This is a genomic window from Faecalibacter bovis (assembly GCF_017948305.1).
Classification (GTDB): Bacteria; Bacteroidota; Bacteroidia; order Flavobacteriales; family Weeksellaceae; genus Empedobacter; species Empedobacter bovis.
The window spans coordinates 40,001-155,343 of the sequence record NZ_CP072842.1 but is presented as its reverse complement, the minus strand read 5'-3'; the positions used below and the strand labels follow the sequence as shown (position 1 = coordinate 155,343).

General features: G+C 31.2%; 96 protein-coding genes, 5 tRNA genes, 1 rRNA gene and 1 riboswitch (2 of these 103 running past the window's edge). Of the genes, 59 read left to right on the top strand and 43 right to left on the bottom strand.

The window, feature by feature from the left end; translation table 11 throughout:
* From J9309_RS00710 to J9309_RS00670, 9 genes are all read right to left on the bottom strand, one after another.
* On the bottom strand, nt 1-756 hold the 5' portion of the coding sequence (locus tag J9309_RS00710; protein ID WP_230476548.1) for a site-specific integrase. Its footprint begins 486 nt before the window's first position; the window shows 756 of its 1,242 coding nt (coding positions 1-756); it begins with the start codon at nt 754-756; its stop codon lies beyond the left edge, outside the window.
* A gap of 302 nt (nt 757-1,058) precedes the next feature.
* A tRNA-Ser gene (locus J9309_RS00705) sits at nt 1,059-1,143 on the bottom strand.
* Between the two features lie 140 nt (nt 1,144-1,283).
* Nucleotides 1,284-2,048, bottom strand: a complete 765-nt coding sequence (locus J9309_RS00700; RefSeq protein ID WP_230476547.1) for a TIGR03915 family putative DNA repair protein — start codon at nt 2,046-2,048, stop codon at nt 1,284-1,286.
* Nucleotides 2,048-3,313 carry a putative DNA modification/repair radical SAM protein gene (locus J9309_RS00695; RefSeq protein ID WP_230476546.1) on the bottom strand — a complete coding sequence of 422 codons (1,266 nt, stop codon included), beginning with the start codon at nt 3,311-3,313 and terminating at the stop codon, nt 2,048-2,050. The genes J9309_RS00700 and J9309_RS00695 overlap by 1 nt, the downstream gene beginning before the upstream one ends.
* A gap of 147 nt (nt 3,314-3,460) precedes the next feature.
* Nucleotides 3,461-4,195 (bottom strand): MBL fold metallo-hydrolase, encoded by a 735-nt coding sequence (locus J9309_RS00690; protein WP_230476545.1) that lies wholly within the window; start codon nt 4,193-4,195, stop codon nt 3,461-3,463.
* A gap of 135 nt (nt 4,196-4,330) precedes the next feature.
* Entirely contained in the window at nt 4,331-5,542 is a 1,212-nt protein-coding gene (locus J9309_RS00685) for an MFS transporter (protein ID WP_230476544.1), read from the bottom strand.
* A gap of 14 nt (nt 5,543-5,556) precedes the next feature.
* Nucleotides 5,557-5,973, bottom strand: coding sequence for a hypothetical protein (locus J9309_RS00680; protein ID WP_230476543.1), 417 nt, complete (start codon nt 5,971-5,973; stop codon nt 5,557-5,559).
* 79 nt (nt 5,974-6,052) lie between these two features.
* The gene (locus J9309_RS00675) at nt 6,053-6,787 is read right to left on the bottom strand and encodes a YebC/PmpR family DNA-binding transcriptional regulator (RefSeq protein WP_230476542.1); all 735 of its coding nucleotides are present in this window, start codon (nt 6,785-6,787) and stop codon (nt 6,053-6,055) included.
* 268 nt (nt 6,788-7,055) lie between these two features.
* Entirely contained in the window at nt 7,056-9,161 is a 2,106-nt protein-coding gene (locus J9309_RS00670; protein ID WP_230476541.1) for a M3 family metallopeptidase, read from the bottom strand.
* Nucleotides 9,162-9,410: 249 nt separating this feature from the next.
* On the opposite strand from J9309_RS00670, the gene J9309_RS00665 reads away from it, so the two are divergent.
* The 5 genes from J9309_RS00665 (at nt 9,411) to purM (ending at nt 18,158) form a co-directional block, all read left to right on the top strand.
* Complete coding sequence (locus tag J9309_RS00665) at nt 9,411-10,121, top strand: LuxR C-terminal-related transcriptional regulator (RefSeq protein WP_230476540.1); 711 nt, start codon at nt 9,411-9,413, stop codon at nt 10,119-10,121.
* A gap of 304 nt (nt 10,122-10,425) precedes the next feature.
* Nucleotides 10,426-10,524: riboswitch (purine riboswitch) on the top strand.
* Nucleotides 10,525-10,625: 101 nt separating this feature from the next.
* On the top strand, nt 10,626-14,333 hold the full coding sequence (locus J9309_RS00660; RefSeq protein ID WP_230476539.1) for a phosphoribosylformylglycinamidine synthase: 3,708 nt from the start codon (nt 10,626-10,628) through the stop codon (nt 14,331-14,333).
* A gap of 502 nt (nt 14,334-14,835) precedes the next feature.
* Nucleotides 14,836-15,558: a phosphoribosylaminoimidazolesuccinocarboxamide synthase gene (purC, locus tag J9309_RS00655; protein ID WP_230476538.1), complete on the top strand. Its 723-nt coding sequence runs from the start codon at nt 14,836-14,838 to the stop codon at nt 15,556-15,558.
* Nucleotides 15,559-15,577: 19 nt separating this feature from the next.
* The gene (purF, locus tag J9309_RS00650) at nt 15,578-17,080 is read left to right on the top strand and encodes an amidophosphoribosyltransferase (protein WP_230476537.1); all 1,503 of its coding nucleotides are present in this window, start codon (nt 15,578-15,580) and stop codon (nt 17,078-17,080) included.
* 85 nt (nt 17,081-17,165) lie between these two features.
* Nucleotides 17,166-18,158 (top strand): phosphoribosylformylglycinamidine cyclo-ligase, encoded by a 993-nt coding sequence (purM, locus tag J9309_RS00645; protein ID WP_230476536.1) that lies wholly within the window; start codon nt 17,166-17,168, stop codon nt 18,156-18,158.
* Between the two features lie 38 nt (nt 18,159-18,196).
* Here the strand turns inward: purM and J9309_RS00640 are convergent, their stop codons facing one another.
* Nucleotides 18,197-18,430: a zinc-ribbon domain-containing protein gene (locus tag J9309_RS00640; protein ID WP_230476535.1), complete on the bottom strand. Its 234-nt coding sequence runs from the start codon at nt 18,428-18,430 to the stop codon at nt 18,197-18,199.
* A gap of 1 nt (nt 18,431) precedes the next feature.
* Nucleotides 18,432-21,701, bottom strand: coding sequence for a T9SS type B sorting domain-containing protein (locus J9309_RS00635; protein ID WP_230476534.1), 3,270 nt, complete (start codon nt 21,699-21,701; stop codon nt 18,432-18,434).
* A 123-nt stretch (nt 21,702-21,824) separates the two neighbouring features.
* Between J9309_RS00635 and J9309_RS00630 the strand changes: the two genes are divergently transcribed.
* The 6 genes from J9309_RS00630 (at nt 21,825) to purD (ending at nt 28,099) form a co-directional block, all read left to right on the top strand.
* Complete coding sequence (locus tag J9309_RS00630; RefSeq protein ID WP_230476533.1) at nt 21,825-23,504, top strand: helix-turn-helix domain-containing protein; 1,680 nt, start codon at nt 21,825-21,827, stop codon at nt 23,502-23,504.
* Nucleotides 23,505-23,632: 128 nt separating this feature from the next.
* Nucleotides 23,633-24,133: an FKBP-type peptidyl-prolyl cis-trans isomerase gene (locus tag J9309_RS00625; protein WP_230476532.1), complete on the top strand. Its 501-nt coding sequence runs from the start codon at nt 23,633-23,635 to the stop codon at nt 24,131-24,133.
* Between the two features lie 74 nt (nt 24,134-24,207).
* Nucleotides 24,208-24,480, top strand: a complete 273-nt coding sequence (locus J9309_RS00620; RefSeq protein WP_230476531.1) for a hypothetical protein — start codon at nt 24,208-24,210, stop codon at nt 24,478-24,480.
* Between the two features lie 108 nt (nt 24,481-24,588).
* On the top strand, nt 24,589-25,152 hold the full coding sequence (purN, locus tag J9309_RS00615; protein ID WP_230476530.1) for a phosphoribosylglycinamide formyltransferase: 564 nt from the start codon (nt 24,589-24,591) through the stop codon (nt 25,150-25,152).
* A gap of 87 nt (nt 25,153-25,239) precedes the next feature.
* Complete coding sequence (gene purH / locus J9309_RS00610) at nt 25,240-26,751, top strand: bifunctional phosphoribosylaminoimidazolecarboxamide formyltransferase/IMP cyclohydrolase (RefSeq protein ID WP_230476529.1); 1,512 nt, start codon at nt 25,240-25,242, stop codon at nt 26,749-26,751.
* 94 nt (nt 26,752-26,845) lie between these two features.
* Nucleotides 26,846-28,099, top strand: a complete 1,254-nt coding sequence (gene purD, locus J9309_RS00605; RefSeq protein WP_230476528.1) for a phosphoribosylamine--glycine ligase — start codon at nt 26,846-26,848, stop codon at nt 28,097-28,099.
* 64 nt (nt 28,100-28,163) lie between these two features.
* On the opposite strand, the gene J9309_RS00600 is transcribed toward purD, so the two are convergent.
* The 3 genes from J9309_RS00600 to J9309_RS00590 are packed head-to-tail and all read right to left on the bottom strand — an operon-like array spanning nt 28,164 to nt 33,088.
* Nucleotides 28,164-28,673 (bottom strand): DUF2793 domain-containing protein, encoded by a 510-nt coding sequence (locus tag J9309_RS00600; protein ID WP_230476527.1) that lies wholly within the window; start codon nt 28,671-28,673, stop codon nt 28,164-28,166.
* A 21-nt stretch (nt 28,674-28,694) separates the two neighbouring features.
* On the bottom strand, nt 28,695-32,393 hold the full coding sequence (locus J9309_RS00595) for a hypothetical protein (protein WP_230476526.1): 3,699 nt from the start codon (nt 32,391-32,393) through the stop codon (nt 28,695-28,697).
* A gap of 50 nt (nt 32,394-32,443) precedes the next feature.
* Nucleotides 32,444-33,088, bottom strand: a complete 645-nt coding sequence (locus tag J9309_RS00590; RefSeq protein ID WP_230476525.1) for a hypothetical protein — start codon at nt 33,086-33,088, stop codon at nt 32,444-32,446.
* Between the two features lie 207 nt (nt 33,089-33,295).
* Here J9309_RS00590 and mtgA point away from each other — a divergent pair, with 207 nt between their 5' ends.
* The 11 genes from mtgA (at nt 33,296) to J9309_RS00535 (ending at nt 40,857) form a co-directional block, all read left to right on the top strand.
* Complete coding sequence (gene mtgA / locus J9309_RS00585) at nt 33,296-33,973, top strand: monofunctional biosynthetic peptidoglycan transglycosylase (RefSeq protein WP_230476524.1); 678 nt, start codon at nt 33,296-33,298, stop codon at nt 33,971-33,973.
* A gap of 148 nt (nt 33,974-34,121) precedes the next feature.
* Nucleotides 34,122-35,654: a glutamine-hydrolyzing GMP synthase gene (gene guaA / locus J9309_RS00580; RefSeq protein ID WP_230476523.1), complete on the top strand. Its 1,533-nt coding sequence runs from the start codon at nt 34,122-34,124 to the stop codon at nt 35,652-35,654.
* Nucleotides 35,655-35,724: 70 nt separating this feature from the next.
* Complete coding sequence (xpt, locus tag J9309_RS00575; protein WP_230476522.1) at nt 35,725-36,294, top strand: xanthine phosphoribosyltransferase; 570 nt, start codon at nt 35,725-35,727, stop codon at nt 36,292-36,294.
* Nucleotides 36,295-36,371: 77 nt separating this feature from the next.
* Nucleotides 36,372-37,082 carry a hypothetical protein gene (locus J9309_RS00570; protein ID WP_230476521.1) on the top strand — a complete coding sequence of 237 codons (711 nt, stop codon included), beginning with the start codon at nt 36,372-36,374 and terminating at the stop codon, nt 37,080-37,082.
* A gap of 217 nt (nt 37,083-37,299) precedes the next feature.
* Nucleotides 37,300-37,370 (top strand) — tRNA-Gln (locus J9309_RS00565).
* Between the two features lie 81 nt (nt 37,371-37,451).
* Nucleotides 37,452-37,522: transfer RNA gene (locus J9309_RS00560), tRNA-Gln, on the top strand.
* Nucleotides 37,523-37,559: 37 nt separating this feature from the next.
* Nucleotides 37,560-37,630: transfer RNA gene (locus tag J9309_RS00555), tRNA-Gln, on the top strand.
* Between the two features lie 35 nt (nt 37,631-37,665).
* Nucleotides 37,666-37,736: transfer RNA gene (locus tag J9309_RS00550), tRNA-Gln, on the top strand.
* Nucleotides 37,737-37,822: 86 nt separating this feature from the next.
* A complete protein-coding gene (locus J9309_RS00545) occupies nt 37,823-38,365 on the top strand; it encodes an RNA polymerase sigma factor (protein WP_230476520.1) in 543 nt (180 codons plus the stop codon).
* Between the two features lie 56 nt (nt 38,366-38,421).
* Nucleotides 38,422-39,012, top strand: a complete 591-nt coding sequence (locus J9309_RS00540) for a C40 family peptidase (RefSeq protein ID WP_230476519.1) — start codon at nt 38,422-38,424, stop codon at nt 39,010-39,012.
* 9 nt (nt 39,013-39,021) lie between these two features.
* Nucleotides 39,022-40,857: a BamA/TamA family outer membrane protein gene (locus tag J9309_RS00535; RefSeq protein ID WP_230476518.1), complete on the top strand. Its 1,836-nt coding sequence runs from the start codon at nt 39,022-39,024 to the stop codon at nt 40,855-40,857.
* Nucleotides 40,858-40,902: 45 nt separating this feature from the next.
* Here the strand turns inward: J9309_RS00535 and J9309_RS00530 are convergent, their stop codons facing one another.
* A complete protein-coding gene (locus tag J9309_RS00530; protein ID WP_230476517.1) occupies nt 40,903-42,087 on the bottom strand; it encodes an FtsX-like permease family protein in 1,185 nt (394 codons plus the stop codon).
* Between the two features lie 9 nt (nt 42,088-42,096).
* On the bottom strand, nt 42,097-42,456 hold the full coding sequence (rbfA, locus tag J9309_RS00525; protein ID WP_230476516.1) for a 30S ribosome-binding factor RbfA: 360 nt from the start codon (nt 42,454-42,456) through the stop codon (nt 42,097-42,099).
* Nucleotides 42,457-42,537: 81 nt separating this feature from the next.
* On the opposite strand from rbfA, the gene J9309_RS00520 reads away from it, so the two are divergent.
* Entirely contained in the window at nt 42,538-42,933 is a 396-nt protein-coding gene (locus J9309_RS00520) for a group III truncated hemoglobin (protein ID WP_230476515.1), read from the top strand.
* Nucleotides 42,934-42,978: 45 nt separating this feature from the next.
* Here J9309_RS00520 and J9309_RS00515 read toward each other — a convergent pair whose 3' ends face one another.
* From J9309_RS00515 to J9309_RS00500, 4 genes are all read right to left on the bottom strand, one after another.
* Complete coding sequence (locus tag J9309_RS00515; RefSeq protein ID WP_230476514.1) at nt 42,979-44,352, bottom strand: NAD-dependent succinate-semialdehyde dehydrogenase; 1,374 nt, start codon at nt 44,350-44,352, stop codon at nt 42,979-42,981.
* A gap of 188 nt (nt 44,353-44,540) precedes the next feature.
* Complete coding sequence (gene dnaB / locus J9309_RS00510; RefSeq protein WP_230476513.1) at nt 44,541-46,130, bottom strand: replicative DNA helicase; 1,590 nt, start codon at nt 46,128-46,130, stop codon at nt 44,541-44,543.
* 79 nt (nt 46,131-46,209) lie between these two features.
* Nucleotides 46,210-47,163, bottom strand: a complete 954-nt coding sequence (locus J9309_RS00505) for an acetyl-CoA carboxylase carboxyltransferase subunit alpha (RefSeq protein WP_230476512.1) — start codon at nt 47,161-47,163, stop codon at nt 46,210-46,212.
* A 152-nt stretch (nt 47,164-47,315) separates the two neighbouring features.
* On the bottom strand, nt 47,316-48,494 hold the full coding sequence (locus J9309_RS00500; protein WP_230476511.1) for a thiolase family protein: 1,179 nt from the start codon (nt 48,492-48,494) through the stop codon (nt 47,316-47,318).
* 168 nt (nt 48,495-48,662) lie between these two features.
* On the opposite strand from J9309_RS00500, the gene J9309_RS00495 reads away from it, so the two are divergent.
* The 3 genes from J9309_RS00495 to J9309_RS00485 all read left to right on the top strand — a co-directional run bounded on the left by J9309_RS00495 (nt 48,663) and on the right by J9309_RS00485 (nt 51,533).
* Nucleotides 48,663-49,958, top strand: a complete 1,296-nt coding sequence (locus tag J9309_RS00495) for a M28 family metallopeptidase (protein ID WP_230476510.1) — start codon at nt 48,663-48,665, stop codon at nt 49,956-49,958.
* A 438-nt stretch (nt 49,959-50,396) separates the two neighbouring features.
* Nucleotides 50,397-50,969, top strand: a complete 573-nt coding sequence (locus J9309_RS00490) for a hypothetical protein (RefSeq protein ID WP_230476509.1) — start codon at nt 50,397-50,399, stop codon at nt 50,967-50,969.
* Nucleotides 50,970-51,017: 48 nt separating this feature from the next.
* Complete coding sequence (locus tag J9309_RS00485; protein WP_230476508.1) at nt 51,018-51,533, top strand: hypothetical protein; 516 nt, start codon at nt 51,018-51,020, stop codon at nt 51,531-51,533.
* 64 nt (nt 51,534-51,597) lie between these two features.
* Here the strand turns inward: J9309_RS00485 and J9309_RS00480 are convergent, their stop codons facing one another.
* Entirely contained in the window at nt 51,598-52,554 is a 957-nt protein-coding gene (locus J9309_RS00480; protein ID WP_230476507.1) for an isopenicillin N synthase family dioxygenase, read from the bottom strand.
* A 279-nt stretch (nt 52,555-52,833) separates the two neighbouring features.
* On the opposite strand from J9309_RS00480, the gene J9309_RS00475 reads away from it, so the two are divergent.
* Together J9309_RS00475 and hemF are read left to right on the top strand one after the other, a co-directional pair.
* Nucleotides 52,834-53,274, top strand: a complete 441-nt coding sequence (locus tag J9309_RS00475; RefSeq protein WP_230476506.1) for a hypothetical protein — start codon at nt 52,834-52,836, stop codon at nt 53,272-53,274.
* A 78-nt stretch (nt 53,275-53,352) separates the two neighbouring features.
* Nucleotides 53,353-54,255 carry an oxygen-dependent coproporphyrinogen oxidase gene (gene hemF, locus J9309_RS00470; RefSeq protein ID WP_230476505.1) on the top strand — a complete coding sequence of 301 codons (903 nt, stop codon included), beginning with the start codon at nt 53,353-53,355 and terminating at the stop codon, nt 54,253-54,255.
* A gap of 60 nt (nt 54,256-54,315) precedes the next feature.
* On the opposite strand, the gene J9309_RS00465 is transcribed toward hemF, so the two are convergent.
* The 3 genes from J9309_RS00465 to J9309_RS00455 all read right to left on the bottom strand — a co-directional run bounded on the left by J9309_RS00465 (nt 54,316) and on the right by J9309_RS00455 (nt 56,685).
* On the bottom strand, nt 54,316-54,660 hold the full coding sequence (locus J9309_RS00465) for a phage holin family protein (RefSeq protein WP_230476504.1): 345 nt from the start codon (nt 54,658-54,660) through the stop codon (nt 54,316-54,318).
* Between the two features lie 57 nt (nt 54,661-54,717).
* Complete coding sequence (locus tag J9309_RS00460) at nt 54,718-55,068, bottom strand: phage holin family protein (protein ID WP_230476503.1); 351 nt, start codon at nt 55,066-55,068, stop codon at nt 54,718-54,720.
* A gap of 81 nt (nt 55,069-55,149) precedes the next feature.
* Nucleotides 55,150-56,685, bottom strand: a complete 1,536-nt coding sequence (locus J9309_RS00455) for a glycine--tRNA ligase (protein ID WP_230476502.1) — start codon at nt 56,683-56,685, stop codon at nt 55,150-55,152.
* Between the two features lie 151 nt (nt 56,686-56,836).
* Here J9309_RS00455 and J9309_RS00450 point away from each other — a divergent pair, with 151 nt between their 5' ends.
* From J9309_RS00450 to J9309_RS00440, 3 genes are all read left to right on the top strand, one after another.
* A complete protein-coding gene (locus J9309_RS00450; protein WP_230476501.1) occupies nt 56,837-57,289 on the top strand; it encodes an HYC_CC_PP family protein in 453 nt (150 codons plus the stop codon).
* An 84-nt stretch (nt 57,290-57,373) separates the two neighbouring features.
* The gene (locus J9309_RS00445) at nt 57,374-59,611 is read left to right on the top strand and encodes a TonB-dependent receptor (RefSeq protein ID WP_230476500.1); all 2,238 of its coding nucleotides are present in this window, start codon (nt 57,374-57,376) and stop codon (nt 59,609-59,611) included.
* Nucleotides 59,612-59,664: 53 nt separating this feature from the next.
* On the top strand, nt 59,665-60,054 hold the full coding sequence (locus J9309_RS00440) for a heavy-metal-associated domain-containing protein (RefSeq protein ID WP_230476499.1): 390 nt from the start codon (nt 59,665-59,667) through the stop codon (nt 60,052-60,054).
* Nucleotides 60,055-60,117: 63 nt separating this feature from the next.
* Here J9309_RS00440 and J9309_RS00435 read toward each other — a convergent pair whose 3' ends face one another.
* The 5 genes from J9309_RS00435 to J9309_RS00415 form a co-directional block, all read right to left on the bottom strand.
* On the bottom strand, nt 60,118-62,724 hold the full coding sequence (locus tag J9309_RS00435) for a T9SS-dependent M36 family metallopeptidase (RefSeq protein ID WP_230476498.1): 2,607 nt from the start codon (nt 62,722-62,724) through the stop codon (nt 60,118-60,120).
* 152 nt (nt 62,725-62,876) lie between these two features.
* The gene (dnaJ, locus tag J9309_RS00430) at nt 62,877-64,001 is read right to left on the bottom strand and encodes a molecular chaperone DnaJ (RefSeq protein WP_230476497.1); all 1,125 of its coding nucleotides are present in this window, start codon (nt 63,999-64,001) and stop codon (nt 62,877-62,879) included.
* A gap of 17 nt (nt 64,002-64,018) precedes the next feature.
* Nucleotides 64,019-64,570 carry a nucleotide exchange factor GrpE gene (locus J9309_RS00425; protein ID WP_230476496.1) on the bottom strand — a complete coding sequence of 184 codons (552 nt, stop codon included), beginning with the start codon at nt 64,568-64,570 and terminating at the stop codon, nt 64,019-64,021.
* 167 nt (nt 64,571-64,737) lie between these two features.
* Entirely contained in the window at nt 64,738-67,179 is a 2,442-nt protein-coding gene (locus tag J9309_RS00420) for a TonB-dependent receptor (protein WP_230476495.1), read from the bottom strand.
* Nucleotides 67,127-68,818, bottom strand: a complete 1,692-nt coding sequence (locus J9309_RS00415; RefSeq protein WP_230476494.1) for a M23 family metallopeptidase — start codon at nt 68,816-68,818, stop codon at nt 67,127-67,129. Before J9309_RS00415 ends, J9309_RS00420 begins: the two co-directional genes overlap by 53 nt.
* 494 nt (nt 68,819-69,312) lie before the next feature.
* Between J9309_RS00415 and J9309_RS00410 the strand changes: the two genes are divergently transcribed.
* From J9309_RS00410 to J9309_RS00375, 8 genes are all read left to right on the top strand, one after another.
* Nucleotides 69,313-69,609 carry a hypothetical protein gene (locus tag J9309_RS00410; protein ID WP_230476493.1) on the top strand — a complete coding sequence of 99 codons (297 nt, stop codon included), beginning with the start codon at nt 69,313-69,315 and terminating at the stop codon, nt 69,607-69,609.
* Nucleotides 69,610-69,613: 4 nt separating this feature from the next.
* Nucleotides 69,614-69,904, top strand: coding sequence for a cell division protein ZapA (locus J9309_RS00405; RefSeq protein ID WP_230476492.1), 291 nt, complete (start codon nt 69,614-69,616; stop codon nt 69,902-69,904).
* A gap of 261 nt (nt 69,905-70,165) precedes the next feature.
* Nucleotides 70,166-71,737 carry a ribonuclease Y gene (gene rny / locus J9309_RS00400; RefSeq protein ID WP_230476491.1) on the top strand — a complete coding sequence of 524 codons (1,572 nt, stop codon included), beginning with the start codon at nt 70,166-70,168 and terminating at the stop codon, nt 71,735-71,737.
* Nucleotides 71,738-72,117: 380 nt separating this feature from the next.
* On the top strand, nt 72,118-73,077 hold the full coding sequence (locus J9309_RS00395) for a ribonucleotide-diphosphate reductase subunit beta (protein ID WP_230476490.1): 960 nt from the start codon (nt 72,118-72,120) through the stop codon (nt 73,075-73,077).
* Between the two features lie 79 nt (nt 73,078-73,156).
* A complete protein-coding gene (locus J9309_RS00390) occupies nt 73,157-74,857 on the top strand; it encodes a ribonucleoside-diphosphate reductase subunit alpha (protein WP_230476489.1) in 1,701 nt (566 codons plus the stop codon).
* A gap of 403 nt (nt 74,858-75,260) precedes the next feature.
* On the top strand, nt 75,261-75,401 hold the full coding sequence (locus J9309_RS00385; protein WP_230476488.1) for a hypothetical protein: 141 nt from the start codon (nt 75,261-75,263) through the stop codon (nt 75,399-75,401).
* 80 nt (nt 75,402-75,481) lie between these two features.
* Nucleotides 75,482-76,048, top strand: a complete 567-nt coding sequence (locus J9309_RS00380; protein WP_230476487.1) for a Crp/Fnr family transcriptional regulator — start codon at nt 75,482-75,484, stop codon at nt 76,046-76,048.
* A 57-nt stretch (nt 76,049-76,105) separates the two neighbouring features.
* Entirely contained in the window at nt 76,106-76,435 is a 330-nt protein-coding gene (locus J9309_RS00375) for a DMT family transporter (RefSeq protein ID WP_230476486.1), read from the top strand.
* A gap of 17 nt (nt 76,436-76,452) precedes the next feature.
* On the opposite strand, the gene J9309_RS00370 is transcribed toward J9309_RS00375, so the two are convergent.
* From J9309_RS00370 to J9309_RS00350, 5 genes are all read right to left on the bottom strand, one after another.
* A complete protein-coding gene (locus tag J9309_RS00370) occupies nt 76,453-77,130 on the bottom strand; it encodes a DUF2490 domain-containing protein (protein ID WP_230476485.1) in 678 nt (225 codons plus the stop codon).
* A gap of 79 nt (nt 77,131-77,209) precedes the next feature.
* Nucleotides 77,210-78,241: an LLM class flavin-dependent oxidoreductase gene (locus tag J9309_RS00365; RefSeq protein ID WP_230476484.1), complete on the bottom strand. Its 1,032-nt coding sequence runs from the start codon at nt 78,239-78,241 to the stop codon at nt 77,210-77,212.
* A gap of 228 nt (nt 78,242-78,469) precedes the next feature.
* Nucleotides 78,470-79,051 (bottom strand): tRNA-(ms[2]io[6]A)-hydroxylase, encoded by a 582-nt coding sequence (miaE, locus tag J9309_RS00360; RefSeq protein WP_230476483.1) that lies wholly within the window; start codon nt 79,049-79,051, stop codon nt 78,470-78,472.
* A gap of 83 nt (nt 79,052-79,134) precedes the next feature.
* Entirely contained in the window at nt 79,135-79,986 is an 852-nt protein-coding gene (locus tag J9309_RS00355; protein ID WP_230476482.1) for a hypothetical protein, read from the bottom strand.
* Nucleotides 79,987-80,066: 80 nt separating this feature from the next.
* The gene (locus J9309_RS00350; RefSeq protein WP_230476481.1) at nt 80,067-80,468 is read right to left on the bottom strand and encodes a hypothetical protein; all 402 of its coding nucleotides are present in this window, start codon (nt 80,466-80,468) and stop codon (nt 80,067-80,069) included.
* Between the two features lie 100 nt (nt 80,469-80,568).
* Here J9309_RS00350 and J9309_RS00345 point away from each other — a divergent pair, with 100 nt between their 5' ends.
* Nucleotides 80,569-81,810, top strand: coding sequence for a glycosyltransferase (locus tag J9309_RS00345; protein WP_230476480.1), 1,242 nt, complete (start codon nt 80,569-80,571; stop codon nt 81,808-81,810).
* Nucleotides 81,811-81,917: 107 nt separating this feature from the next.
* On the opposite strand, the gene J9309_RS00340 is transcribed toward J9309_RS00345, so the two are convergent.
* From J9309_RS00340 to J9309_RS00330, 3 genes are all read right to left on the bottom strand, one after another.
* Complete coding sequence (locus J9309_RS00340; RefSeq protein WP_230476479.1) at nt 81,918-83,357, bottom strand: MBL fold metallo-hydrolase; 1,440 nt, start codon at nt 83,355-83,357, stop codon at nt 81,918-81,920.
* A gap of 117 nt (nt 83,358-83,474) precedes the next feature.
* Entirely contained in the window at nt 83,475-84,059 is a 585-nt protein-coding gene (locus J9309_RS00335) for a methyltransferase domain-containing protein (RefSeq protein WP_230476478.1), read from the bottom strand.
* A gap of 2 nt (nt 84,060-84,061) precedes the next feature.
* Nucleotides 84,062-84,865 (bottom strand): sulfite exporter TauE/SafE family protein, encoded by an 804-nt coding sequence (locus J9309_RS00330; protein WP_230476477.1) that lies wholly within the window; start codon nt 84,863-84,865, stop codon nt 84,062-84,064.
* A 313-nt stretch (nt 84,866-85,178) separates the two neighbouring features.
* Between J9309_RS00330 and J9309_RS00325 the strand changes: the two genes are divergently transcribed.
* The 3 genes from J9309_RS00325 (at nt 85,179) to J9309_RS00315 (ending at nt 89,630) form a co-directional block, all read left to right on the top strand.
* A complete protein-coding gene (locus tag J9309_RS00325; RefSeq protein WP_230476476.1) occupies nt 85,179-86,501 on the top strand; it encodes a M16 family metallopeptidase in 1,323 nt (440 codons plus the stop codon).
* A gap of 25 nt (nt 86,502-86,526) precedes the next feature.
* Nucleotides 86,527-88,569 (top strand): M16 family metallopeptidase, encoded by a 2,043-nt coding sequence (locus tag J9309_RS00320; RefSeq protein WP_230476475.1) that lies wholly within the window; start codon nt 86,527-86,529, stop codon nt 88,567-88,569.
* A gap of 227 nt (nt 88,570-88,796) precedes the next feature.
* The gene (locus tag J9309_RS00315; RefSeq protein WP_114999699.1) at nt 88,797-89,630 is read left to right on the top strand and encodes a 1,4-dihydroxy-2-naphthoyl-CoA synthase; all 834 of its coding nucleotides are present in this window, start codon (nt 88,797-88,799) and stop codon (nt 89,628-89,630) included.
* Nucleotides 89,631-89,757: 127 nt separating this feature from the next.
* Here J9309_RS00315 and J9309_RS00310 read toward each other — a convergent pair whose 3' ends face one another.
* Both J9309_RS00310 and J9309_RS00305 read right to left on the bottom strand, forming a co-directional pair.
* Entirely contained in the window at nt 89,758-90,288 is a 531-nt protein-coding gene (locus tag J9309_RS00310; protein WP_230476474.1) for a P-loop NTPase family protein, read from the bottom strand.
* Nucleotides 90,289-90,815: 527 nt separating this feature from the next.
* Nucleotides 90,816-90,956: a hypothetical protein gene (locus J9309_RS00305; protein ID WP_230476473.1), complete on the bottom strand. Its 141-nt coding sequence runs from the start codon at nt 90,954-90,956 to the stop codon at nt 90,816-90,818.
* 189 nt (nt 90,957-91,145) lie between these two features.
* Between J9309_RS00305 and J9309_RS00300 the strand changes: the two genes are divergently transcribed.
* From J9309_RS00300 to J9309_RS00285, 4 genes are read left to right on the top strand one after another with little or no spacing between them, the layout of a single operon-like run.
* The gene (locus tag J9309_RS00300; RefSeq protein WP_230476472.1) at nt 91,146-92,396 is read left to right on the top strand and encodes an MFS transporter; all 1,251 of its coding nucleotides are present in this window, start codon (nt 91,146-91,148) and stop codon (nt 92,394-92,396) included.
* 36 nt (nt 92,397-92,432) lie between these two features.
* Nucleotides 92,433-93,098: a hypothetical protein gene (locus J9309_RS00295; protein ID WP_230476471.1), complete on the top strand. Its 666-nt coding sequence runs from the start codon at nt 92,433-92,435 to the stop codon at nt 93,096-93,098.
* 58 nt (nt 93,099-93,156) lie between these two features.
* The gene (locus J9309_RS00290; RefSeq protein WP_230476470.1) at nt 93,157-93,828 is read left to right on the top strand and encodes a hypothetical protein; all 672 of its coding nucleotides are present in this window, start codon (nt 93,157-93,159) and stop codon (nt 93,826-93,828) included.
* The gene (locus tag J9309_RS00285; protein WP_230476469.1) at nt 93,818-93,970 is read left to right on the top strand and encodes a hypothetical protein; all 153 of its coding nucleotides are present in this window, start codon (nt 93,818-93,820) and stop codon (nt 93,968-93,970) included. The genes J9309_RS00290 and J9309_RS00285 overlap by 11 nt, the downstream gene beginning before the upstream one ends.
* 165 nt (nt 93,971-94,135) lie before the next feature.
* Here J9309_RS00285 and J9309_RS00280 read toward each other — a convergent pair whose 3' ends face one another.
* Nucleotides 94,136-94,969 (bottom strand): GH25 family lysozyme, encoded by an 834-nt coding sequence (locus J9309_RS00280; protein WP_230476468.1) that lies wholly within the window; start codon nt 94,967-94,969, stop codon nt 94,136-94,138.
* 81 nt (nt 94,970-95,050) lie between these two features.
* On the opposite strand from J9309_RS00280, the gene menA reads away from it, so the two are divergent.
* Both menA and J9309_RS00270 read left to right on the top strand, forming a co-directional pair.
* On the top strand, nt 95,051-95,977 hold the full coding sequence (menA, locus tag J9309_RS00275; protein WP_230476467.1) for a 1,4-dihydroxy-2-naphthoate octaprenyltransferase: 927 nt from the start codon (nt 95,051-95,053) through the stop codon (nt 95,975-95,977).
* Between the two features lie 18 nt (nt 95,978-95,995).
* Nucleotides 95,996-96,676 (top strand): metal-dependent hydrolase, encoded by a 681-nt coding sequence (locus tag J9309_RS00270; protein ID WP_230476466.1) that lies wholly within the window; start codon nt 95,996-95,998, stop codon nt 96,674-96,676.
* A 54-nt stretch (nt 96,677-96,730) separates the two neighbouring features.
* On the opposite strand, the gene J9309_RS00265 is transcribed toward J9309_RS00270, so the two are convergent.
* Nucleotides 96,731-98,101 (bottom strand): hypothetical protein, encoded by a 1,371-nt coding sequence (locus tag J9309_RS00265; protein ID WP_230476465.1) that lies wholly within the window; start codon nt 98,099-98,101, stop codon nt 96,731-96,733.
* A gap of 389 nt (nt 98,102-98,490) precedes the next feature.
* Here J9309_RS00265 and J9309_RS00260 point away from each other — a divergent pair, with 389 nt between their 5' ends.
* Together J9309_RS00260 and J9309_RS00255 are read left to right on the top strand one after the other, a co-directional pair.
* Nucleotides 98,491-98,742: a type B 50S ribosomal protein L31 gene (locus J9309_RS00260; RefSeq protein WP_230476464.1), complete on the top strand. Its 252-nt coding sequence runs from the start codon at nt 98,491-98,493 to the stop codon at nt 98,740-98,742.
* A 159-nt stretch (nt 98,743-98,901) separates the two neighbouring features.
* Nucleotides 98,902-100,074 carry a proline dehydrogenase family protein gene (locus tag J9309_RS00255; protein ID WP_230476463.1) on the top strand — a complete coding sequence of 391 codons (1,173 nt, stop codon included), beginning with the start codon at nt 98,902-98,904 and terminating at the stop codon, nt 100,072-100,074.
* Nucleotides 100,075-100,125: 51 nt separating this feature from the next.
* On the opposite strand, the gene J9309_RS00250 is transcribed toward J9309_RS00255, so the two are convergent.
* Nucleotides 100,126-100,527 (bottom strand): acyl-CoA thioesterase, encoded by a 402-nt coding sequence (locus J9309_RS00250; RefSeq protein ID WP_230476462.1) that lies wholly within the window; start codon nt 100,525-100,527, stop codon nt 100,126-100,128.
* A gap of 31 nt (nt 100,528-100,558) precedes the next feature.
* Nucleotides 100,559-101,080: a hypothetical protein gene (locus J9309_RS00245; RefSeq protein WP_230476461.1), complete on the bottom strand. Its 522-nt coding sequence runs from the start codon at nt 101,078-101,080 to the stop codon at nt 100,559-100,561.
* 69 nt (nt 101,081-101,149) lie between these two features.
* Here J9309_RS00245 and priA point away from each other — a divergent pair, with 69 nt between their 5' ends.
* From priA to J9309_RS00205, 8 genes are all read left to right on the top strand, one after another.
* Nucleotides 101,150-103,609 carry a replication restart helicase PriA gene (gene priA / locus J9309_RS00240; protein ID WP_230476460.1) on the top strand — a complete coding sequence of 820 codons (2,460 nt, stop codon included), beginning with the start codon at nt 101,150-101,152 and terminating at the stop codon, nt 103,607-103,609.
* Nucleotides 103,610-103,719: 110 nt separating this feature from the next.
* Nucleotides 103,720-104,409: an ABC transporter ATP-binding protein gene (locus tag J9309_RS00235; protein WP_230476459.1), complete on the top strand. Its 690-nt coding sequence runs from the start codon at nt 103,720-103,722 to the stop codon at nt 104,407-104,409.
* Nucleotide 104,410: 1 nt separating this feature from the next.
* Nucleotides 104,411-105,640 (top strand): ABC transporter permease, encoded by a 1,230-nt coding sequence (locus J9309_RS00230; RefSeq protein WP_230476458.1) that lies wholly within the window; start codon nt 104,411-104,413, stop codon nt 105,638-105,640.
* Nucleotides 105,640-106,893, top strand: a complete 1,254-nt coding sequence (locus tag J9309_RS00225; protein WP_230476457.1) for an ABC transporter permease — start codon at nt 105,640-105,642, stop codon at nt 106,891-106,893. The genes J9309_RS00230 and J9309_RS00225 overlap by 1 nt, the downstream gene beginning before the upstream one ends.
* A 28-nt stretch (nt 106,894-106,921) precedes the next feature.
* The gene (locus J9309_RS00220) at nt 106,922-108,052 is read left to right on the top strand and encodes an efflux RND transporter periplasmic adaptor subunit (protein WP_230476456.1); all 1,131 of its coding nucleotides are present in this window, start codon (nt 106,922-106,924) and stop codon (nt 108,050-108,052) included.
* A gap of 459 nt (nt 108,053-108,511) precedes the next feature.
* The gene (locus J9309_RS00215) at nt 108,512-111,541 is read left to right on the top strand and encodes a SusC/RagA family TonB-linked outer membrane protein (protein WP_230476455.1); all 3,030 of its coding nucleotides are present in this window, start codon (nt 108,512-108,514) and stop codon (nt 111,539-111,541) included.
* 13 nt (nt 111,542-111,554) lie between these two features.
* Nucleotides 111,555-112,985, top strand: a complete 1,431-nt coding sequence (locus J9309_RS00210; protein WP_230476454.1) for a RagB/SusD family nutrient uptake outer membrane protein — start codon at nt 111,555-111,557, stop codon at nt 112,983-112,985.
* Between the two features lie 1,289 nt (nt 112,986-114,274).
* Nucleotides 114,275-115,343: ribosomal RNA gene (locus tag J9309_RS00205) — 16S ribosomal RNA — on the top strand; it runs 450 nt beyond the window's last position.

Below are 115,343 nucleotides of genomic sequence, written 5' to 3'. Positions count from 1 at the left end.
AAAAATGAAAATGTCTTTTACAAGTGTTAATCTATCTGTTGTATATTCTTTGTTGTATATGGATTGAATCTCTTCTGTTGATAAGAATATTCTTTCAATTTTGTCTAACTTAGATTTGTAGTTTGTAAATGGATCTCTTTGAATCCAATCGTTTGCTATACATAAATTGATTATTTTCTTGAAGTTTTTAAGATATTTAATTGTTGTGTTATTGCTGCAATTACGTTCTGTTCTTAGGTAGAAATCATAATCCATGATAAACGCATGGTTAATTTCGTCCAGAGAAATATCTTCCTTTTTGTATTGATGCTTGATGAAGTTTTGTGTGTGCCTTAGTGAGGTTTCGTATCTTTCAAGTGTTCCTGGAGAATATTCTTTTGGAACTAAGGCTTTCATTTGTTTGTTATGATTTTGGAATATTGGAATAAGTGTTCGTTTATTCTTATTTGTTTTTCCTTGTACTTCTTCTTTTAATGTGTCAATAGTTAGGGTTTCGTTCTTGAAATTGTATTCTAAGAATATTGTATTAATCTTTGATTTTGTGATTTCAACTTGTGCATTTATTGTACTGGCTGTTTTGTTGTTGCCTTTAATTTTGGAATTTTTAGCATCCCAAGTTTTAGGATCAATGTATTGTTTTGTACTGAATTCCCATCTTTTTCCGTTTACTCGTACACAAAAATAAATAGGTTGTTGTCCTAGTTTATTGGCTTTGGCTTGTCTTGGGTAGACATGGATTTTAAAATTGTTCTTCATTTGATTCAATTTTTAATGGTTAGTAAAAAATTAACTGGTTATTTGTTTTGAATCAAGATGTTCATTTATCGAACTTGTTCGTGGTTAGGTTATGAGTACAGCTATAGTGATAGTTGTCCGTAATCCTATTGTACGATTGAGATAGGGGAGATTTTGACGACCTTTTTTGATTTTATTTTTTAGGTCGCTATTGGGTCGCTCTTGAAATGTGTTTAGATGTGTAGAATCTAATTTCAAGGCATAAAAAAATCCCTTATTTCGTATGAAATAAGGGATTTTACTGTTACTTATTAAATAAGTTGCGGAGAGTGAGGGATTCGAACCCCCGGAGGTATGACCCTCAACAGTTTTCAAGACTGCCGCATTCGACCACTCTGCCAACTCTCCAGTTGTAATAATCGCGGTCTTTTGCGTTATTGCTCTGCAAATATACACCCATTTATTCGGGTTTTGCAAGTGTTATTTAAACTTTTTTTAGAAGTTTATGTTAACTATTACGAATTCAAATAAATAAAATTAAAAATATTTTAATATTCTTTCTCAGTAAGGTATTTCCAGAAGCGTTTTGGCAATAATTGGACATGTAATTTTGTGTTTTTTCGCGCAGGAATATTGGCAGATTTAAAATAACCTTTCCATAAATCCTGATATTGTTGTTCCGTCGGTTCGTAAGATTTAACAATTGAATGATTTTGTTTTGGTGCAAAATCCAATTGAATCGGAATTACTTTTTCTTCATCTTTCGAATACAATAATCCAGTTTTTCTAATTAAATCATATATAATCCAATTCTGATCAGCATATCGATTTTTAAAATGATTTAAAATCAATGGAAGTATATGATATTTTGGTTCGATAGTCGAATAAAATGTACCATCAGGAAATTGTTCGAAACGTATAAATGCTTCGAAATGATGTTTTTCTCGATTCACCTTTCTATCCATTTGTGCAAGATATAAAACATCTTCATTTCCGAAATTTGATTCTACGTTTTGATCAGAATCAATTACATAACAAGCAAAATTAAATAGGTGTTGAAAAGCTTCTTTTTGTTCAGATAAAAAAGTACAATAAAAACGTTTCCAACCATGTTTACTTAGTTTCGATTTTAATCTTTTTCGTACGCGATTTGCTTTATCGGGATCTGAAATAACATTATAAATTTCATCAAACATAGTTGGTTGATAATCTCTTTCATTCCAAACTTTAATTGATTGTGGCTTTCGTACATAATAATCAAATATTAATGTCATTAAACCATCAAAACTTCCATCAAAAACATAATTTTCCATTACCCAAATAAGACTAGTTGATTAGGATCATTTTTTAAATATTTACTTTGAGAATTGCTTAGAATTTTATTTTTAATCTGTGTTGGTAATAATTCAAATCGTTGATATTGATCATCTTCACAACGCATAAAATAACGCGCACGATTATAAGCAATTCCAAAACTTTTTAATTGATAGGTTCTAATTTTTCTGAATTTTCTAGCTGCAATAATTTTCTTGGCAGAACGTACGCCAACTCCAGGAATACGCAAAATCATATGATAATCTGCTGTATTAATATCGACCGGAAATAAATGTAAATTACGTAGAGCGTAACTCAATTTTGGATCAATATCAGTATCTAAATGTGGATTAGTTTCGTTTAAAATTTCATGCACATCAAATTGATAAAATCGCATTAACCAATCTGTTTGATATAATCTATTTTCGCGTAATAAAGGAGGTTGTGAACCAATAGAAGGTAATAATGTATCGTTATGATTAATCGGAATAAAACCTGAATAATACACGCGCTTCAAGTTATAATCATTGTAATATTGATTAGCAATAGACATAATTTGGAAATCATTTTCGGGAGTAGCGCCAATTACCATTTGTGTTGATTGACCAGCAGGAGCAAATTTCGGAACCGATTTTATTAATTTTTTTTCGTCCTTTAACTGAATAATTTTATTGTTTACAAAACCAAGAGGTTTTTGTACATCGACATGAGATTTATCTGGAGCAACAAGTTTTAAACCTTCTTCCGTAGGCATTTCAAGATTAATAGATAATCGATCAGCATATAATCCAGCTTCAGTTAATAATTCTTCGCTGGCTCCAGGAATAGATTTTAGATGGATATAACCGTTAAAACGATGTTCTAATCTCAGTTTTTTAGCAATACGAACTAATCGTTCCATCGTAAAATCAGCATTTTTAAAAATACCTGAACTAAGAAATAAACCTTCAATATAATTTCTACGGTAAAAATTAATCGTTAAATCGACAACTTCTTCCACTGTAAAAGCAGCGCGTTGAACATCGTTACTTTTTCTTGAAACACAAAAAGCACAATCATAAATACAATGATTGGTTAATAAAATTTTTAATAAAGATACACATCGTCCATCTTCAGTATACGTATGGCAAATTCCAGAAGCTTTAGAATCACCTAAGCCTTTGTTATTATTTTTTCTATTTCCTCCGCTGGAAGAACAAGAAACATCATACTTAGCAGCGTCTGCAAGTATATTTAACTTTTCACTAACTCGATCAAAATTCATGAATTGAAATTTTTGCAAAGCAAAATTCAAATTTTATAAAGCCAAGTTATGTCGTGATGAATGTTAAAGTTTATATAATTGATTCTTATGAAATTCGAAAAAAAAAGCTCAAACTATACGTTTGAGCTTTTGTGTTATATTTTTGAATTAGAATTTTTTAACCGCAGTGCTTTTTCCATGATAAAAAAGAACAGTCCAATTTTCTTTTTTCATTTGTTCTTGCCAAATACGACGAGATTCTTGAGCATCTTTTCCATTGATGTCATTTTTAAAAGCGCAATCGTATTTTAAATAACTCTTTTGTGGTAAATTATCAGCACCATAAAAAACGATATCATCTTCGTCAGAAATCCAAAAAACCATTTGATGTGGAACGTGTCCACCAACTTTTTCAAAACGTATATTTTTTGAGATTTGACCTTCATTTTCGCGTAAATAATTTACTTGTGGATGATATTGTAAACCTTTGATAATGTTGTAATCATACGAATGATGACCTTCTAACGCCATAGTGTACATCATTTCATCTTCATGAATGTAAATTTTAGCATTAGGGAAATAGGTTTCTAATTTATTATCGACCATACGACCAATTCCACCAATATGATCTTTGTGTAAGTGTGAAATTAAAATACGAGATACAGCAGTTGCGTAAAATCCAACTTCTTCGATTCTGTTAACTAATTCAGATTTTCCGTCTTGGTGAAGTCCAAAACCAGCATCAATTAATATTAATTCGTCACCAACATGAACTAAAAAAGGTCGAACCGTTAAAACATAACCATTAGCTTCGTCAATTAAGTCTAAATTCTCTACGTAATTAAACTCTTTTGTATTATTTACTTGGTATTGTACTTCTCTTAACGGATAAATTTTAATCATTCTTACTATTTTACGACAAAATGAGTGCAAAAGTACGTCTGAAAATTAAATTATTTCAATATTATGATTGAAATATTCTATATCAGTTTAAATAATATTAATGATTAGATCAGGTGAATTTCCTGTTATCTCTTATTACATTCCTTTTAATTTGTATCCATTTCTTAGAAAAATAATCCATAAGGTAATGCTAAAAGTTATACCAATAAATGTAATCCAGCCGAGACCTTGAATGTAGTTTGACCATCCGATTGTTCCTAACATCATTCCGATCGCTCCGAGTGCTGTTCCAGAGAAACTCATTACTGATGCAACTCCTCCAGAATTCATATTACTTTGTCCTAATAAAATGTTCGAAGAAAACGATCTTAGAAATCCATTGCTAAATGTAATTGGTGCAAATGCAAGTAAAAATAAATAGGGTGAAAATTTACCAATCGTTAAAATTAATAATCCTGCAAATAACACGGTGATAAATGAAAAATGTACTATTTGATTGGGTGTAAATCTCTTTCTAGCCATCAAATACACATTAGGTCCAACCAATAATATTAAAGAATTTACGGCGAAAAATATACTGTATTGTGTTTCAGATAAATTAAACCATTCGATATAAATGTATGAGCTGATTGCTAAAAATGCCATGTAAATAATAGACATGCCGTACATGGATAGCAAAAATGTCATGAAAGGTTTATTGATTAAAATTTCTTTTAAAGAGAATACAGATGTAAATACGTTTCCTTCGATTCTATCTTTTTTGTCTAAAGTTTCAGTAACAAATAAACTTACAATAAAAGAAAATAAGGCACTAATTGCCAAAACATCAAATGTTACTTGCCAATTATAATGTTTTATAATTTGAGCTCCGATTAAAGGTGCAATTGTTGGTGCAAAAGCGCCTAACATTTGTAATAAAGCTATAATTCCCGGTCTATCATCGTCAGTAAAACTATCTTTTACCATAGCGGTAGAAACAGAAATCATTCCTCCAGCGCCAATTGCTTGTGTAATTCGGAAGAATATTAACATCTCTATAGATGAGGAAAAAGAACAAAATAATGAAGATAATCCGTAGATGAAAATACCAGAAAGTAAAACGGGTTTTCGACCAATTTTATCGCTTAATGGTCCGATGAATAACATTCCGATGGCAAAACTTACAAAGAATCCAACTAAAGTATAATTCAACATTCCAGAAGTTGTATTAAATTCTTTTAATAGAGTAGGAAAGGCTGATAAGTATAAATCTGTAGACATTGGTCCTGTCATGTTTAACAGAAATATGAGGAAAATTAGTCCTTTACGACCTAATTTATGTTGTGGTTTTATTAAGGTTTTTGCCATTATTATTTTAGAAATTAAGTAGTAAAAAGAGCTAGAAAAATTTGTATTACAAATCCTAAACTAAACAGCAAAGCTGCAATTTTTAGTAATGTAAAACGAAATGATTCGTTAAGAATTAATTTTTGAATCAACGGATTAGAGATTTTATGATCTAAGAAATATTCTATCCGTTTATGGAAGACTAATACTGATATAAATAGTATACATATCATTACTAATATAAATATTGTATCTAATATTATGGATTGATAAAATATTACTCCAATAATAGCTCCTAAGAACGATAATACTACAGTAGGAATTTTTCTTATTAATTTTCTGAAAAAATCTTCCGTTTTAACAATCCAATCCGGACCCAAAATTTCTGGAGCAGCTAACCAAAACGAGATAAACTGTAAGGTAAGACCTGTAAGAGTTAAAATTTTTATCATGTAATTAATTCTAAATTAAAGATAATAAAAAAACCTCCCAAAAATTGAGAGGTTATTGATATTATATAAGAATTTGGAATTATGCTTCTTCCTCTTCTTCGTCTTCTTGCATTGTATGATAAACGTGGTTTACGTCTTCATCTTCGTCGAATTTCTCTAATAACTTTTCAATGTCAGCTTTTTGTTCAGCTGTTAATTCTTTAGTTGTTTGAGGGATACGTTCAAATTCAGAAGAAATAATTTCGTAACCACCTTCTTCTAAAGATTTAAAGATTGTTCCGTAATTCTCAAAAGGAGCAATTAATACGATTCCATCTTCATCTTCGAAGATTTCTTCAACACCATAATCAATCATTTCGAACTCTAATTCTTCCATATCAACACCTTCTGGAGTTGCAATTTTAAAATTACAGATATGATCAAACATAAATTCTACAGAACCTTGCGTTCCTAATTGTCCATTGCATTTATTAAAATATGAACGCACATTAGCAACAGTACGGTTGTTGTTGTTTGTAGAAGTTTCAACGATAATTGCAATACCATGAGGTCCATAACCTTCAAAAAGTACTTCCTTATAGTTTTCAGTATTTTTGTCAGATGCTTTTTTAATAGCACGTTCTACGTTATCTTTTGGCATGTTTGCCGCTTTCGCATTTTGGATAACTGCACGTAATTGAGAATTTGAACTAGGATCTGGTCCACCAGCTTTTACAGCCATTACAATATCTTTCCCAATTCTTGTAAACGCTTTAGACATTGCAGCCCAACGTTTCATTTTACGCCCTTTTCTAAATTCAAAAGCTCTTCCCATTGATTAATATTTTGTTGATGCAAATTTATCGTTTTAACAAAAAAAATCAAAGAATAATGGAATTGATTTTAATAAATTGATATTATTGATAATATACTTTGTAAATAATCAAATTAATTGATGATATTTTTAATAAAAATTAAATGAAATACACAATTCGCAAGATGTTACAATACTATATGCAGGTAAATTTTAGAGTGAAGAAATTTATTATAAAAATTAAAAGGCGAAAACTTACGTTTTCGCCTTTTAAAGAATTGATCAGATTTTATTTTAATCCGTGATATTTTAACATTGGATCAACTGAAGCTTCCTTTCCACGGAATTTTTTATACATTTCTGTATAATCTTCAGAATTTCCACGAGAAAAAATCTTTTCTCTTAAGATTTGACCGTTTTCGCGCGTCATTCCACCATTTTCTTTTAACCATTCAAATGCATCGTGGTCTAACATTTCAGCCCATAAATAAGCGTAGTAACCAGCTGCATATCCACCACCAAATACGTGGTTGAAGAATGTAGAACCATAACGAGGCGGAACTGCTTTAATTGCTGTTTTGTTCTTAACTAAAGCGTCAGCTTCAAATTTAGCAGCATCAGTAATTTTTTGATCCGCTCCAATTGTGTGCCAAGACATATCTAATGCAGATGCAGATAAAATCTCAGTTAATGAATAACCTTTATTAAAGTTTTTTGCTTTTTCCATTTTTGCAATCAATGCATCTGGCATCACATCACCAGTTTTATAATGTTTCGCGTAGTTCTTTAAAACTTCTGGATATGTTGCAAAATGTTCGTGGAATTGCGATGGAAATTCTACAAAATCTCTCGCAACATTAGTCCCTGATAATGAAGGGTATTTTTGTGTTGCAAATAATCCGTGTAGTGCGTGACCAAATTCGTGGAACATTGTAATCGTATCGTCAAATGTAATTAACGTTGGCTGACCTTCTGGTGCTTTTGTGTAGTTACAAACGTTATAAATTACAGGTTTTTGATTTAATAAAGTAGATTGTTCTACAATATTACTCATCCAAGCACCACCTTGTTTAGAGTCACGTTTAAAGAAATCAACATAGAATAAACCGATTGGAGTTTTATCTTCGTTGAACAATTCATACACACGAACATCTTTGTTCCAAGTTGGGATATCTTTACGCTCAGTATACGTCATTCCGTACATTTTATTCGCCATAAAGAAAATTCCGTTTTCTAAAATTGACCAAACTTCTAAGTAAGGTTTAATTTCATTTTCGTCTAAATCGTATTTTGCTTTACGGATTTTTTCAGAATAGAAATTCCAATCTGCAGCAGATAATTCATAAGGAACTTCTTCTTGATTGATTAAATTCTGAATTTCTTCGGCTTCTTTTTCTGCAATTTTTGTAGAAACTTCAATCATATCACCTAAAAACTTATTTACAGCTTCAGGAGTTTTTGCCATTTGAGATTGTAATGACCATTGCGCGTAATTATCGTAACCTAATAATTTTGCTTTTTCTGCTCTTTTATTAGCAATATCTAAAATTGTTTGGCGTGTATCATTTGCGTCTCCTTTAGAAGTACGATTCCATGATGCATCAAACAATTTCTGACGAGTTTCTTTTTTTACTAAATTTTGTAATTCAGGTTGTTGTGTAGTGCTTAATAAAGAGATTTTGTAGGTACCATCTTCTTGTTTTAAAGCATCTAAATCTTGTTGAGATAATCCTTCTAATTCTTCTTTAGTTAAAGTGATTCCTCCAGATTTAGTTGCATTTAATAATTGTGTACCAAATTTTGTATTTAACGAAGCAATTTCTTCATTAATTTTCTTTAATTTTTCTTTTTCAGCATCTGGTAAATCAGCACCAGCTAAAATAAATTTATTGTAATAATTTTCTAATAAACGGGCAGATTCTGTATCTAAATTTAAAGTATCCTTTTGCTCGTATATTTTTTTTATGCGATTAAATAGATCTCCGTTAAGGTAAATCGCATCATTGTGAGCAGCGAATTTTGGAGATAATTCTTCCTCTAACGCTTGTAACTCTTCGTTCGTTTCCGTTCCTGTTAATATATTAAAAGAAGCAGATACGCGACTAAGTAATTGTCCTGTTTTTTCAAGTTCTACTAAAGTATTTTCAAAAGTAGGAGCATCTGGGTTAGATGTAATTTTTTTAATTTCTTCGATTTGCTGACGCATTCCTTCTAATAAGGCAGGTTTAAAATCAGCTGTTTTTACTTTGCTAAAATCAGTTGTTCCGTAAGGTAACTCACTCGCTGCGTAAAAATAATTGGTTTCGTCCCAAGATCCATTTGCAGATTTTGAACAAGAATTCATAAAGATTGCTGATCCCATCAACATTCCAAAAAATAATTTCTTTTTAAACATTTTTATTTACTCTTTGGGCTAAAATTACTTTTTTTAATTGATATAAGATTTGAAACTTCAAAAATTAGTAAAACAGATAAGTGTATAAGTAATTAATTTATGTGATGATAAATTTTTAAATTTATTGATAATTAGATAATTATATGTAAGAAGTGATTATCTTTATATGCAGAATTTTTCTATAATAATAGATTTATTTTTTTATATTTAAACTTTGCTAATCTCAAGTAGGAATGTAAATAGTATAAAATGCCTAATAGTACTGAAAATGAAAAGTGGAATGAGCTGTTTCAAAATCAAAGTTCGAAAGTAAACGAACAAGTTGATCCACACCAACCTGAATTAATAGACAGTTATTTCTTTATTTATGATTGTATCCAAAATGAAATTGCCTTCGTAAATAATGCGTTTAAAACCTTAACAGGATATGATGTTAAAACGTTTAATTTAGATAAATTAATACAAATTATTCATCCAGATGATTTGGATTATTTCTTTAAATGTGAAGAAAGAGATTTAGAATTTACTAATAATCTAAGTTTTAATCAACATTTTCAATATTTGTTTTCATATACATATCGCATCATTGCGGCTAATGGTACTGTGATGACAATTCAGCAACATTGTCAAGCAATAGAGGTTACAAACCAAGGTCATTTAAGTAAAACGTTAGTCACTCATAAAAGAATCGAAGATTATACGGAACGACCTGCTAACGATCATAAAGCATTTGATAAAGCAAGAGGAATTTACATTGATTCGGAAAATTGTTATGGTTTATCAAAGAGAGAAGTTGAGATTTTGACTTTAATCAAAGAAGGATTGAACAGTCAAGAGATTTCAAGTCAATTAAATATTAGTAAATATACAATTGATACGCATCGAAAAAATATTTTGAACAAAACAAATTCAACAAATTTTATCGAATTAATCCATAAATTAAGTTTCACAAAGTTTTAAAAACATAAAAAATTCCTACTTCGGTAGGTTTTTTTCGGGGGTAAAGCGAAATAATTTGATTTTTTAATAAAATTTTTCAGGCATGAGTTTTTAAATTATGCTAAAAATTTTGAAAAAAATTCACAAAAATCGATGAGTGCTTGATTAAATTATAATAAAATTATTAATTATATAAATTAACTTTAAACTTAATAAAATCTTAAAATTCAAGATTAAAAAAATATCAAGTATTTAAGGTAAATCTATTGGTTTATTTGAATAAATATTTTTAAATTTGCACTTCACTTTTAAAGAGGTGAATTTAGTTTTTAAAGTTTACAACATTTGTATAGCTCATAATAAGGTTGAGCGTCTCTACGGCAGACCGTAAAAAATTGCCACTACAAATTTTTTTTTATTTTCATGAAGCTTTGAACCCTTCGTTTGTATAAAAATTTGTTTGTTGATGTAGATGTACATTTGTTGAAACACAAAAAAAAACCAACACAACACACAAACGATACAATGAACAAAAGAATTTTCATTCAGAAGAAATCAAATTTTGACGTAATTAGTCAGAAGACTACAATAGAATTACAAAACCTTGTGCCTACAATTGTGTGCAAGGTTTTTGTTATTTATGACCTATTTGGTATTACAGAAAATCAGTTGCAACTTACTCAAAATAATGTATTTGCAGATTCTGTAACTGATATTGTTTATACTGATTTGAATGAAGTTTTAGACAATTCATTTCCACAAACACAAAACTATTTCGCTACAGAATTTTTACCAGGACAATATAATCAACGTGATGATTCGGCTGAACAATGTTTAGTCTTAATGAATGTTGATAATGTAAAAGTAAAATCTGGTTTATTGTATGTTTTCAATGATATTTCTAAGGAAGACTTACAAAAAGTACAAGATTACTTAATTAATCCAATCGAATCTCGTGTTAAAGATTTAGATAAATTAGAAATTGGAACAAACCCAGAAGCAACTGAGGTTCCAATTATCGAAGGATTTACAACAGCTGGTGAAGAAGGTTTAAAAGAAATCTACAATCAATACGGTTTATCTATGGAGATGGATGATTTATTATTCATCCAAGATCACTTCAAATCTATTAACCGTAATCCAACAGATACAGAATTAAAAGTTTTAGACACATATTGGTCTGATCACTGTCGTCACACGACTTTCGAAACTGAAATTACTGACGTACAGTTTAATTCTCAATTCAACGAAACTTTACAACGTACTTACGATTATTACTTAAAAATTCGTGAAGAGTTAGGAATTACGAAACCAATTCGTATGATGGACTTAGCAACGATTATGGGTAAATACTTATCTCGTACAGGTGTTGTTAAAAATATTGACGTTTCAGAAGAAATCAATGCTTGTTCTATTGTTGTTCCAATTGCTGTGGACGGTGTAGAAGAAGATTGGTTATTACAATTCAAAAATGAAACGCATAATCACCCAACAGAAGTAGAACCTTACGGTGGTGCTTCAACATGTGTGGGTGGAGCAATTCGTGACCCTTTAAGTGGTCGTTCTTACGTTTTCCAAGCTATGCGTATTACAGGAGCTGCAAATCCTTTAGAAAAAATTGAAGATACGTTACTAGGTAAATTACCACAACGTAAAATTTCGAAAGAAGCAGCAAATGGATATAGTTCTTACGGAAACCAAATTGGTTTAGCGACAACATTCGTAAAAGAAATTTACGACGAAGGATACAAAGCAAAACGTATGGAAGTTGGTTTTGTAGCCGGAGCAGTAAAGAAAGATTATGTTCGCCGCGAAGAACCAGTTGCAGGAGACAAAATCATCTTATTAGGTGGTGCAACAGGTCGTGATGGAGTAGGAGGAGCTTCAGGTTCATCAAAAACACACGATGGTTTAAAATTAGACGATTTATCGGCTGAGGTACAAAAAGGAAACGCGATCGTTGAACGTAAAATTCAACGTTTATTCCGTAATCCAGAAGTTTTAGCATTAATCAAAAAATGTAACGACTTTGGTGCTGGAGGTGTTTCTGTAGCGATCGGAGAAATTGCGCGTGGAATCAATGTTGATTTAGATAGAGTTCCATTAAAATATGCAGGACTTAACGGAACTGAATTAGCAATTTCTGAATCACAAGAGCGTATGGCGGTTGCAGTGGAAGCAAAAGATGTGGAGAAATTCATTGCTTTAGCAAAAACTGAAAACTTAGACGCAACTTGTGTAGCTGAAGTAACAGCAGACGATACAATGACTTTAGTTTGGAAAGGAACTAAAATTGTTGAATTAGATCGTAAATTCTTAGATACAAACGGTGTTCGTAAACAAGCGAAAGTTGAGGTTGCGAACGGAGAAGATAATAATCCTTTTGAGAACAAGCCTTTTAATAAAGAAGCGTTTGTAGCAATGATGCAAGAATTGAATCACGCATCTCAAAAAGGAATGGTAGAAATGTTTGACAACAATGTAGGACGTTCTACAATTTTAAATGCCTTTGGTGGCCAATTTATGGATACACCAGAAGATGTTTCAGTACAAAAATTCCCAACAGACGGATTTACAAATGCGGTTTCTGTTGCTTCTTACGGTTTTAATCCAATTGTTTCTCGTTGGTCAAACTACCACGGTGGTTATTTCGCAGTGGTTGATTCGATGACGAAAATTGTAGCAGCTGGAGCAAAATACGAAGACATTCGATTAACTTTCCAAGAATATTTTGAAAAGTTAAGAGACGAAGCTACACGTTGGGGAAAACCATTTGCAGCGATTTTAGGAACAATTGAGGCACAACGTCAATTCGGAATTCCAGCGATTGGAGGAAAAGATTCGATGTCGGGATCATACCAAGATATTGATGTACCGCCAACGTTAATTTCGTTTGCTGTAGCGCCTTCAACAGATGATCAAATTGTTTCAGGAACATTTGCTCAATCAAATTCTAAAATTTCAGTTTTCGTTCCAACACAAAACGAAGATTATTTATTAGATGCTGAAAATGTAAAAGAAATTTTCACCTTCATTTCATCAATCGATCGTACAAACGTAAAATCAATGATGACGGTGAAGTTTGGAGGAATTGCTGAAACATTAGCAAATATGGCTTTTGGTAACGAAATCGGATTTACAATCAATTCTGATTTAGATTTAGCAAAATATTACCCAGGAGCAATTATCATTGAACATACAACGGTTTTAGAAATTCCAGCGTCAATCCAATCAAACTACACAGTTTTAGGAACGACACAAGCAGAAAAAACTTTTGTTATCAATGGTGAAACAATCAACTTAGTTGAATTAAAAAAACAATGGAAAGAAACATTCCATTCATTATTCCCATATAAATCAAAAGCAGAAGGTACAATCAAAGATCAAACTTTAGTAGCAAAAGATCCAATTGCTACAGCTAAAGTTAAGGTTGAAAATCCTCGTGTTTTCATTCCGATTTTCCCAGGTACAAATTCTGAATATGATTCTGCAAAAGCATTCAGAAGAGAAGGAGCGGTTGTTTCTTCAATTCCATTCAAAAACTTAACAAAACAAGATGTTGAGGATTCTGTTGAAGCTTTTGTAAACGAAATCAACCAAGCTAATATTTTATTCGTTCCAGGTGGTTTCTCTGCAGCAGATGAGCCAGACGGATCAGGGAAATTTATTGCAACAGTTTTACGCAACGAGAAAATTAAAGATGCGATTCATAATTTATTAGATCGTGACGGATTGGTTTTAGGAGTTTGTAACGGTTTCCAAGGATTAATCAAATCTGGATTATTACCATATGGTAGAATCCAAACGTTAGAAGAGGATACACCAACATTAACGTTTAACGAAATCGGTCGTCACATCACGCAATTAGCGAAAGTTCGTGTCAACAAATCACACTCGCCTTGGTTACAAGGAATGGAAGGACAAGAATATTGGATTCCATTCTCTCACGGAGAAGGTCGTTTTGTAGCAAACGAAGTCGAATTACAAAAGTTAATTGACAATGGCCAAATCGCAACACAATTTGTAACTTTAGAAGGAGAATTAGCAGCAGAAATGCCATATAATCCAAACGGATCGACTTTCGCAGTAGAAGGAATTGTTTCTCCATGTGGGAAAGTTTATGGAAGAATGGGACATCCGGAGCGTTACGAAGAAGGATTATATAAAAATATTCCTGGCGTTAGCTATATGAATATCTTTAAGAATGCAGTGAAGTATTTTAAAGAAAATTAGTAATGAGTATTTAGATTAGAGTAATTAGTTTATTCAAATCATTGAAATATAAAGGTTGAGTCATCCTGAATTTTTTTCAGGATCTCATCCTAAAAAGTGAAAGATATAGATGAGGAGCTGAAAATAGTCATCGTCTAAGTTCTCGATACATTTCAATCCTTTGTTAAGGACATGAAACACTAGAACTGACGATTATTGAAGAAATCTAAATACTAACATCTAAAATCTCACTACTAAAAACAAGAACAAACAACAAACAAATATACTGCTCAGACTTGTCAGAGCGAATACAACAGATTTTAATCCTGAACCAATTAAAATCGAAAATTCTTAAAAACCTTGAACAAGTTTTTAAAATGGGATCTAAAGCCTTGAACAAGCTAAGGATCAATCAGAAATTTGATTAAAACCCTGAACAAGTTTTAGTCACACAACACAAACACGAAGTGGACTTTTTCATTTCAAACAAAACCAAAAACAACAAACAACAAGAACAACAACGATGAGCTTAACAAAACAAGAATTCATTTACGAGGGGAAAGCTAAACAAGTTTACGCTACAGAAGAGGCTGATAAAGTAATCGTATACTACAAAGACGATGCGACAGCATTTAACGCTCAAAAACGTGGGACAGTTGAAGACAAAGGAGAAATGAACAACAAAATTTCTACTTTAATCTTTAATTACTTAATCGAAAAGGGAATCCCAACACACTTTATTGAGCAATTAAACGATCGTGAGCAATTAGTGAAAAAAGTAACAATTATTCCAATCGAAATGGTTGTTCGAAACTATGTTGCAGGATCAATGGCACAACGTTTAGGATTAGAAGAAGGAGGGAAATCTCCAGTAACAATCTTCGATATCTGTTACAAAAAAGACGAGTTAGGAGATCCTTTAATTAATGATCACCACGCAGTTTTATTAGGTGCAGCAACGTATGATGAATTAAAAGAATTATACGCTATTACTGATAAAATTAATGAAGCTTTAAAAGAATTATTCTTAAAAGCAGGTTTAATTTTAGCAGATTTCAAAATTGAGTTTGGTAAAGACATGGATGGTAACATCATCTTAGCTGACGAAATTTCACCAGATACATGTCGTTTATGGGATGTAGAAACTGGAAAAAAATTAGACAAAGACCGTTTCCGTCGTGACTTAGGTGATGTATCTGAGGCTTACCACGAAGTGTACAACCGTCTTTCTGAAGTTTTAAAATAACTCTTTTTCTCTTAGAAAAATGATTGATAAAAAATCATATAAAAGTCAATTAAAAGCGCAGTATTTAACTGAGTTTTACGAACGTAACATTCTAAAAAAATATGCTGCTGATACTGTTGACTCGGTGAATGAAGAATGTGGAGTGTTCGGAATTTATTCACCAACAAACATCAACACATACTCTATTACTCAGTTTGGTTTGTTTGCTTTACAACACCGTGGACAAGAGGCTTGTGGGGTTACTTTCTTAAAAGATGGTAATCTAAAAACAGTCAAAAAAGCTGGGTTAGTTTTAGATGTTTTTAAAACGATGGAGGATCAAATCGAAGATTATCAAGGAAATGCTGCTATCGGACATACTCGATACACAACAGCAGGAGATGGTAGTCGTCGCAATATCCAACCATTATACACGTACAATATCTACGGAAAACCACACTTTTCTATAGCCCACAACGGAAATTTAATTGAGGTAGATGAATTGCGTAAAGAATTAGAAGCCGAAGGTTTACCATTTTTAGCTACTTCTGATACAGAAGTTCTTTTACGTTCGATTCAAAAATATTCTCATTTAGATATTCAAGAGGCAATTCAGAAAGGGACTGAAAAAATTAAAGGAGCTTATTCTGTTCTTTTATTAGCAAATAATCAATTAGCGGCTTTCCGTGATCCAAACGGAATTCGTCCATTATGTATGGGTAAAATTGGCGATGCTTATGTTTTTAGTTCTGAAACGTGTGCTTTAGATGCTGTTGGAGCAGAGTTTATCCGAGATGTAGAACCAGGAGAAATCGTTGTTGTTAACCAGGATGGATTGAAATCATATTCATTGAACCAACCATCTCAAAAAAATATTTGTGCGTTTGAGTACATTTATTTTGCTCGTCCTGATTCGAATATCGAAGGAAATGAAATTTATGATTTACGTGTAGAATCTGGACGTAAATTATACGAACAATCTCCAATAGAAGCCGATTTAGTTATTGGTGTACCAGATTCTGGTATTCCATCAGCAATTGGTTATTCAGAAGCATCAGGAATTCCATACGAACCAATTTTAGTTAAAAATAGATACATGTCTCGTTCGTTCATCGTTCCATCTCAGGAAATGCGTGAACGTATTGTGAACTTAAAATTGAATCCTATTGCAAATCGTATCAAAAATAAACGATTAGTGGTTTTAGATGATTCAATTGTACGTGGAACTACTTCTAAATTATTAATCAAGATTTTAAAAGAAGCTGGAGCAAAAGAAATTCATTTCCGTTCGGCTTCGCCACCAATTATTGCACCTTGTTATTTAGGAATTGATATGCCTACAAAAGCAGATTTAATTTCAGGAAACAAGTCGATTAAAGAAGTGGAAGAATACTTGGATGTAGATTCGTTAGATTTCTTATCAGTAGATAATTTAGCTGATCTTTTAGGAAGTAGAAACCATTGTTTTGGATGTTTTACAGAGAAATATCCAGTAAATTTTAGCAATCCAACGAATCAAGAAGAATCTACTTCTTGCTGCTAGATTGAAAATTGTAAAATGTAAAAAGTCTAATGTAAAATGTATAAATATTAATACATCATACATTTTACACTAATACAACAAAAAAATGAGCAACACATATAAACAAGCTGGGGTAGACAAGGAAGAAGGATACCAAACAGTATCGAAAATTAAAAAAGCAGTTTCTGAAACGCATAATGAAAATGTTTTAAACGGAATCGGAAGTTTTGGTGCATTCTACCAATTAGGTGGATACAAAAATCCAGTTTTAGTTTCGGGAACAGATGGTGTAGGAACGAAATTAAGAGTCGCTTTAGATTCTAAAGTTTATGATACAGTTGGGATTGATTGTTTTGCCATGTGTGCCAACGATATTTTATGTCACGGTGCAAAACCATTATTCTTCTTAGATTACTTAGCGTGTGGAAAGTTAGATTCTGATATTGCTGCTGAAATTGTTGGAGGAATTGCTACTGCTTGTAAAGAAACAGGTACAGCTTTAATCGGTGGCGAAACTGCAGAAATGCCAGGAATGTACAAAGTAGGTGACTATGATGTGGCAGGTTTTTGTGTAGGAGTAGTAGAACGCGATGAAATTATCGATGGTTCTAAAATCAAAGCAGGACAAGTTATCGTTGCGTTACCATCAAGTGGATTCCATTCGAATGGATTTTCATTAGTACGTAAAATCTTCCCAGACTTTAACGAAGAATTTGAAGGTAAACCTTTATTTGAAACGTTATTAGTTCCAACAAAATTATATCAAAATGACATTTTTGCGATTAAAGATGCTGGGATTGAAATGACTGGAATTGCTCATATTACAGGTGGTGGATTAATCGAAAATGTTCCGCGTATCATTAACGATGGTTTATGTGCTGTAATTGAAAAAAATAAAATTAATGTTCCAACTGTAATGCAAGAATTAGCAAAACGTGGAAACATCGCAGAAGACGAGATGTTTGGAACATTCAACATGGGTGTTGGTATGGTTGTAATTGTAGACCAAACTGATGCTGACAAAGTAATGAATATTATTGATGGAAGTGCCGTGATTGGAGAAATCCAAGAAGGTTCTGACAAGATTATATTGAAATAGTAGATTAAATAGTTTAAAAAAGTCGGATAAGTTAATTCTTATCCGGCTTTTTTGTTTTGCTCTAATACGCTTACGGGCATATTTGTTTTACAATATTTGCATGTAATGTTTTCTCCTGTTTTATTGATTGGAATAATTGGAATGAAGAAAAGTGAAATATAGTTACGAAATTCTCGATGGATAAATTGACTTTGTTGTTGACAAATTGGACATTGAAAAAATCCCTCTTCAATTGTTTTACTTCGTTCCGTAATACCTCCGATAAAAATCATATTATTTATTTTTGATTAAAATATATCCTTCAATTATTTTACCATCTTCTAAATTAATGGTGTACCAATAACTGGCAGAAGGTAATGTTTTTCCATTAAATTTTCCATTCCACTTAATAGGTTGCTCGTTTTTAGTTTTGTGAAAAATTTGCTTCCCAAATCGATCAATGATTGTAACTGCTTTTAAATCTTTTACGTAAGAAATATTCCATTCATCATTTATACCATCACCATTTGGTGAAATAAAAGTTGGAATGTCTTTGTATAAATAGATAGAATGTTCTTCAATACATCCATTATTTGATTTAAAATAAAAGGTATACAATCCAGGTTCTAATTGGAATATTTGATTAGACCAATTATTTTGATCCAAACTTACTTTAGTGTTTAAATCATTTAAAAATTGAAAAGTTACATTAGTGCCATCATAAGTATATTCAAATAGTAAATCAGGGTAATTTTCAATTTCAAAAGATTTAGTAATACTACAATTTCCGTTGGTAATTGTTACATGATAGGTTCCAGGATGAGTGAATTCTGTTGTTTGACTTGTTGAACCATTACTCCATTCAATTGAATCATAATTTCCATCAAGAGTTATTGAATAACTATCATCTTTACATTTAAAATATTTTTCTGATAATTGTATAATCGGATTGATACTTTCTATTAAAGGAATTTTATAAAATGTTTTACAAGCTTCAGAACTAATAATCGTCGCAAAAATTTCACTTGTCTGATTTGTATTGCGATAATTTAAGCCAATTCCATTTAAATTTTCTAACGCATCTTGTAAGGTTTCGTAAAATACAATTTGTGAAGAATTTACTTGATAAATTTGTGCCAATTCATTGGCTTTGTTAGTTAAGTTAAATTCTCCAAATGTGTTTTCGTCTTTGCAAATTTCTATGGCAGATGAATCAATTATTGTGTGATTTAGTAATTCTACAGTTACTAAACTTCTATTTACACTTTCACAGTTGTTATTGATATGGCTTGCATAATAAGTTTTACCATTAATTAATAATACATCAGGATTTAAAGGGTTGGTTGAATTAACAGAATCGTACCATTTTATTTCGAATCCATTTGAATTTAAGTTAGCTATTGTAGGATTTAAATCTGCACAAAATGATTGACTTGAATTTATTATCGGAGCCTCTGTTTGCTGAATTTCAATATTCAATTCGACTTTGTTGCTTTCGCATTTATCATTTTCTGAAGCTGTAACATAATACAATCCAGATGAAATAATTTCAGAAGGATTAATCAATTGATTAAATTCATTATAAAATTTTAAATTTTCTCCTTCAATAGCAATTTCGTTAAATTGTTTCAAATTTGGAGCGCAGAAAACTAAACTTTCTCTAATAATTGGATCAGGAGTTTTAGCTGTTACATTAAGTTGAATTTCACTAGATGATATACAATTAGGATTGTTGTTATAATAAGCTTTTACAATAATTCTTTCATTATAAGGTTGAGTATTTTGATAACTCTCTGAAATGAAGTTTGGAATTTCAATATTTTGAGTTGTATAAAACTTAAATTCGATTCCGCCTCTATTTTCAAGAAGTTGAGAAGGAATATTCAGTGTATTAAACTTTCCAATTCCTGTAGAACTTACTTCTTCGCATACTTCTAGAGGGTCAACCTGTGATAAAACGATTGTATTGGTAATTGTAATTTCTTTCGTAAATTCTCTTGTCTCATTATTACAAGTGATTAATGCTGTTACATCATAGGTCCCAGCATTATTGTATTGATGATTTGGATTAGTTTCAGTTGAAGTAGTTCCATCACCAAAATTCCAAACAACTGAGTCAAAATTACCATCGATACTAAAATTTGTTGGATTACCTAAACATGTGTTTTCAAAATTAAGAGCAATATTATTGGGTTGATTATTTAAATTATATTTGTAAATAAATAAATCATATTTGTATTCATTAGTAATTGGAATATTATTTAGAATGAAATTTTTACTTTCGAAAGTTCCTGCGATTATAAGATTTTCTTCATCCAGAATACGTATAAATTTTCCAAAATCGCGTCTTCGTAATTCTTCAGGAGGTCCAGTATTTGTTGCTAATTTGAAGGTTAAATCTAGGTTAGATGGATTTAATTTAAATAGAATAATATTATAGTCGTTAGGCGTTAATTCTAAATTACGTTTAGGTTTAATAATTTCTCCATTTAAATGAATATCTTTATCAAATCTTGTTATGATATATGCACTTTGATCACTTTCAGTGTAATCAAAATAATTTTCATGAGGAATAGCATCTATTGTAGGTACAGGATAAACACTACTAGGTATAAAATCTAATTTTTTATAGTTTACTACTTCGCCATTTGTAGGATTTATATCAAAAAGTAAATGTCTATTAGAAAAGTTAGTTTCACTATAGTCTATAAGATGATCTCCGATATAACTTAATGAGTTAGAGCTATAGGAGAGTACTAATATTTTATTTGTTAATTTAGAAAAATACATTTTTACTGGAACAGTACTATAAATATTATTATCGGCAGAAATTCTACTAATAACTTTACGATAAATCAGATTTATATTTGGATCATATTTTTCAATTTCAAGATTTGAATATTTAAATTTTAATAAATATAGATTGTTATCGGGATCAACAATACTTTGAATATATCTTCCATCAGTTCTAGAAATTATTTTTGAAGAGAGATAAGTCCCATTTAAATCAAATTCACTTATAAAATAATTTTCATTTGTATGATTATCTGTGTCACTAAAATCATAAATAACCTCTTCATTTATTATTAATCCTTGTGTGAAATATCCGATAATGTATACTTTGTTTGCCGTGACATGAAAGTTTAATAAATATGTATTCGAAAAGTTGGGTAAAGATCTATTATATCCATTAGCAAAAATTATTTCCCATTGTTGTTGTCCATTTTGATCATATTTTGTAATATTTTTTAGTGGTGTTATGGTTGAAGCATTATATTCAAAAGTATAAATATTATTCTCTCGATCAGTTTTTATATCATTGTAAGGAAAAGTTTCATCTTGGTTGTAATTTTTTTCCCAAATTAAATTACAGTTATTATCATAATAAGTCATTTTCCTACCATTTCCTGTAGTACTACTTACAAATCCATTACTTGTTTTTTCTAAACCTAATATATGATCATCAAAGAAAGTTCCTTGTGTTTTTATACACTCAAAACATTGTGCATTTGTAAATAAAATTTGAAAAAAGAAGATTAAAGTTAAGTATAATTTAAATTTCATATCGATGTATTGTTGTGTAAATCTAATGATTAATTATTTATTAAATAAATTCATTCAACTCCAATATTAGAATTCCTTATCTTCGCATTTTATATTCAATTCAATAAATTCACGCGATTAATTATGCAACAATCAAAGGCTTTAGCAATCTTAAAATCTGGTCGAAATGTATTTTTAACAGGTTCAGCTGGTGCCGGAAAAACATATGTTTTAAATCAATACATTAAATATTTAAAACAACATGGTATTGCTGTTGCTACAACTGCTTCTACTGGTATTGCTGCTACGCACATGAACGGGCAAACGATTCATTCATGGGCTGGTATCGGAATTAAAGATTATGTCTCAGATCGATATTTAGCATCACTTCGTGACAAAAAATATTTCAGAGATAAGATGGACAAAGTAAAAGTTTTGATTATTGACGAAATTTCTATGTTACATCGCAATCAATTGGATGCCGTAGATTATGTGTTGAAATTCTTTAAACAAAATGATGAACCTTTTGGTGGAATTCAAGTGATTTTTTCGGGAGATTTTTTTCAGTTACCTCCAATCGGGGAAGAATGGGAAGAATCTCGTGACAAATTTTGTTTCATGTCTGATGCTTGGGTACAATCAAAAGTTCATATTTGTTATTTAACGGAACAATATCGTCAAACGAATAATGAATTAAATGGTATTTTGAATGAAATTCGTTCAGGTGTTATTTCTGATCGAACTATTCAATTATTAGAATCGAGAATTGAATATTTTCCAGACGAAATTGATTCTCAAACTCGTTTATACACGCATAATTTAGATGTGGATCGAATCAACAAAGGTCAATTATATAACATAGATTCTACCACAAAAGTTTTTGAAGCGAAAGTTGCAGGAAATCCAGCGTTAGTAGAAGTTTTAAAGAAATCTGTTTTAGCAGAAGAAAACTTAGAACTAAAAATTGGAGCTAAAGTGATGTTTGTTCGAAACAATTTTGATGTTGGTTTTGTGAATGGAACTTTGGGGCATGTTACGGGTTATACGGATAAAGACGAGCCAATAATTAAATCTTTAGATGGTGAATTTTATATTGCTAAACCAGAAACATGGGCCATTGAAGACGAAGGCGGAAAAGCGTTAGCATCTTTTACACAAGTTCCTTTACGTTTGGCTTGGGCAATTACCATTCATAAATCGCAAGGAATGACGTTAGATTCTGCGTTTATCGATTTATCAAAAGCGTTTGAAAAAGGTCAAGGGTATGTTGCTTTGTCACGTTTACGTGATTTAAATTCATTAACTCTTCATGGTCTTAATCAAACAGCTTTAGAAATTGACGCCTTGGCGATGAAAGCTGATCGTAGATTTCAAGAGTTGTCAAACATGATCGATGATAAATTAGATGAAAAGGAATTGCAAGATTCTTGGGCATCTTTTATTCGATATTCGGGTGGAACATTAGACAAAAAGCAAATCGCTAAAAACATAGAAAAGAATAAAAATTCTGACAAGGTCAAAAAAAAGTCGACAGTAGAAATCACTTTAGAATATGTGAAAGAAGGTCTTTCTTTAGAAGAAATTGCAGAAAAACGTGGATTAACTTCTTCCGCTATTGTCGATCATATTTCTAAAATTAAAGAAATTGAACCTGATTTGGATTATACACAATATAAACCTTCAGATAAAATTATTGATATGGTTCGATTAGCTTATTCTGAAATAGAATTTGAAGAAAATAAAGTTTTAAAACCTATCTACGATTACTTGAATGGTGAAATAAGTTACGAAGACATCAAAAAAGCATTATTGTTTATCGATTAAAATTCGTTTTGTCAGAAAATTATAAATAAAACTGACAAAATTGGTGAAACTGCTGAAAGGAATAATTGTTGTAAATTTACATTTTGTGAATATTCACATCGAAGGATATTATCCTAAAATATAAAATTATGACAATAGAAAACAACTCAGTAGTTTCTGTAAACTACTCTTTACATACCATTGAAGCGAATGGTGAAAAAGTATTTGTAGAACAATCAAATGCAGAAGAGCCATTAACTTTCTTATTTGGAGCTGGAATGATGATCCCAAAATTTGAAGACGAATTAAACGGATTAGTTGCTGGTGACAAAAAATCATTCGTAATTACTCCAGCAGAAGGATACGGTGAACGTAACCCAGAAGCTATCGCTCAATTACCATTAGAAATGTTCAAAGAATCTGGTTTACCTCCAGTAGGAGCTGTTTTACCTTTAACTGATAATGCAGGTAACCAATTCCGTGCAATTGTTGTTGAGGTTACAGAAGAAGCAGTTATTGCAGATTTAAATGCACCAATGGCTGGAAAAACTTTAGAATTTGAAGTAGAAGTATTAAACGTACGTACTGCAACTGAAGAAGAATTAGCTCACGGTCATGCTCACGGAGTTGACGGTACAGCGACACACTAAGATTTGTATTTATCCACATAAAAGCTATTTCGATTTATTCGGGATAGCTTTTTTTTTATTCATATATTATCCAAATGAAAAAAGTTTATACAGATAAATTTTTAAAAATATCTTTTAAAGGTTGCATTAATAATAAAACTGAAATTTTGAAATACGAAATTTGTGGATGTTTTAATTGTATTAAAGTTTCACAAACAAAAGATATTTTTGATTGGATAGAAGAAAGTAATGGAAAGGAAGAAACTGCAACTTGCCCTAATTGTAGTTTTGATTCAGTTTTAAGTTTAAAATATCCAATCGAAAATTTATGTTTTTTACTAAATATGAGAAAATTTCATTTTGGTTAATTTGTTTTATAATGCCTAAATTAGAATAATTCCACTATCAAATTATTATCGCTAGATAGAACTAAAATCTTATCTTTGCAAAACACAAATTACACACAAACACAAACAATGAAAATAGCAATATTTGTTTCGGGTAACGGAACAAATCTTCAAAATATAATCGATGAGGTAGAATCTGGTTATTTGCAAAACGTAGAAATTTCTATGGTAATGACTGACCGTTATTGTTACGCGATCGAAAGATCATTAGACAAAGACATTAGAACCTATGTTTTAGATCGTAAAACTTTCTCTGAAGATGCTGAACATAATTTAATTGATGAAGAAATCGATTTAATTGTTTTAGCTGGATTCTTAACTATTTTATCGCCTGAATTTACTGCTAAATGGGGAAATAAAATGATTAATATTCATCCATCTTTATTACCAAAATTTGGTGGGAAAGGTATGTACGGAGCTAAAGTTCATCAAGCTGTGTTAGAAGCTGGTGAAAAAATTTCTGGAGCAACAGTACATTATGTGACTGCAGGAGTGGACGAGGGTGAAATTATTACTCAAGGTTCTTTCGAAATTGAAGAAGGAGATCAAGTTGCTGATTTACAGCGAAAGGTTGCTGAGGTAGAAAAAATAATTCTAATCGAAGCAATAAAAAAAATCAGCGAAACTATATAAATTATAATGGCCTCAAGGACACTTGTCTTTGGGGCTTTTCATTTTCCGATAAATAAAACAAACAATAAACTTTAAAAACAAAAACAAATGCAAAAACAAGCGCTAATCAGTGTTTCGGATAAGTCAAACTTATTAGAATTTGCAACATTCTTGGTTAATCAAGGGTACAAAATCTTATCTACTGGAGGAACTTACAAACATCTACAAGAAAATGGAATTGAAGTAACAGAAGTAAAAGATGTTACTGGTTTTCCTGAGATTTTAGATGGTCGTGTTAAATCTTTACATCCTGCAATTCATGGTGGAATAATGGCGCGTCGTTCAGACGAAAACCATATGGCTACGATTGCTGAACATGGTATTAATCCAATTGATATTGTTATCGTTAATTTATACCCTTTCTTCGAAAAGATGAACACTGGTTTATCTGAAGCAGAAATGATTGAGTTTATTGATATAGGTGGACCATCAATGTTACGTTCTTCTGCTAAAAACTTTTACGATGTAACTGTTATTACAGATGTAAACGATTATCAAAAAGTAATGGATGAAATTACTGAAAACGGTGCTACATCTATCGAAACACGTAAATTATGTGCTGGTAAAGTATTTAATTTAACTGCTGCTTACGATGCTGCAATATCTTCTTATATTTTAGGAGATGATTTTCCACAATTTTTAGAGTCATCTTATGAAAAGGTAATGGATTTACGCTATGGCGAAAATCCACATCAAAAAGCTGCATACTACGTAGATAAAACGAAAAACGGAGCAATGAAAGATTTCGAATACTTACAAGGTAAAGAACTTTCATTTAATAATATTCGTGACATGGATTTAGCTTATAAAGTTGTAGCTGAATTTGATGAAACGACTTGTTGTGCAGTAAAACATTCAACACCTTGTGGTGTGGCAATCGGAGAAACGGTTGTAGATGCATATTTAAAAGCATATGAATGTGATCCAATGTCTATTTTTGGTGGGATTATTGCTTTCAATAAAGAAGTTGACGGTAAAACTGCTGTCGAATTAAATAAGATTTTCTTAGAAATTGTAATTGCACCTGCTTTTACAGAGGAAGCATTAGAAATTTTTAAAGCAAAGAAAAACGTACGTATCATTAAAGTTAATAATCCAGTTTCGGATAAAGTAACTTATGTAAAAGTTGATGGTGGATTAATTGTTCAATCAACAGATAATCAATTCTCATCGGATTTAAAAGTTGTAACTGAAGTTCAGCCAACTGAAAAACAAATGACGGATTTAGTTTTCGCTCAGAAAATTGTTAAATGGGTTAAGTCGAATGCAATTGTTGTAGCAACAAACGGACAAGCTTATGGAATTGGAGGTGGACAAACCAATCGTATTTGGGCAGCTCAACAAGCTATAGAACGTGCAAAAGAAAATGTACAGGACGAATTAGTTTTAGCTTCTGATGCATTTTTCCCTTTCCGCGATGTAGTAGATTTTGCTGCAGAAAATGGAATTACAGCTATCATTCAACCAGGTGGATCTATCAAAGATGAAGATTCTATTAAAGCTTGTAACGAGCATGGAATCCCAATGGTTGTTACAGGAATGAGACATTTTATGCATTAATGTTTAAAATTGAAATTTATTCTATTCGAACATTTTTTTAAATATTTCGATAATTAGAATTTCTTGATTTCATTTATAATTTAAAATTAAAACAATGAACACAAAAATATTAGTAATAGGCTCTGGTGGTCGCGAACATGCGATCGGTTGGAAATTTGCTGAAGATTTTAAACAGAAACAACAGTCCGTTGAAATCTTTTTTGCTCCTGGAAATGCAGGAACTGCACAAATAGGAACAAATGTTGCGCTTTCTTCAATCGAAGAAATGAAAGTTTTCGCAATAGAAAACAAAATTGATTTAACTTTTGTTGGTCCAGAAGCTGAATTAGCCGAAGGTATTGTAGATATTTTTCAGGCTGAAGGCTTAGCGATTTTTGGTCCTCATCGAGCAGCTGCACAATTAGAAGCTTCAAAAGCTTTTGCTAAAGATTTTATGGCAAAATACGGAGTAAAAACTGCAGCTTATAAAAATTTTCAAGGATCGCAATTAGCGAAAGAATATGTACAAACACAAGATTTTCCTTTAGTTGTTAAAGCTTCAGGATTAGCAGCTGGCAAAGGTGTAATTATCTGTCAGAATTTAGAAGAAGCTGAACAAGCTATCGACGAAATCATGGAAGATAAAACTTTTGGTGATGCAGGAAACGAAGTGGTTATTGAAGAATTTTTAGAAGGATTTGAAGCGTCAATTTTATCATTTTTTAATGGCAAAAAAATCGTTCCTTTTATATCTGCAAAAGATCATAAAAAAATAGGAGAAGGCGAAACTGGTTTAAATACTGGTGGAATGGGAGTGATTGCTCCAAATCCATTATTTACAGATGAACATTTCAGAATGTTTGAAGAAGAAATAATGGAACCTACAAAATGTGGTTTAATCAAAGAAGGATTAGAATTTGCAGGTGTTATTTTCTTTGGATTAATGATTACGACAAAAGGCGTGTATTTATTAGAATATAACCTAAGAATGGGCGATCCTGAAACACAAACAACTTTACCTTTATTAGAAACTGATCTTTACGAAGCAGTTACTAAATCTATCAACGGGGAAGATTTTGATTTAACATTTAAACAGCAACATGCATGTTGTGTTGTAATGGTTTCTGGCGGATATCCTGGTAATTATGAAAAAGGATACGAAATTCGTGGTATGGAAAATGTTACTTGTCCTAATTTTATTGCTGGTGCTAAATTAGAAAATGATCAAATTTTAACTACTGGAGGACGTGTTTTAAATGTAGTTGGTATGGGTAATTCTTTAGATGAAGCTCGTGCAATTGCTTACGAAAATATCAAAAAAATTAATTTTGATTTTGAATACTACCGTAATGACATCGGTGTTATTTAAATAAAAATTATAGAGTTTATATTATTTAAAAAGCCACCCTTTTGGGTGGCTTTTTTATGGTTTATTATTTCCAATAATTCCAATTAGTTCCGTCATAAACAGCGAGTGTGTTACTTTCTGTATCAAAACAAATCATACCTGGATATGGATTTTTCACGTTTAAATCTGGTCTGAAAATCTTTGGTAGAATTAAAGCTTTGTCATCAGATTCTAAAACTAATGCTCCAACTTTCGTAGATGTTTCTTTCCCGATAACAACACCATTACCAACTTCTACAGCAGTAGCGTCAATAGTATTTGTTGTTGCGGAACTATCTCCTTCGTCAGATAAATCTAACCATTCGTCATTGCTCTTTACTTTTACTTTTTTATCAGTCGTATTATAAATAAAAGTTCCGTTAGCAGCTGTGCTTGGATCATTCGTAGTGCTCGATAAGATAATACCTTTCGTAGTACCAGAAACAAAATCTATCAATGTATTGTTTCCTTCAACTGTTGGTTTACCAATTGCCACTTGTGCATTGCTAATATTTCCTAACAACAGTGTTGATAATATTAAAAATATATTTTTCATAATTTGTTAAATAATAATTAGTTATTGGTTACAAGTACGTTCGATACATTTCCATTGATATGTATTTCCTGGTCCACTATTACTATATAATTTAATACATTTAGCACCTTCACTATTATCGTAAACGATCATACCTGGTTTAGGATCTAAAATTGTATTAACATTATTTACAGTTGTAATTACAAATCCTTTTTCTTTAGATTCTAAAGCAATAAATCCGTTAGGAATATTTTCTGGCCAAGTTTGTAATTGTTTAGACAATGTACTAATACCAATTATTGATGGTGTTCCGTTAGTTGATCTATCACCTGGTTTTACACAAAATGTTGGACATTCTGATGTATCTGCAGCATTGTAAGGTTTACCATTATTAGTAGATTGACCTTGTAAATTATCAATATCAGCTGCACCCTCATCATTTACTAAGGTAGGTACACCAGTTGCATCTACCGGACTATTGATTTGTCCGTTTGCTTTTAATTGTTCTAGTTTTACATTATCTCCACCTTCAATTGCATCTAAACAACCATCGTTGTCTGAATCAGTGTCTAAATAATCTTGTAATCCATCATTATCTAAATCTCTACAAGATTCAAGTGAAATTGATTCTATCGCTAAATCTCTAACTCTAGTAATAGATGCACCAGCTAAAAATCTAAGTTCAAAATCAGTAGAACTTAATTGATCAGATGGTACTCCATTAATTGGTAAACTAAGTACTATAGATTGACTTGGAGACCACATATTATGACTTTCTACTTCTGGTAATTCAATATAAGAAGCTAAATTTGTTACGTTAGTACTAGCACCATTTAATGTTTGAATCACTGGTCCATTTTCTGTACCATTACCAGATAAAATGTTCATGTAATGTACACCTCTTACATATACTTCAAACACGAATGATTTATCACTATTAGTATCTTCTGGAGTTCCACTATTTGGTAAAGTATATAACCATTTTACATTATTGAATGTAATTTTAGATCCATTTAAATTTGAAGTAATATCAGTTTTTGATAAAGATGTAGTTGTATTATTATCTCGTAAAAATGATAAACCATTAATACCAAAATTTATTCTACCTCTTGCTTCTGTCCAATCACCAGTAAGAGCATAATTACCTCCTACAATCCAGTTATTTGATGTAATCCATTGATTAGTTTGGTCTACATTACCTAAAGATTTTGGGAAATTTCCATTTCCTGAACTATTAATATGGTTAATGCTGAAACATTCATCACTATCTAAGATACCATCATTGTCATTATCAAGATCAATATCATCTGGAATTCCATCACCGTCGATATCATTAATACCTTTAACTATTACTTGAATAATAGCTGTATCACAACTTGTAGGAGAATCTATGTTACATATTCTATATTCTAATTGGTAAATACCAGGTAAAACATTTGCTCCTACTACAACTTGTCCATTTGAATTAAGAATAATATCAGGATTTGAAGATGAAATTTGAGAAATTTGAACATTTTGACCAATTACCGCTGGTGAATTATTAGAAACGTCGTTGTCAACAACACTAGTTGTACTTGTTTGTCCTGGATATAATGTAAAAGTATCATCTTCTGCAAATGGATTACCAATACACGCTAAACCTTCACCATTAGAATTTTTAGTATCAATTCTTAAGTTATATACATGAATATTATTAACAACATTTAATAAAGAAAAAGCAGTTAATTGTATTTCATCAAATGGTAATGATGTTTGGAAACCATAGTTTTTTATACCAGTTCCAGTTATATTAAATATTAATGATAAATCAAGTAATTCAGCTGCTGAAGCTGTTTCTTGCGCTACACCATTTAAATACGTAGTGATTTGTAATGATTCTAATAAATCTAATTGTATGATTGTTGAAGCATCATTAATTGTAAATCCAACTCTTGTTCCTGCAGGATAAACAGTTGCTAAATCTTCAACACTTACAGAAACTCCAGATAATAATCCAACCGGGATTGTAAGAGTTGCGTAATTATTTGGATTACCTGAAATTAAATTTTGTGGATTTCGTACTTCACAAGTAACGCAAGCTGCAGAAGTTGGTCCAGTTCTTAAAGAGTTAATAACTACAGGGAATTGAGATTCTGTTAATTCAAATTCTTCATCACAATTTAAAAGTACAGCACAAGGTTTCATAACCTTTACATTATAAACATTTGTTATGCCTAAATCTACAGATAATCCAGTATTATCAATGATAAACTGAATTTCATCAAATTCTGCAGGTGCTTTATAACCAATATTTTGTCTCGAACCTTGTAATATATTTGCACCTATTAATAAATTATTTCCTTCAGCAATACCAACTTGTGTACCGTTTCTTAATAATCTAATCGTATAATTAGATAAAACTGAAAGATCTAATAAACTAGAATTTTCAACTTCAAAAGAAACATAAGTATTTGCAGGGTAAGGTGACAAAGATTTTTTAATAGCCAACGTAGCTTTTGATAATGCACCAGCAAGTATATTCATTGATGCATATGTTGTTGGATCATTATCGATTGCATTTCTTGGTTCAGTTACCGATCCTAAGCTTAATAAACCTTCAACACCTGTATTACCACTAATGCTGATTGGATAAATTGTATCATCAAGAATTGTTCTTTGATTACATGTTAAATCTGGTCCTTCACATAATTTTCTTACAATCATATTGTAAATTTGTGTAGAACCAAAAACATCTAAACCTAAAAGATTATTCTGTATATATTGAACTTCATTAAAACTTTTTGTTGTAATAAATCCTAGATTAGCTTTATTATTAGCACCTAATAAAGTCAAATTAACTAATAAATTTCCACTGTTAGAACGTTCCTGTTCAACACCATTAAGATATGTGACAATTGTAGAGCCGTTAAGTAAATTTAAATTTAGAAGATTACTATTAGATATTTCAAAGCCTGCAAATGACCCCGCTTCATAAGTTCTCTGCAAATCTCGAACTGATACTTGAGCCGAAGCACCTAAAGAAGCACCAAGTGTCATAGTTGCATAGTCATTACTATCACTATTAACAATATTGTTTAAATTAGTTATATTTCCAACTGTTAACTCACTAGTTCCAGTACGATTATTTGCATAGTTAATGACTGATGCATAGTTTGATTGTGTGATAGAAGTATTTGTATTACAATTTAGTTCAGGAGAAGAATTACATGGTTCTATCGTATAAGCGTAATTAACTGAAGTAGTTGTAATACCTAGAGTAGTTACGGTTAAACGAATTCTGTTAAATGGTTTTGTAGAGACAACTCCCAAATTTCTATTTGAAGTTGAAACAGCTGAAATAGGAACTGAAACTTCAATAAAATCTCCCGTAGAATTATTTCCATTAAAAGTTTCTACTTTATATGTTGTTGATAAAGCAAGCGTACTACTTTCACTTAAAACAATACCAGCATATGTACCCGCTGCAAAAGTTTGATTATTTCTAATTTCTACATGTGCTGTAGGATTAATTAATATAGAAGTCCAGTTAGAAGAATTGGATAAATTTGCATCTAATAAATTTTGTGCATCAGAAAAATCTGGATTAAATGAAGAACCTGAACTTACAGTTGTTAAACCAGTCGGGAAATTATTAGTAGTCCAAGTTTTCTGAATATTACAACCAATTTGTTGTTGCCCATATCCCCAATTAAACAGGAATACAGCAAAAAAGAGAAATATATTTTGTAAAATATTTTTCATGATTATTTTTATTTAATTTATAAAACATAAGTAGGTAGTAGATTTTTAAATTAAATTAATTGTGAGGGAGATCTAATATCTAAAGTAGATATGGAGACACATAAAGAACTGCATATGTAGTTATAGTAAGAAGTTCTATATAGAATTTCTACATCTGCATTGTATTTAATTTCTAAGTTTTTATTAATTATTGCTCTAAAAACAGGTGTATTATTATTGTTTGTAGAGATTTTATTCGGTGCTGAAGAAAAATAAAATAACTGGGTAAAAGGAGGAATTGTAATTTTAGATCTCTCTTTTATCTTTGTATAAGAAATTAGATTATCTTTTTTTAGTGTTTTATTTACTGTAGTATTACTAGCAATTTTAATTTCAGAAGCATTATCTTTTAATAGTATTTTATCTTCGGTAACTTCTTTTTTATCAATAAAAACAATGTTTTTACTATTTTCAGTTTTTTCAATAAAATTTACAAGTACTGTTCCTTTTGTTACATAAACCATTGTACTATCCTTTATCGTAATAAAAGTAGTATCATTAATAGATATATCTTCAGTTGACTGTACAAGTGTATCTAACTTAAATTCTTGTGCGTGAATATAATTTATTATAGAACTAAAAATTATTACAACAAGGTAAAAAAAGTTGATACGATACGAATTTGTACAATTAAAATAGAGTATATTTTTTATCATACAGTTTATGGTTTAGCAATTATTAGGTCATCTAAAATTGTACCGAATTCGTAAATATATATTTTTAAATGGATTAAAATTCGGGTGTAGAACCTGTTTGCAAAGAGAGGCAATAATTCAATATTGTATATTATTACAATAGTAAAAACAACTATTTCATTTATTCACAAATTAATCTATTTTTGATTTTAAATAATAAAAGCTAAGATGTTTAAATTTATTAGAAAAGTATTTTTATTCCTTTTCGTAGGACATTTATTGTATATAATTGCCTTAAAATGGATTAATCCACCAATCACTATCACACAAATCAATGAAATAATTGCTCAACAAAAATTCAATCGTGACTATATTTCTAGTGATGAGATGGGAGAAAATATTAAATTAGCAGTTATTGGATCTGAAGATCAAAAATTTCCAACGCATAATGGTTTCGATATTGATGGTATTCAGAAAGCTTTTGAAAGTAATCAAGAAGGTAAAAAATTACGCGGAGGTTCAACAATATCTCAGCAAGTTGCTAAAAATGTTTTCTTATGGCAAGGTAGATCTTGGGTAAGAAAAGGGTTAGAGGCGTATTTTACTTTTATGATTGAAAAAATTTGGGGAAAAGAACGTATTCTAGAAGTGTATTTAAATGTAGCTGAAATGGGAATTGGTGTTTTTGGAATTGAAGCGGCATCAGAATATTATTTTAATAAGTCAGCAAAAGATTTAACTAAAAATGAGGCTGCACGCATTGCAGCTGCATTACCAAATCCAAGGAAATACAATGTTAATCCACCGTCATCCTATATTTCTATAAGAGCAAGAAATATTGAAAGACAAATGAGAAATATTAAAGGTATGCCAGGTTTGTCCGAAGCAATTGGTGAAAATAAATAATGTAAAGTCTGATTTTATCAGACTTTTTTATATCTAATCATCTTCAAAATTATAATTTAAAATTCATGAATAATTTTATGAGTTATTAATTGAAATTTAGTTTTAAATAAAGCTATAAAAACCTTAATTTTGCGCAAAGACAAACACAATGACGCAAGGAATTATTATTTTAGATTTTGGCTCGCAATATAACCAATTGATTGCACGCCGAATTCGAGAATTTGGAGTTTACACAGAAATTATCCCTTACCACACTTCGGTAGAAGAAATCAAAAAACACGAACCAAAAGGAATTATTTTATCAGGGGGACCATCTTCAGTTTTTGGAGATGAAGCTGCTTTGGTAGAAAAAGAATTATTCGAATTAGGAATTCCAGTTTTAGGAATCTGTTACGGAATGCAATTAATTTCACACTTATTAGGTGGTGAAGTTAAAAAAGGAGAAAAAGGTGAATATGGAAAATCAGAATTAACTGTTTTAGCACAAAATAGTTTATTCAACGAAGTTCCAGATGTATCAACAGTTTGGATGAGCCACTTCGACGAAGTAGTTAAAGCTCCGGCTGGATTTACAGTTACTGGAAAATCAAATATTGATATTGCATCTTTAGCAAACGAAGAAAAAAATATTTTCGCCGTTCAGTTCCATCCAGAAGTTACACATTCTGAATTTGGTTCTAAAATGTTAGAAAATTTTGTTTTCAATATTTGTAAAGCAGAGAAAAACTGGGTTTTAAAAGATTTTATCGAAACTGAAATTGCACGTATCAAAGAAGTTGTAGGCGATAAAAAAGTTATTTTAGGACTTTCAGGAGGTGTTGATTCTTCTGTTGCTGCCGTTTTGATTCATCGCGCAATCGGAGATCAATTAACTTGTATTTTCGTTGATACTGGATTATTAAGAAAGGATGAAGGAAAAAAAGTAATGGAAAATTACGGTAAGCACTTCAATATGAACATCAAAATGGTTGATGCTGCTGATCGTTTCTTAACAAGTTTAAAAGGTATAGACGAACCAGAAGCGAAACGTAAAGCAATCGGGCGCGATTTCGTTGCTGTTTTTGATGAAGAATCTAAAAAGTTTGATGACGCTTCCTTCTTAGCACAAGGAACAATTTATCCTGATGTAATCGAATCTCAATCGGTAAAAGGTCCATCTGCAACGATTAAATCTCATCATAATGTTGGTGGATTACCAGAAGATATGAAACTTCAATTATTAGAACCTTTACGCGAACTTTTTAAAGATGAAGTACGTAAAGTTGGAGTAGAATTAGGTATCCCAAGAGAATTAGTTTATCGTCATCCATTTCCTGGACCAGGGTTAGGTATCCGAGTTTTAGGAGAAGTTGATGAAGAAAAAGTAAGAATTTTACAAGAAGCAGATCAAATCTTTATCGACGAATTATATGCTCATAACTTATACGATGAGGTTTCTCAAGCTTTCGTAGTTTTATTACCAGTTAAATCTGTTGGTGTAATGGGAGATGAGCGTACTTACGAATATACAGCAGTAGTTCGTTCAGCTAATACGATAGATTTCATGACGGCAACTTGGTCAAAATTACCTTATGAATTCTTAGAATTAGTTTCTAATAGAATTATCAATGAAGTGAAAGGTATTAACCGTGTAGCTTACGATATAAGTTCTAAACCACCTGCAACAATAGAGTGGGAATAACAAAATATTTCAAGTCAGCCTTTGTGCTGACTTTTTTTATTCGTAAATTTTCAGAACAAAATAATTAAAAATGGAACTTTTAAAAGAACGAATTAAAATAGATGGAGAAAGTTTCGATGGTGGGATTTTAAATGTTGATAGCTTTATCAGTCATCAATTAGATCCTATCCTAATGAAAAATATCGCAGAGGAATTTGTTAAAAGATTTGAGGATCTTAATGTGAACAAAATTATTACAATTGAAACCAGTGGTATCGCACCTTCAATTTTATTAGGGTTAGCATTAGAATTACCTGTAGTTTTTGTAAAGAAAATAGAACCTAAAAATTTAGATGAATTTTATTCTACACAAGTTTATTCTTTTACGAAAGACAAGACGTATGATATTTACGTCAACAAACAATATTTAAGCGAAGGCGATAATGTTATTTTTATAGATGATTTTTTAGCTAACGGTAATGCAGCTTTAGGAGTTAGATATCTTGTAAAAGAAGCTGGTGCTAATTTATTAGGCATGGGATTTATTATAGAAAAGTCTTTTCAAGAAGGTAGAGATCGTTTACTGAATCATGGTATTAGGGTAGAATCTTTAGTGAGAATTGATTGGATAAGTGAAAATTCTATAGAATTTGTAAAATAAATTTGACAAAAATGTAAAATTTATTTTTTTAATCAATTTTAATTAATTAGTTTAGAATAAGTTTAAGACTCACTATTATGAAAAAAATATTTTTAATTGCCGCAATTCTTTTTTCACAGTTCTCTTTAGCAAGTGAAAATAAAATATTGACTAATGAAGAAAAATCATTAGATATCAATAAAATTCAAAAACAAAAAGTAGTTTTGAATTTTACAAATTCAGATGATTTAAAATTAACAAAATCATTCAAAAAAGATCTTGTTATTTATTTAAATAAAAAATATAAAGATTATAATTTTAGTTTTGATACAGATAAAAAATCAGATTTAGAAATTTCTTTAAATACGAATCATTTATCTGTAAAACATTTTAATAATCCTGGTTCAGATCATACTATTAGAGATACAATGATTAATGGTCAAAATTTCTTTCAAAGTTTGCCTCAGACAAATATTAATTCATATTCATTAATTAGTTTTGATTCTGAAATAAAAATTGGATCAGATTTAGTAAAATCATCTTTTTTAATTTCTAAAGATGGAATTTCTAAAGAAAATAAGTTATTAGTAAACGGAGCTCATATAAAAGAAATAGATATCGATTTCTTAAATTTTATGAAACAAGATAACTTTGTAAATACACAACCTGTCGGTTTATCTAATTCAGGAGTCAACGAAAATACTTTGACAATGAATGATAGAATAAATGATTATAATTCAAGATCATTAATATTTGCAATTTTATTAGCGCAACTAGATAAAAAAATGGTAGATCTTCAATTAATCTAGTCAAATGATATTTTAAAATTTCATTTATTAATTTAAAAAATATATAAAAATGCCTTGTTATAAATAGCAAGGCTTTTTTTATTTAAAATATTTTAATTTTTTTTGAAATTCATTTTCAGATATTTAACTATTAGTCCTTCTATTTAAGCGAAAATTGATGTAAAATAGTTTTGGTGAATTAAAAAACCTTTCTATATTTGCACAGCAATTAAGACATAGACCCATGGTGTAACGGTAGCACATCGGTTTTTGGTGCCGCTAGTTGGGGTTCGAATCCCTGTGGGTCTACTAAGTCTAATGCCTCGATAATTTATTTTGTTGAGGCATTTTTATCCTTTAAAAGATAAATTGCAAGTTTAAAATATAAATAGACCCATGGTGTAACGGTAGCACATCGGTTTTTGGTGCCGCTAGTTGGGGTTCGAATCCCTGTGGGTCTACAAAATTTTAAACAATTTGAAATATATAATACTATATAGACCCATGGTGTAACGGTAGCACATCGGTTTTTGGTGCCGCTAGTTGGGGTTCGAATCCCTGTGGGTCTACTATATTTTATTATCTTTCAACTAACAAATAAGTTAGACCCATGGTGTAACGGTAGCACATCGGTTTTTGGTGCCGCTAGTTGGGGTTCGAATCCCTGTGGGTCTACAAACTTTCAAGCTCTAATATTTATATTGGAGCTTTTTTTATATAAATATATTTGCTATATTTAATTTATATTCTTTTAAATATTTATGACTTTAGATCAAATCATTGTAGACGCTAAAAAAGGAAAGCGTCATGCTCAAAATCTTCTGATAGAATTGCTTTGGTCGCAAGTTTATAATTATGTCTTTTTCAAAATTAGAAATGAAGAAGAAGCTGAGGATGTAACGATTGAAACTTTCACGAAAGTACTTTCTAAACTTAAATTATATAACGAGGATTTTGATTTTAAAACGTGGGTGATTTCAATTGCGCATAACACAATGATTGATCATATTCGTAAATCGCCCGTATTAAATTTATCAATTGATGATGGATTTAACTTTAGAATGTTGAAGGATAGTGAGAAATCTCCAGAAGATTATTTAATTCTACAGCAAGATACTGACAAGGTGCTAAAGGCAATAGATTTATTATCACCAAAATATAAACGAATTGTAGAGTTGAGATTCTTAGAAGATAAAACTTACAAAGAATTGGCTGAAGAACTAGATCTTAGTCTACCCAATGTAAAAGTTCGTGTTTTAAGAGCGAGACAACTATTGGCCGAAATTTTAGAAAAAGAAGCGTAGTTGTACTTTTTATTTAACAAGTTTTTTTGTTAATTTTACAATAAGAGTTGGTAATAATGATGAAGAACAAAATTTTATACTTTTTAGCAGTTGTATTTTCGTTAATAGTAGTTTCTTGTGGATCTTCTACGAAAGTAACTTCGTACAGAAAAACAGCAAATAAAGTATACTCAAAAATTAATTCGGCTAATAAGTATCCATCAAAAGGTAAATCTTCTAGTTCTTCTTCAACAGTTTACAGATCTACAAATAAAACCTATACATCAAAAGATACAAATAATGTACTAAGTACTGCAAAGTCATTTTTAGGTGTTCCATATAAATACGGTGGAACAACAAGAAGTGGATTTGATTGTTCAGGATTAGTATTTGTAAGTTTTGATAAAGTAGATTTAAAATTACCTCGAGTATCCTCTCAGCAAGCACAAGAAGGGCGAGAAATTAAAATTTCTGAAGCTAGAGAAGGTGATTTAGTTTTTTTTAATACTTCAGGAAATTCAATTTCACATGTTGGAATTATTGAAAGTATCGAAAAATCAGGAGAAATTAAATTTATTCACTCTTCAACTTCAAAAGGTGTAATAATTTCTTCGATGGATGAAAATTATTGGAAAACTAGATTTGTAAAAGCCGTAAGACTTTTATAAATTGAATAAGTGAAAAATTACCAATCTTACATACTAAATTGTTTGATTGTTTTTCTTTTAAGCTTCTCTGGTTTACAAACTTTTGGACAGAAAAATGACACTGTCCAAATTTTAAATCATGAGAAAAAATCGGAAAAAGAATATTCTAAATTCAGAAAATTATATTCTAAGTACCTTTTTAAAAAAAGAAAAGCTGCAACTACTCCTATTGCTGAGCCTTCTGTAAATCCAATTTTTATAGGAAAGCCCATTCGTCATATACATATAAATTCAAGAGATCCTTTCGGTTATTCATTGCAAGATACGACGCGTAGGCCGAATAAATGGATTGAAAAGACAGGGAATACTTTACACGGGAAAACTAAAAATTTTGTTATAAAAGAATTGCTATTATTTAAAAATGGTGATTTATTAGATACGTTAAAATTAAAAGAATCTGAACGTATTTTGCGTTCACAACGTATTTTAAGACGAGTAGAGATTGTTCCTCATTTTATTAATGAATCAGATTCGGTTGATGTTTACATAAATACCATTGATACGTGGTCTATGGTTGCAACTGGTTCTATCTCGACATCGAAAGCGGGAATTCGTATCAGAGAAAGAAATTTTTTAGGATTGGGACACGTTTTTGATAATCGATTTAGACATAATTACAAAACAGGAAATAATCTATATCAGTTTAATTACACAGTTCCAAATATTGCGAAAACGCGTATAATTGGGAATGTAAATTATTTTAAAAATGAATTAGATCATTTCAATAAAAGTATCAATTTTACAAGGCCATTTTATTCTCCTTTGGCAAGAATCGCCGCAGGATTTTCTATTGGTCAAACCTATTACCAAGATTCATTAGCGTATGGAATTCCGAATATGGAATATCATAATTTTAAATTTAACTACACTGATATTTGGGGAGCAAGAGCTTTTCGGATAAGTAATGCAAATAATGTTAACATTACCAATTTCGTATTATCTACACGATTTTATGATCGAACTTACAAAGAAGGTCCAAATGTAGAGGCCGATCCTTACGAAATGTTCAACAAGCAAACGAATTATTTTATTGGGTTGGGTATTTCATCACGTCGATATGAAAAATTAAATTATCTTTTTCAGCATGGGAATGATGAAGACGTTGCAGTAGGAAAAGTTTTTGGTTTGACAATGGCAATGCAAGATAGGCCAGGATATGAAAGGTTTTATATAGGAGGGAAAACATCAGTTGGTGGATTTCTGGAAGGAAATTATTTCGGAATTGATGCTCAAGCTGGTTCTTTTTATAGAGCTGGAAAAAGCGAACAATCGATTGTTAATTTACAAGCTTTGTATTTTTCAAAATTATTAAGAATTGGCAATTGGAATATTCGACAGTTTGCGAAAGCAAATTATTTGATCGGTTTTAATCGTTGGGATACAAGTGCAGATGAATTAACCTTGCATGAGCACGATTTATACGGAATGGATGGCGTTAGAGCTGCTAGAAATTTAAAAGGCGATCAAAAATTATTGATGGAAGTTCAGACCCAAACATATTCACCTTACGAATTTTTAGGTTTTCGAATTTCACCTTTTCTTAATGCTGCTTTAGGTGTTGTAGGAAATAAAAAAAGTAGTTTCTTAGATTCTGATAATATTGTGGCAAGAATTGGTTTGGGCGTTTTATTTACAAATGATTATTTCGTTTTTAATAACTTTCAAATATCATTTTCATATTATCCAAGAATTCCAGGAGAAGGTTCAGATATTTTAAAATCGAATGTAATTGACAATAGAGATTTTAACCTGATGGATTTTGATTTTAGTAAACCGAGTTATATCCGTTGGAATAGGTGGGATTAAAATAGAACAATAAAAAAGGAATCAATTAATTGATTCCTTTTTTATTTATTTCACTTGTTTAGAAATTAACCATGAAACAAATCCTCCAATTCCTAAAACTGTTGCAATCACAACGATGTAGTTGATAATTGAAAATTCGAAAGGAAACGGAATGGTTTCAGAAGCCATGACTAAACCAAAATTTATTTGTAATAATCCTAACAAAGTAGCGATTAATAAACCTGTAATCATTGCTACGGTTGTAATGATTAAACCTGTATAAGTAAAGATTCGTCTAATGTCAGATCGAGAAAGCCCAAAACTATACATGGTTTGTATTTCTTTCGTTTTATCAAGAATAATGATAATGATAGTTCCGGCAAGATTAAAACATGCAATAATGATAACTAAAGTAAAAATTAAGTAAATGATAAGGTTTTCCATGTTCATTACTTTCAAGAAAGCAGAATCTAAATCCTGTCTTGTTTCTACTTTATAGGTATCACCAAGTTGTTTTTCTAAATTATCTTTTACATAATTAAGATCTTTTTTGCCTGTTGTTTTAATCTCAATAGCGTAAGCCGAAATTGTATCTAATTGTAATAATTGCTGAGCTAATCCAATTGGAGCAAAAATATGTTTATCGTATTGCTCATTCAAGATAAAAATCCCGTTACTATAAGCTTCAGCTTTTGTAAAAGCGTCACTTTCTTGTTTTATCATTCCAGTTCCGGCTTTTGGCATCATCAATGTAGCCGGATTAATTGGATCTATGTACAATTGTAAACGTTGTGCAATTCCGTTAGAAACGATAAAATTATCATTAAATTCAAAATTTAAATAATCTCCACCATAAACAACAGTATCTAAACGTGTAACTGTTGTAAAATTTTCATCAACACCTTTTAGATAGGCGATATCTTGCATTCCATTGTAATCGATATAGATTTTTTCTTCGATTACTTTAGAATATGATTTTATGTAATCGTTTTTCTTTAAAAGGTCTTCTAATTTTGGTATATCAGATAAAACTTTACCTTTTGCTGGAGAAACTTTTATTTCAGGATTTACATTACTATAAAATTTTAAATTCATTTTCTCTAATCCAGTGAAAACAGATAAAATTACAAATAGTGCAGCCGTTGCAACCAAAATAGCGCCAACAGCAATAAACGTAATAATGTTTACTGCATTAGTATTTGCACTAGAAAAAAAGTAACGTTTAGCAATGTAAAATGAAATATTGCGCATCAAAAAATATTATAAAATAGGATTGTTTCCTTTACCGTTTAATGCATTGTCGATTTTCTCGATTTCGTCTAAAGAATTATCTAAAATAAAGATTAATTCTGGAGTAATACGCATATGTTTTGCTGCTCCTTTAGATAAAATTCCTCTAAATTTTGGCGTATTTGTTTTAATTTCTTTTAAAATTTCATCTTTACGATTACTTGGAAAAATACTTACGTAGATTTTAGAAACGCTTAAATCAGGAGTAACTTTTACTTCTGTAACACTAATCAAGTTACCTGGAAACTCTTCTGTACCCCATTTTCTAAATGCTTCTGCTAATTCCTCTTGAAATAATTTTCCTACTTTTTGTTGTCTATTACTATCCAAAATATTGTCGTTTTATTAATAAGCGAAATTACCGCTTTTTTTTGTGATTAAAAAGTATTAAAATAGCTGTATTTTTGTATCATGAAAAAAGATATTTCAAATTCTGAAGATGTTGAGTTTTTAGTAAATCAATTTTACGATTTAGTAGTAAATGATGAGCTAATTGGTCCATTTTTTAACAATGTTGCAAATGTGAATTGGGATGAACATCTTCCTCACATGGTTCAGTTTTGGGAAACTGTATTATTAGGTAAAGCTACTTTTGAAGGTTGGCCTATGCGTACTCATTTAGTTTTAAATAAAAAAGCATCATTAAAAGAAGAGCATTTTGAGCGATGGATTGAATATTGGTATAAAGTTTTAGATGAAAATTTTGAAGGCCCAGTTGCTTTAGAAGCAAAAAATAGAGCGAAAATAATGAGAGATTTGATTCTTTTTAAAATTGAACAACAGAAAACTCAAAATATCATACAATAAAAAACGCAACTCGTAAGAGTTGCGTTTTTTTATATTTGATTAAAATTAAACCGAAGTCAAAATTAATTTTCGATTCAAAAATTCTAAAATACCAGCTTTAGATAATTCTCTTCCGTAACCCGAACGTTTTGTTCCACCGAATGGTAATTCTGGGCTAGAAGAAACTTGTTTGTTTATATAAACCATTCCGCTGTCAATTTTACGAGCCATTTCGTGGGCAAGATTTATATTTTCGGTATAAATCGAGGCTCCTAAACCATACATCGTATCATTAGCGATAGTTAATGCTTCGTCAACCGTTTTTACTTTTATTAAGCAAACAACTGGTCCAAAAACTTCTTCGTCATAAGCTTTCATTCCTGGTTTTAAATTCGCTAAAATAGTAGGTTCCATAAACGATCCATCTGATTCTATTTGTTTTCCACCAGTGATTAATTCAGCACCATTTTCAATAGATTTATTAACTTGATCCAATAAAGTTTCTAAAGCTGAAGCTGAACTAACAGGTCCCATATCAGTATCATCTTCCAATGGATTTCCAACTTTCATATTTTCAACGTATGCCTTTAATTTTGTTAAATACGCATCGTATATCTCTTCCTGAACAATGATTCGTTTCGATGAAGTACAGGCTTGACCGGCATTTCGTAAACGACCATTAATTGTACCTAACATCACTTTTTCTAAATCAGCATCGTTTAAAATGATCATCGGGTCAGTTCCACCTAATTCTAATACAGATTTTTTAATTTGTTCTCCAGCAATTTTTGCAATACTAGATCCTGCACTTTCCGATCCAGTTAAGGAAACACCTTTAATTCTATCGTCTTTAACTAATTTAGAAGTTTCTTTTCCGCTAATCAAAAGGTTTGTATATAAACCTTTTGGAGCACCAACTTTTGTGAAAATAGCCTCAAAAGCTTCACCGCATTGTGGGATATAAGAAGCCGTTTTTAAAAGAATTGTATTTCCTGCCATGATATTTGGAGCAGCAAATCGAGCAATTTGCGAAAAAGGGAAATTCCAAGGCATTACACCTAAAAGTGCTCCGATAGGTTCAGAAAACACAAGGGCATCACCTTTTTCTGTTGTTAATGTTTCTGGCTTTAAAAATTCTTCTGCATGATCAGCGTAATAATCCAAAATATTTGCACTATAATCGATTTCAATACGACTTTCGCGTAATGGTTTACCCATTTCTGTGGTAATCAATTTGGCTAAATATTCTTTTTGTGCACGCATTTCAGCTGCAGCAGCTTTAACGATTTTTTTACGATTTTCGAATGATTCAAATCGCCAAGTTTTATATAAATCATCTGCAGATTGTATTGCTGCATTTATTTGATCTGTTGTATAGGGTTGAAATTCTTTTTCTATTTTACCTGTAGCAGGGTTTAATGTTCTAATTGAACTTGCCATAATTCTATGAATTAATATGTTCTACAAATGTGATATTTATTCTACTTATGCAAAAGAAATCAGCATAAATATTAATAATGAAATATGATATAGTATCAATAAATACAATATAATTTTCAAAATTAATCTGTAGAAAAAAGGGATTAGTAGCAACTAAATCCCTTTATATAAAGTTTATAATAGTTTTTTTAGAAAGGTAAAGAATCGTCATCGTTCATCGAACTTGAGAAACTTCCAATATCTCCGAATGAATCTAATGGATTACTTGTTGGTAAATTAATTGAACTATTAAATTCAAAATCGCTATCACCACCATTATTCATTTTAGAAACGATTTGACCGTCGTTCATAGAACTTTGAATTTCAAAATCGTTACCATAAGAAGGTTCCAAATCCGTAAATTTAGCTTGTTCGTTAATGAATCGAAGACGAACGTTTTCTAGCGCACCATTACGGTGTTTAGCAATGATAAATTCTGCTTGACCAGCACAAGGTACATTATCATCATCCCAAAATTCTAACTTATAATATTCAGGACGATAAATAAACGAAACGATATCGGCATCTTGCTCAATCGCTCCAGATTCACGTAAATCTGATAATAAAGGACGTTTACTTCCTCCACGAGTTTCAACTGATCGAGATAACTGAGATAGTGCAATAACAGGAATGTTTAATTCTTTTGCAATTGCTTTTAAGGAACGCGAAATCATGGAAATTTCTTGCTCACGGTTACCGTTTGCTTTTCCACCAGCAGTCATTAACTGTAAGTAGTCAATAAGAATCATTTTTACTCCGTGTTGTGAAACTAAACGACGAGCTTTTGCACGTAAGTCGAAAATAGAAAGGGCTGGAGTATCATCAATATACAAAGGCGCATTTTCTAAACCTTTCACTCTCGAATATAATTGTTTCCATTCGTGGTCAGCTAATTTAGCTTTACGTAATTTTTCCCCAGAAATACCTGTTTCCCCAGAAATCATACGAGTAATTAACTGAACAGATGACATCTCTAATGAAAAAACTGCAACCGGAATATTATGATCCACAGTCATGTTTTTCGCCATCGATAAGATAAAGGCAGTTTTACCCATACCAGGACGCGCTGCAAGGATAATTAAATCTGATTCTTGCCAACCAGAAGTAATTTTGTCAATCTCTGTAAAACCAGAAGTTAAACCAGACATCCCTTCTTTTTTTGACATTTCAGCAATTTTTTCAACTGCTTCTTTTACTAAAGAATTGGCGCTTGCGTAACTTTTTTTGATTCCACCTTCTGTAATTTCGAATAATTTACTTTCAGAAAAATCTAAAAGATCAAAAACGTCAGCAGAATCATCGTAAGACTTATCTATAACTTCAGTAGAAATTTCAATTAATCGTCTTAAAATAAATTTTTCTTGGATCACACGCGCGTAATATTCGACGTGTGCAGCTGAAGAAACACGTTGAGTTAATTGGATCAGGTAATAATCACCACCAATCATATCCAATTTACCTTCTTTCTTAAGTTCATTTGCAACTGTTAACAAATCAATAGGCTGCGATTCGTTGAATAATCTTTGAATCACGGCATATATTGCTTGGTGTTCAGGACGATAGAAAAATTGAGGTGTCAAGATGTCGATTACTTCATCCAAACCTTTATTATCAATCATCATTGCACCAAGAACAGCTTGCTCTAAATCTACGGCCTGAGGTGGAATTTTTCCACGCTCTAAGTTTACCATTTTTTTAGGCATTGAGTTTGTGTTTTGAAAACTATTTGCTTGTTCCATAAGATGGCAAAATTACATAAAAAAAACGAGATATCTATAGGTATAAATATCTCGTTTTAATTTGATTTTTTATAAAAAATTATCCTGAAAATTCTCCGAATTTGATGAATCTTTCTTGACGTTGTCTTTGTAACTCTGTTTTAGATAATTTATTTAGTTCTTTGTAAGTTTCTAAAACTTTTTCTTTTAAGTTATTGTAAGCAACTTCTGGTTTGTAATGTGCTCCACCAAGTGGTTCTTTGATTAAATCTTCGATTAAACCTAATTCTAACATATCTGGACCAGTTAATTTCATTTGAGAAGCAGCTTGTTGTTTGTATTCCCAAGTTCTCCATAAAATTGTAGAACAGTTTTCTGGAGAGATAACAGAATACCAAGTGTTTTCCATCATGAAAACTTTGTTTCCTACACCAATTCCTAATGCTCCACCAGATGCACCTTCACCAATTACAACTGAAATAATAGGAACAGTAAGTTTTAACATTTCGTAGATGTTTTTAGCGATAGCTTCACCTTGTCCACGTTCTTCAGCTTCTAAACCAGGATATGCACCAGGAGTGTCAATCAAAGTTAAAACTGGAATGTTGAATTTTTCAGCCAATTTCATTAAACGTAAAGCTTTACGATAACCTTCTGGATTTGACATTCCGAAACGACGATATTGACGTTCTTTTGTATTTTTTCCTTTTTGTTGACCAATGATCATAAAAGTTTGACCATTGATTTTTCCCATTCCACCTACCATCGCTTTATCATCACCGAAAGTACGATCACCATGAATTTCTACGAAAGTATTGTCTGTAATCGCGTAAGCGTAGTCTAATGTGTATGGGCGAGAAGGGTGACGAGATAATTGTACACGTTGCCATGGTGTTAAATTACCATAGATTTCCTTCTTTTTGTTTTCAATTGCAATTTCAATTTCAACACACGCTTGTTTAATATTAACAGCGTTCCCGTCTCCTAGAACTTGACAGCTTTTTAACTGATCTTCTAGTTCTTGGATTGGTTGTTCAAAATCTAAATATTCCATAATGCGTTTTTAATTGGAGCAACAAATATATAAAAGGATTTTAACCTTTGATAGATATATTTGTTTGTTTTTGTAGTTTTAAAATTATAAATTGTCTCAAAATGATAATAGAGACTAAATTTTAGTCTCTATTTTATTATGAGTTATTTAGCTTATAATTTTTCGATAATCATAGCGGATGCACCACCGCCACCATTACAGATTGCTGCACCACCGTATTTTCCTCCGTTTTGTTCTAAAACATTTAACAAAGTAACTAAAATACGAGATCCAGAATTTCCTAATGGATGACCTAATGATACTGCACCACCATTGACATTAACTTTGTCAGGATTTAATTCTAATAACTGTGTATTAACAATTCCTACAACAGAAAAAGCTTCGTTAAATTCCCAAAAATCAATCGCAGATTTGTCTAGATTAGCTTTAGATAAAACTTTTTCTACAGCTTTTGCAGGAGCAGTTGTAAACCATTCAGGTTCGTGAGCTGCATCAGCATAAGCAGTGATTTTTGCCAATGGTTTTAATCCTAATTCATTTGCTTTATCTAAAGACATTAAAACTAATGCTGAAGCTCCGTCGTTAATTGTAGAAGCATTTGCAGCAGTTACAGTTCCGTCTTTAGAAAAAACAGCACGTAAACCTGGAACTTTATCAAAATTTACATTTTTGTATTCTTCATCTTGTTTGAAGATAACCGGCTCACCTTTACGTTGAGGGATTTCTACAGGAACAATTTCATTGTCAAATTTACCAGCATCCCAAGCTGCCGCTGATTTTTTGTATGAATTTATAGCGAATTCATCTTGTTGTTCGCGAGTTACATTGTATTTTGCAGCTGTCGCATCTCCACAAGTACCCATCATTTCTTTGCTGTAAGCATCTTGTAAACCATCAGCAACAATTCCGTCTAATAATACAGTGTTACCGTATTTATTTCCTGAACGAGCATTTGGAGAATAAAATGGCACTAATGACATGTTTTCCATTCCTCCAGCAACCACAACATCAGCATCACCTAAACGGATTGCTTGAGTAGCTAACATAACAGCTTTCATACCTGAAGCACATACTTTATTAACTGTAGTTGCAGGAACTATATTTGGAATTCCAGCTTTAATCATAGCTTGTTTAGCAGGAGCTTGACCTTCGCCAGCTTGTAATACGTTACCCATGTAAACCTCATCTACTAAAGCTGGGTCTAAATTGATTTTATTTAATGCACCTTTAATTGCAGTAGCACCTAAGTCAGTAGCAGGAATAGAAGATAAGCTTCCTAAAAAAGATCCCATTGCTGTACGTACAGCAGAGACAATAACAACTTCTTTCATTTTTTTATTTTGTGATTTCGTTTTACTTAGTGCAATATAGAAAAAAATAAAAAATTTATTCAGAATGATTATTTAATTTTCAGTTAGTTTTGATAAATATTATTCAATAAAAAAAGCAATTAATTGAATAAATCGTAATTATCTAATTGTTGTAAATTTAAAACCAAAATGAAAAAGATGAGATCTGTATTTTCTTGTATACTTTTATTATTCTTAGTATCGGCTTATGGCCAACCAAAATATTATAACCAAGTTTTAAAGAAATTGACTTCTAAAAATTTGTCAGGTCGCGGTTATACTTATAATGGAATGGAGAAAGCGTCTGATTATTTAGCCAAAGAATTTAATAAGAATGGATTAAAATCTTTTAATGGGAGTTATTTGCAAGAATTTGAATTTCCGATAAATATTATTCATCAAACAAAATTAACTATTAATGGTAAGAAATTAGTTTATGGTAAAGATTATATTGTAAAACCAGGTTCTAAATCAATTTCTACTGCTGAGAATATAAATTACTATCATTTTCCTATTGATGATTATATAAAATCTTTTGAATCGAAAGAGAAAATAAAGCAATTTATCATAAATGATACGCAACATCAGAAAGACAAACATGTTATTTTACCAGTTTTACATACTACAGTAGATTCAATCAATACTTATTATAAACAATGGGCAAATATCTATGAAAGTGATAATAATAAATACAGAGCAATATTTCGTTTTACGAAAGATTCATTGTTAAGTAGTCTTAGTCAAAGACAAGCTGGTGTAAGTGAGTTTATTATAAAGGAAAAATATTATTATAAAAATTTAAAAATAAACGAATACGAAATTAAAAGTGAATTTAATCCAAAATTTAAATTTAATAACGTTGTTGGGTATATAGATGGAATAAATAATGATTCGGTTGTCGTAATTACGGGGCATTACGATCATTTAGGAAGGGTAAATAAATCTATTTTTCCAGGGGCAAGTGACAATGCGAGTGGTACTGCAATGGTGTTGGAATTAGCAAAACATTATTCTAAAAATAAACCAAAATATAGAACCGTTTTTATGCTATTTGGTGCAGAAGAAGCCGGAATCGTAGGGTCGTTTAAATATGTTGATTCACCACTTTTTCCATTAAATGAAATCAAATTTTTAGTGAATTTAGATATTATGGGAGCTGGGGAAGAAGGAATACAAGTGGTAAATGGTTCAAAATTTAAAAAAGAATTTGATGATTTAGTTCGTATTAATTCGGAGAACAAATATTTAAAGCAAGTAAAAATTAGGGGAGAATCTTGTAATTCTGATCATTGTCCGTTTGATAAAAAAGGCGTTCCATCTTTTTTTATATATACGTTAGGAGGTAAAGGGAATTATCATAATATATATGACAGTTACGAAAATTTAGATTTGTCTTATGCAGAAAAAGTTCGTGATTTGTTGATTAGATTTGTAGATGGTATATAAAAAAAATAATCCGTTCCAAAAGAACGGATTACTAACCAACCTAAACTACTATAAAAAACTCTAAAAAGTAATAAGGGTTCGAGATTAATTCAACTTCATTAATCAATCTCATTATCTCTTGCGAACACCTCAATAATTACTATCTATGAATAAATTTATTTGTATAGCAAATGTCTAAAAAAATATGGCTTGATACAATAAAACTTATATCTATTTTTATATTAAGAAATAATAAAAATTTATATCAAATTCAAATTTATTTGTAATTAATTGTAATCTTGTGTTATATCCGTTTTTCAATAAATTGTAAGAATAAAAGTTTTTAATTAATTAAATTCTAAATTTAACTTTTTATTATAATATCTTATGCGTTATTATAAGTTAATCAGCTGTATTTTTCGCCACTTTAGGTATCAATTTTATTATAAATATTCAAAAATGTACATTAAAATAAATTTCGGACTTCTTTTTATATTATCCTTAACCATATTACAAGGGCAAGAAATACATCCAAATCATGTACGAAAAGCTGTTTACGATATTATTATTAATGATATAAAAGAGCAACGCACATCGTATAATTTGAAAAAAATTTACATAGATGCTACGGTAAATAAATTTGACGAAGTAGAAATGACAACTTATGGAGTTAAACTTTCGGATCCTGAATATATAAATGATCAGGAGTTTTGTAAGGTGTTAAATTTTGGGAAATGTGTGGATAAAATTTTAATTGATCAATTCAGTTTAAGCAAAGTTTATAAAGAACATAAAGACCAAAATTATGTAGATTTTTATGGAATTTACGCACCATTGGATCATTGGTATAATGTTATTCATAATACTTTTCAGTATTTATTGCTAAAGGATAAACCTCAATTTTCAACTGTTACAATTCCGGTAAAAAACGTTTTTTATGAAGATGGAATCGAAATGACACGTTACTATTTTTATAACTTCACGATAAATAAAGATTTCAAAATCGACTCTTTTAAAATGATTAATTTCTAAAAATTCAAAATTCTTATGTAAATTTATATCACTCGTAATTAATGTTTTATGATTGATGTACAAAATTACATTGAAGAACTAAAACAACTTGCAAAAGGAAATTTAAGAATTTGCCGAATGAACTGGTGGTTGTTGAAGTATGAAGAAGAATTTAAGCAAGCAATAGACCAAACTTCTTGTAAAAAATGGGCTAAATGGCTGTATAATGGAGAACATCCATTTCCGTGTCTTTGCCCAAAAAGGGATAATTTATGCGTGTTTATAGACTTGTATCGTGAGTTAGATCGTTTAACTCAGATTCAACGAATGGAAACATTTTTTGAAGAAAAATTCAATAATTTTCAAGCCATAAAAGATTCAGCAGAATTAATTACGAATTGGATGAAAGAGATTCGACCTATAATTTCTGAAATTTATTTAACCTTAGATAAAAATGAAAATTTAAAAGTTAGATTTTATAATTCAGATCCAATTTTGGAAGTTAATATCAATAAAAATGATTATAAATACACCTTGTTGTGTTTAGATATTTTTAATTACAATATGTACGTACGAGGTATGTAATAAAAAAAGGAACTCAGTAAATGAATTCCTTTTTTTTATATAAAGATTAAATAGTCTTTAGATATTATTTAATTAAACCGATTTCTCTTAAACGTTGTGTTAAGAATTCTCCAGCTGTAATATCTTCAAATTGTTTTGGATTTTCCTCAGTCACACAATTTTCTAAAACAGATAAATCCATTTCAGAAACTGGGTGCATAAAGAAAGGAATAGAATAACGAGAAGATCCCCAGAATTCACGATCTGGATTAACCACACGGTGAATTGTAGATTTTAATCTGTTATTTGTGTGACGTGATAACATATCACCAACATTAATTACTAATTCATCTTCTTCTGCAATTGCATCAACCCAAGTTCCATCGTGTTTTTGTACTTGTAACCCACGACCTTGCGCTCCCATTAATAATGTAATTAAGTTAATGTCACCATGAGCACCAGCACGTACAGCACCTTCTTTTGGTTCTTCTGTAATTGGAGGATAGTGAATAGCTCTTAAAATAGAATTTCCATTCGCAATTTTGTCATCAAAATAGAATTCATCTAAACCTAAGAAAATTGCTAAAGCGCGTAAAACGTAAACTCCAGTTTTTTCTAATTGTTTGTAAGTTTCTTTTCCGAATTCGTTAAAAGTAGGAACTTCTTTAACTTCAACATTTTCAGGGTAGTTGTATTTTGCTTTGTCTTCTTCAGCTACATATTGTCCAAAGTGCCAAAATTCTTTTAAATCACCAACTTTACTTCCTTTTGCATGTTCGTTTCCAAATGCAGTATATCCGCGTTGTCCACCAATACCTTCAACAATATAGCTTTGTTTTGTTTCAGTAGGTAAAGCGTAAAAATCGCGAACGCTTGAATATAAATTTTCTATTAAATCTTCAGATAAAAAATGTCCTTTTAAAGCAACGAATCCAATTTCTTCATATGCTTTTCCAATTTCGTTGACAAATTTTTGTTTTCTAGCTGGATCTTCTGATAAGAAGTCTGCAAGATTAACTGATGGTATTCCAGTTTGTGACATTATATATGTTTTATATTGTATTAAATGTTCTGCAAATTTATAGAAACATTTTAAATGTGAATAATTTTGTTGATAACTTTTTGTGTTAAGTATTGTTAACGTGTTAAAATTGAAATTAAGAATAAATTAAATCTAATAAATTACTGATTTTTAGTTGTTTTGAATACGATTTTTAAGAAAATTGAATTGTTTAATAAAATAGATTTAATATATTAATAATTTACATGAAATAGAAATTATAAATAATGTTAAGGTTCTAATTTTAACTATGTTTGATGTATGAAATTTATAACTTTACTTATAGTATTTGTTTTATTAAGTACTAAATCTGTTTTTGGACAAGAATCTCCAAAGTTTATTATTTTTCCTGGATGTGAAAAATATGAATCAAAAGACAAAAAGAAATTAATTGATTGTTATGCAAATAAATTTAATTATTTATTTACTATTGAGGTTAAGAAGGTTTTAAGGGAGAATAATTTAACTATAGAAAATGTGCATGTGAATGCAAGGATAAAGTACGAGATTAATAAAGAAGGCGAATATCAAAATCTTGAAATTATAGGTACGGAAGCAGAAAAAATACTAATTACACAGTCTTTTTATAATTATGTAATGAATTTAAAAAAGAAAAATAAAACGATCATACCTGCCAAATCGAAAGAAGGAGAACCAATTTTATTGATATTTGATATTCCTTTTAAAATCATAAATTATTAGTTTTATATTCTTATCACATCATCATAAAATTCAATATTACAATTGTAGATTGATTCCTATATTTGCAAAAAGGTTTAAATGAAAGATCAATTTTTTCAATATATACAAGATCTTCAGCAAAGAATTATTGCTGAGCTTGAAGCAGTAGATGGGAAAGCCAAATTTTTGAAAGACGAATGGACTCGAGATGGTGGCGGCGGCGGTTTAACTTGTGTACTAGACGATGGTGCTGTTTTTGAAAAAGGTGGTGTAAATATTTCTAAAGTTTATGGTGAGCTTCCGGAAACAATGCAAAAAGCATTAAACGTTTCTTCGGGACAATTTTTTGCTTGTGGTTTAAGTTTAGTAATCCATCCAAAAAATCCACATATTCCTACAACTCATGCAAATTGGAGATATTTTGAAATGTACGATGCCGAAGGTAATGTAGTAGATCAATGGTTTGGTGGTGGACAAGATTTAACACCATATTACTTGGTAGAAGAAGATGTAATCCATTGGCATTCGGTTTGTAAAAATAGTTGCGATAAACATAACGAAGCTTTTTATGCAAAATATAAGCACGAATGTGATAAATATTTTTGGAATACCCATAGAGAAGAAGCAAGAGGTGTAGGTGGTTTATTTTTCGATTACCTAAAGCCAACGGAAGAAATGCCTATTGAGAATTGGTATGATTTTGTAACAGAAGTTGGAAATTCTTTCTTAGAAGCTTATGTTCCAATTGTTGAAAAACATATCAAAGATGAATATTCTGAAACTCAAAAGCAATGGCAAGAAATCCGTAGAGGACGTTATGTTGAGTTTAATTTAATTCATGATAGAGGTACAATTTTCGGATTAAAAACGAATGGTCGTATCGAGTCAATTTTGATGAGTTTGCCTAAACATGTACAATGGCATTATAATCATCATCCAGAAGCTGGTTCTCCAGAAGCGAAATTAGTAGATGTACTAATGCATCCAAAAGATTGGATTTAATAGTTAATATATAAATAAAAAAGCCTGAACAAATTGTTCAGGCTTTTTTATTTATAATTTTTAATCGTTTGTAACAAATGATCCGATAATTGAATTTACAATTCCTAAAACAACACCAAATAAGAGTGCGTACCAGAATCCGTCTACATGAAAACTATCGCCCATAATTGCACTTGCTATTAAAATAATAACTGCTGTTATTACAAATGAAAAAAGTCCTAATGTAAGTATGGTAATTGGTAAACTTAAAATGGATAAAATTGGCCTTACAAAGGCGTTTAAAAGTCCAATAATAAGAGCTACGATGATTGCAGTACCATAACCATTGATAGATACGCCTGGCATTAAATTGGCTAATCCAAAAACTACTAATGCAGAGATTAATAAATTGATAATGAAATTCATAATAAATAGGTTTTATAATTTTTCAATATCAAATATTCTGCCAAATCTATATTGATTTTATTCTCTATCAGGCATTAACATATCAACAATTGTATTCAAAATACTGATTAATAAACTAAATCCTAATGCTGACCAAAATCCAGTAGTTTCAAAATGTGTTCCCATTAATCCGTCAGCTAATAAAATGATACAAGCAGAAATTACGAAGGAGAATAAACCTAATGTTAGGATAGTTAATGGAAAAGCTAGAATCTTCAAAATTGGTTTAGCAAAACTATTTAATACGCCTAAAATTACAGCTAAAATAATTGCGTAATAGTAAGGACTAATCGTGACACTGTCCATTAAAAAATCTCCAAGTAATAATACTAATGCAGATATTAATAATTTTATAATTAATGATTTCATATAAAGTTTTATTTACAATATAGTAAAATAAAAAACGCCTTAAAAAAATTTCAAGGCGTTTTTAAATTATTTAAAATGAAATTAGATTTGCTCTAACAAATATTTCATGTTTACTTCTTTATCGATGATTTGTGCTAAATCCTCTACAGCAACACGTTTTTGTTCCATTGTATCACGGTAACGTAAAGTAACAGTGTTGTCATTTAAAGAATCATGATCAACAGTAATACAGAAAGGTGTTCCAACTGCATCCATACGACGATAACGTTTTCCGATAGAATCTTTTTCTTCGTAAGAAACGTTGAAATCTAAACGTAATTTCTTTAAGATTTGCTCAGCAAATTCTGGTAAACCATCTTTTTTAACTAATGGTAATACAGCTGCTTTTACTGGCGCTAATGCAGGTGGTAATGATAAAACTACACGTTCAGATCCATCTTCTAAAACTTCTTCTTTTAATGAATTAGAGAAAATTGATAAGAACATACGGTCTAAACCAACTGAAGTTTCAACGACATAAGGAACGTAAGATTCATTTGTTTCGTTATCGAAGAATTGAATCTTTTTACCTGAATGTTGTTCGTGTGCTTTTAAATCGAAATCTGTACGCGAGTGGATTCCTTCTAATTCTTTAAATCCGAATGGGAATTTAAACTCAATATCAGCAGCAGCATTTGCATAGTGTGCTAATTTTTCGTGGTCGTGGAAACGATAGTTATCATCACCTAAACCTAAAGCGCGGTGCCACTTAATACGTGTTTCTTTCCATTTTTCGTACCATTCTAATTCAGTTCCTGGTTTTACGAAAAATTGCATTTCCATTTGTTCAAACTCACGTTGACGGAAAATAAATTGACGAGCTACAATTTCATTTCTGAAAGCTTTACCAATTTGTGCAATCCCGAAAGGTAACTTCATACGTCCAGTTTTCTGTACGTTTAGGTAGTTTAAGAAAATACCTTGTGCAGTTTCAGGACGTAAATATAAATCCATTGCTTGGTCAGCAGTTGCTCCTAATTTAGTTCCGAACATTAAGTTAAATTGACGAACTTCTGTCCAGTTTTTAGAACCTGTCATTGGATCAGCAATTTCCAATTCTTCAATTAAAGCTTTTACATCTTCTAAATCATTATTTTCTAATGATTTTCCCATGCGAGCTAAAATTGTATTGATTTGATTTTGATATTCTAAAACTCTAGCGTTTGTAGAGATAAATTCGTTTTTATCAAAAGCATCACCAAAACGTTTTGCAGCTTTAGCAACTTCTTTGTCAATTTTTGCTTCGATTTTCGCACAATGATCTTCAATTAAAACATCAGCGCGGTAACGTTTTTTAGAATCTTTATTATCAATTAATGGATCATTAAATGCATCAACGTGTCCAGAAGCCTTCCAAGTAGTAGGGTGCATGAAAATTGCAGAATCGATACCAACGATATTCTCGTTCATTTGTACCATTGCTTTCCACCAATATTGTTTGATATTGTTTTTTAATTCAGCTCCGTTTTGACCGTAATCATAAACTGCTGATAATCCATCATAAATCTCACTCGATTGGAAAATAAATCCATACTCTTTTGCGTGTGAAATGACCTTCTTGAAAATATCTTCTGACATAATATATGTGTGTTCAATTTAAAATGCAATTTTAAGGAATTTTAACGACTAATGAAAAGGAATAAGGGATGAAATGATTCATTTTTTACAGATAAATTCTAAAAATAAAAGTTTGATAAGATTATAAATCAATTTTATTAACTTTGTTCCAATGAAAATGCAAAATTACATCCGATTTGTATTGTCACTTCTATTGATTGTTTCCAATTTAAGTGTCGCATTTTCTATGCATTTTTGTCAAGGTCAGGTGGAAAACGTAAAGTTAAATCACTTTGATAATAAAATTTGTAAAATGCAAATGCCAACTTCATGTTGCGCTGAAAAAAAAGAAACTAAACATTGCGAAATTCCAGAGGAAAAGCCAGAAAAAGACGATGATTGCTGTAAAGATATAGCTTACGCAGATGATCTTCAAGACCAACAAACGGTTGATGTTTTAAAGGTAAATCCGATCGTTTTTCAGGAATTTCCTGTTGTTAAAGAAATTGAATTTTCGGTTAAAGATTCAGTTATTACTTTCCAAAAGTATTTAGATTTTTACGTAGAATCTAATGCTCCTCCAATATATATATTACATAAGAAATTAGTTTTCTACGAAATTTAAAAAGTTGTATTTCAGCTATTCTCGATGAGATAAATTATCGAATCGGGTAATCTATGCAATTTTTTAACGTACGAAAAAGATAATATGAAAAAGATAATCACTCCAATTTTAGTATTGAGTGCTGCGTTTGCCTTTGCGCAAGATGTTTTAAAAGGTAAAGTTGTGGATCAAAATAATCAGCCGTTGATTGGTGCTGAGGTAATCTGGAAATCGACAACAATTTCTACACTTACAAATGAAAATGGTGAATTTGAAATCGCTTCGGTTGATGGTGAATTAGAAGTGTTTTATGAAAATCAAAATATGACTTTTAATCCAAGTCAAAACGAGTTTCAGACGATTACATTTTCTATTCTTCCGATTGAAGAAAATACATTACAAGAGGTAAAAATTACAGATACACGAAATTCTATACGAAAGTCAACGGGCGCTACAAATATGTCTGTTATGACAAGTAAAGAATTATTGAAAGCAGCTTGTTGTAATTTGGCCGAATCTTTTGAAACAAATCCTTCAATAGATGTTAATTTCTCTGACGCTGTTACAGGAAATAAGCAAATTAAAATGTTAGGTTTAACATCTCCATATATTTTAATTGCAGAAGAAAATATACCTTCTGTGCGAGGTGCTTCACAAGCTTTTGGTTTAAGTTTTACTCCAGGAACTTGGGTAGAAAGTATTCAAGTAACAAAAGGAGCAGGAACCGTAGTGAATGGATATGAAAGTATTTCTGGGCAGATTAATACTGAATTAATCAAGCCTGCGAATGATATCCCATTATTTGTTAATTTATTTGGTTCGACAGATTCTCGTTACGAAGCTAATGTTCATTTAAATAAAAAGGTTTCAGATAAATGGGCAACCTCTTTATTTTTACATGGAAATGCGCGTACAAAAGAAAATGATATGAATGAGGATGGCTTTTTGGATAATCCAATGGGAAATCAAGTGAATATCATGAATCGTTGGCAATACACAAATCCTGAAAAGGGAGTTGTTGCATTTATTTCGGGACGATATTTAACAGATTTAAAACAAGGTGGTCAAAAAGATTTTGATCAACGTAAACATCGTTATTCACAAACGTATTGGGGATCTGAAATCGCGACGGATAAAGTAGATGTTTCAGCTAAATTAGGTTACGTTTTCCCTGAAATGCCTTTTCAAAGTATGGGGTTACAAACGGCTTATAGTTATTATAATCAAGAATCTTACTTTGGTTTAAATGAGTATAATGCGAGTCATCAAAGTTTTTATTCAAATTTTATTTTTAACTCGATTTTAGGTAATACAAAAAATAAATTCTCGACTGGAGCAAGTTTTACTTGGGATAAATTTGAAGAATTTACAATGTTGCCAAATGTACAAGAGTTTAACCGTATAGATAATTCGGCAGGAGTATTTTTTGAATACACGTACGATAATTTGAAGAATTTTAACGCCATCGTTGGTGGTCGTTTAGATTATCATAATCGAATGGGAGTTTTCGTAACGCCACGTATTCATACACGTTACACGCCTTGGGAAAACACAACGATCAAAGCTTCAGTTGGTAGAGGAAAACGAATCAACAATATTTTTGCAGAAAATCAAAATTTGTTTGCTTCAGCAAGAAATTTTAATATTATTGGGCAAGGAGGTGAGATCTATGGTTTAGATCCTGAAATCGCATGGAATTATGGAATTAGTCTTTCTCAAAAGTTTACATTATTTGGAAGAAATGCAGACGTAACTGCTGATTTTTACCGAACTGATTTCGAGAATCAAATTGTTACAGATATTGATTATTCAGCTCGTCAAGTTCGATTTTATAATTTAGATGGAGAATCGTTTGCAAATTCGTTTCAATTTGATTTTAATTATAATCCATTTCATAATTTTAATATTCGCGCAGCGTACAAACATTATGATATACAAACTGATTATGAAAATGGTCGTTTGGAAAAACCATTGCAAGCAAAACATCGTTTCTTTGCAAATGCAGAATATCAAACTCACGAAAGAAATGGAAAATATTGGCGTTTTGATATGACGTATAATTGGATCGGAAAACAGCGATTACCTAATACTTCTGATAATTTACCAGAAAATCAATTAGGTGAATATTCAAATCCTTTTGGAACGATTAACGCACAAATTACTCGTGTATTTTCTGATACTTTTGAAGTTTATGTCGGTGGTGAAAACATCACAAATTATCAACAACATCGCGTAATTTTAGCTGTTGATAATCCTTTTGATTCTAATTTTGACAGTACCGTTGTGTACGCGCCAATTTTTGGACAAATGTTTTATGCAGGTTTACGATTTAGTATAAAATAGGATAAAGATTAATTTAATATTTTGATTAATAAAACAAAACAAATAATAATAATATGAAAACATTACTTTCAATAGCATTAGTTGCTGTTATGGGAATTAGTGCGCAAGCACAAAATAAAAATGCAAAGCACGAATTACATGTTAAAGGTAATTGTGGAATGTGTAAAGAACGAATTGAAAAAGCTGCTTATAGCGTATCTGGGGTAAAAACTGCAGATTGGAATGCTGATTCGCAAACGTTGAGAATTATTTTAAACGAAAAGAAAAATAATTTAGAGGTTGTTGAAGATGCAATTGTTGCAGTTGGTCACGATACAAATGAAAAGTTAGCTGATGAAAAAGTGTATCAATCTTTACATAGCTGTTGTTTATATGATCGTGAATTAGAAGGTACGTCTAACGAATTACCTAAAAAAGAAGATCATTCAAATCATAAACACTAAAATATTTTAAATAAAAAAGCCACTCAATTGAGTGGCTTTTTAGTTGTTATAAATTTATAAGAATTAGTTCTTAATTAATTTCTTAGAAACTGTACCGTTACTTGTATGGAATTTTAAAACGTAAACTCCTTTTGGTAAGTTAGCAGTGTTAATTGAATTTCTGTTATTTTGTAATTCAACATTTTCTGATGAAACAACGCGTCCAACCATATCCACAATCTCAACTTTGATTTTTCCTGTTAAAGAATCATCATAGAAATGAACAATATCTTTAGCTGGATTAGGGAATAATTTGAAAGATTCGTCTTTAATATCAGTTGTTTTTAATTCACAATTTAATACTTCAGCTGGTGGCATATCAAATGCTGCAGTTCCGTCAATTCTACTGTTTGAAGAACCTTGATCAGCAGAATATCCTAAACCACGACGAGCAAATACTGACCAAATATCACATTGGTTAGCTCCTTCATTTAATGCTACGTCAGCAGCTAAGATTGCATCTCTACCATCAACAAATCCTGGACGACATGGTTGTAATCTTAAACCTTCCATAACTAAATCTAATGCTTTCGTATTACCAGCATTACCATTTAATAAATCTGGTGTAAATCCATAATTTTCAATCATCTTCCAGTTTAAATCCCATAACATAGTTGCCCACACATATCCTGTACGGTGTGGCGAATCGTTGTTACCGTAACTTGCAACATTTGCATAAGTTACTGGGTTCACTGACATGTTTGTAGTATATGGAGTAGGACGAATTCCACGACCAGTTGTCGCTTGATTTACAGCAAATGTACCAATTCCTCTGTTTTTAGTTGCTGTATCTGTAGGTAATTGAGTAATCATTAATCCAAAGAAATCAGACCAACCTTCACCCATTTGTTCTGTATTACTTAAACAAGCAGAATTTGTACGTGGACCAGTTAAACGAGTTGAGATTCCGTGTCCGTATTCGTGAGCAACGATTCCATTATCAAAACTTCCGTCAATATAAGGAATGTCAATAAATTTAATCGTTCCATTTACTACAGTGTTACTTTCTAAATTAGAAACAATTGGATTTCCGATCGTATTAGTAACTGATATTGCTGGAATTGTAATTGTAGTAGATTCTCCACCCATACTTATTGATCCGGCAACGTTATTTACAACAATAACACCTTCTGCACCTGCATCTTGTGCATTTTGTACTTTTTCAACAAAACTACAATCTCCACGTAATACTACCGCAATTTTTCCATTTACTTCGCTTGGATTAGAAATTGTACCACAAGCATCGTATGGAGTTCCAGTCGTTTCATTTTTTCTAACTAAAACTAAATCTCTTGTAAGTGGAGTAGTTGGTAATGGAGCAGAGAAAGCTCCTTCTAAAGCTTCATAATCACCTGAAATTCCGCTTGGAGAATTTATAGTCAATGGTTTTCCAGCAAATGTTGTTGGCGGGCTCCATAAGTACATCGCCATACGTGGATGTCCACCATCTGATGGTGTAGAAAATGTTGCATTATCTGTTGCTCCTAAAGCAAAACCTGTCTGCGCTAATGAGATAACAGGATCGTTTCCTGTACCACCTTTTCCGTAATTATCAGCCTGGAAATTTCCAAATTCTTCCGTAAATCCATAACGATAAAATATATCGTGCATTACGTTAGACATGTAAAATAAGTTCGTAGCTGATGCTTCTTTATAATTGTATGGATGTGTATTTCTATCAACAGGGAAATCGAAGTTTCTATTAACACCTCCGTCTACATAATCAGTTGTGGTTGCATTACCTCCTGAATAAGTTTGGTAACCTATAGATTCGTGATCGTGAACTGTTCTTGTATTATTTCCTCTTGTAATTGTATTTTCTGTACCATCAAAATTATGCCATCCGTTTGGAGAAGCTGTCGTATTAAAAGCACCTTGGTTGTAGATTGTTCTATCACCAAAAGTTGGAGCTTCAACAGGGAGTTTGAATACATTGTATGATGGATTCTCATTTGTAGCATCTTCAGCATCATATAACCAAGCCCATTCAGATTTATTAAATGTATCTAAACTTTCATTAGCAAATGAATCGTGATTGAAACCACAAGATAATGTTTGATTATGCTTTTCTAAAACAGTTCCAGTTTTTGCATCTACAACAACATCATATAAGTCAAAATGTTCGTCTTTGTTAATTTTAACTAAGAAAACATAAGCTAAATAAGCTTGTTTATTTTCATCTATATAATAATTAATTTGAGGAGCTTGATCTGTAAAAGTATAAATTCCTTGCTTTGTTGTATTGGTATCAGTTGATTTCGCTTGATATAGATTTAAACCTTCAGTTTGTGCTAATTTTTGAGCAGCTTGTTCAAATGACAATTGAGGTGTTGTTTCTATCGAACCTAAATTCGCGTCGAATATTTCGCTTTGTGCAGCCCATTGTACTTGGTTATTTTTTACTAAGTAAGTTGCGTAAGCTGTATAAATTGGGATTCCCTGATAAACTCTTTGAATATGTAGTTGATTTCCATTTGTTTTTTCATTAAAAACATTTTGAGTAATTTGAAAATCAGTAGTGTTCTGGGTAGTTTTTGTAAGGTGACTTCCTATGATGGCATTGTAATCTTGTGCGTTTGCAGTACACGACAAAATAAACGCTGATAGGACAAGCGTAAAATTTTTCTTCATTGTGTTAATTTTAGAATATTAATTCTTGATTTAGTGTACATTAAATTTAAGATAATTATTCAATATCCAACCAAATTTTTAAAATATTCTAAAAAAAAGCGCTTCCTAAATTTAGAAAGCGCTTTTATATCGTAGTGTAATATTATTTAAATCTATTGAAACATATCTCTTACACGATCAAAGAATGATTTTTCATTTTTTGAAGGTTCAGGTGAGAAGTGAGAGTCGTCTCTCATTTTCTCGAAAAATGCTTCTTGTTCTTTTGTTAAATCAGTAGGAGTCCAAATGTTTACGTGAACAAATAAATCGCCTTTTCCATATCCATTTAAATCAACTAAACCTTGACCTTTTAAACGTAATACTTTCCCTGATTGTGTTCCTTTGTCAATTTTAATTTTAACTTTTCCGTTCACTGTCGGTACTTCTTGCGAGCTTCCTAAAACAGCATCAGGAATAGAAATATATAAATCATAATGAAGATTATTTCCGTCACGTTTTAATGTGTCGTGTTCTTCCTCTTCAATCACAACTAATAAATCTCCAGGGATACCATCAAAAGGAGCGTCATTACCTTTTCCACGAACTTGTAATTGAATACCTTCTCTTGCTCCAGCAGGAATTTTAATTTCTACAGTTTCTTCAACTTTAATTAATCCTTGGTTGTTTGCACCTGGAGGAATATGGTCAGCAACTTTACCAACTCCTTGACATGTTCCACAAGTTGCTGCCGTTTGCATCTGACCAAACATTGTATTTGTAACACGAACTTGTTGTCCAGAACCGTTACAAGTTGTACAAGTTTTAGCAGTTGCTCCTTCAGCTTGTTTGAAACGTTTAACTTTGATTTTTTTATCAACACCGTTAACCATTTCTTCTAAGTTCAATTTAACGCGAATACGTAAATCTGAACCTTTGATGCGACGTGGACCACGAGATTGACCTCCGCCAAATCCGCCGAAACCACCACCGAAAATATCTCCAAATTGAGAGAAGATATCTTCCATGTTCATTCCGCCGCCACCGAAGCCGCCGCCTCCACCAGCAGCACCTCCCATACCTGCATGACCAAATTGATCATAACGAGCACGTTTGTTATCGTCACTTAAAACTTCGTAAGCTTCTGCAGCTTCTTTGAATTTTTCTTCTGCCTCTTTGTCATCCGGATTTTTGTCAGGATGATATTTGATGGCAAGTTTGCGATAGGCTTTCTTAATTTCTGCAGCTGATGCAGATTTTGATACACCTAATATTTCGTAAAAATCTCTTTTATTCGACATGACTAATTTTCAATAAATTACATTCCAACTACTACCTTCGCGTAACGGATTACAACGTCTTGTAACATGTAACCAGTTTCTACACAATCAACAACTTTTCCTTTTAAGTCATCTGACGGAGCAGGAATTTGTGTAATAGCTTCGTGTAAATCAGTGTTAAAATCATCACCAGCTTTTACTTCCATAGCGATTAAACCTTTTCCACGTAAAGTTTCAATTAATTTGTTTTGAATTAATTCAACTCCAGTAACTAAAGCATCATCTTCTGATTTTTTTATTTGAGGCATTGCACGCTCAAAATCATCAACTACAGGTAATAGAGCAGTGATTACTTCTTTATTAGCAGTTTTAAAAATGTCTATACGCTCGCGAGATGTACGCTTTTTAAAGTTATCAAACTCAGCGAATAAACGTAGATATTGTTCTTTTTCTTTTTGTAATTCTTCTTTTAATACTTCAACTTCAGATTTTTGTTCAACCACTTCTTCAGTTGCAGCTGTTTCTTCGTTTTGTACTTCTGGATTGATATTTTGATCTTGAATCTCTTCGTTTATATTTTGTTCAGACATAGTATGCTTGTTTTTGCCCTTTAAAGAATCAAATAGTTTGCCAATGCGCATAGTGTGACTTTTTGACAGAATTAGTAATAAAATAAGCGCTTCTTGTCGGAGAAGCGCGTGTAAATGTAAGGTTTATTTAAAGAAAAAAGACACCTTAAAAAGATGTCTTTTTTATATTAAAATTTAAAATTAACTTTTGCATTTAAGAAACGTCCTGTTAATCGGTTTGGAACCGCATAAACATTAGAAGTATTTACATCGGTAATCCATGTGTTGCTGATTTCATTTCGGATATCGAAAATATTAAAAATATCTAATCCGACAGAAACTTCTTTAAACTTACTAAACAAAGAACCGGCAGAAGGTTTTAAATCTTTTTGATTTACAAATTCTTTCACAAATCCAATATCCACACGCTTGTAATCTTGTAAATAAGAAGTATAGCTGTAAGGATCTGTAAATTGTGGCGCTCCGTTTGGAAGTCCAGAAGCATAAATTAAATTAACATTGACTTTAAACGATGGTAAAAAATCCATGTAATCTTGGAAGAATGCCGAAACCTTGAATCTTGGATCTGTTGGTAATGGAATGTCTCCACGATTATCGATGTTTTGATATGCTCTTGCATACGAAGCCGAGAACCAAGAATCTACTCCTGGAACGAATTGTCCGAATAGACGCATATCAACTCCGTAAGCATAACCTTCCGAATTATTATGCGCTTGGTAACGAACACGAACATTGTCTACGAAATATGGATTTAAATCGTTTAACATTTTATAGTATGCTTCTGTCGTTAATTTAAAAGGACGATTCATCCAAGTAAATTCATAATCATGACCTAAAATAAAATGGATTGATTGTTGCGATTTGATGTCTTGATTTAAAGTTCCATCTAAACGTCGCATTTCGCGATAGAATGGAGGTTGATAATACACTCCGGCAGCAAAACGGAACAACATATCTTTTTCCCAATCAGGTTTTACGGCAACTTGTCCACGAGGTGAAAATGTAGTTTCTTCATTAAAATCCCAGTAAGCTGATCGTACACCAACATTTACCATGACTTTAGCATCGTTCCACATAAATTTTGTTGAATATTGTGCATATCCAGAAAAACGATTCGATTTTACATTATTACGCGCATTTACGTAATAATTTAGTTGCATACCGTCGCCTAAAGTTGGATTTGAAACAGAATATCCTAAAGAATCAATTACTTGCCATTCATTCAATAAATCACGAATATCTTCTTGTTGGAATTTTAAACCCCATTCAATATCATTATTCGTATTTATTTTATATTTCCCTTTGTGCTGAACACCTGCTACCAATGCGTCAAAATTATTTCGTGCGTGGTCGATTTGTGCACCAACATCATACGTTTGCATTGTATTTCCTTCTTGATCAACTTCTGAAATCAAATAAGCACCTTGAATATCAAAATACTCACGTTCTTTCGAATGATAAGCGAATACATCTAAACCTAAATCTAATTTATCATTCGCTTTATAATTGAAGGATAAACTTCCAGTTTCAGTACCGAATCTGTCGTCTTCCTTACCATTGTATTGAACAGTTAATAAAAGAGGATTTGTTAAAGTTCCGAAATATGTGTCACGATTTTTTGGAATCATTTCAAAACGAGAACGAGAAACTGTTCCTAAGAAATTCACGTTCCATTTTTCATTTAATTGATAATTTAAATTCGCTTGAACATCGTAGTATTCAGGATTAAAGTTGGTATCGCCATCCAGCGTATTTAAAACTAAATTTCTGTTTTGGTAACGTGCACCAACTATTGCACTAAATTTTTGATTTTTAGAACCCGTACCAAGTGTTAAACTTCCACCCATTAAACTCGCTTCTAACTGACCTTCGAATTTCTTTGGACGTTTGTAATAAATATCTAAAACCGAAGACATTTTGTCTCCGTATTTCGCTTCCCAACCTCCAGCAGAAAAATTAACGAATTGCGTCATATGTGGATTTACAAAACCTAAACCTTCTTGTTCACCATTACGAATTAACTGCGGTTTATAAATTTCGATCCCATTTACATAGATTAAGTTTTCGTCGTAGTTTCCACCACGCACCATATATTGCGAACTTAATTCAGTATTCGAATTTACGAAAGGTAAGGTTTTTAATAAATCAGTAACTCCACCCGTTAAACTTGGACCTTGTTGCATCTGAGCAGCACTTAAAGAAGTACTCTGAAAAGGTTTATTTTTATTGGATTGAAATGTGATTTCAGCGGTATTTAAATCAATTGTGTTACGTTCATCTGATGCTAAAAGTACAAATAACTGTTTACGATTATTATCTTTTAGATTTAATGTTTCAGCGTAAGCTAATCTACCTTCGTGATGAAATGTAACCGTTACCGATTCATTTGATGGAATCTGAATAGAGAAATTACCTTCAGCATCAGTATATGTAGATTGATCTTTCCAAACTACTTCCGCGTTGGCTAAAGGTTGCTGATTTCCATCAACAACTTTACCTGTAACTTGAGCCGTTTGTGCAAATAAAACTCCTCCTAATAAGGTAAATCCTAAAGTGCTAAGATATTTTTTTGAATGTAGCATTGTAGGTAGAAGTGTTGTTTTTTTCATCTTTTACGTTTAGTTCTAGTTGGTGATCACCGATTGAAATTTCTTCCGAATTTAGATCAATCGATAATCTATTTATTTTTTTGTCATATTCTGCTAAAACCCATTTTCCATCAATGTAAGCATTGTATTCTTTGATACCAGATTGCCCGTCATGGATTGTAAAATTGATTTTACTTTTTGTACTCGTGAATTGACTATTTTCCTTAATATTTAACGGAGTAATTGTTGGTTTAGTATAATCGATTTCGATCGAGAAAATTCCAAAATCACGAACCTTCGAAATTAATTTTCCATTTTTTAATTCTGTAGATTCATACGATTTTTTCCAAGCTCCCTTTTTTTGATATTGTCTTACAACAATCGCCTTTTCTAAATGAGCTGTAGGTATATCTTCAGTAGGATCTAATGAAATTGTGTAATATTGATGAACCGGAAAATTCCAATCACCAATACGATGTTTTATACCTTCTTTTTTGTAGGCTAAATCAAAATCCTCATAAAAAATTCCTTTCGGGAAAAAGATTTCGATTCCATCCGCTTTAAAAGAATTTTCTTTGTTCCAATAAATAGGATTTATAAATGTTTTTTGAGTTGTTTCTGTATAAGCTTGTCCATTAATTGTAAATGAAACTGATGAAGAATTCTGAGCATAATCAGAAGTTACAATTTTAACTTTATAAGTTTTACCTTCTTCGATGGCTAAGATTCCATTATTTTTTAAATTAGAAAAAACTCGCAATGGATTTCCATCCTTTACAAATGCTTGATAAACCCAACTGTTATTTCGCATTAAATCGGAGTAATCACAAACTGAATTTATAGCTCGTGTTTCATCAAAAGAAAAACGATTAGCCGTAAACGTATATATAGGTTCGTCGTTTACAAAAACATCAATTTGATGCACACCGTTGTTATTATCAGCACCATCATGTTTATCATAAGCTTTTATCCCAAATCCTATTTGTCCAGACGCATTAATAGTTGCACCATTTGCAATTGTTGTACGGTTAGATGATCCATTAACTTTACCTTGAATTGGGTAAATATAAGTTCCTAAAATATTAGGTTTACTTGTGTCTGGAATGTCGTAGCCAAAATAAAATGGGTTAATAGGTTCTTCGGTTTTAGTATGACGAATTTCAAAGTGTAGGTGAGGCCCAGCCGATCCGCCTGAATTTCCAGATAATGCAATTAATTGACCTTTAGAAACTTTTAATTCATTTGGTTCTGGGTATACTTCTACTTTGAAAGACTTTTGTTCATATTGTTTCTTTCTAATATATTCTTTGATAGGGCCGTCAAATTGTTGTAAATGCGCATATACAGAAGTATATCCGTTTGGATGGTCTATATAAATTGCATTTCCATAACCGGTTGGAGAAACATTAATTCTTGAAATATAACCGTCACCAACAGCAAATATCTTTAAACCTTCGCGTTGCTGCGTTTTTATATCTAATCCACTATGAAAATGATTTGATCTTAATTCACCAAAATTTCCAGCTAATAAATTTCTAATTTCCATAGGATTAACAAAATCATTCTTTGGGTAAGTATCCGATTTTGGTTGTTCTGCTCGCTGACCAAACGTCATTGATGCTAAAAATAAACTGAAATATATAGGTTTAATCACTTTCATTTTCTCTCTGTTGGGTTGTAAATTTTTAAAAATAGTTTAAATCTGTTACAAACTTCATTAAAGTTTTGAATTTCTGAAAATTAATTGAGAAATATTTTATAACAAATTAAATTATCTCTATGATAATCAATTATAAAACTTTGTAAAATTATAGATTTAAATAATTTAATATAAGAAGTAAATAAAGCTTTTGAAAAAACGTATATTTATAACTACAAGTCATATTTTTAAAAGAAATAAAACTAAAGTTGAGGTTAAATCTTTAATAAAATCAGTCCGATTTTTCTCAACTTAATTTGCTAAAATTACAGTTACGATTTAAATTAAAATTATAAAGAAAAGGTATATCAAACACCTAAAATAAAAAATCAGTTTTATTAAATCCTTATTTTTCAAGTGATAAGAAAAAACTGATAAAATTTAGTTTTCTATATTGATTTGATTTAAAAAAATGTTATTTTTGCAATAGAAGCTAGAATAAAATTGATTCTCTGATGATGGAAGAAAATATAAAATTTAACGCGCTTGAAAGCAAAGTTTTAGACCTGTTAGAGAATTATAAAAAAATAAAGGAAGAGTTGGTGGTTCTTGAAACAGAGAACACACGACTAAAAAATAAATTGAGAGATTCACAGGTACATAGTCTTAACTTAATGGAAGAAGTAAAAAGATTAAAAGTAGTGAATGGAATGAGCGGTAATCAAGAATATAAAAAAATGATGAAACTCAAAATGAATAAATTAATCAAAGAGGTCGACTCGTGTATCGCTCAAATTAAAACAAACAGTTAAAAGAATGTCAACTCAACGAATTGAGATTAAAATTGCTTCACGCATCTATCCTATGAACATCAAACCTGAAGAGGAAGCGATGATTTTAGAGTGTGCGCAAGAAATTTCAGGAATCTTACGTCAGTTTGAAGAGAAATACTCTGTATCTGATAAACAAGATGCCTTAGCTATGGCGGCAATTCAGTTAGCTATTCGTGAAGCAAAATTAAAAAAACAGATGAAAGATAACGAAGAGATTACTGCAGAAAGAATCTCAAAGTTATTAGAATTGATTGATCAATCAATCGTAAAATAAGAGAAGTTCTGGTGTCTAATGTTTAACAATTAGATACCTTTAATAATATTCCTACATTAGTTCTAGCTATTTTGGTTAACTCAACACTTATATTGTTACCGAGTGAACATTAATCTAAAAGTAGGCCACAACCTTCGGGCACATATTTATATGTCAGTGGAAACTTGCCGATTAAGATAACTCAAATCCTGTTTACAGGAGTTAACACAATTTATACTGACTAATGTAGGTTTTTTTATATATATAACATTACAAAACGCTATGGAACCAAGTACTATTATCATTGCACTTGTTACATTAATTATTGGAGCTGTAGTAGGGTATTTCTCATCAAAAAAATCGGTAGATAAACAAAACCAAGAATTAATTGATGAAGCTACTCGCAAAGCTCAAAGCATAATTAATGAAGCTGAAAAGGAAGGCGAAGCCACTAAAAAAGAAAAAATTCTTCAAGCAAAAGAGAAATTTCTTGAATTAAAATCGAAACACGAAGAGGTTATTAACCAACGTGAGCGTAAGGTTTCTGATGCTGAACTTAAAGTGAAAGAGAGAGAAGATCGTGTAAAATATGATCTTTCTGAAATTCAAAAACAAAAAGACAATATCAAGTCTGAAAAAGGTAACTTACAGTCGCGTATCGATAAACTAAATATCAAACAAAAGGAAGTTGATACGATGCACAAAAAACAAGTAGAGATCTTGGAAAAAATCTCAAATTATTCTGCTGAAGAAGCTCGTGCTGAGTTGATTGAAGTTTTAAAAGATGAGGCTAAAACAAAAGCACAAGCACACATCCAAGAAATTATGGAGGATGCAGAATTAAATGCTAAAAATGAAGCTCGTAAAATTGTAGTTTCTGCAATTCAACGAATCGGAACAGAGCAAGCAATTGAAAATTCAGTTTCTGTATTTAATATTGAATCTGATGAAATCAAAGGACGAATCATCGGTCGTGAAGGTCGTAATATTCGTGCGATAGAAGCAGCAACAGGTGTTGAAATTATTGTTGATGACACGCCAGAAGCAATCATTTTATCATGTTTTGATCCAGTAAGACGTGAAATTGCTCGTTTATCATTACACCGTTTAGTAACTGACGGACGTATACATCCTGCTCGTATTGAGGAAGTAGTTGCAAAAACTACTAAACAAATCGAAGATGAGATCATTGAAATAGGTAAGAAAACAATCTTAGATTTAGGTATCCACGGATTACACAAAGATTTAGTTAAGATTGTAGGTCGTATGAAGTATCGTTCTTCTTATGGTCAAAATTTATTACAACACTCTCGTGAAGTTGCAAATTTAGCCGGAACATTAGCTGCTGAATTAGGATTAAATCCAAAATTAGCGAAACGTGCAGGTTTATTACACGATATAGGTAAAGTTCCTGAAGAGGAATCTGAGTTACCTCACGCTATTTTAGGTATGCAATGGGCTGAGAAATATGGTGAACATCCTGATGTAGTTAACGCCATTGGAGCTCACCACGACGAAATTGAGATGACATCGTTATTATCTCCAATTATTCAAGTTGCCGATGCTATTTCGGGTGCTCGTCCAGGAGCAAGAAGACAAGTTGTTGAATCTTACATTCAACGTTTAAAAGATTTAGAAACGACTGCATTAAATTTTGATGGTGTTGAAAAAGCTTACGCTATTCAAGCCGGAAGAGAATTACGTGTAATCGTAGAAAGTGATAAAGTAGATGATGCAAAAGCTGCTGAACTATCATTCTTAATTTCTGATAAAATTCAAAACGAAATGACTTACCCAGGTCAAGTTCGTGTTACAGTAATCCGTGAAACACGTGCTGTAAATATTGCTAGATAAGAAACAAATTATCACCTATATAAACAAGGATCAACGTTAAGTTGGTCCTTTTTTTATGCCTTTAAAATCCCTATTTTCAGTAGGTTGTAGTGCTTATTTAAAGTTAAATTTTAATAAATTTCATTAATTTTATTTTTTGATAACTTGTTATTTTTTAGCTAATTAACAACTTGTTGATAACCTTTTTTAATTTTAATATTCTAAAATTTTTAATTGTAAAATGTTACCCTAAATTTGGGAAAATGGTTGTTGAAAAAGTTGCAATTACACATCTCTTTGTATGAGAGGATTTACGAAATTTAATGATTATAATTTCGATTGAATTTCATTTCAACCAAAAATTGTTAACAGAAATTACTAATATTTAAAGACCAAACACTATGTCTATTTTTGATAAAAGAATCAATTATAAACCATTTGAATATCCAGAGGTTTTAACATTTACAGAAGCAATCCAAAAAGCATATTGGGTACACAGTGAAGTAGATTTTACGTCGGATATTCAAGATTACAGAGCTAACTTAGATGATGTAAAACGTGAAATTCACAAACGTTCAATTTTATCAATTGCTCAAATCGAAGTTAGTGTTAAAGGATTTTGGGGTGATTTATACAAATATTTTCCAAAACCAGAATTAAATGGTCTTGGAGCTACATTTGCTGAAAGTGAATTTAGACACAGTGAAGCTTACTCACGAATTTTAGAAGTTAACGGCTATTTAGACGAATTTACAATAGCTTTAAATCATCCAGTTTTTAAAAGTTATAACGATTTTGTTTCTGGCATTTTAAAAGATGAAGAAAAATCAATTGTAGAAAAATTATTGTTCTTCGCTTTAGTTATTGAGGATAGTTCATTATTTTCAAAATTTGCAAATATTTTATCGTTTACTCGTTTTGAAGGTTTAATGAAAAATACTGCGAATATTATTGCTTGGACTTCTGTAGATGAACAAATTCATGCGAATGCGGGAATTTATTTAATAAATAAAATCAAAGAAGAAGGTTTATTACCAGCATCTTTAGACCAAAATTGGGTTGAAAATGCAGTCTTAGGCTACATTGAACAAGAAAGCTTAATGTTAGATTGGATTTTTGAGGCGGGTGAATTAAATCACTACTCGAAAAATGATTTATTAAATTACATGAAACATCGTTTAGATGAAGCGATTGAAAAAATTGGTTACAATAAAGTTTTTCATATTTCAACTGAACAGTATAAACCAATGGCATGGTTTGAAGAAGAAGTTTTTGCAAATACTTTAGATGATTTCTTTGCTAAACGTCCTGTAGATTATACAAAGCATGACAAAAGTATCTCGGCAGACGATTTATTTTAACATAATTATATAAGCAAAAATTCATAACTTATAAACTTATTAATTCAACACCCAAGAAAACTATATTAACCCTTATACCATGGATAATACACCACAATCACACTTAGATGAATTCACTTTTTTTGAAGGACATGCACCAAAATTATGGTGGAAGAATTCAGAATCTGAACAAATTTTAAATAGAGGATATTTATTAAAAGGAGAAACTGTAGAAGGTGCAATTGATCGTATTACAGCTGCTGCTGCAAAACGTTTATTTAAACCTGAATTACAAGAACCTTTTAAAGAAATGATTGAAAGAGGTTGGATGAGTTTATCTTCTCCAATTTGGGCTAACATGGGAACAGAACGTGGGTTACCAATTTCTTGTTTCAATGTTCATATTCCGGATAGTATAGAAGGGATTACGCACAAATTAGGTGAAGTTATCATGCAAACCAAAATCGGTGGAGGTACTTCTGGTTATTTTGGTGAATTACGCGAGCGCGGTGCTGCAATTACTGATAATGGAAAGAGTAGTGGTGCTGTTTCTTTTATGGAGTTATTTAACTCGGCTATGAATGTGGTATCGCAAGGTTCTACTCGTCGTGGTGCATTTGCGGCTTATTTAGATATTGATCATCCAGATATTGAAGAATTCCTTAAAATTAAATCGATTGGTAGTTCAATTCAGAATTTATTTTATGGGGTATGTGTGCCAGATTATTGGATGCAAGAAATGGTTGATGGTGATCGTGAAAAACGCGAAATTTGGGCTAAAGTTCTTGAATCTCGTCAAGAAAAAGGACTTCCATATATTTTCTTCTCTGACAATGTAAATAAAAATAAACCTCAAGTTTATAAAGATTTAGGAATGCGCATTAATGCATCTAACTTATGTTCAGAGATTATGCTACCATCTTCTGAAAATGAATCTTTTATTTGTTGTTTATCTTCTATGAATTTAGAATTGTATGACGAATGGAAAGATACAGAAGCTGTTAAATTAGCTATTTTCTTCTTAGATGCCGTTTTACAGGAATTTATCGAGAAAACAGAAGGTAATCATTACTTAGCATCAGCAAATAGATTTGCGAAACGTCACCGTGCATTAGGTTTAGGAGTTTTAGGTTGGCATTCATATTTACAACGTTATATGATTCCGTTCGAAGGTATGGAAGCAAAATTACGTACAACTGAAATCTTTAAATATATTCAAGAAAAAGCTGATCGTGCGACTGAAGAATTAGCTCGTATTTACGGTGAGCCTGAAGTTTTAAAAGGTTACGGACGTCGTAATACAACAACTTTAGCTATTGCGCCTACAACATCATCTTCTGCTATTTTAGGTCAAACTTCTCCAGGAATCGAACCATTTGCTTCTAATTATTTTAAAGCTGGTTTATCGAAAGGAAACTTTATGCGTAAAAATAAATACTTAACTAAGTTATTACGCGAAAAAGGGTTAGATAACGAGGATGTTTGGAGAGGAATTATGTTGAACGGAGGTTCTGTACAACATATGACTGAATTAACGCAAGAGGAAAAAGATGTTTTCAAAACATTTAAAGAATTATCTCAATTAGAGATTGTACAACAAGCTGCAATTCGTCAAAAATTCGTAGATCAATCGCAATCTTTAAACTTAAATATACCTGCTGATTTACCTGTTAAAGATGTGAATCGCTTAATGATTGAAGCGTGGCAATTAGGTGTTAAAACATTATACTACCAACGTTCTCAGTCGGTATCAAAAGAATTAGTAACTAATTTAGTTTCTTGTTCTTCTTGTGAGTCTTAATTAAAAATCCATATTAAAATATAGAACTAGAGCGATAATTTTTATCGCTTTAGTTATCTTATTATCTATTCTTTTTTGGGAATGGACAGGGATTTTATACAGTAATTTTAAAAGTTTAATATTAAAAATAAAAAATATCAAAGAAAATATCGAAACAAATTTTAACTTATTTAAGGATTCAAATACACTTTTTGAATTTCTTAAAAATTTTAAATATTTATTGTTAATTTTTTTTCCAAATTTGAAACAATCATATATTTTGAAATCAAAAAAGAAAAATGACAGTAATGAAATTATCCATAATTTTCCAGCAGAAACAATTCACAGATATCTGAAGTCAGTATTATCTTAAAAAGATTCTATTGTAGCTAAATCATTATTTTCAAATAAAACGTTTAAGGATTTGAAAATTACTGAAGAAGATATAAAAAATTGTTTAGATAAGATGGAAAAAGAAAATTTAATTTATTTAAATAAAAACAAAAATTTTAACTATTCCGAATTTCAAATTTTTGCAGCAAATATATTTAATCAAAATATTTAATAAAAAACCCACTCAAACGAGTGGGTTTTTATTTTTTCCATAAAATCGTAAATTGTCATTCATAAACCTAACAATCGGAAATGTATTCACTTCGAGAAATAATTCGTCATTATTATCCAATATCTGAGCAGGCTTTTCAGAAAATAGTAGCATTGGTTAAAATGGTTGAAATGCCAAAAAAGACCATTGTATTTGATCCAAAACAATACGAACCAAAATTTTATTTTATAGCGAAGGGAAGTGCCAGAGTTTATGTTGTTGATGATGATGGTAATGAAGTTTCGTATATCTTATTTTTAGAAAAGGATTATTTACTTTCTTTTGATGGTTATTTACATCAAAAACCATCTTACGAATATATCGAGTTGTTGGAAGATTCAATCTTATATGAATTAAACACAGAGGATTTGAAACACTTGTATGAATCTAATTTAGAATTGGCTAATTTTGGTCGCGTGTTAGCCGATAAGTTTGCATATTACACAGAATCACGTTTCATCGACAGGTTATCATTATCCGCAACTGCTAGATATTTAAAATTAATTGAAACATATCCTGAAATTGTTCAGCGTATTCCTTTAAAGTACATTGCATCATATCTCGGAATTACTCAAGTTTCATTGAGTAGAATTCGTGCAAAAATTTAACATATGTAAAATTTTAGTTTTTAAAAGCATTGTAAATTTGTGAAAAATAATTAGAAAATGAATTGGATAATCTTAATTATCGCAGGACTTTTTGAAGTAGGTTTTACTTCTTGTTTAGGAAAAGCTAAAGAATCTATCGGAAATGAAATGTACGCTTGGTACGGTGGTTTTTTATTGTGTTTGGTGGCAAGTATGTTTTTATTAATGAAAGCTACAGAAACATTACCACTTGGAACTGCATACGCTGTTTGGACAGGAATTGGCGCTGTAGGAACGGTTTTAGTTGGGATTTTTATATTTAAAGAACCAGCGACTTTTTGGAGAATATTTTTTATAATTACGCTAATAGGTTCTATCGTTGGATTAAAAGCTGTATCAGCTCATTAAATAGCAAAAGCCAAGTTTTAACTTGGCTTTTTTATTATCGGGTTATTAATTGTTAATCCAACTTGTAAATGATTTGTTTGCTGATGTTGCACATGTTGCTTCATGAAACCGGCTTCAACAGTGAAGGTTGGCGATAATACATAACCTACATTTACATTAAGTCGATTACGATCAAAATTATTTTGTTTAATTGCATTTAAAAACAATTCGTTTGATGCTTTAATAAACCAAGCATCTTTTTGAAGTGTAGGTTTATTAAGAGGAATTGTAGCTGTTAATTGATATCTAAATCGGAAGTAAATATCATCATTCATCAAACGTTCCTCAAATCTAAAACGATGATTCAATCCAACTTTATTAATTCCATGTTTGGTATTAAATTGTTGGTAGATGCGATGTTCATTAAAAGTGGTATAATCGTCATCTAAAACTGGAATTCTAGTATGTACAAATGCATAACCAAGTAATAAATTGTTATTATTTTCCGTCAAATTATACCCAACGCCACCTCTTAATAACAATTGATTTAGCTGATCTAAATCTTCGTAAGTTCTGTACTGAATATCAGATGAAAAGTTAAATTTCTCATCAATTTTTTGATTAATATTTACTGTTCCCCAATTTCTAAAATCATTATCTTGAGCTTGAGAAAATACTGTAAAAGCTAAGGTAAATAATACTACTAATTTTTTCATCACAATGCATTGACCGTCTAAAATAGAAAAGATTCCCTTTACAAAAGGAAATCTTTATCATCTATAGCTAGATTTAATATTATTTTAAAGCTTCTTTAACTTTTGGAGCGACTTTAGTTCCGAAAATCTCGATCGCTTTCAACATATCTGTATGTCTAGGTGCTCCGACATCCATATGAGCTGAAAAACGAGTTAAACCAAACATATCTTGATATTTTAAGATTCGATCAATTGCAAGATCAGCATCACCAACGACTAAATTACCGTTTTCGCTGCGTCCAAAATCATATTGATCTCTTTTGTAAGGAGGCCAATTTCTAGATTTTCCGATTCGATCCATTTGAGCTGCATAGATTGGGAAATATTCATCAGCAATTTTCTGGTTGTCATCACCAAAGAAAGAGTGCATGTGTACACCAATTTGCATCTTAGCTTCATCGTGTCCGTTGTCCAAATAAGCTTGTTTATACACTTCGAACAAAGGCATAAAATGAGCTGGATCTCCTCCAATAATCGCAAACATAATTGGTAAACCTAATTTTCCTGCTCGTATAACAGACGATGTTGTTCCACCAACAGCTATCCACATCGGAATTTGCTCTTGCACTGGACGAGGATAAATAGTTTGGTTATGAATTGGCATTCTAAAATTACCTCTCCAATTGATTTTTTCGTTATTATTTAAAGTAATTAATAATTTTAATTTTTCATCAAATAGCGCTTCGTAATCTTTTAAATCATAACCATATAAAGGAAATGATTCGATAAAAGAACCTCGGCCAGCCATCAACTCAACTCGTCCGTTTGATAAATTATCAACCATAGAAAAATCTTGAAATAATTTTACAGGATCAGTTGAACTAATGACAGAAACAGCACTTCCTAATTTTATATTTTTAGTAACTGTAGCTGCAGCAGCTAAAACAATTTCTGGTGATGAAACAGCATAATCTGGTCTATGATGTTCTCCAATTCCGAAGAAATCTAATCCAACTTCGTCCATCAATTTAACTTCTTCAATAATTTCTGCAAGTCTTTGTTGTGGTGATTGAATATATCCTGTTTTTTCGTCGATACGAACATCTCCGAACATTCCGATTCCTAATTCCATAGCATCTAATTTTTATAGGACAAATTTACAACTACCGTTCCGAAAATTAATTGATGTATGGTATTGATTGGATTTGGTTAATTCTTCGATAAATTTTGGTCATTTTGAATAACTTTCAGGATCACATAAAATTGATGAGATTTTGAATTAACTTTCCAAATGATAATTATAAAAAAAATGAGTTCAAATTAATTTGAACTCATTTTTAATATTTTAATCACGAAATTATTATCCGTGAATTGCTTCTTTGTTACCGTATGATTGAATCAATTCTCCTTCGAAAGTTAACCATTCATTCCAACGTTTATCTACATCTACATCTGTAGATAATTTACGTGCAAAGTTTAAGAAAGTGGTATAATGATTTGCCTCAGAAACCATTAAATCGTAATAAAATTTTGATAATTCTTCGTCGTTTATATTTTGTGATAAAACGCGGAAACGCTCACAACTTCTAGCTTCAATCATCGCTGCAAATAACAAACGATCAATAAAAGCCATATTTCGAGAACCATCTTTTTTACAAAATTTCATTAATTGACCTACATAATCATCTTTACGTTCACGACCTAAAGTATAACCACGTTGCTGAATAATTTCTACAACCATTTTAAAATGTTGCATTTCTTCAATGGCAATATCAGACATTACTTGAATAAATTCATCATGTTCTGAATTATAAGCAATCATTGTAATTGCATTAGTCGCAGCTTTTTGCTCGCACCAAGCATGATCTGTTAATATTTCTTCTAAATTTCTTTCAGCAATATCGGCCCAACGAGGATCCGTTAATAATTTTAATCCTAACATCAATGATATTTTTTAAACTTTTGCAAAAATAGAACTTTCGTTATAGAATATAAAATTGGTTAAGAATGTTTAACCATTCTAATTTAGATATTTGTTAAAGTGTAAACAAATTGAATGATTTTACCATTTTGTTTTACTTGTACAACACGTTCTATTTGATTAACTAATCCTGTAGGATTAAAAGATTGATTTCCCCAAGCTTTCATTTCGTAATCTGTCCCTGTTTGTTTACTTCTGTAAGAATCAACAGTTTTATGATTCATCATTTTTACAGAATTATCTTCCATTTCAGTACTATACTTTTGTGTAAAGTTAAATCCTGAAATTCCGTCATTTTCAGTATAAACGATTTCATCTTCAGCCGCAGAAAATGTATTTTTCATAGGGTTGAAAAATAAATTCATCATTTGTTCTTTGTCTTTTGTACTAAATTCTTGCCCAAAAAACATATGGATCATTTGTACAAAATATAAAGATGATTTAGATGCTAAATCTTCGTAATTCGTAGTTTCATCTTCGTACATTTTTTGATAAGCAGTAACATAATCTTGTATAACTTCATCATAATTACTTACTTCACCCAAAACGTAATTTTCGTCTGTACGATAGTTAATTTTTATATTTTCGGTAGGAAAAGTATAAGTTTTACCTTCTTCATTATTTTTAAAAAATAACATCGGCTGACTTTCCCATTCGAATAAATTAAAACCTTCACCTACACTATACATAGTCAACTTAATAGGAATATGTTGTTCAATCTCAGTTACAACTTCTTCGCCTTCTTGTACCAATTTTTTCATTGTTAATTGATAATTATAAGGTGTGTCAGTTTTAAATTGAGGTTGTACAGTAACCATATTTCCAGACTTGTTAATCTGTGCTAATGCTGTTGTAGAGAATAACGCGATGGTTAGTAAAGTATATAATTTTTTCATGTTTCAGTTTTGTGATTTTAAAGATATACTAATTATTATTACTTTAAAATATTTAGATAAACGAAATACGATGAATTGATTTAAACAATTTTTTTCTCAACCATTTCTAACATGACGTCAGAAGCGTGTTTAAAAGTTGGTAATTGTTCAGTTAAACTTCCAGCACCTTTTTTATTTACTTTAAAAACTAAATCTTTTTCAGTTGTAAACAATAAAGCACTTTGAAATGGATTTCTGATGTATGAACTTAAAATCAAAAATGTCTGTTCGATACTATGAAAACGTTCAACTTCTTCAGTTTTATAACGGAACGTAAAAGCAAAATCGTACGAATTATCTTCTAAAAGACGTAAGCGAACAAAAATGTTTTTTAAATCAGTATCACCAATTGTTTTGGCCATTGTAAGTTTAGCAAAAGTTCCGCTTTGGATACTTGATTTTACTTGTTCGTAGAACTCTTCAAATTCAGTTTGATAAGACATTGATATAATTTTAGGCTACAAAATTACATTAAAATAGACGATAAGCTATCTACATTAATTAATATTCTGAATAAAGACAGAGAAAGTTTAATTTTGTAGCATGAAGAAAATGCTGATAATAGGATTAGTTTGGCCTGAACCAACATCGTCTGCCGCAGGAACAAGAATGTTACAATTGATTGATTTGTTTCAATCAAAAAATTACGAAATAACTTTTGCTTGCGCAGCTACAAAATCGGACTTCAGTTATCCACTTCAATCTAAAAATGTAAAAGAAGTTGAAATTCAATTAAACAACGAAAGTTTTAATGCATTTGTAAAAGATTTAAATCCCGATTATGTAATGTTTGATCGTTATATGGTCGAGGAACAATACGGTTGGCGAGTTTCAATAGAATGTCCACAGGCTATAAAGATTTTAGATACGGAAGATTTACATTTTTTACGTTATGCAAGACAAGAAGCTGTAAAAAAAGGCGTTGAATTTTCTAATCAACTTTTATACACAGATCATGCAAAGCGTGAAATTGCATCTATTTTACGTTCGGATATTACGTTATTAATTTCTTCAGAAGAAAAAGATTTATTGATTAATCAATTCAACATCAATCCTAGCTTATTGTATTATTTACCATTTATAGAAAATGAAATTTCTTCAGCTAAAATTTCATCATGGAACTCTTTCGAGGATCGAGAGCATTTTATGTTTATTGGTAATTTTATTCATGAACCAAATTGGAATTGTGTACAAGTTCTAAAAAACAGAATTTGGCCGTTAATTAAGAAAGCTTTACCCAAAGCCGAACTTCATATTTATGGTGCGTATGCATCGCAAAAAGTAAATCAGTTACATAATTCGAAAGAACGATTTTTTATTAAAGGTCGTGCCGAAGATGCCCAACAAACGATGGCTGGTTATAAAGTCTTGTTAGCTCCAATTCAGTTTGGTGCTGGAGTTAAAGGGAAATTTATAGATGCTATGCAAACGGGAACACCAAATGTGACAACAAAAGTTGGAGCAGAAGCAATGCAAAACGGATTAGATTGGAATGGATTTATTACTTTTTCTGACGAAGATTTTGCTAATAAAGCAATCAATTTATATCAAAATAAAGAACTTTGGAAATCGGCTCAACATAATGGTGTTAAGATTTTGAATACTAATTATGGAGATGAAGAAATCAAGAATCAATTTTGGGAATATATAAAGGATATCCAAGAGAATTTAGATACGCACAGACAACAAAATTTTTACGGACAAATTTTACAACATCATAGCAATCAAAGTACAAAATATATGTCGCTTTGGATTGAACAAAAGAATAAAAACAACTCAAATTAGAAATGTTTACATTCTATAAAATTTAAAAATTTCATCAACATTAATTCATAAAAAAAGCATCTTGATTTTTCAAGATGCTTTTATATTATTTAGAATTTTATAATTTCTTATTTAGAAGAACAAGAATTTGATTGAGCCGAACAAGCTGTTGTTCCTTCAACTAATTTTACCCCTTCAACATCTTTTATTTTTCCAAAACCACCTGCTACATCAATTAAGTTTTCGTAACCACGAGCACGTAAAATCGAAGCAAATATCATTGAACGGTATCCACCAGCACAATGAACTAAATATGTTTCTTCTGGATCAATTAATTTCATTGATTCGTTGATGAAATCTAATGGAGCAGTAATTGCACCTTCAACATGACCTGCAGCAAATTCTCCTGGTTTACGAACGTCTAAAACTTTTAATTCAGTTTCGTCAACTAATTCAACAAATTCTTCTGGAGAAACAGATACAATTTCATCAAAATCTTTTTTAGCTTCAACCCAAGCTTCAAAACCACCTTGTAAATATCCGATGGTATTGTCGTATCCAACACGAGCTAAACGAGTTATAGCTTCTTGTTCTACACCTTCTTCAGCAACGATTAAAATTGGTTGTTTAATATCTGTAATTAAAGTTCCAACCCAAGGAGCAAATTGTCCTTTGATACCAATACTGATTGATCCTGGAATAAATCCAGATGCGAATGTTTGAGGATCACGAACATCTAAAATTAATGCTCCAGTTTCTTCAGCAACCTGAACAAATTCATTTGGAGATAAAGCACGAGAACCTCTTGCTTTTACAACATCTAAAGATTCGTATCCACTTTTGTTTAACATTACGTTTTCTGGGAAATAGAATGGAGGAGGCATTAATCCTGAAGTTAATTCTTTAATGAATTCTTCTTTTGTCATGTTTGGATTTAATGCATAATTTACTTCTTTTTGATGTCCTAAGGTATCAAAAGTTTCTTTACTCATATTTTTACCACAAGCCGATCCAGCTCCATGCGCAGGATAAACGATTACATCGTCTGCAAGAGGCATAATTTTATTGCGTAAAGAATCAAATAAATAGCCAGCTAATATTTCTTGCGTTAATTCTGAATCTAATTTTTGTGCTAAATCTGGACGACCAACATCACCAATAAATAAAGTATCTCCGGTAAAAATCATTTTGTCTACACCATTTTCATCTTTCAATAAATAGGTTGTAGATTCCATTGTATGTCCAGGCGTATGGATTGCAGTAATTGTAATATTTCCTAACTGAAAAACTTCACCATCAGTAGCAATATGCGCATCGAAAGCAGGTGTTGCTGTTGGACCATATACGATAGTTGCACCCGTTTTTTGAGCTAAATCGATGTGACCAGAAACGAAATCTGCATGAAAATGTGTTTCAAAAATATATTTAATTTTTGCACCGTTTTTTTCTGCTTGATCAACATAAGATTGGGTTTCTCTCAGGGGATCTATAATAGCAACTTCTCCGTTACTTTCTATATAATATGCTCCTTGAGCTAAACATCCAGTATATATTTGTTCAACTTTCATCTTTATTTATTTTATAAGTGTAAAATTACGAATTTAATTATTAGTGATTTGTAAGTTATGTTACAAAAGCATTTATAGTGAGATATAAAAACCTTATTTTAATTGAAAATAAAATAGTTATAACTTAGGTTTGAAATGAATAAAAAGTTCAGATCCTAATCGTGGTTTGATAGAATTATAACAATCATCTAAAACTTTGATTTCAAATTGATCTGAAAATAAGGTAATATATTCTTCCTTCGTGCCTCCGAATGGTGGAAATGGATTACCAAATATCTTATTAAATAATACGCCGACTAATTTTCCTGTAGGTTTTACAATTTCTTTCATTTTTAAAACGTAATCAGGCCTTAACGATGGATCTAACGCACAAAAAAATGTTTGTTCCAATACTAAGTCAAATGAATCATTGTAGGTAAAAAAATCTTGATTATAAATTTTAATTTCTGGATTGTTTTTAAATTTTTCTTGTAAATCTTTCACTAAGACATCAGAAATATCGATTAAAGTAATGTTGGTAAAACCTTTTTTTAGAAGATATTCAGCTTCATAAGCGTTACCACAACCAGGTATCAAAATTTTGATATTTTTATCATCTAATTGATCAATGTATTTTTCCAACGGAGTTGATGGACCTTTTAAATCCCAACCTATTTGATTGGTTTCATATTTATCATTCCAAAATGAAGCATTAAGACACATAATTATCCAATTATAAATTCTTCAATAAAAATAAATATAGCCATAGCTATAATAAAATAAGCGAATATTCTCTTTAATAATTTAACAGGTAAATATCGATTGATATACGTTCCGACGATAATTCCAATCATAGCAATAGCAACAAATACACCTAAAAAATTCCAGTTGATGTCCGTTTTTGTTGCGTCGCCAAGGAAAAATCCTGTTAAAGAATTTATAGCAATGATGACTAAGGAGGTTGCCGAAGCTTTCTTCATGTCTAATTGTGCTATAACCATTAATGCTGGAACGATTAAAAATCCTCCACCAGCTCCAACTAATCCAGTTAAAGCACCGATAAAAAATCCTTCTGATAATATTAATGGATGGAAATTTCCTAAATCATTTGAACGTTTTTTTTCTTTTTTGTCAGACAACATAGATATTGCCGCTAAAATCATTAACGCTGCAAAAAGACCAAACATGCCCATTCGTCTGGTAAATTCAAATGTATTTATATTGAAGAGAATATCGGGAAGTGCCGGAACAACAAAAGCTCTTGTGACTGTAATTCCTATAACCGCAGGTAGACCAAAATTTAATACGGCCTTCCAATCAACCATTTTATTTGTAGCTTGTTTAAAACCACCGATTAATCCAGTTGAGCCAACAATAAATAAAGAATATGCAGTTGCTATTTTTTCATCAAAATGAAAAATATAAGCCAATATGGGAACGGCCAATATTGAGCCACCGCCACCAAGTACGCCCATAATTAAGCCAATAAAAAAAGCGCCAATATATCCGAAAATTTCAATCCACTGCATTTCTAATATTTATTGTAAAATTCTCAATTTGAATTTAATCAAACAGTAACTTTTGTTACAAATAGTAATTTTAAAGTTTTAGTTAATAATTACACTATTATATTGAATAGTCAGTTACAAATCTATCTTTATTTATTCTTTTTAGATGAATTAATTTTATTATAAAAAAGTCGTATTTTATTGAAAATATGCTCTATAAGTATAGTAGGAATTATAGAGAATAGTTTTTTTTGCTAAAAATATTTATATCTTGGTGTAACAAATTAGACTTTTTAACGTCTAACATTACAAGATACTAAAATATAAACGCTCAATGAAAAAATTACTTCTGTCTTTACTATTTACCGGAGGACTGGTATTTGGACAAAAAATAGAATTCGAAGAATATAAACTTCCGAATGGATTACATGTTATTTTACATCAAGATAATTCTGCTCCTGTTGTTACAACTGGTGTTATGTACCACGTAGGATCAAAAGATGAGCAAGTTGGAAAAACAGGATTTGCACACTTTTTTGAACATTTATTATTCGAAGGAACAACAAACATCCAAAGAGGAGAGTGGTTCAAGATTGTTTCATCACACGGAGGTTCAAATAATGCGAACACAACTACTGATAGAACATATTATTACGAAACTTTCCCATCGAATAACTTAGAATTAGGTTTATGGATGGAATCTGATCGTTTATATCAACCAATTATCAATCAAATTGGTGTTGATACACAAAAAGAGGTTGTTAAAGAAGAAAAACGTTCTCGTTTAGATAATCAACCTTATGGAAAATTCTCTTACGGAGAAGCAGTAAACCCTCACGTATTCAAAAATCATCCATATAAATGGTCTGTAATCGGATCTTTTGAAGATTTAAGTAGTGCAACTTTAGAAGATTTTCAACACTTTAGCAAAAAATATTATGTACCAAACAATGCGGTATTAGTTGTTGCTGGAGATTTTAGAAAAGAAGAAGCAAAAGGAATGATAGAGAAATATTTCGCTAAAATTCCACGTGGAAATGATGTTGTAAAGTCTTTTCCTAAAGAAGCTGAACAAAAAACTGAAGTTCGCGCAACAGAATATGACGCAAATATCCAAATTCCTTTATTTGCAGTTAATTACCGTACACCAGGAAATAAATCTAAAGATGCTTACGCATTAAGCATGTTATCAGATTATTTATCAGGTGGTAAAAGTTCTATTTTATATAAAAAATATGTAGATGAGCGTAAGGAAGCTTTACAAATTTTTGCGTTCAACCGCGGAATGGAAGATTACGGAATCTACACAATCGGAATTTTACCACAAGGTGACGTACCATTTGAAAAATTAGAAAAAGATTTACAAGAAGATATTGAAAAGGTTCAAAAAGAATTAATTTCAGAATCTGATTACCAAAAAATCTTAAACGGAATTGAAAATAATTTCGTGGCTTCTAAATCAGGAGTTCAAAATATTGCACATGCTTTGGCTGATGCATATATGTTAGGTGGAAATACAAATTTAGTGAATGAAGAATTAGACATCTATCGTTCAATCACACGTGAAGACATTAAAAATGTTGCTAACAAGTATTTAAACAAACACCAAAGAATTATTATTAACTACTTACCAGAATCTGCAAAAGAATCGAAATAAGTATTAAATCCCTGAATTTAGAATTATGAAAACGAAAATATTAACTCTTGCTTTTGCATTTTTTGCAATTTCGTTACAAGCACAACAAGTTATTCCAATGCCAAAACCAGGTCCAGCACCTACAATTAACATTGGAAAACCAAACGAATTTAAATTAGAGAACGGATTAACAGTTATCGTAGTAGAAAATCACAAATTACCACGTGTATCTGCAACGTTAACTATCGATAATCCACCTTTTGCTTTAGGAGCGAAAAAAGGTACAGAATCTCTTTTAAGTGAAATGTTAGGTACAGGAACTAAAAACATTTCTAAAGAAGAATTTAATGAGCGTATTGAATTTTTAGGTGCGAATGTTAGATTATGGGAAAGTGGAGCTTCTGCTAGTTCATTAAAAAAATATTTCACGGAAGTTTTCGGTTTTATGGCTGATGGAGCTTTAAATCCAAATTTTACTGAAGCAGAATTTGAAGCTGTAAAAGCACGTTATATTGAAGGTTTAAAATCTGATGAAAAATCAGTTGAATCTGCTGCTGCGCGTGTTCGTGATATTTTAATCTACGGTAAAAATCATCCGTTTGCTGAATACGATACACAAGAGCAAATTGAGAAAATTACTTTAGCTGACGTTCAAGAATATTATAATAAATACTACAAACCAAATAATGCATATTTAATTGTAGTAGGTGATATTACGACGAAAGAAGTTAAAAAATTATCTAAAAAATTATTCAAAAACTGGAAAGCTGGAGATTTAAACATTACTGCATTACCAGCTGTTGCAGAAGTTAAGAAAACACAGGTTGATATTATCGATATGCCAAATGCAGTACAATCTGTAGTTGGATTAGGATATCCTGTTAATTTAACTAAAAACGATCCAGATTACTACGCAGTTCAGGTAGCTTCATCTATTTTAGGAGGAGATTTCAATTCGAAACTGAACATGAATTTACGTGAAGCGAATGGTTGGACTTACGGTGCTCGTGGTGGTGTTAATGATTCACGTTACGTAGGTACTTTCACAACAAACGCAACTGTACGTAATGATGTGACGGATGGAGCTGTAAAAGAAACATTGAAAGAAGTTCGTTCAATGACAACAGATAAAATTGATGCAAAACAATTAGAAGATGTTAAAGCGAAATTTTTAGGAAACTTTATCTTAACATTAGAGCGTCCACAAACAATCGCTAATCAAGCATTAACAACTAAGACAAATAAATTATCTCCGTCGTTCTATTCAGATTATATTAAGAATATTAATGCGGTTACAGTTGATGATGTTTTACGAGTTTCTAAAAAATATTTCCGTCCAGATCAAGCCAAAATTATTGTTACAGGAAAAGCTGAACAAATTGGAGATGGACTAGAAGCATTAGGTTACCCTGTTACATATTACGATAAATATGGAAATAAGACAGCTAAACCAGCTCCTTCAGCTAAAAAATCAGATAAAACGGTTCAACAAGTTACTGATGCTTACATAGCTGCTGTTGGTGGAAAAGAAAAAGTTGCTAAAATTTTTACTTTAAAACAAACAGGTGCTGTCGAAATCCAAGGAATGAAAGGAGAATATGTAAATTATGCAAAAACTCCTAACAAAACTTCTGTTGTTATGAAAATCATGGGAATGGAAATTGTTCAAACATTTGATGGAGAGAAGGCATTTGCTAAACAAGGTGCTAACAAAGCTGAGGTTACAGATGGTTTACCTCAATTAAAAATCACAAACACGTTATTTTTACCTTTATCAGAAGGATATAAATCGGCCGAAATTCAAGGTGAAGTAACTGAAAATGGTAAAAAGTACACAAAAGTTTATGTAAAAGATTTACGTCGTACAGATTATTATGATGTTGCAACTGGATTATTAGCAAAGTCTGAAATTACTCAGGATACACCAATGGGACAGATGAATATGGTAACAACTTTTGATGCGTACAAAGAATTTGAAGGATTAAAATTCCCAACAATTTTATCAAACGAAGTTGGTCCACAAAAAGTCAATGTAACAGTGGATAAAGTGGAAGTAAACAAAAACGTTTCTGACGCTGATTTTAAATAAGTATACATTCTTTTTAATTATAATAAAGGCATCTCGGATTTTTTTCGAGGTACCTTTTTTTATACCAATAATTTAAATTTTACGAATGATAATTTATATCATTTAAATAATGAAAGGCGAATAATTTGATAAAATAAGACTATGTGGAGATATAAGAGGATTTAAAAAACTAAAAAATTCTTTTTAAAATCGAATTAATCTTATTTTTGGTAAAATTTAAAATAACAATGGCTACAATAAACTGGCAAACTGTAAAAGAATACGAGGATATCACGTTCAAAAAATGTGATGGTGTAATGCGTATTGCTTTCAATCGTCCGGAAGTTAGAAATGCTTTCCGTCCAAAAACTGTTTTCGAATTATTAGATGCTTTTCAATTAGCAGAAGAAGACCGTGAAGTTGGTGTAATCTTATTAACTGGTGAAGGACCATCGGCAAAAGATGGTGGTTGGGCATTTTGTTCTGGTGGAGACCAACGTGTTCGTGGAGCAAAAGGTTACGAAGGGCAAGACGGTGTAGGTCGTTTAAATATTTTAGAAGTTCAACGTTTAATTCGTTTCTCAACGAAAGTTGTCGTAGCGGTTGTTAATGGTTGGGCAGTTGGTGGAGGTCACTCATTACATGTGGTTTGTGATATGACATTAGCATCTAAAGAACACGCAATTTTCAAACAAACGGATGCGGATGTTGCTTCGTTTGATGGTGGATACGGTTCTGCTTATTTAGCAAAACAAGTAGGTCAAAAACGTGCGCGTGAGATTTTCTTTTTAGGATTAAATTATTCTGCTCAAGAAGCGTATGATATGGGAATGGTGAATTTAGTTGTTCCTCACGACGAATTAGAGCAAGTTGCTTTTGATTGGGCTCAAGAAATTTTAACTAAATCGCCAACAGCGATTAAAATGTTGAAATATGCGTTTAATTTAGTAGACGATGGTTTAGTTGGACAACAAATTTTCGCTGGAGAAACAACTCGTTTCGCTTACGGAACCGAAGAAGCTGTGGAAGGTCGTAACGCTTTTTTAGAGAAACGTCCAAGAGACTTTTCTAAATTCCGTTAATCAGAATTTAGTTTTATTAAATATAGAAGCGAAACCGATGAGGTTTCGCTTTTTTATTTTATGAATTTCAATTTTTTAAAAATATAAGCGAATGGTGAAGAGTATAAATCTTATTAATAACCATATTTTACAATTCCCAATGTTTGTAAATTTTCTTCAATTCTTTGAATGAATTTAATCTAATTATCTTCGCATTAGATTCTTCAGTAAGTTTTTTGTAGATTTCTCTGTTTTTTGGCGCAGTAAATAAGGTGTAATGAATGTGATCAAAATTGATTAAATCTTCAGATCCTTCTAATTTCCCGGGACGATAAGGATTATTTTTTAGCGTTCTTTTTATATAACGAAATACCGAACCCCATTTACTAAAGTCTAACCAAATAATTGTTGTAGCCTGGCTAAATCGTTCTTGCATCAATCTATTATAATTTCCTTCAATAATCCATTCCTGATTATTTAATAAAATTTGCTGATGTTTTACTGTGAATATTTCAGGATCTTGTTCTTTCCAATTTGTGAATGGAATATGTGCTATTTGATCTAGATGAAAAACTTTTATTTTTAATTTTTTACTTAAAGCTTGAGCTAAGGTTGATTTTCCGCCAGCACTTAATCCAATGATGCAAATCCGTTTACCTAAATTTTCAAGAGGTTCCATTTCTATTTTTTACTCGATTTACAATATATATCAATTGGTTTTATTATTGTAGATTATATTTTTATAATGAATTTGATTTTGAAATTTTCTTACGTTTCGGCTCAATTATAAATTTAGTTTTTAAAAAGATCAGAAATAGGGTGAAAGAGAACAAAAATCTCGTCCGGATTATATTTAAAATTCAAATCCGAATTGATGAAAATTTCTTTATTCAAATCTAAAATTATTTTCAAATCATTATCCTTTGGTAATATAAGTCTATGATTTCTTTGTGTAATATTTTCTAACTGAGGAAAAATAATCGAGTCATATTGATTCTTTTTTAAATAAATATTTCCTTGATTAGTAGCTATAATTTTTTGCGTTTGATTGGATTTAAATTTAATTTTTAAACCTTCAATAGGTTTTCCAATTTTATCTAAAACTTGAATCCTAAGATCATCATTTTTAGAATTTTTTATATTATAGTTTAAAAATAGATTTTGATTTTTTAGTGAAGTTGGATTAAAAAATGTTGAATCGTTTATTTACGAAATATTACCAATTGTAAATGAAATTTCTTTAGCCGAATTTTCTGTGATTTTGGTGTAAGTTGAATCACTGTTTATGTAAAATATTTCTGAATCATTACTTGAAAGTTGTGATACATCAGAAATTTTATACTTCATATTTTTAAAGTTTTTATCAAAATTATTTTTGTCAAATTTATCAGTACAGCTATAAATCAACATTAAAAATGTAAATAGTTGAAGCGTTCTTTTTAACATGAATATTTTTTACTCGATTTACAAAAATTATCAAATGATATGATTTTAATAGACATAACCATGTAAATTTACTAAGATTTTATTTATAACATGAACCTAGATCAGAAAGTTTCTTCCGTTTGGAAAAACAAGGAATTTATACCCTTTATTTTTTTACGTTTCTCTTTGATATTTGCCTTATTTATTCAAAGTACTTCGGTAGCTTACGAAATTTTTAAAGTCACGCAAAAGGAAATTTATTTGGGATTAATTGGATTGTTTGAATTTGCTCCAATTTTGCTGACAGCATTTTATGCAGGGCAATTGGTTGATAAATTAGACAAAAGAAAAATCTTAATGATTTGTATTTCATGTTACATGGTAACTTCTTTTGTTTTGATGTTTGTAAACTTAGAATCTGTACGAGAATCAGTCGGAATTCCAGTTTATTTGGGAGTTTGTTATTTTGCATTTTTTATTTTAGGATTAACACGCGCATTTAGTGGACCATCCTTATTTGCCTTATTAGCGTTAGTTGTAAAAAAAGAAAATTACGAAAAAGCAATTCCATTATCTTCATCAGCTTTTATGATTGGTTCAGTTTTAGGACCGTTAGCAGGCGGATTAATATTAGCACAATTTGGTATTGAAGCTGCTTTAATTACTGCTTTCGCGATCATGTGTATTTCGATGGTAATGATTGTATTAATTTCATCTAAACCACCAGAAATTTCCGAAGCCGAATCATCAGAATCAGCCTTAAAACGTATCAAAGAAGGTTTGAAATTTATTTGGGCAACTCCTATAATTTTGGCTGTATTAAGTTTGGATATGTTTGCGGTTTTCTTTGGAGGAGCCGAATCACTATTACCTGCTTTCGTAGAAAAAGTTTTAAAACAAGGGCCAGAAACGTTTGGATTTTTACGATCAGCGCACGGAATTGGATCTTTAATTATGATGTTTTTCCTTTCTTCATTACCGTTATTAAGAGACAATGTTGGACCAAAATTATTAGGTGCAGTTGCATTATTTGGTTTATGTATTATCAGTTTCGGATTGACTAAAAATGTATATTTATGTTTTGCAATTTTATTGTTTGCAGGTGCTTTTGATGCAGTTTCAATGGTGATTCGTCAAAGTATTTTACAAATTAAAACACCAGAAAATTTAAAAGGTCGTGTTTCTTCTGTTAATTCTATTTTTGTCAGTTCATCCAACGAATTAGGTGCTTTAGAAAGTGGTATAGCCGCTACATTTTTAGGATTAGTTCCAGCCATTATTTTTGGCGGATCAATGACAATCATTACAGTTGTTATAATTGCTCTTTTAATTAAACCAATACGCAATGTTGAATTAAATTAGTTTTTATAATTTTACTTGATTTTCAACTAAAATTAAATGATTAAAAAATTACTATCTATTACAACACTAACTTTAGGTGTTCTGACTTTTGCACAATCTATAGAATTTGGGCCAACTATTGGTTATCGTTCAAATAATATTGTGGATCGTAAATCTGATAAAAAACGTGCAGTTATTGGTGACGCAACTTGGAATGTAGAATATGGTGCGCAAGCGGTTTATAATTTTAAAAAACCAAGCGATGAAATGAATGTTCGCTTAACTGCTTTTTATAACAATCAACAAAGAGGATCTGTAAGTGAACGATATAAATCCAATGAATATAAAATTGAGGCCAATGGTGTAGGTTTAATTGTAGGAATTGCAAGAGAATTTTCACCCAAATGGATTATTACAATGGGTGTTGGTTTAGGTTACAATAAATTAGATTCAAAGAATTTTTACAAGGGAGATCAAGATCCAATGATTGCTTTTCCAGATTTAAATGAACCAATTGAAGTTCGTGAGAACGAAACAAATTTTATTTATCATATAGGAATAGAACGTGTATTAATTCCTAATAAATTATTAGCAATTGTAGATTTTCATGGTGATGCAAGTATTTCTAAAATGAATACAAATTATGGTTCTTACGGAAATCAAGGTTTAGGTTTTGGAATAGGTTTAAGATATATGTTTGATTTAACAAAACAAGAACAATAAATAGTTGGAAGCGAATCTAAGATTCGCTTTTTTTATATCTTACCATAAATTACACAAGATGAGAATGAAATTTATGTTTTTATGTGGTCTATTTTTATTTTTTTCCTGTAAACGAGAGTTAACACAGGAAGAAAAGCATAAAATTGCCCAAGATTCAATCTATGCTATTTGGATGGCAATGGGGATGAATTCGGATTCTACTTTTTCAATCACAAAATATCAAAAAGATCTTTTGAATTATGAAAAAGAAAATGATTTAGTAGATCCATTTCTGCATGATTTTGATGATTACACACTTTTATTTTATACAAATGATGAGGTTTTTTATTATGAAAATCCTATGAAAGGATTTTGGTTGTGTGGAACAGCTTCGATTGAATTAAGAAATAAAAAAATGATTGCAGAATTACACGAAGTTCAGAAACAAGATTTAAAGAAAATTGATTCAGATACCTTAATTCAGTATATAAAAAAGATTGATTTCAAGAAAGATTCAGATACAAGTTTAGTGTTAGCAATTGAACCAGATAATTTAAAATCTAAATCATTTTTAACTCTAAGAAAATTTCTATTAGTAAATTCTTATAAATTCATCATTCGACCAATATCTACCCGAGAAAGATTAGTTACGAATGCATTTATCAATAATTCGTCAGAAGATTTTTCTAAACTAAATTGGGATAGTATATACAAAGTTGATTATAAAAGTTTTCATCCTTATGAATACTGAATTGAATGTTTGGTTTAAAAGAATTACCTACGCTGTAATTATACTTTTTATTGGAGGATTTATTTTGGCTTATTTGACTAATGATTTACGTTATTCAAATTTAAGATGGATGTATATAGCAGGAAGAATGATTTATTCTTAGTATTATAATCGGCCTTTTAAATTCTATATTTATAGCTTTTGTGTCTAATGCAAGTTTAAAACTAAAATTAAGCTACTTCTTTCTATCACTTTTACCACTTATTATATTTCTTATTCTTACAATAAGCATATTTTAGGATAAAATTTAAAGATGATTATTAGTCAATTACAAAGTCAATCCCTTTAAATCATCAACAGTTCCGTTGTAAATATTAATATCAACCTTTTCTTTAGTTCCTTTAATTTGTCCTTTCTCGGTAAATTGCCAAAAATTCCAATGAGGTTTCATTTCTTCGACAAAGAAATTATAATTAGCAATCCAAATGGTATAACCTTCAAAATGGGAACGTAAAAAATCTTCGTAATATTTGTCGGAAGTGTAAATGATAGGCTGAATACCATAATGATCTTCGATTATCGTACACCAATTTTTTAAACCTTCAACCAAACGTTCCATCGATTGTGTACGAGGCATAGTTTCTATATCTAAAACTGGAGGTAAATCGCCAGATTCTAATTCTACATTCTGAATAAAATTTTGAGCTTGAGCTGTTGAATTTTCATCCGGACGATAAAAGTGATAAGCGCCACGAATAAAATCATTTTGTTTGGCACCTTCCCAATTTTCGTCAAATCGGTTATCCGTATTGATTGCACCCATTGTAGAACGTATATAAACGAAATTTATAGGATAAATATCGTAAATCATGTTCATTTCAGACCAATTGATTTCCCCTTGGTACTGAGAAACGTCTAGTCCGAAAGTCTTCAAATAATAACGATCCATCACTTCGATATTGCGAATATCGTACTTTACTAATTTTATATTATTATCTCCGTTTTCGCCTTTTAGTTTACGTTCGGCAACTTTCCACCAATAGTTAATTCCATGTCGATAATGATAATTAAAAGCAATGAATACAAAAGTTATAATTCCGAAAAATATTAATTTATACGGAATTTTTTTTTCTTGATTTTTCTTTGTCGACTTTTTAGGCATTATCATTTAATTCGTTAGAGATACAATAATACTAAGAAAAGATTTACGTTAAAAACGAATTCTTATTTATCTTTGTTCATTATGAAAAAATGGATTCTTGCCGCGCGTTTGCGTACCTTACCACTTTCTTTAAGTGGTTTAATTTTAGCAGGTTTTATTGCGAAATTCCAAGGTTATTATCAACACGATATATTCTTTTTATCGCTTTTAACGACATTAGCATTTCAGGTTTTATCTAATTTTGCGAATGATTACGGAGATGGCGTAAAAGGGACTGATGACAATAGAGAAGGAGAGCAGAGAGCAGTTGCTTCTGGATTAATTTCGCAGAAAGAAATGAAAACAGCAATAGGTATTATGGTTGTGTTTTCATTGATCTGTATCGCTGCTTTGTTATACGTTTCCTTTATCCCAAATCATATCGACTATTTGGTTATTTTTGTTGGTTTGGGTGTAGCATCTATTTTAGCTGCAATGTTCTATACAATGGGTAAAAAACCTTACGGCTACATTGGTTTAGGAGATTTGTTTGTATTTATCTTCTTTGGATTAATTGCAGTTTTAGGAGGAGAATTTCTTTATTCAAAATCTTTTAATTGGTGGAATGTTTTACCAGCAGCATCAATGGGATTTTGGAGTATGGCAGTTCTTAACCTGAATAATATGAGAGATGTAGAGAATGATGTAAAGAATAATAAAATTACAGTAGCTTCAAAATTAGGATTTGAAAAAAGTAAAATCTATCAATTAGTTTTGATGACTTTACCATTTATTTTATCATCAATTTACGTGTTAAATTTGCCAGGTAAAGAAGGAAAGTTATCAGTTTTAATGTTTTTGATATTAATTTTCTTAGCGAATTCGGTACGTCGTGAAATTTATAAGGTGAAAGAACCAAAAGAATATGATCAATTTTTAAAACCTGTATCAATGATGGCTTTATTTTTCGCCATTTTATTAGGTTATGGATTAATTGGTTTTGGTTTTATCGACACTTTAATTCAATAAAAAAACAAATCATAAAATATGAAAGTACAATACTTAGGACACGCTTCCCTATTAATCGAAGCGAATGGAAAATCTATTGTAGTTGATCCATTTATTACACCAAACGAGTTAGCAAAAAACATTGATTTTGCGAATTTAAAAGCAGATTATATCGTAATTACACATGCTCATCAAGATCATGTATATGATGTTGAAGAATTGGCAAAAAGAACAGGAGCTTTAATTATTTCCAATGCAGAAATTGCTGGTTACTACGATGCAAAAGGTTTCAATACACATGGAATGAATACGGGTGGAGTTTATGAATTTGATTTTGGTAAGATAAAATCAACTATCGCATTTCATTCTTCTTCTTTTGCTGATGGAACTTACGGTGGTGATCCAAACGGATACATTATCGAAGCGGAAGGGAAACGCATTTATATTGCCGGAGATACTGCATTAACGTATGAAATGAAGTTGATTCCGGAAATGGTTGGAGAAATTAATTTAGCTGTTTTACCAATTGGTGATAATTTTACAATGGGTGCGAAAGATGCTTCTATTGCGGCTGAATTTGTACAAGCAACAAAAATATTAGGTTATCACTTTGATACTTTTCCTCCAATCAAAATTGATAAAGGAATTGCAAAATCAATTTTCTTTAATAAAAATATCGAATTAGTTTTATTAGAAATCGGAGAAGACTTAACAGTGTAATCTGAAGATAAAGAATAAAAAAATCCAGTTAGTTTACTAACTGGATTTTTTATTTTATTGAAATGCTCCTATTGTAGGATTTGTACCTCTTGGAATTCCGTAATAATCTGTCGGATATTGTTGTGCAATACTAACTTTTCCTGCATTTAACGCGGGAGAGTTTTCACCAACTTTTAATTTATTAGAAGTGTATCTTCCATCTATAAATAAAGGATCGCCAACGATAGAATTTGTGAAACCAGCAGCAGTTAAAACATTCAACTCAGCAGTATTTATATTCTTAAATAGATTGGTATCAAAATTTATATTAAATGCTGCACCATCTTTTCTGTCTAAATAAATAGCATTTGGAGTTCTTTGATTATAAAAAATACAGTTTGCAAATGTCGCTTGCGTTAATGCATTAGTCGTTTCACGAATGTAATTACTTAAGTATAAACTATAAGCTGGACCTGCCGTACCAATCATATTAAAATAATTAGCAAAAGTAGAGTGGTAGAATGAGTAATCTCCACCATTTTCAACAGCGAATGCTGCTAAATTTGCATTATTTACAATTAAATTATAACCATTAATTTTCGCGTTAGAAGCTAATATTCCGTACGATTGATTATTTACAACAAATGAATTATTAATAGTTAATTGACTTTCATTTACATGTAAACCAGTATCAGCACCAATAATTTTAGCATAATTGATGTTAGAAATACTATTTGGTTTTAATTCAATTTTATTCCATTGATTAGGTAACGAATCATACTTTGTATCATGGCGTGATGATCTAAATTTAACTTCATTTCCTAAAGATCCATTCACATTTAATGATGCATTATTATCAATAGTTAAACTTGCACCTCTTTTAAAATACACTTTTGTACCAGCATCTATGGTAAGATTGTTTGTAATTGTAAGGTTACCATCAATTACGTGCGCCTCGTTCGCATTCCAATTTGCAGAACTTAACGTAGCATTCGCAGGATGGATTTGAGCTTTTTCAATCCAAGATATTAATTTTACGTGCTGTTGATTTTGTGTTGTTTCAACTAAAATTTCATCATCATAAAATGGATTAACAGGAGCTTCATCAGCTTCAATCTCTACAAAAACGAATAAACTATCATTTTTGCGAATCGGCACATTTGTAAAATTTGTACCAGCTTGTCCATCTACATTGATGTTGAAATAAGAATTTTCACCTTTTGCTAATGCAATACGTGGAATGACCAAATCTTTGTCGTCTGGATTATATATTTTTAAAACGTAAGTTTCAGATTTTGAATGGTTATAAACCGTATCTACCGAAATAGTATCTGTATTAAAACGAAGTTCTGAAGAAATTGGTTCGAAATCGAAATCTTCCCTACATGATTGGAAAGCGACTAAAGAACCAATACCTAAACCAACTATCAAGGTTTTTATATTCATAGATTAGATATTATGTCTTTATAATAAACTACTAAAATATCAATTTATTATAAATTTTAGGTCAATATAGATTATATATTTATAAAGTTATTTGTTTTCTTGCCTCTAAAAATCACGGGATGAAAAGGTTGATAAAAAAATGCTTAAAATTTATTTTTACACTTGTATAATGAAAGTCGATTTTATATATTTGCACCAGTAAAATAAATAATTAACGCAAACTTGATTATCAAAGTATTATTTTAAAGACCATTACACACATTACACTCGAAATAATATTTTGTAAAGCGAATTGTTTAAGAATTTAAAAATAAATTGATGTTACTCTTGTTTGATTTATTTTTTGTCTTATCTTTGCGCCCGATTAAGTTTAGAAAGAAGATTTTAAAATGAAAAAAGATATCCACCCAACTAATTACCGTTTAGTAGCATTCAAAGATATGTCTAACGAAGATGTATTCATCTCTAGATCTACAGCTGATACAAAAGACACTATCGAAATCGAAGGAGTAGAGTACCCATTATTTAAATTAGAGATCTCTTCAACTTCTCACCCTTTCTACACAGGTAAATCTAAATTAGTTGATACTGCAGGACGTATCGACAAATTCAAAACAAAATACGCTAAAAGAGCTAAATAATTATAGCAATAAAAATATTAAGCAGTTTTGCTTAATTAATTACTATTGTTATATTAAGATAGAAAAAACCTACAAGATACTTGTAGGTTTTTTTATTGTTTAATATATCGATTCTCGTTACATTTGCTAAACATTAATTTATAAAGCAAACAACATACAATGTCTTTATTTGACAATACTGAACACGCGTTCAGCTCTAAATCAGATGCTGAATTAAAAAAAGCGCATTACCTATTTCAATTAATCGGAAGTCCTTCCCTAACGAATTTAGGTACGTTATTTTTTAAGTTACCATTTGCAGTTAATTTACCTTTAGTAAAACCTGCAATTCGCGAAACGATTTATAAACAATTTGTAGGTGGTGAAACTGCCGAACAAGGGGTTAAAGTTGCTAAAGATTTATATAAATACGGTGTAAGTTCTATCCTTGATTATTCTGTAGAAGGACAAACTGAGGAAAGTGAATTTGATCACGTAAAAGATGTAATGTTACACTTAGTTGCTTTAGCTAAAAATAATCCAGAAATTCCTTTTGTTGTATTTAAACCTACTGCTTTTGGAAGAATTGAATTATTTGAAAAAGTTGGTAAAAAACAAGATTTAACTGAAGACGAACAAAAGCGTTGGCAAAATGTTCGCTCTCGTTTTGATGTGGTTTGTAAAGCAGGTTTTGATGCTGATGTTAACATCATGGTTGATGCTGAGGAAACTTGGATGCAAGATGCAGCAGATGATTTAACTGATGAAATGATGGTGAAATACAATGTAAACCGTCCAGTAATTTGGAATACTTTGCAAATGTACCGTCATGATCGTTTAGCTTATTTAAAACAAATGTTTGAAAAAGCTGACCGTGAAGGATATTACTTAGGTTATAAAGTTGTTCGTGGGGCTTATATGGAAAAAGAGCGTGAACGTGCACAAGCAGAAGGTTATCCATCGCCAATTCAACCAAACAAAGAAGCTTCAGATCGTGATTATAATGCAGCTTTACGTTTTATTGTAGATAATCATACAAGATTCGGTTTATTTGCTGGTTCTCACAACGAATATTCTTGTGAGTTATTAATTAAATTAATGAATGAAAAAGGTATTTCGGCTAAAAATCCAAATTTCTGGTTTGGACAATTATTCGGAATGAGTGATAATATCTCTTTTAATATTGCACATTTAGGTTACAATATTGCGAAATATTTACCTTACGGTCCAATTAAAGAAGTAATGCCTTATTTAATTCGTCGTGCACAAGAAAATACTTCGGTAGCAGGACAAACAGGACGTGAATTAGGTTTAATTAAAAAAGAATTAGAGCGTCGTAAAAACTCGAAATAATTTATTTATAAAATAAAAGAAGCCACTCAATTGAGTGGCTTTTTTATTGATTTATGTTGTCGCGTTAATCCATTCTTCAGTTGGCTCAACTAATTTTCTTTCTTTGGTATCGAATAAGCCCAATGTCATTTCTATTTCGTTACAAATTGTTCCATCCGCATTGGTAATCCATTGTTTTAATTTTCCAATTTTACCTTGATAGCCTAACGTTTTGGTATGTATCGTTACGTTTTCTCTTAATCGTAATTCTTTTAAAAATTTAATGTTGATTTCTAAAATCACAGGGCCTTTACCTGTTTTACGAATCGTATCTAAACCGTATCCTTTTTTCGAAATTAATTCCCAACGCGCTTCTTCATAAATCTGTAAATAAGTCGCATTATTTACATGTCCAAAAGTATCTAAATGATGTTCTTTAATCGTAATTGGGTAATCGTAAGTTTGAAATTCCATTCTCAGTTTTTTAGATTTTAAACGAAAGTAATTATTTTGTTTCAATTTTAGAAGTGTAAGGAAGGTTTAATAAACCATATTTCGTTGTAATAATGTAGGTTTTGCTTTTATCAATATAATTATTACGTTCAAAATCTAAGAATATTTCATCCTCAATGTCATTTTTATGTTTTTGATAAGGATAGGAAATGATTGAAGTTGTATCAATACGATTGATGTATAAAAAAATATAAAACAAGGTGTAAGACAAAATATAAGTGTAGAAGAAAAACGTAAATACCAAATTCAATGAATAAACAAATCCATAGATACGGAAATATCTTCTAAAGAATTTATCAGGTCGATGACTAAAATTCTTATATATAATTTTTATTATTAAAAAGAAAACTAAGATTCCAGAAACAATAAAAAAATAGTTCAAATACTCATTCTTTAATAAAGTGGAAATAGATTTATCATAGATTTGGTCAATTCCTAAAGGAGAGTTTGAAAACCAATTTAATGCAAAGAAGGCAATTGTGTAAAGAATGATTCTTTTAATAATGAATTTCATTTTATTGCTGTTAATCGGTTTAAAAGTAACAAAAAATCTTCCTAACTTGCCATTTCAATACGAAAAAGAATGAACTCAACTTATTTTGCTGAACTTATTTTACCACTAAATTTAGAAGGTACGTTTACTTATCATTTAACGGATTCTGATTTACAGCAAATTAAAATAGGGCAACGTGTAGCTGTTCCTTTTGGTACGCAAAAATTATACACCGGAATCATTCATTCTATTCATCAAAACAAACCAGAGTTATACAAAACGAAAGGAATTCATGCTTTTTTGGATGATGAACCAATTGTAACGCCTTTTCAAATTCAGTTTTGGGAATGGATTTCGAGTTATTATATGTGTACGTTGGGAGATGTTTTTCGTAATGCATTTCCGTCGGCTTTAAAGTTAGAATCGCAAACTTTTGTACGATTAATAAATTCGGATTATGAAAATCTACACGAATTAAATGATAATGAGTATTTAGTTTTTGAAGCTTTAAAATTGCGCCAAATAATTTCTGTCGAAGAAGCTGCATTAATTATTGATGCCAAATCTGCAATTCCAACTTTAAAATTATTGATTGATAGAGGGATTATTCAATTGGACGAAAAAATTCAAGAGAAATACACGCCAAAAATCGATAATTATGTTCGTATTCATCCAGATATCAAAGGAAATGATCAAGCATTTATTCAAATTTTAGATTCTTTAAATCGTGCACAAAAGCAGCGCGAATCGCTTTTGCAATTAATTACCTTAGAGACTCAAAATCAAGGAAAACCTTTAAAAGTTGCAGATTTTGTAAAAATGGGTTCAACAAGTGCGGTAATTAAATCGTTAGCAGAAAAAGGTGCTGTTGAAATTTATCAATTTCAAACTTCGCGTGTGGATGAAAATGAAACTGAAAAAGAAGAAATTCATCAATTAACTTTGAAACAAAACGAAGTTTTAAATCAAATAAAAGAAGAATTTGCAACTAAAAATACAGTTTTATTACATGGTGTAACTTCCAGTGGTAAAACAGAAATTTATTTGAAGTTGATGGAGCAAGTAATTGCGAAAGGAAATAAAGTGATTTATTTATTACCAGAAATTTCTGTTACCACGCAAATCGTTCATCGTATTAAAAAGCATTTCGGTGAAAAAGTGGGTGTTTACCATTCAAAATTTAATCAAAATGAACGTGTCGAATTATGGCAAAAAATATTAAAAGGTGATTTTGATATTATCATTGGGCCACGAAACGTTTTATTTATGCCTTTCGATCAAGTCGGATTAGTGATTGTGGATGAAGAACACGAATCTTCGTACAAACAAATGGATACCAAACCATTTTTTCAAGCACGAGATATGGCAATGGTTTTAGGATCGATGATCAAAGCAAAAGTTTTGTTAGGTTCTGCAACGCCTTCAATTGAAAGTTATTTTAACGCTCGTCAAGGTAAATATGGTTATGTCGAATTGACAGAGCGTTTTGGGAAAATTCAGTTGCCTGAAATCAATTTAGTTGATTTAAAAAAAGCACAACGCGAAAAAGAAATCACACACGATATTTCACATATTCTTCGAGATGAAATTATCGAACAATTAAAAGAAAAGAAACAAGTAATTCTGTTTCAGAATCGTCGTGGTTATGCGCCGATTATGGAATGTAATTCGTGTGGTAATACGCCTGAATGTCCAAATTGTGATGTCAGTTTAACTTATCATAAATTTTCGAATCAATTAAAATGTCATTATTGCGGTTATGCGCAAGCGAAACCAAATCGATGTGTAAGTTGTGGCTCGATTGAGTTGAATACCAAAGGACTCGGAACGGAACAAATCGAACATCAACTGCAAGAGATTTTTCCAGAGGCACGAATTCGTCGTATGGATGTGGATGCGATGCGTGGGAAATTTGCGTATGAAAAATTGATAGAAGATTTTGAAAATAAAGAAGTTGATATTTTAATCGGAACACAGATGATTACCAAAGGTTTTGATTTTGGAAATGTTAATTTTGTTGGTGTAATCCGCGCAGATTCATTGCTTAATTTTCCTGATTTTCGTGCACATGAAAAAGCGTTTCAATTATTAACGCAAGTTTCAGGTCGTGCGGGTCGTCGTGCAGAACAAGGAAAAGTTTTAATTCAATCCTATCAGCCCGAACATCAAATTTTGCAAAACGTAACAACGTATAATTATCATCAAACGATGAAGGATATTATTTACGAACGTAAAGAGTTTTTTTATCCTCCGTTTACACGATTAATTAATCTTCGTTTTAAACATACAAATAAGGAAAGATTAGATAAAACAGCGGCTCAGTTGGTGCAGTTACTAAAACCAAATTTTGATAATCGATGTTTACTTGGTCCAGAAGCGCCATCGGTTGGTCGAATCAATAATCAATACATTACAGATGTGATGATTAAAATTCTTCCGAATCAATCACCAATTAAAGTGAAAGAATTAATAAAGAAACAAATTGAAAGGTTACATACAATCGCAGCTTATCGTTCGGTTAAAATAGACATAGATGTCGATCCGATGTAAAATATAAATCCTGAATTACAATTCAGGATTTTTTGTTTATATATTCTTGTAACATTTTTATTGTAATTGCGACTGATGAATTATCTTTATAACAAAGACGAACAAAAGAAATGATTTCGATTAAAGGTTTAAATAAATCATATAAAATGGGAAAGAATTCTCTACATGTACTAAAAGGTATCGATTTAGATGTAGAGGAAGGAGAATTTGTGGCAATTATGGGATCTTCGGGTTCCGGTAAATCAACGTTGTTGAATATTATCGGAATGTTGGATGAACATGATTCAGGAACTTATGAATTGGATAATTTTAGAATTGAAAAATTAAACGAAACAAAAGCAGCGAATTACAGAAATAAATTTTTAGGATTTATATTTCAATCCTATAATCTAATCAACTTTAAAAATGTATTAGAAAATGTTGCATTGCCCTTGTATTATCAAAAAGTAAATCGATCAGATCGTAACAAAATTGCCTTAGGTTATTTGGAGAGAGTTGGACTTGGTCCATGGGCGAATCATATGCCAAACGAACTTTCTGGTGGGCAAAAACAACGTGTAGCAATTGCACGTGCGTTGGCCGCAAAACCAAAATTACTTTTAGCTGATGAACCAACAGGAGCTTTAGATACTACAACTTCTCACGAAGTGATGCGTTTAATTCAGGAAATTAACGATGAAGGGAAAACAATATTAATGGTTACCCACGAAGATGATATTGCAAATATGTGTAAACGAATTGTGCGATTAAAAGATGGTGTAATTATTAGTGATACAAAAGTTAACCAAGTACGCGTATAGTATGTTTGATAGAGATCGTTGGAGCGAGATTTGGTCTTCAATTTCGAGTAATAAATTAAGAACTTCTTTATCGGGATTAACAATTGCGTTGGCGTTATTCGTTTTCATTACCCTTTTTGGTTTAGGAAATGGATTGCAAAACGGCTTTCAACAACAGTTTTTTAATGCAAATTCATTAAATATTACGATTTCGGGTGGGACAACTTCAGAATCTTACAATGGATTTAAAAAAGGAAGAGAAATTAAGTTAAAAGACAAAGATGTTAACTTTTTAAAAAATTCTTTTCCAGATGAGATAAAATATGTTGTAGCAACAATTGCAAAATCAGACACGATTAGGAATGCCAATAATTCAGGTAGTTATTCTGTAACCGGAGTTTATCCTGAATATGAGCAGATGATCAATGAAAAAACTTCTTATGGTCGTTTTATTAACGATAAGGATATGAAAAATCAATCCAAATCTATTGTTATTGGTCGTTTAGTTGCTCAAGATTTTTTTCCAGGTCAAATTGCAATTGGTCAAAATTTACAAATAGGAAAAGGAGTATATAATATTGTCGGAATTTTTGAAAGTGCTGATGGTGGCGATAATGCAGAACGCTCTATTTATACGCCATACACAACATTTAAAACAATTTACGCAACAGATGAAGTTTCGTCTATTATTATCACTCCTGCAGATCATTTAAGTTTACAGGATATTAAAAAATTGGCTATTACAATTGATTATAATTTTAAAGTTAGATATAATATAAATCCGAATGATTTTACTGGTGTTCGTGTCAGAAACGCAGCTGAACAGATGGAAGAAACAGATCAATTCTTTTTTATTTTAACTTTAATGGTTTTCATCATTGGAGGTGGAAGTTTGATTGCAGGAATTGTAAGTATCGGAAATATTATGGTTTTTAGCGTGAAAGAAAGAACAAAAGAAATAGGTATCCGAAAAGCACTTGGTGCAACACCTTTTAGTGTACTATCTTTAATTATGCAAGAAGCTATTTTGATAACTTTGGTTTTCGGAGCAATTGGAATTGCATTGGCTACATTATTGGTAGAAAATATTGGAAATAGTCTGGAAGATTATTTTATTTTTAATCCTGGTGTAGATTCTAAATCTTTAGTATTAGCAACTGTTATTTTGTTTGTGGCAGGTACAGTTTCTGGAATGATTCCGGCTTTACGAGCAGCAAAAATTAAACCTATAGAAGCATTAAGAGACGAATAATGAATTGGAAATTATTATTTGATATAGATGCATGGACAGAGGTTTATGCTGCAATTAGAAAGAATAAATTACGTACCATTCTTACAATGATTGGTGTCGCATGGGGTATGTTTTTATTTGTACTTCTGCTTGGTTTAACTCGTGGGATGCAAAATGGATTTGATAGAAATCTTGCAGATGCTGCAACAAATTCACTTTTCGTTTGGGGCGGAACCACATCAATGCCGTTCAAAGGATTTCAGAAAGGTAGAATGATCGAATTAAAAATGAGTGATGTGAAACAAATTGAAGCACAATTTCCTCAAATTTCGTTAATTGCACCACGTAATATGATGCCTAATTCGGTTGTTGCTTTCGGAACAAAATATAATTTTTATAATATTAACGGAGATTATCCAGATCAAAACCGAATGTTTGGTAAGGATATTATAAAAGGTAGATTTATTGATGAAGATGATATAAAAAATGAGACCAAAGTTTGTGTTTTAGGAGTTGAAGTAATGGAGAATTTCTTTAGTAAAAAGGAAAATCCATTGGGTAAAAAAATTCGTATTTCAGATAGTTATTACACGATTGTCGGAATTTACGATTCACCTTCATCACCTGTTGAATCTAAAGATCAAATTTATATTCCGTTCACAACGTTTCAAAAAGTGTATAATCAAGGAGATAAAATACAATATTTATCCTTGAGTATCCCGAATGAATATGATATCGTTCAATTTGAAAAGCAATTAAAAACATATTTAAAACAAGTTAAAAATATTGCACCAGAAGACGATCAAGGATTAGGTGGATTTAACTTGGGTGAGATGTTAGGTAAAATCATGAAATTCGTAAAAGGAATGCAATTTCTTGCAATAGTAGTAGGTGCAATGACGTTGTTTTCTGGTGTTATTGCCATTTCAAGTATTTTATTAATTACGGTTTCAGAGCGAACAAAAGAATTTGGTATTAGAAGGGCGTTAGGAGCTATTCCGTCACAAATTCGTGGTCAAATTTTATTAGAATCAGTAGTTTTAACTTTAATTGCAGGCTTAGGTGGTATTGTTGGAGCAGGATTAATTTTAATGTTTTTAAATGAAGTCATTATTCCAGGAAACGAAAGTATTCCAATTTACAATGCTTCCATAGATTTATTTACCTTATTTGCAGCTTTAGCAATTATGGTAGTTATGGCAACTTTTGCAGGGTTAATTCCTGCCCAACGTGCAATTGCAATCAAACCAATTGATGCGTTAAGAGATGAATAATTTAGTAAATAAGTAGATATAATATAGAATGAAGAAAGTTCTAAAAATTGTAGGTATAGTTTTGTTTATAGCACTTGTGATTGGTGTGATTGGATATTTTGGAAAGAAAAATAGTCAGGACAATCAAGTGTACGAAATAACAAAACCAACAGTAGGAAACATAGAGGTGAAAGCTGTTGCAACAGGAGAAGTAAAACCATTAGAAACAATTGAAATTAAACCTAATATTTCGGGGGTTATAAAATCGATAAATGTTACTGAAGGTGAATTTGTAGAAAAAGGACAGTTAATTGCAGAGATTCGAGTTGTTCCAAATGTAGCAAATTTAAATTCAGCTTTACAAACAATTCGTTCTGCAGAAATAGAGGTTAGTTTACAACAAAAAGAATACAATCGTGCAAAAACGTTATACAACCAAGGTGTAATACCGAAAGCCGAGTTTGATAATGCTACTGCAATGTATCAAAATGCTCAGCAATCTTTACGCACAGCAGAAGCAAATTATCAAGTTGCGCAAACAGGTGTTGCTCCAGGTTTAGAAAAATACGCTACGACTCGTATTGTTGCAACAACATCGGGTGTTATTTTAGATATTCCCGTAGAAATAGGAAATATGGTGCAGGAAATTAATAATTTCTCGACAGGTACTACGATTGCTACAATGGCGGATATTAAAAATATGATTTTCTCTGGGAAAGTTGATGAAGCTGAAGTTGGGAAATTAAAAGAAGGAATGAAAATCAATGTCTCAATTGGAGCAATTCCTAATAAGACATTTACGGCAATTTTAGATTTTATTTCGCCACAAGGAGTTGCAAGTAATGGTGTTGTTCAATTTGAAATTAAAGCGCCAATCCAATTAGATTCAAAATATTTTATTCGTGCAGGATATTCTGCGAATGCTGAAGTTATAACGGCTGGAGCAAATAATGTATTGATGATTAAATCAGCTCATTTGCGCTACGACGAAAATCAAAAACCTTATGTAGATGTGTTGAAATCTGGTAGTGGAGCCAATGCAGTTTATGAGAAAAAATATGTAACACTTGGAGTAACAGATGGTGTTAATGTAGAAATTAAAAATGGTTTAACTCAAAATGATCAAATTAAGATTTGGAATACAGATCTTGAAAAACCAGATGGACCAGGACCTCATTAATTTTAATAGAAAAACTTAAATAAAGGGTTGTAATTTCATAAATACAACCCTTTATTTATTTTATAATTATACAAAATATAATTCGTTTTCAATTTGTTAAAATTCCGATTTAAGGCTTTAAATTATCTTGTATTGATTCTAAATAGTATAAATATACATTTTAATTAAATTTTATACATTTTTTTAATGTTGTTGTGTAAATCTTATATCTAATAGAATTTCAGTCTTTAATGAAAATATTTCAACAATTATTAATATTTCGATTTAATTATTAATAATTGTTAAAATAAATTCATATTCATAATTTATTTGGTTCAAAATTATTAATACACCAATATTATACTACATATTTTAAGTGTTAATGTAAATATTAAAATTTACGTTTAAGAAATAATTAAATAAAATTTTAGAAGTTTATTAATTCTTGTCATTTTTACCGCCTTAAAATTTTTATCGAAAATGAAGAGAAGATTAACATCTTTGAGTTTTTTAGCTTTCCTAGGTTTAGGTGCTTTAGCTTATGCTCAAACAACAGGTGTGGTAAATGATGCTGACGGTTTTCCAGAATCAGATGTTGAGGTTATCGTAAAAGGTACTGATAAAGTAGTTTACACTGATATTGATGGTACTTTTGATATAGATGCTCAAATTGGTGATGTATTAGTAATCAATGGAAAAGAAGTAGTTGTTACTTCTAATAATTTAGGTTCTATCAGCTACGCTGAAAAGAAAACTGAAACTGTAGAATTAGCAGCTGTTAATATTTTAGGTTCTATTAAATTAGATCCAACTCAGAAAATTGGTTCTTTCGAAACAATTAAACGTGATGATTTAGAGCAAACGCCAGTTGCTTCAGTTGATGAGGTATTAAATGGTCGTGTAGCTGGTTTAAATTTTTCTACAGGTGGTGGACAACCAGGTTCTGCTAACGTAATTGCAATTCGTGGAGCAGGTTCTTTCGTAGGGACAACTAATCCATTATATGTTATTGATGGTGTTGTTGTAGGTAAAGGTGATGATAACTCAGGAGTAATGACTTCTTTCAATCCATTATCATCTATTGATCCTAATCAAATCGAATCTATTACCGTTTTAAAAGATGCTTCTTCTACGGCGTTATATGGTGCTCGTGGTGCAAATGGAGTTATCGTTGTTAAAACTAAACGTGGTAAATTCAACCAAAAAACAAAGTTTAACGCTTCTACAGAAATGTCTGTACAAGACATCGCTTTTGATAAAGCAGATTTCTTAAACTCTAAAGAATTAGTTCAATGGGGTGGTTTAGCGTTTTACAATACAGGAGATTTTGCATCTCGTTTAGAAGCTGAAAATTATTATGCAAACGATGTAATTGGTTGGGATGGTGTAACAGACGAAGATTGGACAAAAGCCATTCAACGTGATATGTCAACTGTTCGTACATATAGTTTTTCTGCAACAGGAGGTTCTGATAATACATCTTTCCGTACAGGATTTTCTTACTACGACAATGATCCGTTAATCATCAATTCTAAATTTGATCGTTTATCTGCATCTTTAGCTGTTGATCATAAAGCATCTGATCGTTTCAAATTAGGAACAAATTTAAATTATTCTCGTGTAGAAAACCAAACGTATGCTGATGCTGGAGCTTACTCTAATCCATGGCAAACACGTTGGGCAATTATCCCAACATTACCGGTTTATAACGCAGATGGTTCTTACAACACAAGTTTATTAGGGAACAGAGATTATAACCCAGTAGGTTTACAAAGAGAGAATAAAGTAGGAGGTACAGTAAATACTTTCTTAGCTTCTATTTATGGTGATTATCAAATTACGAATGATTTATCTTTCAATTCTCAATTTGGTACACAATATCAAAATTTAGATGAGACATTATTTTGGAATTCTAAATTTGGAGACGGAGCAAGATATAATGGTTATATGTATGAATCTCAAAGTCAATATACAGATTGGAACTGGGTAAATACTTTAACATATGCTAAAAAATTAGGAGATCGTCATGAGTTCGTTGCTAATGCTGGTTGGGAATACCAAGAGCACATTGGTAAAGTACGTTCTCAAGACAAACAAAACTTCATTTTAGATGGTGCTTATATGGATAATGCTTCTCAAGTATTGTCTGTTACAGGTAATAAGATTAAATGGACTCAGATTTCTTACTTCGGTCGTTTAAACTACATCTTTGATGGTAAGTATACATTAAATGGACAAGTTCGTCGTGATTCTAACTCAACGTTAGGTATTAACGATAAATCAGGAATTTTCTGGTCTGTTGGTGGATCTTGGGCAATGAATAAAGATTTAAATATCGGATTTGTAGATAACTTAACGTTACGTGCAAACTACGGTGAAATCGGAAATGTTCCTTACGCAGATTCATGGTCAAACACTTACAATAGTTTCTCTTTATTAGCAAATACAAGAAACTACGGTAACGAAGGTGTTTTAATTTTAGATCGTGCAGGTAATCCAGATTTAGTATGGGAAACTTCTAAACAATTAAATATTGGTTTAGATTACTCTGTATTAAATGGTTTAGTTTCTGGTACAATCGACGTTTATAACAAGAAAACGGAAGATGCAATTTTCCCAGTAGAAGTTCCTGGTGAAACGCCATCATCTCCAAATTCAATCATGAAAAATGTTGGTGAAATTGTAAATAAAGGTATTGAATCTACAATTACAGTTCGTCCATTCCGTGGAGCATTTAACTGGAATATTTCTGCAAACTTTGCTTACAATAAATCAGAAGTTGGTGATTTAATTGACAATGATGCAATCTACTTAGAAGGTGGAAACAAAGCAGTACAATCAGGACGTTTATTCGGTGAATACTACATGGTAGGTTGGGCTGGTGTTGATGCTTCTAATGGTAATCCATTATTCTATACGGATGCATCTGAAACGGAAACAACTTCTAATTACAACGAAGCGTCTAAATATTTCCAAGGAAAATCTCCTTTCCCTAAATACATGGCTGGTTTAAGAAACGATTTTAGCTACAAAAATGTAACATTATCGGTATTTTTATCAGGACAATTCGAATATTCAGTAATCGATAGATACTCAAACTATATCTATAACGATGGTGCATATTACGATATCAATGTTTACAAAGAAAGCTTAACAGATAGCTGGACGCCACAAAATACAACTGCTTCAAATCCAATGCAGGTGTATGGAAACGGTACAGGTTCTAACAAAATGTCTACACGTTTCTTACGTGATGGAGATCACATTCGTTTAAAAGAAGTGAAATTAGCGTATAGTTTAGGTGATGTATTATCTAAATCTGGAATCAGTAATTTAACTGTTTACTTACGTGGTACTAACTTAGCTACTTGGGTATTTGATGATAAATTAACGTTCGATCCAGAGACTAACTCTAATGGTTACACATTCGGATGGCAAGGTAAAGGTACTTACGATTACACTTCTCCAATTATGCGTAGTGTTTCTGTAGGTGTTTCTGTTGATTTCTAAAAAGTTGATTAAAATGAAAAAAGTTACAATATTAGCTATTGCTGCGTTTATGACTACTTTCTCTTCTTGTTCAGAAGATTTATTAGATCAAATGCCAGTTAATACAATTACATATGATGGTAATGCTACTATCAAATCTGAAAAAGATATGCAAGCTGCTATCAACGGGATGTACAGCGAATTCGCTTCTGCCGATGCTTTAGCAACTGATGGTATTATTTTAGGAGAATTAATCTCTGATAATTCATTCATTTCAAGAAGAAATGATGGTCGTTTCAAGATTACAAATACAATGACATGGACGCCTTCAGACACTAACAACGATTTTGTTATTTACAACAAAATGTATGATGTGGTATCTATGGCAAATATGATTATCAATTCTGAATTAGAAGAATCTGATGTTGTAAAAGGATACAAAGCACAAGCTTATGCAGCTCGTGGTATTGCATTTTATTACTTAGCTTCTTTCTATGCTGCAAATCCAACTTCTGGTGTTAACCAAGAATATGGAATTGCAATTCATACAGGTGAGTACAATCCTAATGCATATTATGGTCGTTCAACAGTAGCTGAAACTTATGCTCAAATCATTTCAGATTTAGAGAAAGGTATTTCAGAATTTAACGAAGCTACTGTTAATAAAGGTTATTTATCTGCAACAGCATCTCGTTTAATGTTAGCAAAAGCTTATTTAACTCGTGGTCAAGCCGGAGATTATGAAAAGGCAATTCAATACGCTGATGAGGTTTTAGCTACAAATACAACTATTGTAGCTTCTCAATTAGATTCTTATTTCAAAGGAACTACTTCTGCTGAATTAAATAATCAACCAGAAACTGTTTTCGAAATTAACATGTCTGTAATTGCAAATCCAGGTGTTAACCGTTCAATTTCTGCTTTCTACGATCCTTATGGAGCTAAAAATTATTTAATGTTCCGTGCAGATTACGTTAATTCTATTGCAGAAGGTGATATTCGTAAAGGATTATTTACACAAGAAAATGCTTCTGAAACTGATGATCCAAAAGGTTATTATGTTCAAAAATTTACACAAACTGTAGATGGAACAAATTTCACAGGTAATGTTCGTGTGTTACGTTTAACAGAAGCTAAATTCATTAAGTGGGAAGCGATGGCTAAATTAGGTCAAGGTGCAGCTGCTTTAACAGAATTAAATACTTTTGCTGCTGAACGTGGTGGAGTGCAATACGAAGGTGATGCGTTAACTGCTATTTTAGCTGAGAAACGTATCGAATTCTTAGGTGAAGGTCAGCGTTTCCACGATTTAAAACGTAATAATTTAGGATTTGTTAAAACTTCTAACGTAGAAGGTAACATCTCAAGCGTTCCTGCTGATAGCAAATTATTTGTTTTACCTATCCCAAGTTCTACTTTAAACTTAAACGGTTTAATGACTCAATACCCAGGATGGGGTAATTAATACTTATAGTATTACATTTTTATAACATATAAGAGGTGGGCATTTGTTCACCTCTTTTTTATTGATTTTATTTTAAAAACCTTCCTTGCTTCGCAACACATTTTCGCGAGTCCGTTCACCAAAGTATTTTGTAACGTCTGCTTTTTAAAGAAGCATCCATTACAAAATAATCAATTCGGGCTATCATTACCATTGTTACTTTATATATCTATTCCATTTCGTCATTCTGAACTCGTTTCAGAATCTCATCGTAATAAATAATACGATAGTAAAAACTTATTTATAAATTTTCTGCACAATGAAAAATATTGCCTGAAAATCGTAGACGTTAAGAAACTAAATTGATGTAGAGATAAGAATGATTTAGTGAGCGAATGCGAATCATTTAAATCATTCCTCGAAATCAATTTAGTTTTAGTTGAAGATTTTAGCAATGTCTTTTTTGGTTCGTTTTTTTGACGAAAAAAATGAACATGTATTTCTTTAACCATTATAATATTTATAGATATATCGAATTTATGAATCTTCAAAAATCGTATTACTACTTTATATATTTATTTCCAGTGCGTCATTCTGAACTTGTTTCAGAATCTCATCGCAATAATTAATACGATAGTAAAATCTTATTTATAAATCTTCTACACAATGTAAATATTGCCTGAAAATCGTAGACGTTAAGAAACTAAATTGATGTAGAGATAAGAATGAATTACTGAGCGAATGCGAATCATTTAAATCATTCCTCGGAATCAATTTAGTTTTAGTCGAAGATTTTAGCAATGTCTTTTTTGGTTCGTTTTTTTGACGAAAAAAATGAACATATAATTCTTTAATCATTATAATATTTTAAGCTATAACCAAGCAAAAATCTATTAAAAACATATGACTAAAAATTATTTTCGATTTTATTTATCAATAGAACAGTCAGTTAAGACTTTTATGTAAAATAATTATAAACTCGATTTGGTAGTTCGGAAAAAAGCGTCTTATATTTGCACTCTCAATACGAAAGACGAGTAGTATTGAAATTGAAATAGCGAAGAAGTAAACAAAAATAAAAACTTCAAAATTTATTCAAAAAAGATTTTGCAGTTTAAAAATAAGTCTTACCTTTGCAACCGCAAACAACGAAAGAAGTTTGCATGAAACGAGAAGTTCATTTGAAATTACAATATAGACAGAAGAAATAAAAGCCGAATATAAATTAACGGTCAATCCTTGAATAATAGAGCTAAAGGAAATTCGAAGTTGTAAAACATAGAAGCTAACGCTTCAAACAATATTTATTTACAATGGAGAGTTTGATCCTGGCTCAGGATGAACGCTAGCGGGAGGCTTAACACATGCAAGCCGAGGGGTATTTGTAGCTTGCTACAGAGAGACCGGCGCACGGGTGCGTAACGCGTATGCAACTTGCCCTACTGAAAGGGATAGCCTTTTGAAAAGAAGATTAATACCTTATAACAGTGATTCTGGCATCAGATACACTTGAAAGATTTATCGCAGTAGGATAGGCATGCGTAAGATTAGATAGTTGGTGAGGTAACGGCTCACCAAGTCAACGATCTTTAGGGGGCCTGAGAGGGTGAACCCCCACACTGGTACTGAGACACGGACCAGACTCCTACGGGAGGCAGCAGTGAGGAATATTGGACAATGGGTGAAAGCCTGATCCAGCCATCCCGCGTGAAGGATGACGGCCTTATGGGTTGTAAACTTCTTTTATATGGGGATAAACCTACTTACGTGTGAGTAGCTGAAGGTACCATATGAATAAGCACCGGCTAACTCCGTGCCAGCAGCCGCGGTAATACGGAGGGTGCAAGCGTTATCCGGATTTATTGGGTTTAAAGGGTCCGTAGGCGGACCAATAAGTCAGTGGTGAAAGCCCATCGCTTAACGATGGAACTGCCATTGATACTGTTGGTCTTGAGTGAGGTTGCAGTGGCTGGAATGTGTAGTGTAGCGGTGAAATGCTTAGATATTACGCAGAACACCAATTGCGAAGGCAGGTCACTAAGCCTCAACTGACGCTGATGGACGAAAGCGTGGGGAGCGAACAGGATTAGATACCCTGGTAGTCCACGCCGTAAACGATGGATACTTGCTGTTGGATTTTCGGATTCAGTGGCTAAGCGAAAGTTATAAGTATCCCACCTGGGGAGTACGTTCGCAAGAATGAAACTCAAAGGAATTGACGGGGGCCCGCACAAGCGGTGGAGCATGTGGTTTAATTCGATGATACGCGAGGAACCTTACCAAGGCTTAAATGCATAATGACGTATTTGGAAACAGATATTTCTTCGGACAGAATGCAAGGTGCTGCATGGCTGTCGTCAGCTCGTGCCGTGAGGTGTT

What these genes read in the sequence shown, in the direction of transcription:
- J9309_RS00700 (WP_230476547.1), bottom strand. Translation starts at nt 2,048, where the DNA reads ATGGAAAATTATGTTTTTGATGGAAGTTTTGATGGTTTAATGACATTA.
- J9309_RS00695 (WP_230476546.1), bottom strand. Translation starts at nt 3,313, where the DNA reads ATGAATTTTGATCGAGTTAGTGAAAAGTTAAATATACTTGCAGACGCT.
- J9309_RS00690 (WP_230476545.1), bottom strand. Translation starts at nt 4,195, where the DNA reads ATGATTAAAATTTATCCGTTAAGAGAAGTACAATACCAAGTAAATAAT.
- J9309_RS00685 (WP_230476544.1), bottom strand. Translation starts at nt 5,542, where the DNA reads ATGGCAAAAACCTTAATAAAACCACAACATAAATTAGGTCGTAAAGGA.
- J9309_RS00680 (WP_230476543.1), bottom strand. Translation starts at nt 5,973, where the DNA reads ATGATAAAAATTTTAACTCTTACAGGTCTTACCTTACAGTTTATCTCG.
- J9309_RS00675 (WP_230476542.1), bottom strand. Translation starts at nt 6,787, where the DNA reads ATGGGAAGAGCTTTTGAATTTAGAAAAGGGCGTAAAATGAAACGTTGG.
- J9309_RS00670 (WP_230476541.1), bottom strand. Translation starts at nt 9,161, where the DNA reads ATGTTTAAAAAGAAATTATTTTTTGGAATGTTGATGGGATCAGCAATC.
- J9309_RS00665 (WP_230476540.1), top strand. Translation starts at nt 9,411, where the DNA reads ATGCCTAATAGTACTGAAAATGAAAAGTGGAATGAGCTGTTTCAAAAT.
- J9309_RS00660 (WP_230476539.1), top strand. Translation starts at nt 10,626, where the DNA reads ATGAACAAAAGAATTTTCATTCAGAAGAAATCAAATTTTGACGTAATT.
- purC (WP_230476538.1), top strand. Translation starts at nt 14,836, where the DNA reads ATGAGCTTAACAAAACAAGAATTCATTTACGAGGGGAAAGCTAAACAA.
- purF (WP_230476537.1), top strand. Translation starts at nt 15,578, where the DNA reads ATGATTGATAAAAAATCATATAAAAGTCAATTAAAAGCGCAGTATTTA.
- purM (WP_230476536.1), top strand. Translation starts at nt 17,166, where the DNA reads ATGAGCAACACATATAAACAAGCTGGGGTAGACAAGGAAGAAGGATAC.
- J9309_RS00640 (WP_230476535.1), bottom strand. Translation starts at nt 18,430, where the DNA reads ATGATTTTTATCGGAGGTATTACGGAACGAAGTAAAACAATTGAAGAG.
- J9309_RS00635 (WP_230476534.1), bottom strand. Translation starts at nt 21,701, where the DNA reads ATGAAATTTAAATTATACTTAACTTTAATCTTCTTTTTTCAAATTTTA.
- J9309_RS00630 (WP_230476533.1), top strand. Translation starts at nt 21,825, where the DNA reads ATGCAACAATCAAAGGCTTTAGCAATCTTAAAATCTGGTCGAAATGTA.
- J9309_RS00625 (WP_230476532.1), top strand. Translation starts at nt 23,633, where the DNA reads ATGACAATAGAAAACAACTCAGTAGTTTCTGTAAACTACTCTTTACAT.
- J9309_RS00620 (WP_230476531.1), top strand. Translation starts at nt 24,208, where the DNA reads ATGAAAAAAGTTTATACAGATAAATTTTTAAAAATATCTTTTAAAGGT.
- purN (WP_230476530.1), top strand. Translation starts at nt 24,589, where the DNA reads ATGAAAATAGCAATATTTGTTTCGGGTAACGGAACAAATCTTCAAAAT.
- purH (WP_230476529.1), top strand. Translation starts at nt 25,240, where the DNA reads ATGCAAAAACAAGCGCTAATCAGTGTTTCGGATAAGTCAAACTTATTA.
- purD (WP_230476528.1), top strand. Translation starts at nt 26,846, where the DNA reads ATGAACACAAAAATATTAGTAATAGGCTCTGGTGGTCGCGAACATGCG.
- J9309_RS00600 (WP_230476527.1), bottom strand. Translation starts at nt 28,673, where the DNA reads ATGAAAAATATATTTTTAATATTATCAACACTGTTGTTAGGAAATATT.
- J9309_RS00595 (WP_230476526.1), bottom strand. Translation starts at nt 32,393, where the DNA reads ATGAAAAATATTTTACAAAATATATTTCTCTTTTTTGCTGTATTCCTG.
- J9309_RS00590 (WP_230476525.1), bottom strand. Translation starts at nt 33,088, where the DNA reads ATGATAAAAAATATACTCTATTTTAATTGTACAAATTCGTATCGTATC.
- mtgA (WP_230476524.1), top strand. Translation starts at nt 33,296, where the DNA reads ATGTTTAAATTTATTAGAAAAGTATTTTTATTCCTTTTCGTAGGACAT.
- guaA (WP_230476523.1), top strand. Translation starts at nt 34,122, where the DNA reads ATGACGCAAGGAATTATTATTTTAGATTTTGGCTCGCAATATAACCAA.
- xpt (WP_230476522.1), top strand. Translation starts at nt 35,725, where the DNA reads ATGGAACTTTTAAAAGAACGAATTAAAATAGATGGAGAAAGTTTCGAT.
- J9309_RS00570 (WP_230476521.1), top strand. Translation starts at nt 36,372, where the DNA reads ATGAAAAAAATATTTTTAATTGCCGCAATTCTTTTTTCACAGTTCTCT.
- J9309_RS00545 (WP_230476520.1), top strand. Translation starts at nt 37,823, where the DNA reads ATGACTTTAGATCAAATCATTGTAGACGCTAAAAAAGGAAAGCGTCAT.
- J9309_RS00540 (WP_230476519.1), top strand. Translation starts at nt 38,422, where the DNA reads ATGATGAAGAACAAAATTTTATACTTTTTAGCAGTTGTATTTTCGTTA.
- J9309_RS00530 (WP_230476517.1), bottom strand. Translation starts at nt 42,087, where the DNA reads ATGCGCAATATTTCATTTTACATTGCTAAACGTTACTTTTTTTCTAGT.
- J9309_RS00520 (WP_230476515.1), top strand. Translation starts at nt 42,538, where the DNA reads ATGAAAAAAGATATTTCAAATTCTGAAGATGTTGAGTTTTTAGTAAAT.
- J9309_RS00515 (WP_230476514.1), bottom strand. Translation starts at nt 44,352, where the DNA reads ATGGCAAGTTCAATTAGAACATTAAACCCTGCTACAGGTAAAATAGAA.
- dnaB (WP_230476513.1), bottom strand. Translation starts at nt 46,130, where the DNA reads ATGGAACAAGCAAATAGTTTTCAAAACACAAACTCAATGCCTAAAAAA.
- J9309_RS00505 (WP_230476512.1), bottom strand. Translation starts at nt 47,163, where the DNA reads ATGGAATATTTAGATTTTGAACAACCAATCCAAGAACTAGAAGATCAG.
- J9309_RS00500 (WP_230476511.1), bottom strand. Translation starts at nt 48,494, where the DNA reads ATGAAAGAAGTTGTTATTGTCTCTGCTGTACGTACAGCAATGGGATCT.
- J9309_RS00495 (WP_230476510.1), top strand. Translation starts at nt 48,663, where the DNA reads ATGAAAAAGATGAGATCTGTATTTTCTTGTATACTTTTATTATTCTTA.
- J9309_RS00490 (WP_230476509.1), top strand. Translation starts at nt 50,397, where the DNA reads ATGTACATTAAAATAAATTTCGGACTTCTTTTTATATTATCCTTAACC.
- J9309_RS00485 (WP_230476508.1), top strand. Translation starts at nt 51,018, where the DNA reads ATGATTGATGTACAAAATTACATTGAAGAACTAAAACAACTTGCAAAA.
- J9309_RS00480 (WP_230476507.1), bottom strand. Translation starts at nt 52,554, where the DNA reads ATGTCACAAACTGGAATACCATCAGTTAATCTTGCAGACTTCTTATCA.
- J9309_RS00475 (WP_230476506.1), top strand. Translation starts at nt 52,834, where the DNA reads ATGAAATTTATAACTTTACTTATAGTATTTGTTTTATTAAGTACTAAA.
- hemF (WP_230476505.1), top strand. Translation starts at nt 53,353, where the DNA reads ATGAAAGATCAATTTTTTCAATATATACAAGATCTTCAGCAAAGAATT.
- J9309_RS00465 (WP_230476504.1), bottom strand. Translation starts at nt 54,660, where the DNA reads ATGAATTTCATTATCAATTTATTAATCTCTGCATTAGTAGTTTTTGGA.
- J9309_RS00460 (WP_230476503.1), bottom strand. Translation starts at nt 55,068, where the DNA reads ATGAAATCATTAATTATAAAATTATTAATATCTGCATTAGTATTATTA.
- J9309_RS00455 (WP_230476502.1), bottom strand. Translation starts at nt 56,685, where the DNA reads ATGTCAGAAGATATTTTCAAGAAGGTCATTTCACACGCAAAAGAGTAT.
- J9309_RS00450 (WP_230476501.1), top strand. Translation starts at nt 56,837, where the DNA reads ATGAAAATGCAAAATTACATCCGATTTGTATTGTCACTTCTATTGATT.
- J9309_RS00445 (WP_230476500.1), top strand. Translation starts at nt 57,374, where the DNA reads ATGAAAAAGATAATCACTCCAATTTTAGTATTGAGTGCTGCGTTTGCC.
- J9309_RS00440 (WP_230476499.1), top strand. Translation starts at nt 59,665, where the DNA reads ATGAAAACATTACTTTCAATAGCATTAGTTGCTGTTATGGGAATTAGT.
- J9309_RS00435 (WP_230476498.1), bottom strand. Translation starts at nt 62,724, where the DNA reads ATGAAGAAAAATTTTACGCTTGTCCTATCAGCGTTTATTTTGTCGTGT.
- dnaJ (WP_230476497.1), bottom strand. Translation starts at nt 64,001, where the DNA reads ATGTCGAATAAAAGAGATTTTTACGAAATATTAGGTGTATCAAAATCT.
- J9309_RS00425 (WP_230476496.1), bottom strand. Translation starts at nt 64,570, where the DNA reads ATGTCTGAACAAAATATAAACGAAGAGATTCAAGATCAAAATATCAAT.
- J9309_RS00420 (WP_230476495.1), bottom strand. Translation starts at nt 67,179, where the DNA reads ATGAAAAAAACAACACTTCTACCTACAATGCTACATTCAAAAAAATAT.
- J9309_RS00415 (WP_230476494.1), bottom strand. Translation starts at nt 68,818, where the DNA reads ATGAAAGTGATTAAACCTATATATTTCAGTTTATTTTTAGCATCAATG.
- J9309_RS00410 (WP_230476493.1), top strand. Translation starts at nt 69,313, where the DNA reads ATGATGGAAGAAAATATAAAATTTAACGCGCTTGAAAGCAAAGTTTTA.
- J9309_RS00405 (WP_230476492.1), top strand. Translation starts at nt 69,614, where the DNA reads ATGTCAACTCAACGAATTGAGATTAAAATTGCTTCACGCATCTATCCT.
- rny (WP_230476491.1), top strand. Translation starts at nt 70,166, where the DNA reads ATGGAACCAAGTACTATTATCATTGCACTTGTTACATTAATTATTGGA.
- J9309_RS00395 (WP_230476490.1), top strand. Translation starts at nt 72,118, where the DNA reads ATGTCTATTTTTGATAAAAGAATCAATTATAAACCATTTGAATATCCA.
- J9309_RS00390 (WP_230476489.1), top strand. Translation starts at nt 73,157, where the DNA reads ATGGATAATACACCACAATCACACTTAGATGAATTCACTTTTTTTGAA.
- J9309_RS00380 (WP_230476487.1), top strand. Translation starts at nt 75,482, where the DNA reads ATGTATTCACTTCGAGAAATAATTCGTCATTATTATCCAATATCTGAG.
- J9309_RS00375 (WP_230476486.1), top strand. Translation starts at nt 76,106, where the DNA reads ATGAATTGGATAATCTTAATTATCGCAGGACTTTTTGAAGTAGGTTTT.
- J9309_RS00370 (WP_230476485.1), bottom strand. Translation starts at nt 77,130, where the DNA reads ATGAAAAAATTAGTAGTATTATTTACCTTAGCTTTTACAGTATTTTCT.
- J9309_RS00365 (WP_230476484.1), bottom strand. Translation starts at nt 78,241, where the DNA reads ATGGAATTAGGAATCGGAATGTTCGGAGATGTTCGTATCGACGAAAAA.
- miaE (WP_230476483.1), bottom strand. Translation starts at nt 79,051, where the DNA reads ATGTTAGGATTAAAATTATTAACGGATCCTCGTTGGGCCGATATTGCT.
- J9309_RS00355 (WP_230476482.1), bottom strand. Translation starts at nt 79,986, where the DNA reads ATGAAAAAATTATATACTTTACTAACCATCGCGTTATTCTCTACAACA.
- J9309_RS00350 (WP_230476481.1), bottom strand. Translation starts at nt 80,468, where the DNA reads ATGTCTTATCAAACTGAATTTGAAGAGTTCTACGAACAAGTAAAATCA.
- J9309_RS00345 (WP_230476480.1), top strand. Translation starts at nt 80,569, where the DNA reads ATGAAGAAAATGCTGATAATAGGATTAGTTTGGCCTGAACCAACATCG.
- J9309_RS00340 (WP_230476479.1), bottom strand. Translation starts at nt 83,357, where the DNA reads ATGAAAGTTGAACAAATATATACTGGATGTTTAGCTCAAGGAGCATAT.
- J9309_RS00335 (WP_230476478.1), bottom strand. Translation starts at nt 84,059, where the DNA reads ATGTGTCTTAATGCTTCATTTTGGAATGATAAATATGAAACCAATCAA.
- J9309_RS00330 (WP_230476477.1), bottom strand. Translation starts at nt 84,865, where the DNA reads ATGCAGTGGATTGAAATTTTCGGATATATTGGCGCTTTTTTTATTGGC.
- J9309_RS00325 (WP_230476476.1), top strand. Translation starts at nt 85,179, where the DNA reads ATGAAAAAATTACTTCTGTCTTTACTATTTACCGGAGGACTGGTATTT.
- J9309_RS00320 (WP_230476475.1), top strand. Translation starts at nt 86,527, where the DNA reads ATGAAAACGAAAATATTAACTCTTGCTTTTGCATTTTTTGCAATTTCG.
- J9309_RS00315 (WP_114999699.1), top strand. Translation starts at nt 88,797, where the DNA reads ATGGCTACAATAAACTGGCAAACTGTAAAAGAATACGAGGATATCACG.
- J9309_RS00310 (WP_230476474.1), bottom strand. Translation starts at nt 90,288, where the DNA reads ATGGAACCTCTTGAAAATTTAGGTAAACGGATTTGCATCATTGGATTA.
- J9309_RS00305 (WP_230476473.1), bottom strand. Translation starts at nt 90,956, where the DNA reads ATGAAGTATAAAATTTCTGATGTATCACAACTTTCAAGTAATGATTCA.
- J9309_RS00300 (WP_230476472.1), top strand. Translation starts at nt 91,146, where the DNA reads ATGAACCTAGATCAGAAAGTTTCTTCCGTTTGGAAAAACAAGGAATTT.
- J9309_RS00295 (WP_230476471.1), top strand. Translation starts at nt 92,433, where the DNA reads ATGATTAAAAAATTACTATCTATTACAACACTAACTTTAGGTGTTCTG.
- J9309_RS00290 (WP_230476470.1), top strand. Translation starts at nt 93,157, where the DNA reads ATGAGAATGAAATTTATGTTTTTATGTGGTCTATTTTTATTTTTTTCC.
- J9309_RS00285 (WP_230476469.1), top strand. Translation starts at nt 93,818, where the DNA reads ATGAATACTGAATTGAATGTTTGGTTTAAAAGAATTACCTACGCTGTA.
- J9309_RS00280 (WP_230476468.1), bottom strand. Translation starts at nt 94,969, where the DNA reads ATGCCTAAAAAGTCGACAAAGAAAAATCAAGAAAAAAAAATTCCGTAT.
- menA (WP_230476467.1), top strand. Translation starts at nt 95,051, where the DNA reads ATGAAAAAATGGATTCTTGCCGCGCGTTTGCGTACCTTACCACTTTCT.
- J9309_RS00270 (WP_230476466.1), top strand. Translation starts at nt 95,996, where the DNA reads ATGAAAGTACAATACTTAGGACACGCTTCCCTATTAATCGAAGCGAAT.
- J9309_RS00265 (WP_230476465.1), bottom strand. Translation starts at nt 98,101, where the DNA reads ATGAATATAAAAACCTTGATAGTTGGTTTAGGTATTGGTTCTTTAGTC.
- J9309_RS00260 (WP_230476464.1), top strand. Translation starts at nt 98,491, where the DNA reads ATGAAAAAAGATATCCACCCAACTAATTACCGTTTAGTAGCATTCAAA.
- J9309_RS00255 (WP_230476463.1), top strand. Translation starts at nt 98,902, where the DNA reads ATGTCTTTATTTGACAATACTGAACACGCGTTCAGCTCTAAATCAGAT.
- J9309_RS00250 (WP_230476462.1), bottom strand. Translation starts at nt 100,527, where the DNA reads ATGGAATTTCAAACTTACGATTACCCAATTACGATTAAAGAACATCAT.
- J9309_RS00245 (WP_230476461.1), bottom strand. Translation starts at nt 101,080, where the DNA reads ATGAAATTCATTATTAAAAGAATCATTCTTTACACAATTGCCTTCTTT.
- priA (WP_230476460.1), top strand. Translation starts at nt 101,150, where the DNA reads ATGAACTCAACTTATTTTGCTGAACTTATTTTACCACTAAATTTAGAA.
- J9309_RS00235 (WP_230476459.1), top strand. Translation starts at nt 103,720, where the DNA reads ATGATTTCGATTAAAGGTTTAAATAAATCATATAAAATGGGAAAGAAT.
- J9309_RS00230 (WP_230476458.1), top strand. Translation starts at nt 104,411, where the DNA reads ATGTTTGATAGAGATCGTTGGAGCGAGATTTGGTCTTCAATTTCGAGT.
- J9309_RS00225 (WP_230476457.1), top strand. Translation starts at nt 105,640, where the DNA reads ATGAATTGGAAATTATTATTTGATATAGATGCATGGACAGAGGTTTAT.
- J9309_RS00220 (WP_230476456.1), top strand. Translation starts at nt 106,922, where the DNA reads ATGAAGAAAGTTCTAAAAATTGTAGGTATAGTTTTGTTTATAGCACTT.
- J9309_RS00215 (WP_230476455.1), top strand. Translation starts at nt 108,512, where the DNA reads ATGAAGAGAAGATTAACATCTTTGAGTTTTTTAGCTTTCCTAGGTTTA.
- J9309_RS00210 (WP_230476454.1), top strand. Translation starts at nt 111,555, where the DNA reads ATGAAAAAAGTTACAATATTAGCTATTGCTGCGTTTATGACTACTTTC.